This is a genomic window from Herbaspirillum sp. GCM10030257 (assembly GCF_042666555.1).
Lineage (GTDB): Bacteria > Pseudomonadota > Gammaproteobacteria > Burkholderiales > Burkholderiaceae_D > Noviherbaspirillum.
Genome location: NZ_JBHTDH010000007.1, coordinates 1 through 115,343 on the forward strand (window position 1 = coordinate 1; position 115,343 = coordinate 115,343).

The window sequence follows — 115,343 nt, forward strand, 5'->3', positions numbered from 1 at the left end:
GCTCGACCAGGGCACCGATGGCACCGACCAGCAGCGGCGCGACGATCAACGCCGGCCAGAAACCGATCTTGATGCTGATCGCATAGGCGAAATACGCACCCAGCATGTAAAAGCTGGCGTGCGCAAAATTGAGTACGCCCATCATGCTGAAAATCAGCGTGAGGCCGGAAGAAAGCATGAACAGCAGGAGCCCGTAGCTCAGACCATTCATTAAGGTAATAACGGTAAACTCCACACCTTGCTCCTAGAATGGATACGATAGTTCTGGTATTTTTTCTCGACGATGAACCGAAAGCGCTGAGTGCCACCTGATGGCGGCACTCTGTCCATAACTATCCGTTAGTCAGGGCGCTTCATCTGGCAGGATGAGGGCTGCGAAGCGACGTAAGTATCCACCTTTTTATCGGTCTTCCAGCCGTAGCCGGTATTTTCCTGGTCATACTTCACATCCTTGCCATTAACCTTGGTCCATGTAGTGATATACAAGGGCTGTTGCAGTTGATGGTCTGCCTTACGCATTTCGACTTCCCCATTGAGGCTGGCAAGCTTCATCCCTTCCATCGCGCGGGCGACTTTCAGTGGTTCTGTCGTATTTGCGTCTTTAAATGCTTTTGAAAGCATGGCGACTCCCGTATAAGTTGCCATGACGGTATAGTCTTCGTTGTGCTTTTTCTTGAAACCCTCAACGATGTTCTGACCAGTTGCACCAGGACCATTAGAGTTCCAGTAAGTTACCGTCTTGACGCGCCCCTCGCCGGACGCACCCATTGCGGTTGGAACCCCGGTAGTGCCAGCATAGTAAGTGTAGAAGTTAGCGGTTAACCCCGCTTCTTTGGAGGCCTTGATCAATAGTGCGAGATCAGCACCCCAATTGCCGGTAATTACCGTGTCAGCTCCGGAGGCTTTGATTTTTGCAACATAGGGGGCAAAGTCCTTCACTTGACCTATGGGGTGCAAATCATCGCCAACGATCTGTATATCTGCGCGTTTACGTTTTAAGTATTCTTTAGCCGCTTTGGTCACTTGATGGCCAAATGCATAGTTCTGTCCGATGATGTAGACCTTTTTTATGTTTTGGTCCTTCTCCATCAGCGCAGTCATGGCTTCCATCTTCATGTCGGAGTTCGCATCCAAGCGGAAATGCCAGAAACTGCACTTGTTGTTTGTCAGGTCAGGATCGACAGCAGCGTAGTTGAGATAAACAAGTTCCTTGCCGGGATTACGTTCGTTATGCTTGTTAACCGCGTCCACCAGCGCCAGCGCCGCGCCAGAGCCATTTCCTTGAATGATGTAACGATAACCTTGGTCGACAACGGTTTTCAACACAGTCAGCGATTCCTGCGGACTTCCCTTGTTATCGAAGCCGACAATTTCAAGTGTGTGGTTACCAGCCCACTTGTCCCTGTTTGCGATGTCGGCGATGTACTGCCAGCTCTTCAGAATGTTTTGACCGACTGGGGCGAACGGCCCTGAGAGCGGATCTATGAAAGCAATCTTTACATTTTCTGCATGCACTGTCGTTGATGCAGTAAACGCTATTGTGGCCGAGACAGCCATCATTACGGGGCGCAAATTGAATGTCATTTAAGTCTCCTTGTTGAAATGGTTTTCGATTTTTTATGCTTCACTATGCCGTTGGCATTTTGTGGTTACTGAGTTGATTACGAATTTCGTTCTTTAAGATTTTTCCGGTGGCACCAATAGGTAGTGCGTCTACAAACACGACATCATCCGGAGTCCACCATTTGGCAACTTTTCCGTTGAATGACGCAATCAGTTCGTCCCTGGTGACTTCGGCGTTGGGTTTCTTGACAACCACCAGCAGAGGGCGCTCATCCCACTTCGGATGGAATACACCGATGCAAGCGACCTGCTTTACTGCTGGATGGGCCATCGCGACGTTCTCAAGTTCAATGGAGCCAATCCACTCGCCACCTGACTTGATGACATCCTTGCTGCGGTCGGTTATCTGCATATAGCCCTCCGGGTTGATAGTGGCAACGTCACCCGTTGGAAACCACTCGTCCTGAAGTACGTTGCTGCCTTCACCTTTGAAATAGCTATTGATGACCCATGGTCCTCGAACCAGCAGATTGCCGCATGTCCTGCCGTCCCACGGAAGCTCGTTGCCGATGTCATCGACAATTTTTATATCGACACCACAGATGACATGGCCCTGCTTCGCCAGGATCGCGTCTCGTTCTTCAACTGAAAGCTGAAGATGATGACTTTGAAGCGTGCACACCGTTCCTAAAGGAGACATCTCGGTCATGCCCCAGGTATGAATCAGTTCAACACCATACATCTGGCGGAAGGCTTTCATCATCGCAGGTGGACACGCGGATCCTCCGATGACGATCCGAGAAACGCTTGCGAGGGTTAATGAGTTTTTCTCGACGTGTTCAAGCAAACCCAGCCAGACAGTAGGGACTCCTGCCGATAACGTTACCTTCTCTTGTTCGATCAGATCATAGAGCGACTTTCCGTCCAATGCCGGCCCAGGCAAAACCAGTTTGGCCCCTGTTAGCGGAGCGGAATACGGGAAGCCCCATGCATTGACATGAAACATAGGCACGACCGGCATGACTACTTCGCGTCCTGACACGCATAGCGCATCCGGAAGCGAAGACGCATATGCATGCAGGGTGGTAGAGCGATGTGAATACAAGACCCCCTTTGGGTTACCTGTCGTGCCCGAGGTATAGCAAAGTGTTGATGCTGCATTCTCGTCAAACGATGGCCATTCGTACTGATCGTGGTTCGCATCAATCAAGTCTTCATAGCACATTAAGTTTTCGATTCTCGTCACTGCCGGCATGTGATCGCGATCGGTCATTGCGATGTATCCTTTTACGGATTTACAGTGCGCAGAAAGGGTCTCGACAAGATGCAAGAAGCTCAGATCAAAGAAAACGTAGGTATCTTCAGCGTGATTTACGATGTAAGAAATCTGCTCAGCGTACAACCGCGGATTAATGGTATGGATCACTGCGCCTTTGCCGGAAATTGCGTAGTACAGTTCCAGATGACGGTAACCATTCCATGCCAGCGTAGCAACCCGGTCCCCCATTGCTACGCCAAGAATGTCTAGCGCATTCGCCATTTTGCGTGCACGCCGGTGACAATCGCGATACGTATAACGATGGATATCACCTTCCACGCGGCGAGAGACAATTTCCTTGTGGCCGAAATGGCGGTCCGCATGCTGAATAAGACTGGAGATCAGCATTGGTTGGTTCATCATCTGGCCCATGATCGGCCTTCTACGGTCATCTGATATATTGTCCGAGGTCATATCGCATTGGATTGTTGATACGGCCTACATTGGCCGTTGTATTTAGCGAAGTTCGTACGTGTAGGCGGTTGCATTACCGCGCTACCTTAGTACGCGAAATTTTTTCTTCTATCGTGCGCCTGCTGACGGTAGTTTCATTCAAGCGAATGCAGAATACTATGTACGCTCATACATTTTTTCGAAGAAATCGTGTGCTCATGTCACCGGTAGCTTCCGAAAATTTGATACGGACACTACCGTGTACGTACAACGACTCGTCTCATTATTTACTTGACTCCGGCGATGGTTTACCGGCATGCGTCATTCGATCAATGCATCGCTCTAATGAGTACGTATGCAGTCGTGCTACGACATGGAATTGACCAGCGCGTATGTCGCGGCAATACCAAGGGGTTAGCATCCGATTGAGTGACGTTACTGCCTGTGCGCTCCAGCATGTTTTCCCACGAAGTTATAGAGAATTGCCAGCATCGACCTGGCGAAGTGAAGACGATCGACCAAACAATCCGCAAACTGTGAAGTTATTTGGTAAACGGTAAACGCCTTGCCCCGCATCGATCTACGCTGTCTGTTTCCAGCTTATGGGCTGATGCGGATCAGACCGGCGACACACTGTAATTTCTCTGTGTCAAGTCAGTAAAACGGCGCTATAAACGATTGTCGATTTTCACCATTCTGTACACAGATGACGAGAATGAAACGGTCGATGTAGCCGCCCTTCTGCTTCTGGCCGGCCGACAGAGATCAAGCCAACAGAACGCCTGCCTTCCTTAGTTCCAGTCGATATTGATCCCAACCCGCTGCAGGCACGAATTCGTCCCGGCGATCCTTGATTTGATCCATCCGATCGAGAAGGTGCGCTACGGGATCGTCAGTCTCCCCAAGATGAATTCCTTGCGTCATCGTAATGTTGGCTGTCTCGAAACTCCCCGCTCCCGCTAGAAGAATCATACGAGTCGGAGCACCATCTTCCACAAGGGCGACTACACCGGGACTTACGGCATCCGGCTTAAGACCTTCTAAATCTTCGGCAGAAAGAATTCCTTCCGTCATGGCAGTTGCGGCGCTCGGTGCTAAACAATTGACTCGGATGTTATATTTTTCCCCTTCAAGCGAAAGTGTTTGCATCAGTCCGACAACTGCCATCTTTGCCGCGCCGTAGTTCGACTGACCGAAATTTCCATATAGCCCAGAGGACGAGGAAGTCATGACAATGCGACCATATCGTTGATCGCGCATATGCTCCCAAACGGCCTTGGTGCAATTTACTGCTCCCATCAGATGAACATCCAGAACCAGACGAAAATCGTCGAGGGTCATCTTGGAGAAACTTTTATCGCGTAGTATCCCGGCGTTGTTTACCAGGATATCCACGCGCCCCCATTCGCCTATAGCCCGCGAGACCATCGCTTCCATCTGCCCCATGTCTCGCACGTCTCCACCGTCTGCAATGGCAGCACCGCCGTCCCGGACGATCTGATCGGCAACTTCGCGGCCAGGTGCGCCCTGATGGCGGCCATTGATATCGTTAACGACCACTTTGGCGCCGTGCTTTGCCAGAGCAAGAGCGTGCGCGCGTCCTAAACCACTTCCTGCGCCCGTGACGATCGCAACCCTGCCGTCCAAATACTTCTTCATTTAATAATCTCCTGGATTGAAAACTTAATCTGACCCGCTAGGGCCGCACAGCATGTAATGGTTCTTATGCACTTAAGTTTCTCAAATGGTCTTGTGCGAAGCTATGTAGAACTGAACATTTTTATCTCGATTTAATGTGACAAGCAGACATCGTGATTGCAGTTACAGTAATATAGAGTGAGTGAATATATGCTGGTGCTTCTTCGATGCCAGTCGAGGGAATACTTGATTTAATCGTGATGCGTGTGACAAGTGAGATCCTTATGAACACCAGCCATCTGGCTCAAGAAATCGCTCTCGATCTTATCAACTTGTTACATCGGGATGCCTCTCTTGAAGACTTCAATGCTCGTCTTGCAGCCGTCGAGATGCTTCCAAGTGAAACCAGCGGAAAATCCACTGCACTTGAAACCGTAAGAAAGGCAATAGCTGTAAAGCACCAGTTGGAGCTGCACCAGTTAAGTGAGCAAGGCCTGCTCGCGACGGTTGACTCGGCGAAGGATCTTTCCAGCCGACTTGATCTGACAAGTTTGTTGAATGCCATTGTTAGCCGGGCCAGGAATCTCCTGGGATCTCATCTGGCATGGCTTACGGTCTACGATACGGAAGCGGAAGAATTTCGCGTGGTGGTATCTGACGGTGCCATATCTCTTGATACAACCAAGATGACAGCAAGCAGGACGCATGGCATCGCAGGCATGGTTATGACAACACGCCTGCCCTTCTATACCCCGAACTATTTGCTCGACAACCGTTTCCCGCATGATCCTATACTGGACAACACGTTCCGAAATGAAGGGGTGGCAGCGATGGCTGGGGTGCCATTGCTTTTTAATGACACCGTGATCGGTTTGTTGTTTGTCGCTGATAGATATCATAGGGCGCATACCGCTTTAAATATTGCGATACTTAGTACTCTGGCAACCCATGCTGCGGTGGCAATCAATAATGCAAAAGCATTTGAACATGCCAAGATAGCGCTTGAGAAAGCTGACCGGGCTCACGCCGAACTTGAGCGTCATGCAACTGACGTACAGAGGGCAGCGGAAGCACATGAACAGCTGACCTCATTGCTTTCCAAAGGCGCATCACTGAACACGCTAGTGCAAGCCGTGGCTCAATTACTGACAGGTAGCATCATCGTTCTGGATGAGGCTTTTCAGGTAATCAGCCGGGCTAACTCTCCAGAACACGCCGGAACACGGGCGGACGCTTACGAGCCTCACAATGCTCCTAGTACTCTCATCACAAAAGCGATAAGAGAGAGCCGTCAAGGCGGTCGCTCGGTGATCGCCTATGATGGCGACGGCCAAATATGTCGGGTAGCCGCTGTAATTGGAGGCAACGATCTTCTAGGAGCAGTGCTGCTCTTCCAGCGTGGAGAGATGAGTGAAGTATCGATTCGAACGTTCGAAAGAAGCGCTAGCGTTATCGCTATTGTGCTGCTGTCGCAGGAACGCATAGAGGCCAGTAAAAGCCGTGACATTTCTGCACTGCTGCGGTCACTAGTGGTATCCCATTCTGAGGAACGAGCATCAATACTGCAACGGGCGAATCGCCTGGGCCTGGATTTAACCCAACCGTTTTCTTTAGTCCTTATTGAGATAGAACACCCAAGGCCGGAAGCAGTGGCTCGCCGACTTCGGACCGGATCGCCGCTTTCAGAAGTTGTGCTCGACGAAATGGACGATGCAATGGTAATCCTATGTGCTACCACAAAAGTACCTGGCATTTTAAAAGAGTTTACCGCGATAGCTAAGCGTGAATTCAGTGGCGTGTTTCGCGGAATTTTATCGAAACCGGTACACGCCCCCGAGGCCGTTCCAGCCTTGTACGCTGCGCTAAGACGTGGATTACCGGTTCTTCGCCGAATTGGCGTTTCAGGAAAAGTTATTGATCAAAATCACATGGCATTGTACTCGGTGCTCTTTGAATCACATGATCAGGAAAGCTTGAAATCGTTTATCAACGCGTGCATAGGACCAGTTATTTCATATGATATTAAACGTGGTACACAGGTCGCAGAAACCTTGCTGAACTACCTGGACAATAATCAAAATGCGAGGCTGACCGCAGCAGGTCTGAAAATACATGTCAACACGGTCAGGCAGCGCCTGGCAAACGTTGACGAGCTTCTAGGGCATTGGAGTAGTCCGAACCGTGCTCTCGAAATTCATATTGCACTTCGTCTCTGGAGCATGTCGATACAGGAAACCTAGCTATGCAAAGGCGAGTACGGCCGAGTAGCCTGGAATATAAACGAGACGATTCCTATATCGACTTATCGTTGAATAACGCAACCGGTAACTCTCTTTAATATACAAACCGGATCTAAAAACGCTCGAAGACAGCCGCAATCCCTTGCCCTCCACCAATACACATCGTTACCAAGCCGTAACGCTTCTGGGTGCGGATCAGTTCATGGAGGCATTTCACAGTGATGATCGTCCCACTGGCACCAAGAGGATGGCCCAATGCGATCGCCCCGCCGTTCGGGTTCGTCTTTGCCGGATCCAGCTCCAGGCCGCGGCAAACTCCTAATGCTTGCGCGGCGAATGCCTCATTTGATTCGATGACATCCATGTCATCAAGTGTCAAGCCTGCACGCTCGAGCGCAAGCTTTACAGCGGGGATCGGCCCGGTGCCCATCAAGGATGGCTCTACACCCGCAACGGCATAGGACATCAAGCGTGCTAAGGGCGCGAGATTGGCGCGCGATGCGGCTTGTGCATCCATCAGTACACAAGCTGCCGCGCCGTCGTTCAAGCCTGACGCATTTCCTGCTGTGACCGTCCCGTGATCCTTTCTGAACGCCGGTTTAAGCGTGGCTAGTACTTCAGCCGTACTTCCTGCCTTAGGATGTTCATCCGTGTCAAAGCAGGTGGTCTTGCCACGACCGCTAATTTCTATGGGGACTATCTGGGATTTAAAATGGCCAGCGACAATAGCAGCCATTGCCTTGCGTTGGCTTTCGGCAGCGAACGCATCCTGCTCCTCGCGTGATATCTTGTAGAGATCGGCAACGTTTTCCGCGGTAACGCCCATGTGGCCTGCACCGAATGGATCATTCAACGCACCCAGCAGCATGTCCAGCAATTTTGCATCACCCATGCGGGTTCCCCAACGCGCGGCCTGCATGACATACGGCGCACGGCTCATTGTTTCGACGCCACCGCCGACCACAACGTCAGCATCCCCAAGTTGGATGGCATTTGCTGCGGTGATGATTGCCTGCAGGCCAGATCCGCAAAGCCGGTTCAGCGTCAACGCTGCAGATTGCTTTGCCATTCCCGAATTCAGGCCAGCTACACGCGATATGTACATGTCGCGTGGGTCACATTGGATTACGTTGCCAATGATAATTTGCTGCGCCGACTGCGGGTCAACCTTCGCGCGGATGAGTGCCTCTTTTACAGCAACCGTCGCGAGGTCCGTATTTGAAAAGTCCTTAAGTGATCCCCCAAAGGTGCCAATAGCTGTTCGCACCGCACTTACGATGACAATATCTTTTTGAATGCGCATTGAGATTCTTTTCTTTGACTAACTTTAACTTGAATGTGAGGCAGCTTTAATGGCAAGCCCTGTGCGACAGCACTACACAACGATGGAAGGAAGCCGACATGCCAAAGTCGGCGTGCACGACTTCCTTCACTAGCACTAAATCACTGCGAGCAGGTGAATGAAGAAGCCTGGTTTATATCGCCTGTACCGTTGTACTTGGGCCATTTTGGATAGTCACACAACGGTCGTGTACGGCCCGGGACGCCAGCGGTATCTGTGACCAACTCACTCGCCGGACCAGTTCCTTTTTCTACCCAGTTCTCAAGTGCGGTAAGGGAATCCCACGAAGCATTGAATGCCGTGCTCACTGCATGTCCATACCCCGCAACTTCATAATAGCGCGCGAACTTGTTCACTTCAGAGGGGCCCATCTTACTTTGAAGGCGCTGATAATAGTCAGCGGTGGCGCGGCTACTTACCAGAACATCGGACAAGCCGTGCGCCAGCAAAAGCTTGCCTCCTTTGGCAGCAAACGCATTCAGATCCACTTTCGTATCGAGCAGCGTACTGAGTTCGCTAATCCGTCCTGCCCAAGGTCCAGGGTTCTCGGGGTCAAGGGATAACGAGTCGAAGTTCGGATCCCGTGTTATGGAGTACTTTATCCATTGATCCACCAGAACACTGATGTATGGCGCAGTTCTTGGCACTGGCATAGTCGGCTGCGAGGTACCCAGTGCAAGGAAGGTGACCGTTGGCTGAAGTGGAGAAGGATTGGTAGTAATTCCAAGGTCTGCGCCCCAGACGTTGTAGCCTGGATAGTAAGTCTCGCCGCTCGCTAGTGAAAAATTAAAACGTGTATCGGTATTGATCGTTTTTAACGCCGCGATTTGCGCGTCCGATAAGCATGTATCACCGGTATCCGTTCCGCCTTCGCAGCGTAGAGGTTTGCCGTTGAAAATGGCGGTCGACGGATCAAAGCTTGCATTGCAACGCAGTTGGTTATTGATAAGGCCGTCCACTGCCCCATCCAGGCTATCACACGCCGCGATGGCCGCTTTATAAATCAAATCGCGTTTGGCCGGGTTTGGATAAGCACCTGGCTTGGCCAGTGCACGATTCATCCGGTGGCCTCCCAGCAACGCCGCCGCATCGTTCCAGGCTGGATACCATGCGATTGCCCCTTCCCAGTCCGCCGGCCAACGGGTAATTGCTGCTAACGCTTCACGTCCTCCGGTCGAGCCTCCTGCGAAATAGGACTGTTGAACTTTATCCACTGCATATCGTGCTTTGATCACATACATCGCCGCATCGCGCGTTTTCTTAAGCGCATCGCCGCCAAAGTTGCGAGTTGCCTCTTCATTTAATCCGAAAGAGCCATCCTGAGAACCGAATGCATTAGCCTGATGTCCGGAGTCGCTTGCGAATGTCGCATAGCCGCGGCCAAGTGGAGTAGGCTGATTAGTGGGGCCGGCCGGCACATTTCCGGTAACGCTAGGAATGCTTCCGTCGAATCCTCCGCCACCGAACATTACCACTTTGGAATTCCACGCAATTGGCAATGCCACCCTGAATTGGATGTTCGGCGCTGTTTTGTCTATCGGCGCAATGCTGCCTGTCACCAGACAGTGTTCCGGTATAGCGCTATTCCCGGTTCCACTAGCTGCAACTGCGGTCGCAGCCGTCACCGTTCCACCGGACGTTGGCAGTCCAATCGATGACGCAGGTATAACGGTCCCGGGCAGTTGCGCGCATGTGAGCGGCAATGCCGTTGATGTGTTTGGCGCAGCCAATTGCCCCGCATCCCCACCGCCCCCACCGCACGCCGCTAAAACTATCGCTGCCAGGGCAGAGCACGAAATTGGTAATGCAGTTTTTATATCTTTCATATTGTCTCCAGTAAAGAAATGTGCTCTGGCTGAGCACCCAACTCCTCTTGAGCAGTCCATTTAGCAGCGCGAGCCGCAGTCAAAGGCATGCTTCTTATGTGCGATGACGTAACATAGTGTTAAGCAGAAATGCTGTTGGGACAATGTTCACAGAACACATAGCTAAGGCCGGCGAGATGTCTCCACTCTCCATATCCTTAACAGAATGCAAGATTCAGAATTGCTCATTCTCAATTAATCTTTCGTTGGCAATGCAGGAATAAACTTGGAGACCCTGCGTATTATCAGTGCCTCAACCGGCACCTCATATCGCGTCACGTGTTCGACTGCCGGGATAGCGCCAGCACTTGCAACCAGCATTCGCCCACGACTTGAGGAAGGTCAAACATCATATTTCGACGGACCTCGGAAAACCGCCGGCAGTGGCGGTCGATTACATATCTGCGTGCCGGTACATGTGCGCCGGTGACATTGGCTTACAGATTTTCGAGCGGTAAATTGAACCCTGGAGATTTGCATTCCACCTCCACAACGAATTCCAATAAACAACCGGAGACAATCAATGAAGCTGTTCAATTCGCATGTAATGGCTGGTGCACTCTGCTTCGCCTCATTCTCGGCCGCGGCAGCGGTCCCGCTACCCGCGCTGAACGTAGACACTGCCAATATCACGGTATCGGGCCTGTCTTCCGGTGGAGTGATGGCAGTTAACCTGGGCTATGCGTATTCCGCGACATTTAAGGGCGTCGGCGTCTTTGCTGCCACCCCGTACCTATGCCAATACCACTACACCTACGAGTCGTGCCAGAACAAAAATGTCATCACGACGGCGATGCTGGATGCCATGCAGACCACGATCAACAACTGGAGCGGCGGAGCGATTGATAGCAAGGCCAACGTAGCGAACCAAAAAATCTACCTCTTTACCGGCACAAAGGACAACACGGTCGGCGTTAACCCGATGCTCGCCCTGCAGGAGCAATATTCCAACAATGGCGTGCCTTCTGTTAATTTAATCCAGGCGGCCAATACGGGACACGTGTTTCCGACTGACTTCACCTCGGTGGGCAACAACCCGTGCAGTACCTCATTTACGCCATACATCTCCAACTGTAGCTACGACGGCGCTAAAGCAGTGCTGACCCAGTTTTATGGGACGCTACAGCCGCGCAACAACGTACCCGCCGCAGCGAACTACCGCGAGTTCAACCAACGCGAATTCACGGGCAATCTGGGTATGGCGGATACTGGATGGGTGTATGTGCCAGCAGCGTGCGCCGCCTACGCCAAGTGCAAGTTGCACGTCGCAATGCATGGATGCACGCAGAACTACGCGACGATTGGCGACAAGTACATAAAGAACACGGGCTATACCCGCTGGGCGGACACCAACAACATAATTGTGCTGTTTCCGCAAGCCCGCGCAGACCTGAACTCCTATTCCACCGTCTCCAGCGGCATGCAGTCCAATGCCGGTGCTTGCTGGGACACTGTCGGCTTATATGGCCCCAACTATGCCCAAAAGAGTGGCGTTCAGATCTCAGCCATCAAAGCCATGGTTGATCGACTGAGTTCAGCCAGTTATTAAAGTACCGAATGCGCCCAACTAGGTCGTTAGCAGCCTCCCATTCTCTGACGAGGCGTGCTTGCAGCCAATTACCAGCCTGCCCAAATGTTTACGATTTCGGTAAGACAAACAATGCTTCGGGCAGCTCTGACATAGCACGGGGCGATCTAACCGGCAATCGGCATTAACTTTGCCATTGTTGTTGGCACAGGCAGGTGCCGCCCTTTATCCGGCAGAGGCCGAAGACCCTAACCTGTTGCCGATAGGTTAGCATCGATAGCAGGATAGTGACCTTAAAGATGCGAGGAATACGGAGCAACGTTTTTTCAGCGGTCGGTAGATGCCAAGCCGTTAACTTCGATATCAACGGTTCCTATTGGCACTGGCCTTAACGTTGATTTCACGTCTGCACCGTTTTGAACCATTATGAAGCCCGTGCCGACATATATTTGCTGAAAAGTTTGCATGGAAACCGTACGTTCCATGGGGGTGGAAAGATCCGATGCATGAATGGCGATGTACCGCTCAGCAGTATTTGAAGGATTAATGAAAATTGTCCTTTCCATCGTGCTGCCCCGGCTGCGTAGAGTACTCTCATCGAAGTAGCGAAGCGGCTTGAACGATGCATCGTAAGTTGTCACCCGTGGCAGGAAGATGGCGGTGTCATTCACCGTTCCTTCCGGATTGCTGGAGACCAGGATTGAGTATGTGCCCTTAAATTCCGGCAGACGGTATAACACAAAGAAAGACTTGGCGCCGTCAAAAAGAAAGGCCTGGCGAGTGCCATCAATCCGCAGCTGCTCTTTCTCTATTGGCAAAGGAAGTAATGCCGCATCTTTTAGTGTAGTACAGCACGACGCCGCCTTCTCCAGCATCTGCTTACCGTCGATTGCGACTTGCGTGCCCGTCGTTGCGCATGCGGTAAGCGTGGCGACGGTGAACGTTGCGGCAAAGAACAATGGACGCATGGCGCTTATTGTTTCAGGTCCGCTGCAATTTGGGCGGCAATCGCTTCAAGACCGATATACAACTCGTCCCGCGTGCGCTTAGGATCGCCGACAAGTTCATCCATGTTCTGGAAGCGCCCTTCTTGCTTTCCCGGTAGATGGACTGTTTTGGTGCCGGGGAAGTTGTAGCCATAGGTGATCGTGTCCTGATAGAGTTTCGCGCCAGTCTTTACGTCAGTGCTTAGCACGCGCACCACAACGTAAGGGTAGTAGTCAGTCGTAGGGCCCGCAGCTACGTACATGCCATGCACGCTGACTGTTAACAATGCATCAGTGCTGAGCTTGGCGCGAACAGTATTGTGCACTTCTTTGTCTTCGATGGTTTTTGCGACCGGAACGATTTCGGTCTGATAGCCGGCAGCCCCGAGTGACTGCGCCAGCTTCTTCGCGAACAGGTGCTGTAGCTGGGTCTGTGCAGGGTCTAGTGCTGCAGTTAACTTGCTGCTCTTTACTTGCATGTCAGCGGCAGCGATCAAGCCACCGACCAAACCAAAGCTAACTCCTGGGTGCGCAATGATATTGACATCGTAGGTTTCCTCGCCGGTGCGTTCGGTAACGGCGATGGTCTTGATATTAGTGGCAACTTCTTTATTGAAAGCTTGTTTTTCAACAGTGGCGCAACCCACCAACGACACGGAAAGAAGGATTGCGGCGATTCGGGAAGTGAACATATAAAATCGGTGAAGAGATTGATTGACGACTTCCGGCAGCATGGGCTTCCGGAGCCGCATCTTCGGCAATGGGGCTTACTGGCTTAAGGCCGTATTTAACAGTTCGCGGATTCTAGCAGCGAAGTAACTGCTTGTATGTCACATGGAAACAACGCTGAATTTTTGCTATTAACTCTATGCCACTAGAGAAAACTCAGACCTGATGGTCGTTGCACACCTTTATTTAAAGGGGGATAAAGCGGGACCGCATATGACTGTATAAGCATTTCGCAGCATGTTTTTACCGCTGCCGGGCCATATGTTGATTTTAATTGTCCGGCCGGATACCGGATTGGGCGTCCACTGGTAGAGCTTTATCGACCCGCCATCAGATTGCTAACGTAAGCGGGACGCCAGCAATGGTTTCATGGCTCGCACGTTTCGATGCGCCAAGCCGATAAGGAAAACATATCGCGAGCTTTTGACAATCCGGTTCATACGCAAGTAAAAACTGGAGAGACCGAAGCTGGGGTTACTAAGGGATGAATATCTTTTATTGCGGTCAAACATACCTGCTCATCTAAGGATTATCTGAGAACGACTCACTTAGGATTTGACTAGAGGCATGGCCAAAGCTAGAGTGCAACGGTTTTGTCCCTCTGATGTCCATGCCTACCATCTTCGTCCACAGCTTGTTATACCTGCTTCCCTCGATCGCAGTCGCAATCCTGTTGTCTCGCCTGGCAGGACGGGTGTATCTCTTTGCCATATTGACCTTGCCTGGTACCTTCATGCATGAACTGCTGCATTGGCTGGTAGGGGGCATGTTCGGCGCCTGCCCCACATCGATCAGCATCATTCCCAGGCGCGGTCGTGGAAATGAATACACGCTAGGCGCAGTCACTTTCACCAATCTCCGTTGGTACAACGCAGCGCCTGCAGCACTTGCGCCGATGCTTATTCTCCCTGCGGTCGGTGCCATCGCCTTCTGGCGCGTCCACGGTGGATGGCGTTATGAACCGCTCGATATCGCGCTTTGGTTAAGCTTGGGTCCACAGTTGCTCAGTTTCTGGCCTTCGAATGCGGATTGGGGACTAGCACTACGCTCGTGGCCAGCCGCCTTGGTCATTGCCGCCGCTGCGACGGGTTACTGGGCTGCGGTTCATTGATTGGTCAGGCTTCACAGTCATTGCTCAGAGTTCTTCGTCAGAGCCCTTCTGTAACACTTTACGTCTTCGCCGCCTACTTCAACAGGCTTGCACGACTGGCAATCACGGCCATCACCAGGCTTAAGCTACCGACGAATCCAATGGCGGCCTGCATGCCAAACGCCTCTGCCAGCGTACCAACCACAGGTGGTCCCATCAGGCTGCCGCTATAGGACATGGTAGCGACCGCGGCAAAAGCCATCGGACCCTCCTTGCCAGCCGCACTATAGACGAAGGGGAAAAGCAATGCCAAACCAATACCGGCCGCTGCAAACCCGGCCAGCGCAAGCAGCGCATTGGGAGATAAGACAGCGAAAAACAAACCACCTGCAGAGAGCAACGCACCATAACCGACCAGTGCCCGTGCGCTGAATTTTGCCTTCAGTTCATCGCCCATCAGTCGTGCCACCAGCATCATGACGGAGAACATCGTCAATGCCAGTGGGGCAAAGCCGTCACTCACCGCAAAGTGATCCTTCAAGAAGACGCCGCCCCAGTCAGCGATGCTTCCTTCGGACATGGCGCCGAGAAATCCGAGCGCACCTAACCAGGCCAGCGGTCCGCGTGGCAGGCAGAAAGCTTTGCGTTCAATGGCTACCGCTTCGTCCTTCACCTGCAGGGATTCGCTTGCAAGCTTCAGAATCAGCGAAAGCGGCATCGCAATGAGCAAATAATGCATCAGCGGTGCGATATGCAACGTCGCCATTACACTCCCCAACGCAGCGCCGCCGAGCCCGCCTGCACAGCCCCATGCATGCAGTTTAGACATCTCGGATTTGCCGGTTGCCTTTTCGAAGCCGGTTGCAATCGATTGAAGGCTAATGTTTACGCAACTGGCGACGATGCCCAGCATCAGAACCGATACCATCAATAGCGAGACTGAGGGTGCGGCACCAATGCAAAGCAGAACACCAAGTAATGCCTGGCACGCGTAGTACGCGGTCTTGCGTGCACCAAGTGATGACATCAGGCGTGAAGAAATCGGTTGGGAGAGCAAAGCCCCCAAGCCGCCACATACCAGAACCATCGATAGTTCGGAATGCGAAATCTGCAAACCTTCACGCAATGCCGGAATACGGCCTGCCCATGAGCCCATGGACATGCCGAATAGAGCAAACATCGCGGGCAGAGAAAGCCGCTTGAAAGATGAAGAATGGAAACTTGAAAGTAAGGAGCTGGAATGCATCATTGAGGAATATTGTTGTTTGTCAGCAATACCCCTGTGACGCATGCTCTCAAGTAATAGTTTCTCGAAAGAAGTTTATATCAGACATTCATCGCACGAATGTCTCGCCAGGAGATACTTCGCGCAGCGCGCGTCGAAGCGCACGAAGGTGATGCTGCCCGGTCCGCGTTTGTGCTGTATCAAATGCACACCCGAGATTCAGTAGCAAATTAACACCGAGCACACGGATAAAATCGCCTGACCGATTCCAACCTGCCTGAGTGGTGGTCCGGTATCACGGATCGAGCGAGATTTGAATTTCTGTTATGACCTCCATAACAGTGCCGCTGAAGGTGATTTAGGCCATCATGAAAACGAATGATGAGCGGGTAGCATTCCCGTTCGATAGCGAACTTCCTGGTGCAGTACGGTTTCGCATAAAGCCGTCCAGGCCAGGCACGCGGAAGCTGGCTGCGTCTAGCCTCCACGCGGACAAGGCGGCCGACATCGATAGCCGTTCCGATCCGCTGCTTCCACCGCAAGCCCCTGCCACGCGTCCCGGGGCAGATCGCGTTAACGCTGCGTCACCGGGGGCAGGTCCGTCTTGGGGCATTCTGTGGACTTCTTTTTCCAGATATTTGTCTATCGCGGCGTACATCTGCATTGCTGCAGCGGCTTTCGGTGCGTCCGTAGGCTACTACATCGTGTCGTTTTCATCCCCATCATCACCTTCCCAGACCTCTTCGCTCCCGAGCAGTCAAAACTCCGTAGTGCAACAGGAGCCGTCCGCCTCCGAAAAGATGGCGTTGAAGATTGCGGAAATGCGAAGAATCGCTTCCGAAGAATTACAAAGTACAGAAAGCCTTGTGGAAGATGCCAAAACAATGCCGTCTTTTACCCATCCGAGTACTTCCCTGACACATTCCGACGACGGCAGTACAGGCGTCGCCACAGCGCCCGGTACGTCGCCTGCCCGATCATGCTCCGCAGCATCCATGGCCCTTGCCTTGTGTGGAGAAAAATAGCATCAGACCTGAGTACCACCGAAAGAGGGAGGCAGTCTATGAAGCATTTTCGTTGGACCCTGTGCGTCTTGTTGATTGGCTGGACGTCCGCGTTCGCCCAGGTCGATTACAAAATCGTCACTGCGTCTGAACGCGGCACCTACATACAAATTGGCCGCGACCTCGCGAAGTGGGTTGGCCAGCCCGCGAAGATTAATCTGGAAGCGCTGCCGTCCAACGGCTCCGCTGAAAACGTACAGCGCTTGCGCTTCGAACCTGGCGTCAAGTTGGCCTTGGTACAGTCCGATGTGTATCAAGCTTTTGTCGATCAGGCCGCCGCCGGGAATGTGACCGCAGGCAAGCTGATTAGCCCCTTGCGAGTGATGTTGCCGCTCTACGATGAAGAAATCTATTTCGTCACACGCGCCGACTCTCCCCTCACCTACATCCATGAACTCAAGGATAAAAAGATCAATGTAGGTCCTGTAGGCAGCGGCACGGCACTCAGCGCAACCACACTCTACCGGCTGATGTTTTCGACACCATTGCCCGAGTCAAACGCGAGCTACTTGTCCAATGAAGACGCCTTACGAAAGCTGATCGATGACAAAACACTTGACGTCGTCGTCATTGTTGCCGGCCAGCCCGCGAAATTGTTTTCCGATATGGCACCGGAAGCGCGACAGTACATCAAGCTGTTACGGCGGGACGATAAAGCGCCGGAAACAGAACGTGCGGAGTCGACTTACTTTCCAGCGACAATTCGTAGCAAGAGTTATCCCTCCTGGATGGCGGAAGATGTGCCTACTCTTTCGGTGAGAGCATTCCTCGTGACTTACAACTACGACACCCAGGCAACCCAGAACAATCTCAAGCGGTTTGCCGAATCGCTGTGCGCCAACTTCGATAATCTGCAATCCCAGGGCCACCCAAAATGGCAGGAGGTACAGTTAAAAACGCCGCCACTCGGTAAAGGCTGGAAGTACTACGCGCCGGTCGAGAAAACCTTGCAGTCCTGCGTGGCGCAACGCGGTCGACCTGCCCAGGCCGCCGCGCCGGTGCCGGCGACAAAAACTTGCAATCAGCAGGAAAAAGTGCTTGGTCTTTGTAGGATGTGAAGCGCTATCGATCGATCTGATGGCCGCTGGATGCGGTGGCCGAAGACCAATCTACTTAAGTGGCTCGCTACGCCATATCTCTTGCGCATATTCTGCGATCGTTCTGTCAGAAGAGAATTGTCCCATTCCCGCAATGTTGTGGATTGCCTTGCGATGCCATTGCTCATGGTCGCGGAATAGCACATCAACCGTATCCTGCGTCTGCACATAACTCGCATAATCTGCCAGCAAGAGGTAGTGATCTCCATAGTTGACGAGCGTATCGAAGATATGATGGAAACGATCGGGCGCCTCCGGTGAAAAGTGACCGCTACGGATCTGATCCAGGACCTGTTTCAGTTCCGGATTCGATTCATAAACCTGGCGCGGCTGGTAACCGTGTACCCGGATCTCTTGAACCTGCGCAGCCGTATTACCAAAGATGAAGATATTGTCCTGCCCGACCTGTTCCAGAATTTCTATGTTGGCGCCGTCCAGGGTGCCGATCGTGAGTGCGCCGTTCAATGCAAACTTCATATTGCCGGTTCCTGAAGCCTCGGTGCCTGCCAATGAAATCTGTTCGGACAAGTCGGCCGCCGGAATGATGATTTCAGCCAGACTGACACTGTAATTGGGAATGAAAACGACTTTAAGCCGGTCACCTATTCGCGGGTCGGCGTTGATCGTCGTCGCAACATCGTTGATCAGCTTGATGATCGACTTGGCGGTGTGATACGCCGACGCAGCCTTGCCCGCAAAGATAACCGTCCGCGGCACCCAGTCGCCGTCAGGGTTTGCAAGGATACGCTGATACCGTGTGATCACATGCAGCAGGTTCAGCAATTGGCGCTTGTATTCATGAATACGCTTGACCTGGATATCGAACAACGAATCCGGATTAAGTACGATACTCAGTCTGTTAGCCACCCATTCTGTAAGCCGCAGCTTATTGCTTCGCTTCGCATTGCGTATAGCGCGAATGAAGTCATGATCATCAGCTAGCTTTCGCAGTTCAGCCAGCTTGTCGAGGTTGGCCCGCCATTGAGGCCCGATTCGCGCATCGATCAGTCCTGCCAGTGCAGGATTCGCCTGTGCCAGCCAGCGGCGCGGCGTTACGCCATTGGTCTTGTTCGTAAAGCGTTCGGGATAGACCTTCGCAAAATCGGCAAAGATGGATTGCTTCATCAATTCTGAATGCAGTTTCGATACGCCATTGACCTTATGGCTGGCGACAACCGCAAGGTAAGCCATGCGCACCTTGCGTTCGCCCTGCTCGTCGATCAGCGACAGACGGCGCATCAGGTTGATGTCTTTTCCGAACTGCGCAGTCACGCTGTGCAGGAATTCGGAATTGATATCGAAAATGATTTGCAGATGTCGCGGCAGCACGCGCCCAAGCATGTCAACCGGCCAGGTCTCGAGTGCTTCGTGCATCAGCGTGTGGTTGGTATAGGAAAATACCTGTTGTGCAATTGCCCATGCGTTCTTCCATGGCACGCCATGCTCATCCATCAAAATGCGCAGCAATTCGGGAATCGCCAGCACTGGGTGGGTATCGTTGAGGTGCACAGCAACGCTTTCGCAAAGCCTGTCAAACCCGCTGTGCGATGAAAGGTGCCGATGTATCAGGTCTTGCATACTCGCGGATACAAAAAAATATTCCTGGCGCAAACGCAGTTCCCGGCCCGACTGCGTGGAATCGTCCGGATAGAGCACCCGAGATACATTCTCCGAATGATTTTTGCGCTCTACCGCACCAAAATAATTGCCCTGATTGAAGGCGGATAGATCGATCTCGGTAGTTGCCTTCGCCGACCACAGGCGTAGCGTATTGGTCGAGTCTGTCGCATAGCCAGGAATAATCGTGTCGTATGCCATCGCAAGCACGTCCTCGGTGCCGCTCCAGCAAACCTTGTCACCATGCTGCTCCGTGTAGCCACCGTAGCGTACCCGGTATTGCACCTCTGGCCGGGGAAATTCCCACGGGTTACCATTGGTCAGCCAGTAATCCGGCGTTTCGATCTGGTTGCCGTCGACGATCTGCTGGCGAAACATTCCGTAGTCGTAACGGATACCATAACCAATGCCGGCAATACCGAGCGTTGCCATCGAGTCCAGGAAACAGGCAGCGAGCCGGCCCAGGCCGCCATTGCCCAGTGCGGCGTCGGGCTCGAAGCTGACAATTTCATCGTAATTAACCTTGAGTGCCTCAAGCGCAGATCTGATTTCTGCCTCTATCCCCAGGGCGAGCATTGCATTGGTGCAGGTTCGCCCTATCAGAAATTCCATTGAAAGGTAATAAACCCGCTTGGGGTTCTGGACATGCTGAGCCTGATTGGTTTTCATCCAGCGTTCGATCAGATGATCGCGCACCGCCAACTCGGTTGCCTGCAGCCATTCCTGTGGAGTCGCGAACGCCGGATCTTTTCCGATTGAATAGGTCAGCTTGCTGACAATAGCGTTCTTGAGATGCAGTGCATTAGAGTTTGCCTGACCAAAGTTGATTAAATGATTCATAGATCCCGATCTTCAAGAATTCTAGTGAACAAACTTGGATTGCAACTTGCTCTCGTTGTTCTGGCAATCTATTTGCTTGTCGCAATTCAAGGCGTCATGGCCTGTCGGTACACGTCTATCATCTGTGCTGCAGCACGGTCCCAGGTAAACTGCTCACGCATGGCGGTTTGCTGAACGCGTTGCCATGCATCATGGCGTGAAAATAGCCCAAAGGCGCGTCGCATCGCATCGGCGAGTTGTTCTTTATTGAAGCCTTCAAACACAATCCCGGTCGCGATGCCGGCAGCCTGGTTTTCCGGCGATGCATCCACCACGGAATCCGCTAGTCCTCCGACCCGGCGCACTAGCGGTAAGGTCCCGTAACGCAGTCCATATAACTGCGTCAGCCCGCAAGGTTCGTAACGGGACGGAACCAGTACCACGTCGCAACTGGCAATGATCTGATGCGACTTGCCTTCATCGTAGCCGATTTGCACGGAGACCGCTTCAGGATGCGCGGCGGCAGCGTTTAGAAACCCGGCTTCCAGGTCCGCGTCGCCGCTCCCCAGCAAAACCAGTTGTCCTCCGCAATGAATTAAATCAGGCAAGGCGTCCAGTACAAGATGTAGGCCTTTCTGGTCAGTCAAACGGCTGACGACGCCAAATATCGGTGCGGTGTCCTGCATCGCCAATCCGCATTGCTGTTGCAATGCCCTTCTGCATTCCCGCTTTCTTTCGAGTGAGCCGTAACCATAGTTTGCCGCAATGGCCGTGTCGGTCTCGGGGTTCCAGACCTCCGGGTCCACACCATTGAGAATACCTGCGAGATCCCGCGCGCGGCCGCTTAGCAAACCCTCCAGACCACAACCTTGTTCGCTTCCCTGGATCTCGCGAGCATACGTCGGACTCACTGTTGTGAGCTTGTCCGCGTAAAACAGGCCTGCTTTCAGGAAGGATACGTTGCCATAGAATTCGACACCGTACATATTGAAGAAGTCCGGCGGCAGGTCAAGTTCATGGAAGACATCGCGGGAATACACGCCTTGGTAAGCAAGATTATGAATCGTCATGACGCTTGCTGCGATACGCCCGCTACGGCGTTCAGCGGCTTTGAGATAAGCAGGCGCGAGACCGGCATGCCAGTCATGTCCGTGCACGATGTCGGGGCGCCACAAGGGATCGAGCCCGTGTGCAAGTTCGGCTGCCATCCAGCCGAGTAGTGCGAATCGACGATAATTGTCGGCATATTCCTGATTACGGGCGTCGGCATAAGGATTACCGTGCCGGTCGTATAAACCGTGAGCGTCAATGATGTAGACAGGTATTTCACTACCGGGAAGCGTCGCCGCATACAGCCGGAGCAAGGATGCGCCAAATCGCGGTGGCAGTTCGACCAGCATCTGCAGGTTCCTGACCTGCTCCATGATGACGGGATATCCGGGAAGCAGTAGTCGGACATCGCATCCGCAACGGACGAGCGCCGGCGGCAAGGCTGCGGCCACATCAGCGAGGCCACCGGTTTTTATCAAAGGATATATTTCGGAACAAACATGCACTACGCGCATTGTTACTCCATGACGATAGCGGGAAGGCTGCTAACCACTTCGCTATTTCTTGAACCTGGGTTTTAAGGAAAGCAAATCTTCAAGCCACGATTGCACACCGGGTCGTATGAAATCGACTTTTCCGACACCGGGGTTTCGTTATGCTGATGTTGCACTCACAGCCTGGACAGCATTTCGCTTGTTACCAGCACGATGCCGTTTTCCGTGCGATAGAAACGCTGTGCATCGAGGTCGGCATCTTCGCCAATCACCAGATCATCGGGTAATTTGCAACCCCGGTCGATCACCACCTTCCGTAAGCGGCAGCGCTGACCGATCTCGGTATGCGGCAGAATCACAGCTTGCTTGATGGTGCAGTACGAATGGATACGCACATTTGAAAAGAGAACGGTCTCGGTCAGATCCGATCCCGAAATGATGCAACCTCCTGATACCAGCGTGTTCGCGGTCTGTCCATGGGCACCCGTGTCATCCGGCACAAACTTGGCCGGCGGAAGCTGCTCCTGGTAAGTCCAGATTGGCCAGTCACTGTCGTAGATGTTCAGTTCAGGCATATTAGAAGCAAGGTCGAGATTCGCTGACCAGAAGGCGTCGACCGTACCGACATCCCGCCAGTACGGCTTTATGTCGGCTTTACGCGGTACCGACGACATGTTGAGCGGGTGCGCCAGCGCACGTCCTTCGCTGACTACGCGGGGAATGATGTCCTTGCCGAAGTCATGGCTGGAATCCTCATTGGCGAGGTCTTCGCTTAGCAAGTTATAGAGATATTCCGCGTTGAATACATAGATACCCATGCTGCCGAGCGCGCTTTCCGGCTTGCCCGGCATGCCGGGCGGGTCGGCCGGCTTTTCAAGAAAGCTGGTAATTTTACGGTCTTCGGTAATGGCCATGACGCCCAGCGCGGTCGCTTCCGCCCTTGGTACCTCGATACAGCCAACCGTGCATTCCGCACCCCGCTCGACATGGTCTAACAGCATCATGGAATAATCCATTTTGTAGATGTGATCTCCGGCAAGGATCAGGACATATTCAGGACCATAGGAGCGCAGAATATCGATGTTCTGGTAGACCGCATCGGCGGTACCGCGATACCAGTATGCTTCGTTGACGCGCTGCTGTGCAGGCAACAGGTCGATGAACTCGTTTGCTTCGCCGCGAAGGAAATTCCAGCCGCGTTGCAAATGCCGCAGCAAGGAATGCGATTTGTATTGCGTTAGCACCCCCATGCGGCGGATACCGGAATTGATGCAATTCGACAGCGCAAAATCAATGATACGGAACTTGCCGCCGAAATACACCGCCGGCTTAGCCCGCTTGTCGGTCAATTGCTGCAGGCGGGAGCCACGACCGCCGGCAAGCACCAGGGCAACGGTACGCTTCGGAAGCTGGCGCGCAATGATTAGCTTGTCTATCGTCTGGTCCACAACCGATCCTTTTTGTTGTGCTTAACATCTTCATTCTAGCCAGATCAATGGGACTGGAACTGCGTTCCTCCCGGGCGAACAGTGCGGACCGTTGATCTCTCGCAAGAGTCGCCGCATTGCTGACGTGCCGGAAGGGAAGCGGAATCGGATGACTGCAAAAGCAGGTGATAGAGACATCGATGACACGCGAGCGCCGGCGACAAAACAAGCGCTTGCGACGCCACGCTTGTCGCAGCGTTCTCATTTGCCGAGGGTGCGACAGTAAAGATCACGCAGGCCCGCTGTAACAGAGGGCCTGCTAACTGATGGATGCTGACGTTATTGAGGGCTAGGCAGATCGAGCACCTCATCCACCCTTTCAAACGGCAACGACGCTGCCCGGTTCACATCCTCTATTGCCTGGCGGTTCGGCCCTTCAAACAAACATGTGCAATGCTGGTCTGCCGGATAAAAATTACTGCGAATGTAGGTGACTGGCGTACCTTGGGCAGAAGCAGCCTGGCTTGCCTGGATTGCAGCCTGCTGTGCGGCGCCAAGTTGCTCCATCGTGATTCCTTGCAAGTTTCTTTGTACGGCAAAGGTAGTCATAGCGATCTCTCCTCGCATTCTTCATTTACCCCTTGGATCCCGGTATTCATCCTTATTCACGCTATGAAAAACGCATTTGATAAAGGTCAATCGAAACGCGGCATGAAGGCGGCTGCCGCTCGCAGTAATGAAAACCAGTTGCACGATGGCGCATGAAAATGGCCCGGCCTCATTACCATCTGGACGGTAATGAGGCCGGGCCATGTCGACACTAAAACGACGACTTATTATGACTTCCGCGCCGCTCCTTTTGACTTGGGCGTGCGCATGTCAGGAAGCGCGCTCTTAATCCCGAATTTCGAGAGCACGGTTCAAGCTCAAGGCCGCCAACGAGCACGCCGCTCCCGACAACAGATAGATGCTGACATACGCAAGACCGAAATGCGCCGACAGTCCAAGTGCAACGAGCGGCGCAAAGCCTGCACCGACGAGCCAAGCTAGGTCGGAAGTCAGCGCAGCGCCGGTATAACGGTATTTTGCCGGGAAATTGGCGGTCACCGCACCGGCAGCTTGTCCATAGGACAGTCCCAGCAAGGCGAAACCCAGCAACAGGAATACATTTTGCCCCAGGTCTCCGCCATCCATCAGCGTCGGCACAAATCCGCTGAATACAGCGATCAGGCAAGCGAGTGTGCCAAGTGTCGTGCGTCGGCCAAAGCGATCCGCAATGAGTCCGGAAACCGCCACACCGCAAGCGGCCAGTACGGCACCAATCATCTGGATGACCAGGAACTCGCTTACCGAACGCTCGGAATACAAGCTGATCCATGACAGCGGAAACACGGTAACGAGATGAAACAACGCATAGCTTGCCAATGCGGCAAGCGCGCCGATGAGCAAATTGCGTCCTTGTGATTGCGCCATTTCAACGACGTTAGTCGGTTCCAGTTCACGCTCGTCAAGCAAGCGGGAATACTCGCTGGTTGAAATCAGGCGCAAGCGGGCAAACAGTGCAACCACGTTTATGGCGAACGCGACGTAAAACGGATAACGCCAGCCCCATTCAAGGAAGTCTTGGGTCGACAGAGCCGACAACAGATAAGCGAACAGTCCGCCGGCGACAATGAATCCTACCGGTGCACCAAGTTGTCCGAGCATGGCGTACCAGCCGCGACGATGCTGCGGAGCGCTCAGCGCAAGCAGAGAAGGAAGGCCATCCCATGAGCCGCCCAATGCGATGCCCTGGCCGATTCGCAGCAAGGCCAGCAATACGATGGAGGCCATTCCCAGGTGTTCATAGGTCGGCAGGAAAGCGATGCCGGCCGTCGATACCCCGAGCAGGAAGAGCGCAAGCATCAGCTTGAACTCACGGCTGAACCGCTGCTGTATCGCCATGAAAAGGATCGTACCGATGGGCCTTGCAAGAAATGCAAATGAAAAAATTACAAACGCATAGAGCATGCCTTCGAGCGGCTCTTCAAACGGAAAGAAGACTGCAGGAAAAACCAGAACAGACGCGATCGCATACACGAAAAAGTCGAAGTACTCGGAGGCACGTCCGATGATGACGCCGATGGCGATTTCGCCTGGTTCAATGTGGCCGTCGCGCGCATTAATGTGCCTTGCACTCTGACTGCTCGGGCTTGGACCTGCATCGTTACTGGGAAGGGGATGAAAGGTGGTTGTTGCCATATTGATGATGTCTCCGATACGTCTGATGTAATACGTACAACTGACCAATGTCACTAAGCCGCTTACGGTCTTCGCCGTGTGCCGGTAGGACAAAATGTCCAATCGCAATTGTGGATTGGCCAAAGTAGAGTAGCACAATCTTGATCCACGTTCTTGACTTTCCACCATGCATCTGTTATCCGCCCGGCGCCGATTACTACCCCTGCTAGTGGTATTTCTAACCGGCTGCAATACCGTTGTAATGAACCCATCGGGCGATATCGCGGCTCAGCAAGGACATTTAATCTATGTCTCAACCATGCTGATGCTGTTGATCATTGTGCCTGTTATCGCGCTGACATTTCTATTTGCATGGCGTTACCGCAAGAGCAATACGGCGGCACGTTACGAACCCGATTGGGACCACTCCACCAAACTCGAACTGGTGATCTGGGGTGCTCCGCTGCTGATCATCATTGCGCTTGGCCTGCTGACCTGGATCAGCACTCACCTGCTTGATCCCTATCGCCCACTGCATCGCCTCGATGCCAATCGCCCTATTCCAGCCGATACCAAGCCATTGCTGGTTCAGGTTGTCGCACTCGACTGGAAATGGTTGTTCATTTATCCGGAGCAAGGGATTGCCACGGTCAATGAACTGGTAACACCGGTCGATGTGCCGATACGCTTCAAGATTACTGCTTCCACGGTGATGAATTCTTTCTACATTCCTGCGCTGGCCGGACAGATCTATGCGATGCCGGGCATGGAGACCACCCTGAATGCGGTGATCAATAAACCGGGCGAGTATGAAGGCTTTTCCGCTAACTACAGCGGCGCGGGCTTTTCACATATGCGTTTCAAGTACCACGGTGTCAGTAATGAAGACTTTGGCAATTGGGTACAGAAAACCAAGGCCGATGGCGGTTCGCTGGACCGCGCCAATTACATGACGCTGGAGAAACCCAGTGAGCGGGAGCCAGTCCGTCGTTACGCAACCGTAGCTGGCGACCTGTTTGACGCGATAGTCAACCGATGCGTGGCACCGGGTTCCGTCTGCATGAAGGACATGATGGCTGCGGACAGCAAACGCATCGGCAGCGGTAAGACGGAGGCCCAGGCGCAAGCCCAGGCCAAAGCCCAGATGCAGGCCGGCGACCATCCCAAAGATGCCGTAGCTTCCGATGCGCATCACGGCGCTCCGATATCCGAATCATCCCCTGCGCACACTCATATTCATAAAGAATAGCGATGCAAGACCATACCGATTTGACGAAGCTGATCTTCGGACGGCTAAGCTGGGAAGCGATTCCCTATCATGAACCTATTCTCATTGGCACCTTTATCATGGTGGCCCTGGGCGGACTTGCCCTGGTCGCCCTGGTAACGCGATATCAATTGTGGGGCACCCTGTGGCGTGACTGGATCACCAGCATCGACCACAAGAAGATCGGCATCATGTACATGGTGCTGGGTCTGGTCATGCTGCTGCGCGGCTTTGCCGATGCCCTCATGATGCGTGCGCAGCAGGCAATCGCCTTCGGTGATTCAGCCGGCTTCTTGCCGCCGCATCACTATGACCAGATTTTCACCGCGCATGGCGTGATCATGATTTTCTTCGTCGCCATGCCTTTGGTCACCGGCTTCATGAACTACATCGTGCCCTTGCAGATCGGCGCGCGCGACGTGGCCTTCCCATTCCTGAACAATTTCAGCTTCTGGATGACCACGTTCGGTGCCGGCCTGACCATGGCGTCGCTGTTCGTGGGTGAGTTCGCGCGTACCGGCTGGCTCGCCTATCCGCCGCTATCCGGCATCCTGGCGAGCCCGGACGTCGGTGTCGACTATTACATCTGGTCATTGCAGATTGCCGGTGTCGGCACCCTGCTATCAGGGATCAACCTGATCGCCACGATCGTCAAGATGCGTGCACCCGGCATGACCATGATGAAAATGCCTGTTTTCACCTGGACCTCGCTGTGCACGAACGTGCTGATCGTGGCGGCGTTCCCGGTACTGACCGCCGTACTCGGGATGCTGTCAATGGACCGCGTGCTCGGCACCAATTTCTTCACCAATGATCTGGGCGGCAACGCGATGATGTATGTCAACCTGATCTGGATCTGGGGCCACCCCGAGGTATATATCCTGGTGCTGCCGGTATTCGGTATTTTTTCGGAAGTGGTGTCGACCTTCTCCGGCAAGCGCCTGTTCGGCTACACATCGATGGTCTATGCCACGGTGGTGATCACCATCCTGTCCTACCTGGTATGGCTGCATCACTTCTTTACCATGGGCTCGGGCGCCAGCGTGAACTCGTTCTTTGGCATCACGACAATGATCATCTCGATCCCGACCGGAGCGAAGATTTTCAACTGGCTGTTCACCATGTACCGTGGCCGCATCCACTTTGAACTGCCAATGATGTGGACAGTCGCATTCATGGTGACGTTCGTGATCGGCGGCATGACGGGTGTGTTGCTCGCGGTCCCACCGGCTGACTTTGTGCTGCACAACAGCCTGTTCCTGATCGCGCACTTTCATAACGTGATCATTGGCGGCGTTCTGTTCGGCCTGTTCGCCGGTATCAACTACTGGTTCCCTAAAGCGTTCGGGTACAAGCTGGACGCGTTCTGGGGCAAGGTATCGTTCTGGTTCTGGGTCATCGGTTTTTATCTCGCCTTCATGCCCCTCTATGTACTCGGCCTGATGGGCGTAACACGGCGCATGAGTCACTTCGAAGATCCGTCGCTGCAAATCTGGTTCCAGATCGCGGCACTCGGCGCAGTCTTCATTGCCGTCGGTATTGGCGCGATGCTGGTCCAGTTCTATGTCAGCTTCAAGCACCGTCATGCATTGCGTGATGTGACCGGCGATCCGTGGAATGGCCGTACGCTGGAATGGGCGACATCATCGCCGCCACCGGACTATAACTTTGCGTTCACGCCGCGCGTGTATGACAACGACACTTGGGCCGACATGAAGAAGCAGAAGTACACGCGTCCACGCCACGGTTTTGCCGCCATCCACATGCCGAAGAACACGGCAGCCGGATTTGTCATCGCAGCGCTGAGCGCAGTCGTCGGCTTTGCAATCATCTGGCAGATGTGGCTGATCGCCGGCCTGGCCTTCGTTGCAATGATGGCGGCAATCATCATCCACACATTTAATTACAAACGCGACTATTACATCCCGGCGGAGGAAGTTGTCCGTACCGAGAACGCTCGCACACGCTTGTTGGAAAGCCATGTCTGAGATAACCGCAACACCTGTCGACGTCCTGCACGCTGATGCGGACGACCGCTTCCATGTAAAGGAACACCATCCCGAAAACGGCACCCTGCTCGGCTTCTGGATTTACCTGATGAGCGACTGCCTGATTTTTGCCTGCCTGTTCGCTACTTACGCGGTGCTGGGGCGCAATTATGCAGGCGGCCCAACCGGTGCCGAGTTGTTCGATCTGCCGCTGGTGGCTGCCAATACGGCACTCCTGCTGCTATCGTCCATCACCTACGGCTTCGCCATGCTGGAATCGCAGCGCAAGCGTTTGCGTTCCACCCTGATCTGGCTGGGCGTCACCGGAGTACTCGGTGCAGGCTTCATTTCGCTCGAACTATACGAGTTTGCGCATCTGCTGCACCAAGGCGCAGGCCCGCAACGCAGCGGCTTTCTGACGGCGTTCTTTTCACTCGTCGCGACGCACGGCCTGCATGTTACCTTCGGCCTGATCTGGCTGGTGACGCTCATGTTCCAGCTTGGCAAACATGGGCTCATTCCGGAGAACAATCGTCGCCTGATGTGCCTGTCGATGTTCTGGCATTTCCTCGACGTGATCTGGATTGGCGTATTTACCTTTGTTTATCTGATGGGAGTCCTGCCATGAGCGAACATCATCACAACCAGAGCATCGATTCCGACCATGCTCATCACGCTCCGGACCATCATGGCCACGAAGACCATGCCGATCATGGCAGCATCAAGACATATGTGATTGGCTTTTTGCTATCAGTGGTCCTGACCGCCATTCCCTTCTGGCTGGTCATGGGCGAGGTGTTTGAAAAATCGAGCACCACCGCGCTGGTCATCCTCGGCTTTGCTGCGGTTCAAATTGTTGTACACATGGTTTACTTCCTGCATATGAACACCAGATCGGAAGGAGGTTGGAATATGCTTGCCCTGGTATTCACGCTCGTGCTGGTGATCATTTTGCTGAGCGGGTCGCTGTGGGTTATGTACCATCTGAATCACAACATGATGCCGGGCATGATGCCCGATGCATCACACCAGATGCACAAGATGCCATGACCAGTCAGACGGAACGGGAAAGCAACGCAGCGACCACGCATGAAGCCGGTCAGCGTCCGCGCCCGTTCAGCGTCCTGATTACATTGGTCCTGTGCGCCGCGCTCGCTGCGGCTGGTTTTATTGCACTTGGCACATGGCAAGTAAAGCGGCTACATTGGAAGCACGCGTTGATTGAACGTGTCGAGCAGCGGATTCATGCTACCCCTGTCTCTGCTCCCGACCGCCGGCGCTGGCCGGCGATTGCTGCCGAAACCGACGAATACCGCCGTGTCATGGTGAGCGGCACTCTCCTCTATTCCAGCTCCGCACTGGTACAGGCATCGACAGAATTGGGTTCCGGGTTCTGGATGCTAACTCCGTTGAGCAACAGTGACGGCACCCTCGTTCTGGTCAACCTTGGATTTCTGCCTGCTAATGCGGCGCAAGCAACCCGCCAGTATCTGCGTTCCAGAAAACCCAATGACTGTGAAGCCGGCCGTCGTAGCGACTGCAGGCCGACGGTCATTACCGGTCTGCTGCGAATCAGCGAACCACATGGGGGATTTCTAAGAAGTAACGGCCCGGCCGGAGATCGTTGGTACTCGCGCGACGTCGCGGTAATTGCCGCCGCGCGTGAACTGAACGATGTAGCCCCCTATTTCATTGATCTGCAAGTAGCCGAACCCCATATCGCCAATACATTGGACGGCTTGCCCGTTGCGCCAGTGGGTGGCCTCACGGTGGTGGCTTTCCATGACAATCATCTGGTCTACGCCCTGACTTGGTATGCTCTGGCCTTGATGATGATAGGCTCCGCCTTATGGCTTGTGTACGATGAAAGAAAGCAGCATCGGCGCACCGGAGCCCACGCCTCCTATAGAGACCGGAATAATCAACATGGCAGCCCGAATTGAGTCGCTTGCACGCACCAAGGGTGCGGATGGAATGAAAACAAAAAACGCAGAAGCAGTCACCACTACGGCGACAACAGCGGAAAGTGCCGCCGGTCACAAAAACATGTTGCAGCTGATCCAGTTGCGCTGGCTTGCCGTGATCGGACAGATTACGACGATTTCCGTTGTGACGCTGGGCTTTGGCATCCATCTGCCCTTGCCGCAGATGCTTGCCGTGCTGGCGTGCCTGATTGCTTTCAATATCGCAAGCCAGTTGCGCTGGCATGAGCGCCAGGTTGTCAGTAACCGCGAGCTCTTTTTTGCCATGCTCGTCGATGTTGCCAGCCTGACTGCGCAGCTGTACTTCAGCGGCGGGACCACCAATCCCTTCGCCTTCCTCTATTTGCTCCAGGTCATTCTCAGCGCTGTCCTGCTTGAAGCCTGGTCGACATGGACCATCGTCGCGGTGACGGGAAGTTGCCTGGCCGGTCTCGCGCTATTGTCGAAACCTCTTGCGATTCCGCTCGACCACGAGCGTGGCCTCCTGAGCTTGTACTTGCAGGGAACGCTGATCTGCTTTGTGCTCAATGCATCTCTGCTGGTGTTCTTTATTACACGTATCAACCGCAACGTGCGGGCAGCGGATGCACAGCTGGCTCACTTGCGGCAACGCGCCGCCGAAGAAGAACATATTGTCAGAATGGGCTTGCTGGCGTCGGGCGCGGCACACGAACTCGGCACGCCGATGGCGACCATGTCGGTGATCCTCGGCGACTGGAAGCACATGCCCGAGTTTGTCAACCATCCTGAGTTGCTGGAAGAAATCCATGAGATGGAAACCCAGCTGAAGCGCTGCAAGAAAATCGTGAGCAGCATCCTGTTATCCGCCGGAGAAACCCGCAGCGAATCATCGTCAAAGACGACCATTAACAATTTTCTCAATGACCTGATCAGGGAGTGGGAGACGAGCAGACCTACCACATCCTTTGAGTACCGTAACGCTATCGAGCAGGATATTCCCGTCGTCTTCGACACCGCGCTCAAACAGATGATTTTCAACGTACTCGATAATGCGTTGGAGGCGTCGCCACACTGGCTGCGTTTCGATGTGGCGCGAGAGGCGGATGCGTTGCGGCTGACAGTCACCGACAGCGGTCCGGGTTTCATGCCCGCGATGCTTGCGCAGCTTGGCAAGCCGTATCAGTCGAGCAAAGGGAGGCCGGGAGGCGGGCTAGGCTTGTTCCTGGTCGTAAACGTTGCGCGTACCTTGGGTGGCACTGTGACGGCGCACAATCGCCCCGAGGGTGGCGCCGTGGTGCAACTGAACCTGCCGCTGGCAGCCATCACCTTGTAAAAGGACTATGCCGATGTCATCCGACCGCCTGTTGCTCATCATCGAAGATGACGCCGCCTTTGCGCGGACGCTCGGACGGTCATTTGAACGCCGTAACTACCAAGTGCTGCTCGCCGCCAATCTGGAAGAGGTGGCGGCGATCCTGGAAAAACATTCGCCAACCCATGCCGTTGTCGATCTCAAACTGCAGGACAACACATCCGGACTGACCTTTGTGCAAATGCTGCATAAGCATGATCCGGACATGTTGATCGTCGTGCTGACCGGATTTGCCAGCATCAATACCGCAGTTGAAGCGATCAAGCTTGGCGCATGCCAGTACCTCGCCAAACCGTCGAATACCGATGATATTGAAGCGGCGTTCGGACATGTCGCCGGTGCCGATCCTGTCGAACTGACGAACCGCTCCACCTCCATCAAGACGCTTGAATGGGAACGTATTCACGAAGTGCTTGCGGAAACTGGTTTTAATATTTCCGAAACAGCTCGGCGGTTAGGAATGCATAGACGAACCCTTGCACGCAAACTCGACAAGCAGCGAGTCAAGTAATGCTTACCCAAAAATAAAAGAAGCCCGCGAGCCGGTGACGGCCGCGGGCAAATAGCTCTGCTCAATCAAAGGGAGATATTCAGCTGCAGTTCCAGAGTAATCCGTACGGATGAGACCGATTTGCCAATGATCAACCTGCATTCCTTTTTCCGAGACCATTCTTTTCTTCTGTTTAGTCCCTCTGCGCTGTCGCTCCCATCTTAATCGCAAGTAATCCATATTGTTCCTTGCTAGCTGCTAGTTACCATACAGGCAAGAATGAGTGATCAGTATTTGATTCAGACGGAGGCGATCATCCGATCCCATTCCTTTACCAGACTCCTGGAAGCCTGCATAAAGCAACATTTGCGGCCAGTCAATCGAGGGAAGTTTTTATAGGCTAAGATCGGATAAGTCTTGCCGCAATGACGATCTTCAGCACCATTCATTGTCACTTGGAAAACAGGCTTGGCAAGTTTAGCTCTGCTGGCCACATTGATAGGCGTTCAGCCAAGCCAGTTAATGAACGACGCCACGAAAAGGCGACACCGCAATAGCCTTGAATTGCCAGTAGCAGGAAGCTTCGATGCATCAAATTGAATACAAATGGATCGCCCTTGCCGGGGCATTTATTACCTGCGTCGGCTCAGCCGTAGTTGGCATGGTCGCCTGGGGCATTGCGGCAACCATGATTGCAGTCGGCTGCGTCCTATTCCTTGCTGGCGTTATAGGTTGGTTTTTTAATGCGAACTAAAGTCTAGGCGCTCCTTACGCAAGCTTTTTACGCACATCGGGCGGCATTGCGGACATCGCGTCGTCGAACAATGTGGACACGGCCGCATGAATATCCGGGCGCTTATAGCTTTCCTCGACCCAGTTCTGGACGTCACGGCGGATTGCGTGAAAAAGATGCGCGCCAAACGTCGGGAATCGGACAGGAAGATCGCGCAGGAAACTGACTGCAGCTTCCGTGCGTTGTGTCTGGTGCCGGACGTGGTTTTCTTCGAAGAGTTTTGCATCATCCTCATTCAGGATCTTGACCGGACCGGTTTTAACACGCTCGATTTCGGTGGCGATCAACTGCGCGCATTTGGTGGCAATGGCCAGACTCATCCGTTCTTTGAATCCCTCGCCTGCTTCGGGGTCCGATTCAAGCAGCGTTAACGCATCGCCATCCGTCGCCGCTTCCAGCGCCTTCTGCAGTTCATTGGCGCGCGCCACGGCCTGTGGCTCCAGCGCTACGGTAAAGACCGTCGCCGCATTCCGTGCACCATACGCCTGCAGAGCCGCAGCAGCGGCACGTTGCTCGGGCGCCAATGTATCCTGCCGATTCTTCGCAAGCGCGCGTATTGCAGAATCGGGAGCGGACGTATTGGAAACAACGGCGGCGACCATGCTAACAATCTCATCGGCAAGCGCTGACTGGGCTGCCGGCTCCAATACCTTTTCAAAGCTCGTGTTCATAATGTCCTTTGGTTGTCTTCCGTCATTCATTGCTGACGGGATTGGGGCGATCGTAACGCCAACAGAAGTAGTGATACTGACAGGCGTTGTAGTGTTAAAGATCCACGTGGCCTGAAACAGAGGATGGTGCTTCCCGCATCTCGATCCATCACAAGTGCTTCATTCTTATCGTCAACCTTTTGCCAGCGCCATGCTATGAATAGGCATTCTTTTTGCATACCTGGACAAGATACAAGCCAATGCAAGGAGAATTCATGCATGCAGAGATCACCGCCTACCGTGGACGGCTCATCATTACATTGCTGACCGATCATTCGGTCCCAGGCGAAGTCCTTAGCTCTCAAGACAACCCCCGTTTTCCAGGTCATGTGATATACGACACTGGCAGACATCTGGGCGTTTCCAAAGAGGCGCTACGCTTGCTGCGTACGCTGCCTACCAGTAACGAAGAAGCCAGCGATGTGAACTGGTTCGAGATCGACGAAGACAAGCCAATGTTTTTCTGGCGTGGCGGCCGCTATGCAATATTCTCTCCCGAGTACTGCATCGCGGCGATGGAATTCAAGATCAGGAAGCATATCCTTATACCGAACCGGGTACCTGACGGCGCACGGGAACAACTCAACGTCTTGCCGCACGCCCACAAGCCAAAGGTAGGACTGCTTTCAGGCATCCCGCTATAGGAAGCAGCGTAATATAGAAATTGGCAATATCACTCAAGGGAGGTCAGGCGCATCATAAAAGTGAGCAGTATTGTTGATTATTAACTTCGTGTTTTCTGAAGGAAAGCCATTGCACGATGTACTGAGCGCGATTGAGAACCGGCAACCGATGTATAGCGAGAGCTTATTTCTGGCGCAATGGATTCGCTCACATCGGTTGAATTTGCTTGCCAGTGCTCGATCGGACAGGAATACAAGATAAAGAGGAGCGGAAAGCTCTAACTTAGTACGGCACGTATATCATGGAGAGTCGCCATGGCTAAGTGATATTGCCGGAAAAGTCAGCTGACACTGCAACTTATTAACTGTCAGTCAAATCCTAACATCTAGGAAGTCACTCTCAGTAAAGCGTCAGCCTTACTCGTGTTGTGCAGCATGCGTGGCAAAAGAAAATGATATCCCGCATCAATGAGCCAGTTCCCGCACCTCAATTTTCCAACCTGCTACGGCTGGCGGCAGACCTTTGTGGCGTGCCAATGGCGCTGGTGACCTCCTATACGGATGGAAAGATTACCGTTGAGTGTCAACACGGCATCAATAGCGTGGCCGATAGCGGCTTCTGCGCACAGGCCCTGCTCCAGGATGATCTGCTCGAAGTGCGGGATGCGTCGCAAGATCTGCGTTTTCGTGATTTGCCACAAGTGCGCGGCGCGCCATTCATCCGCTTTTATCTCGGAGCACCGCTAATATCGCCGACTGGCCATCGGTTCGGCACGTTGGGCCTGCTAGATGTTCGCCCAAGAACGATAGATTCGGCGCAACGGGAGCACCTGCGCACTCTCGCGCATCAAGTCATGATCCATATGGAATTGCGGCGTCAGCACAAGTCACTGGAAGAGCTGGCCAGAGAACTCGATCTTGCCAATCGACGGTTGGCGGAACAGGCAGAGCATTTGAATCAAGCGCAGCATATTGCGCATGTGGGAAGCTGGAAATATTTAATCCACGACGACCATCTTGTTCTTTCCGACGAAATCCTTCGCATGTACGGACTCGCCCCCGGTGAATTTTCCGAGACGATGCGGGCGTTCATCGACCTCGTGCACCCGGAGGACCGGCTCGCAGTCGAGTCGGCGAAGGATGCCGTATTGCGCTTTGGGCATGCAACTGTGCAGTGCCGTATCGTCCGCACCGACGGTGAGGTGCGCTATTTCGAGATTATCGGCCAGATGTTCATGCACGACGGTGGACCAGCCTACATGGCCGGCACGACACAAGACATCACCGATAAAAAGGCAGTCGAAGACAAAATCCGGCAGCTTGCCTATTACGATCAACTGACCGGCCTGCCGAACCGCCGATTCGTACTCGACCGCATTGATCGACTGACTGCAATCCGCCGTCGCGTTGCTCATGATGGCGCGGTGCTATTCATTGATCTGGACAACTTTAAGACTCTCAATGATACGCATGGGCACGACAAGGGAGACATGCTGCTTAAGCAGGTCGCGCAACGGCTGCTGTCATCAGTGCGCCAGTATGACTGTGTCGGACGCTTCGGCGGCGATGAATTCGTAGTGCTGCTGGAATTGATTGGCGATGATGCGCTCGACGGCGCTACGCACGCACTGCAGGTCGCCAAGAAAGTGCTGAATGCGCTCAATACCCCCTTCCAACTCGATACCTTACCGTACACGACAACGCCGAGCATTGGCATTGCGCTGATCGATGGTGAAATGTTGTCCACCGGCGAACTGCTCAAGCGTGCAGATATGGCCATGTATCAGGCCAAGGCCGAAGGCCGCAATGCGATCTGCTTCTTCAATCCGAATATGCAAAACGCAGTCAATGCCCGCGCGGCCCTTGAAGCCGATTTGCGCCAGGCTCTGGCTGAGCATGCGTTTTATCTCGAGTACCAGCCACAGGTAGACGAAACGGGACACATTAACGGTGTTGAAGCCTTGTTGCGCTGGCAGCATCCACAGCGAGGGCGCGTCCCACCGTCGGAGTTCGTCCCGTTCGCAGAAGAATTCGGCATGATCATGGAGATAGGTGGCTGGCTTGTCAGGGAAGCGTGCCGACAACTTGTGCAGTGGGCTCACGCCACCGCGACGCAGGACCTGGTGTTGTCAATCAATGTCAGTGCGCGCCAGTTTCACCATCCTGCCTTTGTCAGCCAGATCACAGAAACACTGGCTGACACAGGGGCCAATCCGTCCAGGCTGAAGATCGAAATTACCGAGAGTATGCTGATTCGCAATTTCGATGACACCCGCAAAAAAATGATGGTACTTAAGGAACTGGGTATCCGATTTGCGCTGGATGATTTTGGCACAGGCTATTCATCATTGGCTTACCTGCAGCAACTACCGCTCGACCAACTTAAGATTGACCAGACTTTCGTGCATCATGTTATGACAAACAAAAACGATGCTGCCATTACCCGTTCCATCATTTCACTGGCGCATAACTTGGGACTATCGGTAATCGCCGAAGGTGTAGAGACGGAAGAGCAGCATCAATTCCTGGCTAGAGAGGGGTGCGGCCATTACCAGGGTTTTCTATATCATGAGCCGTTGACAGCACGTATGGTCGAGGTCCGGATGGACGACACCCCTCACCATTAATCCCCGGTGAATCGATGACGCCTTCTTCCTGCAGTTACCGGTCAGAAGGGCACCGTCGGGCTATTCAGGATCAGGCAGCTTCTTTAGTGGCAACTGCTCGCTGGTTAGACAGATAGACGTTATCCGGTTCGATTGCCCGGCCTTCTTTTACCGCGGCAATCCAGTTCTTGGTAGACGTGACGGCAGCAAAGTTGGAATGGAACACGGTGCAAAATACGCGGTGAATTTCTTCGGCGCTGGCTTTGCCCGCGGCGTTCTCATAAGGGAGCGAGCCGGTCGCATCTTCCAGGACTTCAACCTTTAATCCGGCGTGGGAAGCATGAAAAATTGTCGCAGCATCACAGTTATGCGTCATGTAGCCAACAACTGTAAGCGTATCGATGGCATTGGCTGAAAGCCACTCTGCCAGATCCGTTCCGGCAAAGGCACTTGCCATCGTCTTGTTGATGTGATGGTCGGCTGGCCGGTTTGCAACTTCTGCATGGAGTTGCCAGCCATGCGACCCTTTGGCAAATATCGGCGCGCCCTCCGGCACATCGTGTTGAACCACGATGACAGGCACACCCGCGGCGCGCGCGGCATCCATGGCAAGTCCGATATTGTTAAGGGAAGTCGCCGTCGGTGGATACTCGATCTTAAGGCTGCCAGCGAAGTATTCGTTTTGCACATCGATAACGAGCAGTGCGCGCCGGGGGGATGTAGACATAGTGTTCTCCTGATAGAAATATTGAAATCGAATCGGGATGTATGCTTTCCGATAGGTGGCATTCTCGGTTTATTGGTCATAAAACGATAGCGGCCCAAAGGCCATTATCCGATATAATTGGGCCATGACTCGCTCAAACTTAACGTCCCGACCGATCAAGGTTAGCGTCATCGCCTTTGATGGCATTACACCATTCCATCTCTCTGTGCCATCGTTGGTGTTTGGCAATGTTCATTCCAATGCGACGCCGGCATTCAATGTCATTGTGTGTGCCATGGCCAAGGGGCCGATACGGACGTCTGCGGGCTTTAGCATTGCGATTGAAAACGACCTCTCGGTATTGGAGACGAGTGACGTCGTCATCATGCCATCCTGGCACGATGACTGCCGCGAAACGCCGCTTGCACTGCTCGACGCTCTGCGTCGTGCACACAAGCGAGGATCCCGCATGGTCGGCCTGTGCCTGGGCTCATTCCCTTTGGCGGAAGCTGGCCTTCTGGATGGGAAAACCGCAACGACCCACTGGGCAGCGGCTGACGTACTCGCAGAGCGCTTTCCAAAAGTGAAAGTGGATCGCGACGTTCTGTATGTCGCGCAAGAGGACGTCCTCACCTCCGCGGGAGTTGCTGCTGGTCTGGATTGCTGTCTGCATCTGCTACGCGAAACATGTGGCGCCGAGATGGCTAACAGAGTGGCCAGGAAACTTGTCATTGCACCGCATCGCCAGGGAGGACAGGCGCAGTTCATCGAAAGACCCGTCCCGGTTACAAACAGTGATAATCGCTTTTCCCAGGTTCTCGAGTGGGTCACTCAGCATCTGGAGAAAGAACACAGCATTGATTCGCTCGCCGAACGGGCTGCCATGAGCCGACGAAACTTCACCCGGCACTTCAGACAGGCGACTGGAGCCTCGTTTAAACAGTGGCTATTGAACCAACGGTTAGCGCATGCGCAGCGGATGCTTGAAAGTGGCGATGCATCTATTGAAGTTGTAGCTCAGAAGGCAGGTTTTGGTACGTCCCTCTCTTTGCGACAGCATTTCAAGACTGTGTTTCGGACTTCCCCGTCGGCTTACCGCGCCTTGTATCGGTCGCCTACCGCAACGGAAATAAGCTTGGAATAAATGTACCTGCCATTCTTAACTATGCGGAAATTGAACTGCTTCCACATACATAGAATAATCGAGGAAGCGTTTCCGCTTCCTTGATCATCACTTCAAGTGATTAGTGCTGATAGTTGCCAATGAGTGCCAGCAAGAATTTTCCTTGGCACACCGTGCTGACGTCGCCTTCTTCGATATTGGCATGCCCGGCATGACGGGATATGTCAGGATCGTCGCGGTGACCGGCTGGGGGACCGACGAAGATCGCGGTCGATCGAAAGACGCTGGTTTTGACAGCCACTTCACAAAGCCGCTTTCGTCTGCAGCCATTACCAAATTTATCGACGAATTATGAAATCCGGCAGCACCATATGCCTGAGTAAATTTTCTTGATCTATCCACGCAGGCAGAAAAAGAAATAATTCAAGGTGATTGGCGGCAGCGACAAAATTCTGTAAAAATGGCCGCCATGACCAAAAAGCCCGATTTCGCCGCGTTATTTGAGGCGTCGCCATATCCATATTTGCTCATCGCTCCTGACCTGACGTTGATCGGTGCGAATCCAGCTTATCTAAAGGCAACCGGTGCCAGCGCCGACGCCATTCTGGGCAAACATATTTTCGAGGCTTTTCCGGTAAACCCTATTGATCCCGGCTCGACGAATATGAATGAAGTACGCAGGTCGATAGAACTTGCCATTTCAACGCGCAAAGCGCATACCAGCCCGCTGCTGCGCTACGCTGTTCCCGAGCAGTCGCGGGAGGGCACCGTCTTCGAAGAACGTTTCTGGAGTGCGGTCCATACACCGGTATTCGATCAGCAAGGCAACGTTGCATTCGTTTCACAAAATGCTATCGATGTGACCGATCTCTATCGCTTTGACGCCGCAACGGATCAATTTTTTCTGAAACATAGCATTGATGCAGTACCCGATATTACCGAACGGACCCGCCCGCAGCTGCATGAAGCGTTGACGCGCATCCTGAATGCAGAACGCACGCTGCTTCAGACTCTGTTCGACCAGGCGCCTGGCTTCATTGCCGTCCTCACCGGTGAAGCACATGTGTTCGAAATGGCTAACAATGCCTTTTACCAGTTGGTTGGGCAACGTGACTTGATCGGAAAAGCACTCTGCAATGCATTACCGGAGGTTGCCAATCAAGGCTTCGGGCAGACTCTGGCAGACGTTTACGCGTCCGGCAGGCCGATCGTGCTACGCAATCGAAAACTGTTGGTGCGGCATGAGGAAAATGCGTCACTGTCTGAACGATGGGTAGATATGGTTTTCCAGCCCATTGTGAATAACGAAGGAGTAGTCTTGGGCATTTTCGCGCAAGGCCATGATGTAACCGGCGCTTATTTCTCCAGTCTCGCGCTCGAAGAGAAGGTGAGGCAGCTGGAACACGCCAAGGCGCGCCAGACGATGCTGTTAAGGCTTGGCGATCAGCTGCGCAGCCTTTCCGACGATTCGGACGCGATGATGACCGCCGCAAGCCAGGAGCTGGCCACATTCCTGGATGTGCCGCGTGCCGGATACGTTGCGTTCGATGAAGACTCCAGGAAAGCACTGGTCGTCAATACCTATGCTGATCTAAGCCGCGTACCGCCATTGCCTCTGGTTGTCGAACAGCCGGACGAGTATGGCCAGTCGGTGATGAATGATCTGAGAGCGGGTCATCACATTATGGTCGATGATCTCGAAGCGGATCCACGCACGGCCGGAGCTGTCGCGCAAGCGCATGCAAAGATTGGCGCCAGGGCAACGCTGGCGGTCCCGATTCAGCGTCATGGCCGGTGCGTTGCATTTATGTTTGCGCATGATGATAAAGCCAGGCATTGGTCTGAGGATGATGCTGAGCTCATGCATCAGACTGCTGACCGGACCTGGGAAGCAATCGAGCGTGCACAGGCCCTGCTTGCCTTGCGTGACACTGACCGGCGCAAGGACGAGTTCCTGGCCATGCTCGCGCATGAACTGAGAAACCCGCTTGCACCGATTGACGCTGCTGCGCAACTGCTGCAGATGGTCAAGCTCGATGAGGAGCGTTTGCGGCAAACGAGTGAGGTGATCGGCCGTCAGGTGCAACATATGACAGGCCTGATTAATGATTTGCTGGATGTGTCTCGGGTGACGCGCGGCTTGGTCAAACTCGACACCGAGACGGTGGACATGCAGGAAGTCGTATCCGATGCCGTCGAGCAGGTCAATCCGTTGCTACGGGCGCGAGAACATCAGCTGGTACTGCATATGGCGCCGCAGGCACTGACAGTAAAAGGTGACCGCAAGCGGCTGGTGCAGGTGATCGTGAACATCCTGAACAATGCTGCCAAGTACACCAGTGAAGGCGGCCGTATTGCCCTAAAAACCGAGGTGACAGACGATCGTGTGATCGTGGAGATGAGCGATAACGGCATTGGCATGACGGCGGACATGGCCAAGCGTGTATTTGAACTCTTCGCCCAAGCCGAGCGAACGTCTGATCGCTCCTCCGGAGGATTAGGGCTTGGTCTTGCACTGGTCAGAAGTTTGCTTGAGCTGCATGGTGGTACGGTGACTTGTTCGAGTGACGGACTTGGGAAAGGCAGCACCTTTCGCGTGTGCCTGCCGCGCGTGAAGGAGACTGGTCAACCTGGCGGTGGCCAGGTTCCCGCAGAAGCTCTGCAAGCACCTTCCGGGGCATTACGTATATTGGTAGTCGACGACAATACAGATGCCGCCGAGATGCTGGCAATGCTACTGCGAGCATTAGGTTACGAAGTGCTCGTAGAGCATGACCCGTATCAGGCATTGCAACGGGCAAAGGAAGACAAGCCACACGTATGTCTGCTTGATATCGGTTTGCCGGGGATAGATGGCAATGAACTGGCTAAACGCTTGCGTGGAATGCCGGAAACCGAAACTGCTTTGCTGGTTGCTATAACTGGGTACGGCAATCCGCATGACCATGAAATTGCACTCGCCGCCGGTTTCGATCACCTTCTGGTAAAGCCTGTCGAAATCACAAAGCTTGCTGCAATCCTTGCTGGTATGGGTGTGAATGAACGACTGCGACGGGAATCGTAAAAGCACTTGACGGTAAAGCACTTGACCGCCCTCTTGCTATCCGACTGGTTTTCCCAAAACTCGGGCAAACTGGTTTCGTACGATGGCATAACACTCACAAGCCAGCTTCTCTAAACCGGCACGGTCCCGAATCTTGATAATGCCACGATGATAGTCAAGCAAACCCGCCTGCTGGAATCGCCGGGCGACCAACGTAACGCTTGGACGATGGACGCCAAGCATGTCGGCCAGATACTCCTGAGTCAACTGCAATTCATCCCCCTGTACCCTGTCATGACTAAGCAGGATCCATCTAGCGAAACGCTCCTCGGTGCAATGTAAACGGTTGCATGCCACGGACTGCGACACCTGGCTTAGATAAGCCTGGAGAAAACGATAGACCAGCCGACGCAGTTCACTTTTCTCCTCGATAGCCTGTTTGAACTTCTCCGTTGGCATCCGAAGGCTTTCTCCCGGGATCTGGCATACCGTGGTTTCCGTTGCGATTGCGCTTCCGGTGAGCACATCGACTGGCGATATGCCTTCATTTCCAATAGTACCCACTTCTACGGCGGCGCCGTTTTGCATGACCGCGAGCACGGAATGACATCCGGAGAGGGGGAAATAGACATATCGAATGTCACCATCGCGCTCAAACAAAACCATACGCATTGGCGTTGGCACACGCTCAAGCCCGGGCTTGAGAGCCTGATATTCTGCTTCCGGCAGGTTCGACAAAATGTGGTTGCTGCATTCCGACGCGTTCGCGGGAACTCTTGTCATTCCTTTTCCTTGCCTGATCAAGTTGGCGGTAAAGACATAAGTCGTTGTCTGTACAGTTTTGTACCGACGCCAATTACCAAACTGCTTACATTTCCGTTTTTGAAATCTTGAAACGACATACGCTGTGAGGGCTAGACATAGCGCAAGCAAGCATCGGAAAGGTATAAATGCGGTTGGCAGAGTTTATTTTGATCAATATGGAGCCTATCCTGCAAAGATGGGAAGACTTCGCCCGCAATCTGCAGTCTTCCTATCGCTTAATGGATGTCCTCGAACTGCGAGATCATGCGAAAGAGATCCTGGAAGAAATAGCGGCCGAGCTCGCTTATCCTGATCATGAACGTAAACTGGACCTGCAGGGAAATACCCCTGCCGAGGTCCATGCAGATACACGCGCGGTATCAGGGTTTACGGTCGACCAGTTATTGTCAGAATTCCGTGCATTGAGGGCTAGCGTCCTTAACCTCTGGTCCCAACGTAAAAAAACCGCCACATGGTTTGAAGTCGAGGATATGTCCCGGTTTAATGCAGCCATCGACCGAGCGCTGGCGGAATCCGTCGCAAGGTACACGGAAGCGCAGCGCCAATCGCAAGACATCTTCCTGGGTATCATCGGCCACGATTTGCGAACGCCGCTCTCCGCCATCAACATCGGCGCGACCTACCTGATGCGTTCGGAAGATGCTGATGCCAAGCTGATTCAGCTTGGATCGCGCATGTTCACCAGCGCGGTGCGCATGCAGGAAATCATCGATAATTTGCTCGATTTTGTACGAAGCCGTAGCGGTGGCGGGATTCCCATCCTCCTGGATGCTGTGGACCTTCGTGTGGTTTCCGAGCATATTGTCGACGAGTTTCAGGTATCGAGCCCCGGAGCAGTCATTCGCGCCGAAGTGACTGGCGATGTAAGGGGGCGCTGGGACGGCGCAAGGATCGGGCAGGTCTACCAGAACCTGATCGGCAACGCGATTCAGTATGGAGCAAATACGCCGGTCTCCGTGGTCACCTGCGGAAATGACGGTGAAGTAGTTATAACAGTACATAACGACGGCCCGCCAATTCCGCCGGCCATGCAAAAAAATATTTTCGATCCAACACGGCGCGGCTTGAGCATTTCAACCTATTCCTCAAACCGTAAGAATATGGGTCTTGGTCTATACATTGTCAGGGAAGTCGTCAAATCGCATAGTGGAACCATCGAAGTGAGCTCGAATGAAAAAACAGGTACCACTTTTACGGTCCGTCTTCCAAGGTTAGCCGAGTGACGCTGAGCTCTAAGTCAGTGCCTCCACGCAAATAAGCGTCTTTAGGCGAACCTGTCTCTTCTCGCTGCAAAGACCAACTTTGCATTCTTGGGCAGTACTGATCGGCCCTTACGGCCCTTAGTCACAGCGCCCAAATAGCTCTAAAAATTTCCTGGCGAGTGCGTCAGAGCAAAACGCTCCCGGTTCGAAGCGAGCCTCGCCATGGAACATTTTGTTTAATCGGTAAATCTTCCTGTGAAGAAGAGCTCTGGGAAGTCACCTCCCCAAACAGAAACCCTAGCTGAGATTCGCTTGCCTTTGTTTCTTGTAAAGAAGCTATCTCAAGCAACTTTCATCACATGAAATGGTCAGTGTGACTACAAACAATAGGCGTAGAAGCAATGTCGAAAGATCATCCCCATTTGGGAGCCGAAGCTCAGTCGGTGTTGTTTGAACTGGAACAATACAAGATACTTGCCGAATTAGATGACGCAATCCGTCCTTTGGTCGACTCCGAAGAGATTACCCATACCGCTGCAACCATTCTTGGTCGCCATCTCGGTGTCAACAGGTGCGCCTATGCCTACGTCGATCCCGATCTAAGCAGTTTCACTGTGACGGGAAATTTCACCGATGGGGTTGCCAACATCGCGGGGGAATATGAAAGCGCTGCTTTCGGCACCGAATTTGTACGGCAAAGCCAACTGGGCGTCCCGTATATCGTAGAGGACGCGGAAACCGATGACCGGGTCGGAGATGTTCGGCAAGCTTATCGGCAAACCCAGATACGCGCCGTTATCAGTGTTCCCATTCTTAAGGCCGGCAAGTTTGTTGCCGGTATGGCCGTGCACCAGGCAGTTCCTAGGCGCTGGCGAGAACACGAAATAAAACTCGTGAGATCCGTCGCCGAGCGCTGCTGGGAGTCAATCGAGCGAAGTCGTATCGCCGAGGAACTGCGTAAGGCTGAAGAGCGTATTCGTCGCAGTCATGACTATTTGCGCTTGCTGATTAACTGTACCGAGGAAGGCTTCTATTCTGTCGATCGTGAAGGAGTGACGATCATGTGCAACGCCGCTTTCTTGCGGATGCTTGGCTTTCAGCGCGAGGAAGACGCAATAGGAAAGAAGCTGCATGACATTATTCATCACTCCCATCCGGATGGCTCCCATTACCAAGTGGCCGACTGTCCGATATATCTGGCCGCAAAGGATGGCAAGCCGGCATACGTTCAGGATGAAATGTTCTTTCGACAAGATGGCTCCCGCTTTCCTGTCGAGTACCGGGTACAACCGGTGTGGCGAAATGAGAAGCTCGAAGGAGCGGTTTGCACCTTTATTGATTTAACGGCACGAAAGAATACCGAGAAGGCACTGCAGAAAAGCCAGGCGCACTTGCAATCATTGTTCGAGCAGACTGCCGCTGGTCATTGCGAGACGGACCTCACTGGGTTGATCCTGCGAGTCAATGATCGTTTTTGCCAAATCGTTGGACGGACCCGGGAAAACTTGCTGAATTTACGCATGCAGGACATTACGCATCCAGACGATCTTTCTCAAAATATGTCGTTGTTCAAAAAGGCCATTACCTGCGGAGAGCCTTTTGAAATTGAAAAGCGGTATGTGCGTCCGGATGGCACCAGCGTATGGGTTAACAACTCCGTAAGCCTGATCCGGACGGCGGGCGAAGAACCAAGCTCGACAATCCTCGCGGTCACACTTGATATCAGCGCGCGCAAACGCGCCGAAGAAGCGCTGCGCGACGCAGACCGCCGCAAGGACGAATTCCTGGCCATGCTAGCGCATGAGCTGCGCAATCCAATGGCGCCGATTCTTGCGGCAGCTGATTTAATGGAAGTCGCTCAACTGGATGAAGAGCAAGTGAAGCAAACCAGCAAGATCATCTCTCGTCAAGTCCGACATATGACCGGACTGGTCGATGACTTGCTGGATGTCTCACGCGTCACACGTGGTCTGGTCAAGCTGGTGAAGGTCGATCTGAACGTTAAGCATGTCATCGCCGGTGCGATCGAACAGGTCCGCCCGCTCCTTGAAGGTAAGCGCCATCGTCTTACCCTGGACCTGGATCCGGAACCGGCGCACGTAATGGGCGACCGGAAGCGGCTGGTACAGATTCTGACAAACCTCCTCAATAACGCAGCCAAGTTCACGCCGGAAGGTGGCAGCCTCCATGTGACCATGCAAGCCCCGGACGGGCGTGTGATCCTGCGCGTGTCGGACAACGGAATCGGGATCAGCCCGGACCTTCATCCCCGCATTTTCGACTTGTTCACGCAAGGTGAGCGTAGTTCAGATCGCACCCAAGGTGGCTTGGGGATCGGCCTGTCATTGGAAAAGAGTCTGGTGGAAATGCATGCCGGGACAGTCACATTTCACAGTGAGGGTATCGGTAGAGGCAGTGAATTTATCGTTTCCCTGCCACGCCTCATGCAACAGGAGGAACTCACCCCAAAGCAGCAGGAGATGGGACGCATTATCGCGACAGGCAGGAAGAGGCGCATTCTGGTAGTCGACGACAATATTGATGCAGCACAGATGCTGGCAATGTATCTGCAAGTCGCGGGCCATGAGGTATTTATTGAGCACAGCTCCCAACGCGGATGGGAGCGTGCCAAGATGGAATCGCCAGAGGTGTGCATATTGGATATCGGCTTGCCGGAGATGGACGGCAATGAGTTGGCCCGTCGTCTACGGGCGGAACCGGCAACGGCCAAGGCTGTATTAATTGCAGTTACAGGTTATGCGCAGGAACAGGACATTGAGCGGGCCTTGGCGTCAGGGTTTGACCATCATTTCGCTAAGCCGGTCGATGCGGGCAAACTGCTCGTGTGGATATCCTGATGGCGGAAGGGAGTGGGAGTCGAACCCACCAGACACGCCATGCGCATCTCGCCGAATTTGAAGTCCGGGCGCTCCACCGGGATACGATTCCCTTCCGTTTTATTTTGCGATGCCCAATATTACCTCTTCACGCACTATCCTGCGCTACCGAGAAATCACTTTGCGTCTGCCACCAGCAAAACGCGTGATATGCAGTTCATCCATGAACTCAAGCACTTCAATAGTGAGGTTACGTCCAATCCCAGAGCGGTCACGAAACGATGCTGCTTCGAACGATCCGCTTTCCGATTCCGCAGCCAATTGTGTAGCAATACCTGCCAGGCGTTCCAGCGTTTCAGGTAGAAAGTATCGGTTCTTCGCAACGCGCACCAGATGCCCTAGACGGCTTGCGCGTTCGAGGAAATCGACAAGCATGTTTTGACTCATGTCGAGTTGTCGCGCAAGATCGCCGACGATGGGAGGGCGCAAGCCTGTGCTGATTAACACGGCACTTACCTGGTCAAGCAGCGCGGCATCCTCAGCGGACAGTACGGCTTGATGAGTTTTAAGACGAAGGCTTACGCCCTGCTTAACGACAATGCCATCATCGCATAAGGACTTGCAAGCTGCGCGCCAGGCAGATGGCAACCTGTGCAATTGCAGGCGTGCTGCCAGCGCGGCTTCAGTCGGTCCAAACGAAGAGGGATCATCGCGATGCCATTCGCTCAAAGCCAGCGTGACGCGATCACGCATCAATGCCCACCGATCCGCAGCGATCCCGATCAGTTCGCTGGCATCCTGAAAACGGATCATGGCATGTGCTTCAAACAGAGCCACCTGCTCATCCGGAGTCAGGTTCCATGCTTGTGCAAACGCCTGCAACGGCACACCATCCGGACTGATCGCAAGCAAGGCATTGAGTGCGTTTTCTGGCGTTGTGCTTTCCATTGCCGTCAACCGCGCCAGGCGTTCGGGTTTCGCACGGCCTCGACGTGCGCCGAATGGATCAACAATCCAACCCCCGCCAATGGTTTGCCGCGCCGATTGGTCTCGCAAGACAAACCGGTCGCCGTGCAATGCGGGAATCGCACGGTCAAGCACGAGCTGTGCAAGTCCCGACTGTCCCGGCTTGATCTCACGCGAGTCCAGCGGCGCGACCCGGGCATTCACTACCATGGCACCGATATGCAAGTGCACAGGCGTCCAATGTGCGAGCGACGATTTCTGCGACGCGTGAACGATAAGGTGAACGTCAATACGTTCGGTCGGTGCATGGGCGGATGGCGCAACAATCCAGTCTCCACGCTCTATTGCAACGCGTTTGAGTCCCCCTCCCGCAAGATTGAGCGAGCAGCGCCGTCCGGCAAGCGCACTATCCGCCGGTCGGTTGTGCTGATGGATACCGCGAATGCGTAGCGTCTCGCCCTGCGGTGAAACGATAACTTCGTCTCCGACATGCGCCGCTCCCGAAGTGACCGCACCAGTGACAATCAAGCCGGCCCCAGGTAGCGTAAAACACCGGTCAACCGCCATCCGAAAATTTCCTGATATCGCCATTCGAGGCATCGCCCTGGCGCTGGAAACCAGATGGTTCCGCAACGCCTGCACCCCGTCGCCCGTCGTCGCAGCCAGCGGGAAGACAGATGCGTCTTGCAGCGGTGTGCCTGATAGCAGGGTTGCGAGTTGCGCTGTGACTGCATTAACTCTTTCCGCAGGCACGCGATCAATCTTCGTCAGTGCCACCGCCCCACGCCGAATACCAAGAAGTTGCAGAATCGCCAGGTGTTCGTCAGTCTGCGGCATCGGACCATCATCGGCGGCGACAACCAGAAGTGCAAAGTCAATCGCAGCGACGCCGGCAAGCATGTTGCGAACAAAGCGCTCATGTCCGGGCACGTCGACAAACGCCAGCGGTTCGTCACAACCGAAGTCCGCATAGGCATACCCCGGTTCAATGGTCATCCCGCGCTGTTTCTCTTCCTTGAGACGGTCGGTATCAATCCCTGTCAATGCCTTGACCAGCGTTGTCTTGCCATGGTCGACGTGACCTGCGGTGGCGATAATCACGTTGCCGATGCGCCGTCAAAGAGCGCCATGAAATCCAGTTCGGTTTCAAGGCAGCGCAAGTCCAGCAGGAAGGCGCCGTTCGCGATGCGACCGATGACCGGCACTGGCAGCGAACGAAAGCCACTAGCGATCTCCTCCAGCAGCCGGCCTGCGCGTCGCCTTTCACCGGAAGGTTTAATGCGCAATCCAAAACTTGGCAACAGATTCATGGGTAATGAGCCACTGCCTATCTGACTGTCGAGCGGCACCACCTCCACGTCACCATACGCACTGGCCCATCGAGCAACAGCAGGCTGTACCCGGCGAGCGAGCGCTTCAATATCATGTGCAGGCCGTGCAAGAAGACGTAGAGTCGGCAGCCGCTGCACCAGACGGTCGGGATCGGCATACAGCCGCAGAACCGCCTCCAGCGCGGCAATCGTCATCTTGTCGCAGCGCATGGCTCGCTTCATTGGATTCTTCTTGATGCGTGCAATCAGATCGGCTCGCCCAACGATGATGCCGGCCTGTGGTCCGCCAAGCAACTTGTCGCCGCTGAAGGTCACCAGATGAGCGCCCTTCGTCAGTGTTTCGGCCGGGGTCGGTTCGTGTGGCAAGCCAAACCGCGTCATGTCCACCAGGGTGCCGCTGCCCAGATCGACGACAAACGGCAGCGCCTTGGCAGTAGCCACACCCGCGATCAATGCCTCATCCACCGCGGCCGTAAAACCTTCAATCCGGTAATTGCTGGTGTGCGCCTTCATCAGCAACGCGGTTTTGTTGCTGACTGCTTCCACGTAGTCACGCAGGTGGGTCCGGTTGGTCGTCCCTACTTCATGCAGTTTGCATCCTGCGCGCGTCATGATGTCTGGCAAGCGGAATGCGCCGCCGATTTCGACCAGCTCGCCCCGGGATACGATGACTTCCTTGCGCAAAGCCAGCGTATTCAGTAACAGCAATACCGCCGCTGCGTTGTTGTTGACCACGGTCGCTGCTTCCGCGCCGGTAAGCCGGCACAGCCATGATTCAATATGGTCATCACGGTCGCCGCGCGCTCCGGTGCCGAGGTCGTATTCCAAGTTGGATGCGCCCGATGCCGCCGCGACCATTGCCTCGATCGCTTCCGGCGGAAGTGGCGCGCGGCCGAGATTGGTATGGAGGACGGTCCCGGTCAGGTTGTAGACTTTGCGCAATGACGGCGAGAGGAAAGTTGCCACCCTGTGCGCCACCCCCTCCACGATGGTCTCGTCACTGATGCCGCTGCTGGCATGGGCGTTTGATGCCGTGCCGCCGTTGTCATAACGTTCACGCTGTGCGGCGAGTTCCGCGCGTACACCTTCGACCACCGCTGTACGGCCGTGCGCCGTGATCAGCGCTTCGATGAGCGGCCAGTTAAGGACACGATCCACCGATGGCAGGCGAAACCGGGGGGCAGAGTCGGCGACCGTCACGTGGCGCCTTCCCTGCGCTTGGTATTACTTTCCGGCGATACCGCGCAGTATCTGCTCAAGGGCCTGATCTGCAAGGGTACGCAGTTCGTCGTCGGTACGGTCCTGGATCGGATGGCGAACGAATACCATCGCCGGGTCGAACCCGAGCACCTTGGACTGCAATGCAGCCGCTTGTTGAAACTCCGTGGATGCAATCGCTACTCCAGGAATGCCTCGACCTTCGAGGTCTGCAATGTCATGCATACAGCACGACGTGCAAGACCCTCAGTCGGCCAGGCCTTCAATAAGAACGTTGCATTCCGCGGCGATCTGCTGCTTGAGCGCAGTCGGCGCCACACGCGTAAACGTCGGCTTGCGGTACCGCCTGACGGCGATGCCGCGTGCGGCAAGCTGCTCATCGAGACGATCAAGGAACACGTTACCGCGCGCCTTGGAGATGTCGAGAATGCCGACGGTCAGTCCTTCGAGACTGTCCGGCCGCGCAAGTAACGGGCGCACGGCCGGTGCTCGTTCCGCCGTAGGATCGAGCAGGACGGTGGGTTCTTTCATGAAAGAATCTCCTTGGTGACAGGTGTGGAGCCGACCGGGCCGGATGCGGCCCAGCCGGCAATGACAGCCGAGAATAAACCGGCGGTGCCGCCAGCGCGGACGATCAGCAGACCGCCCGGCCGGAATTTCGAAACGATGGTGCCCGCGAGCGCGGCAGGCAAGCCTTCTGCTATGCCGCCCGCACCGGCAATCATGTCATCCGCAGGCAAGCTCAGTAGTTGCTCCAGTTCTTCGCGCAACCGAGCTTTCGACCAGCCGGCTTCAATGAATACGCGGCAATGCTCGGGCGAGACGACGAGCACCGCGTCACCGGCCATGGCAAGTTTTGGGTGATCGACCGCACGCAGGGAAAGCGCGAAGCTGCGGGCCAGCGATTCAGGCGTTCGCGATTTCTGGTCGACGATACCTTGCACGCCTTCGCCGGCGAAGAGCGTGACGGTGGATGCACCGGCTGGAAAGCCGCGTTCGACTGACAAGGTTTCCCATGCGGGGTCTTCGGCTTCTGCAAAGCAGAATGTGTATTTGCCGGGCGTGCCAAGTGTCGCGCGGTCGAGTTCGCCGGGACGCCCGCCACCGACGTTACGTATCACCAGTTGCAACGCGCGACCGATTGTGGCATTGGCGCGGTTGCCCTGACCGAGGGCATTGACGCCGGAATTCATGCCGATTGCTTTTGCGACAGGACCATTCACGATGATCATCGGCCCCGCGAACATCGTGGTGCACAGGATGCCATGCATGGCGAATTCGTCGACGAGCACCGCTTCCACCGCCGCCAGTATGACTGGCAGGTATTCCGGCTTGCATCCGGCCATCACTGCGTTGATCGCCACCTTTTCAACGGTACATTCCGCCAGATCAGGCGGAATCATTCCAATAACTTCATCCGGCTTGCGCGTGGTGCCTGCCAGCATGCGCAGAACGCGTTCGCGCGTCGGTGGAACGACTGGCAAGCCATCGGTCCATCCGCGCTCATAGCAGGTTTCGATCAGGTCTTCCGAAGCTGCGATCTCAACCCGTCGGGAGGTAAAGCCGGGATTGCCGTAACGCACAACAAGCGATTCCGCGATACCCGGTTCCAGCGTCTTTGAGCCACAACCGGGGCGCAATACCGGCAAGCCCTCGCCGAGAGTGGCATTACCGGTAAGACGCTGCCAATCATCGCGATGCCAGCCATACGTACGGTCCACCTCGACACCGTTCTCGATACGGATCAGGGTCGGTACGACTTCTACATTCAAACGGAAAGAGTGTTCAAGCGTCTCGTCGTAAACCACATTGGCGACTCCATGCGCAAAATCTTCTGTGTCCTGCACGTAAACAGTCAGCGGGAGCACTGAATCGGCAAGCAGTGGCAACAACGGCTCCACCAGCGCGCATGTCGGGCATTCGCGCTTGGCAACGACAATCAGTCCCTCTGGCATGGTAGTCATCAGTCGCTTTTCTATCTTTATATTATCTCGTGCAGGTCTGGAAAGCGGAAAATGCCAAATATACTATCGCAGATGCTGAAAATCTGTTTTGTTGCGTTGCGGATCTGTGAAAAAGCGTTTTAAATATGGCGCAGTGCGGCTGTTCTGGAACGCGGCCACCTGCGCAGGTGTGCCTGATACCACCACCTTTCCGCCCTCATCACCGGCGCCCGGACCGATATCGATCACCCAGTCACTAGCTGCCAACACGCGCATATCATGCTCGACGACGATGACTGTGTTACCTGCATCGACAAGCCTGTCGAGTTGGACTACCAGTTTCTCCACATCGGCGGGATGCAGACCCGTCGTCGGTTCATCAAGGATATACAGTGCGTTGCCGCGTGTCGCACGCTGAAGTTCAGTGGCGAGTTTAATGCGTTGCGCTTCACCGCCCGACAGTTCGGTAGCCGGTTGACCAAGCCGGAGATATCCCAGTCCGACTTCACGCAGCACATCGAGAGAACGATGTATGCCGGGCTCGTCGGCAAAAAATTCCCATGCCGCATCGACAGTCATGTTGAGCACGTCCGCGATGTTCTTTTCCCGGTATTTGATTTCCAGCGTCTTGGCATTGAAGCGTGTTCCATGGCAGGTAGGGCAAGGCGCGTAGACGCTTGGCAGAAAAAGCAGCTCAACCATGACAAAGCCTTCGCCTTCACAGTTTTCGCACCGCCCTTTGGCAACGTTAAATGAGAAGCGCCCAGCGTCGTAGTGACGCGCACGCGCTACGCGCGTGGCAGCAAACAACTTGCGCACGTGGTCGAACAAACCGGTATAGGTGGCGAGATTGGAGCGCGGTGTACGCCCGATCGGCTTCTGATCGACCCTTACCAGGCGTTTGATTTTCTCCATGCCTTCGATGATGCGTCCGGAAATCGCGGATGGAGCGGTCTGCTCCAGTCCGTCCGCTTCTTCCAGGTCTGCCGGCAGGTGATTACCGAGCGCAGTTGAGACCAGATCAACGAGTACCTGGCTTACCAGGCTGGATTTTCCGGAACCAGACACGCCACTTACGGCGGTCAGTACACCTAAAGGAAACTCCGCATGCAGATTGCGCAGGTTGTTTAGGTTGACTCCGCTCAAGCGCAGCCATCCCTGTGGTTCACGTGGCTCGCGTGCAATTGCCCTTTCCTGTGCAAAGAGAAAGCGAGCTGTGTGTGATGCCTCTACTTTTGCCAGGCCTTGAGGCGGACCGCTATAGAGAATTTCGCCGCCGTTCTCTCCTGCGCCGGGGCCGACATCTACAATCCAGTCGGCGTGACGTATGACGCCGAGCGCATGTTCGACGACAAACAGGGAATTGCCACTCCCCTTTAATCTGTCCAGTGCTTCAAGCAGGGCTTCGGTATCGGCAGGATGGAGTCCCGCGGAGGGTTCATCCAACACATAGACCACGCCAAAGAGGTTGGAACGAACCTGGGTCGCGAGCCGAAGCCGCTGCAATTCCCCTGGGGAAAGTGTCGGCGTGCTTCGCTCCAGTGTCAGGTAACCGAGACCGAGCGCAAGCAATATCGACAGCCTTGCAAGCAAGTCCTCGGCAATGCGTTGGACTGCGATCGCTTTTTCCGGATGCGCCTTGGCCATCTTTGCCCACCCTGGCGTACTCGCTTTTGCATAAGGGCCAAGCAGCGCGGCAAGCTGCTTCAGCGGCAGGCGGGATAATTCGGTAATATCGTGACCCGCGAACATCACGGACAGTGATTCTCGACGCAGCCTTTTCCCCGCGCAGAGCGGGCATTCCATGCTCACCATGTATTGCGACACGCGCTTCTTCATGGATGCGCTTTCTGTGTTCGCAAATGTCTCAAGCACATAGCGTCTCGCACTGGTAAACGTACCCTGATAGCTCGGCGTGTCCTTACGCTTGATTGCGCGTCGCACCTCTTCAGCAGTGAAGCCGGCATAGACCGGCACTACCGGCTGTTCATCGGTAAACAGGATCCAGTTACGCTCCTTCTTCGAAAGTTCGCGCCATGGCTTGTCGATATCGAAGCCCAGGGTCGTGAGAATATCGCGCAGGTTCTGGCCATGCCATGCCGTAGGCCAGGCCGCTACCGCCCTTTCGCGTATGGTCAACGTATTGTCAGGGACCATCGATTGTTCGGTCGCTTCATACACGCGTCCCAGGCCATGGCAGGTGGGACACGCTCCTTCTGGCGTGTTGGCCGAAAACGACTCGGCATAGAGCAGCGACTGCCCTTCAGGATAGGCGCCAGCACGGGAATACAGCATGCGGATCGAGTTGGATAACGTGGTCACGCTGCCAACGGAAGATCGCGTAGTCGGAGCACCCCGATGCTGCTGCAGTGCCACTGCCGGCGGCAGGCCATCGATCTCGTCGACCTCCGGCACCGGCATCTGGTGAAACAATCGGCGCGCATACGGTGAAACGGATTCCAGATATCGCCGTTGCGCCTCCGCATAAAGCGTACCGAAAGCCAGTGACGATTTGCCCGATCCGGAAATCCCGGTAAAGACGACCAAGGCATTTCTCGGGATATCAAGATCAACGTTTTTCAGGTTATGTTCGCGTGCTCCGCGTACACGGACAGAACCGGTTGCGTCGACTTCATGAGGCGCGGGTGCCTTGTTTTTATTGTTCTGATACATGTGACTTCCCTCTGCCTCCTTTAAATGGTCGCGTCAGCTATTGCCAAAGCGTGATCACCCGGCTAAGCCCTGACATTGATAGTTCAGCCAGGATGACACCACGCTATGGATGCATATGGGACATGTCAATTTACCAATCGTTCGCTTGAACAACGCTTCTCAGATTCTCAGGATCGGAGGCTTGATTGACATCCAAGCGGTTCACAGATGACGTCGTTACCATCACTATGATCGGAAGTGAAACAAATTGCTCTTTGCCTTGCCAGCCATTATTTATTATCTACGCGTACCTTATAAGCCCGAGCCAGGAAGCGTACTCATATTGTTGCTGGCCCTTGCTGGTATCGAACTCATTGTATTCACGTTCCTGAACGCACTTGTTTCGCTTGAGGCGGGCGCATGGGTCGCAGGCATTATCTGGGTAGGAGCGTGCATTTGTGGCTGGGTAACGCCTTCCTTGGCACGTGCAAAAGCAGGTCGAGAGTATCTCGATTAATTCAGTTTTCTTCTTCCAGCCTTATCCTCAGCATGATGAGTTCAAGATCTTCCAATGTCGGCACGGTATAAATTGCATCGCGGTACTTTTCCTCAACGACGCATCGCACGACAAGGACGAGCACCGCAAGCAACCCGAGTGACGTAAAGAGCAATAGCCCTGCCAAAACACTATCCACAGTGCTTCCCTGAGTTAATTTTGATAATTCACTGTAGAAACGATGCTAACCATTACAAGCCGGTTCGCCAGTACATTTGCGTACTTTCAATAAATATTGAGATCTAGTAACTTCCTGTCTGGTTGTTTAAGCCTTTGCCTGGACGCATTCAGCCATGCTGAACGCGCGATTTCCTTAATAAATAAAGAGAGTGCCAAGTTCTCATATAGTCAGCACTGGCGTCGGCCCCCGTCAGGTACGCGACAAGCTTGGCCATGAATCGCTCCGTACTACCAGCGCCTATCTGCATCCTACGCACGACGTACGCCAGCGTGAGGCCGAGGCGCGACACAAGATCAGGTAATGAGAGAACGTGGCAGACCGCAGCGTTAACGCCAGGTCGGCGTGTGCGTGGGCGCGGCGAGAATACAAGTGTTTGTTTTCAGTGATTGTTGTCCTGAACTGTGTCCGACCGCAGCCGACACTTGGAGACTGGCGCTCTCCCTACAAGATCGAAAAGTCACACGCTGGCTCGGATAAATCTTTTATTTTCAATGTGTTGCGCGAATAAAGGCAAATCGTCTTCCGACTGGCATAGCTCGTGCTGAATGTCTCGCGAGTCCGAGACACTGCTCATAGACCATCGGGCTCTATCTAGCCATGTATCGTGCCAGCCATCGACCGATGGCTAGCCTGTTAACCTTTAATCTGGAGAATGAATATGAACTTCCGCAAACTGTTTGCTTCCGTCGCCATCCTAAGCGCCAGCGCCTCTGCTCTTGCACAACAAAGTAATTACCCCTTTGTTGAGTTCAGCAGCTTCCAATCGTCCAAGACGCGTGCAGAAGTCATGGAGGAATTAAAAGCCAGCAAGGCAAGCGGCAACGATGTCGTCGGCGGCAGTGAGTACGTCGCGCCTGACCTCCATTTCAAGTCGACCAAGAGCCGTGACGAAGTGATTGCGGAACTGCAGGAAGCCAAAGCTGCCGGCACCTACGCACAACAAGACTTCGACACGCAGTATCCAGGACGTCCAAGCTACGCCGGCGCCAGCGTCAGCGCCAGCAGTCGGCTTGCAAGCTCAGGTCAATAAGCAAGCAGCGCATAGCGGCATGCCTGGTAAAGCGCCGCTTCCACGGGACGCTTTACCGCTCTGTGCATTCTCATTCATGTCACGCGCTTCCCGTCACGCCACCCACCACTGGAAGGACTACCCCGGTGATTTAGCCAGCGCAGACGGGCGATTCTGGAGGTGCGTGGCCGGAAAAGGCTCCGTCTACGCACTGGCATGTTCACACATTCTGACGCGGCAGACTGACCGAGAACGTACTGCCCAATCCTTTGCCAGCGCTTTTTGCTGTAACCGTACCGCCATGTAACTCGACAATGCTTTTAACGAGGGTAAGGCCAATGCCCAGGCCGCCATTTCTACCCTCTGTGGAACGTTCGGCTTGCACATACAGATCGAACAGCTTTGGCAACAGATCGGGGTCGATACCGTCCCCATCGTCCGTAATCTGGAAAGTCACCGTCTTGTCAGTCATCAGAAGCGTCACCGAAATCTGTCCGCCGTCCGGGGTATAGCGCACCGCGTTGCCGATCAGGTTGGTACCGACTTGAACCAGTCTCGTCGCATCCCCGGATACCAGGCACGCCTCATCAGGGAATGACAGCAGAAACTCATGTGATTTGGCGTTGATCACCGGTCCCAACTGTTCTACTGCGGTTTGCGTGATGGTTCGCATGTCGACTATCTTCTTATCGATGGCGACCAGTCCGCGTGTGACCCTCGATACATCAAGCAAATCTTCTACAAGGCGACTCATGTGCCCTACCTGACGCGAAACAACTTGCCCAAGCTGAACAACGCGTTCTGTAGGCAGGGGCGCGGATTCCAGTACTTCAGCTGCCAGGCTAGCCGCTGCTAGCGGGTTCCTCAATTCGTGCGCAAGAATAGCGAGGAACTCGTCCTTGCGCACATCCGCTTGCTGTAGTTGTACTGCTTTTTCTTCGAGGTCGGCATTGAGTCCAGCGACCGCCTGGTTCGTGACACGCAGTTGGTGTGTCAGTACCAATAGCTCCTCCTGATTTGCCTTTAATGCGGACAGAGCCTGAAGCAACTCCATATTCTGGTGCTGCACTTCTGCCAGTGCTACATTGTCTTGCAATACACCCAGTTGCGCGCCGAACGTACCGATCATTGCTGGCGTAAGAATCGGGACGCCTGGAGGCAGCGCTCGCTTGAGTACCAAAGTGGTTCCCTGGTTCTTAGCCGTCGTAATCTCCACATGGTCCATCAAGCGCCGGGCACCTAGAATCCCAAGTCCCATTCCTGTCCTGGACTTGTATCGTCCCTCAAGGATGGCGTCCAGATTCTCTATCCCCGGTCCCTTGTCCTCGACGCGTATCACAAGGTCCTGCGCAGTGGCCACTTTGGAGACGGCAAACTCTATCTTTCCTGGAGCAGCGTAGTTATAGATGTTACGCGCCAGCTCGGAGACCACCGTTGAGATGCGCACTTGATCGTGTGGACTGAATCCACAAAGCGCAGTAACCTGCCGTGCGCGCTGGCGCGACACGAGAACGTCGAGTTCGGTTTTGACTGCGATAGTTATAATGCGTAAGTCCACGTCAGCTTATCCCTTTTTTAGCGGCACAGCTTGGTTTCCAAGGCAAGCCGGTACGTCGATCTCCAGGTAACAATTAACTCACTGCTCGCTATGAGCACGAGCGAATTTAACTAATTGCTGAAATGAAAATGCATCCGTCAGTATCCAATCAGGAACCAAAGAAGTGATTGAAGCACGGAAGCTAACGTTGAAGTCATCTCTCGAGCTTCGCAACATCCAGTGATGAACTACCGCGCCCTTGCCTTACGCACGACCAATACGGTGACATCGTCGCGCCGACGCACGAAGTCACGATAGAGAATTGCGGCAATCACCGCAGGATGACGGGTATACAAGCCGGGATAATTGGCAACATTCCAGCGCGTGCCAAGGCCGTCAGAATGCATGATGAGAATCGATTCCGGCATCCAGGGGAAAGTGAATTCCTGTAGCTTGCGTATATTGTTGCCGACGATTCCATTGTGCGACACCATATGCCTGCTAACGTCGCCATCCATGATGCATGCTTCTATGTTCCCAACTCCACAGTATCGCAGGTGTTCACCTGCATTGGAAATCTGGGCAATAGCTACCGCCGCGCCGCGCGTTCCAGCCAAGGCGTCATGTGCCTGGCTAAGGATAGATGCAGGATATGCATCAGCGGACTGCAGAAGGACGTCGACTGCGGCGCGCGACGCCCGTGCAGCCTCCGAGCCATGCCCTAGGCCATCAGCGACCATGACGGTAAGTGAATTGGTCATGCTCACAGAGGCCCAATCGTCCCCGGATTCTTCTTCGCTTGCTATAGGGAGGCAAACAACACCAATATCCCATTCCGATTGCAACTTCGTGCTTGTAACCGCCCAGAGCTGCATCCACAGTACGGTGCCCGATCCGGGTACGCTATAGAGGTCAAATTCATCAGCTAACCGGCTAATGGCACCCAGCCCAACGCCATATGTTCCTGTAGTTGATACACCGTCCTGCATGCTTGACTTCAAATTTTCAATGCCCGGCCCCGAATCAACTGCAATCACTTCTATCCCGTAATCGGCGTTCTCCGATATCGTTCTCAGCATGATTTCGCCACGCACAGCGTGCTTGACGACGTTCGTGGCGGCTTCCGTAATGATAAGTGCAAGCTTACCTGCTCTGGTTTCGTCAAACCCCAACTGGCGCGCAAGATCCACCCCTGCTCGTCTTGCCGCAGCGATTTCTCCTAGCTCGCCCACCTGAAATACAGCCTGTCGGCGTGAAATTTTCAGAAAGCCTTCCACTTGACGATTTTGACCTTGGTACCTTTGCCTGGCGCAGTATCAAGCTCAAATTCGTCGGAGAGCCGTTTGGCACCGCTGAGCCCTAATCCCAGGCCTCCGCCGGTGGTATATCCGTCTGTAAGGGCGAGACCGATGTTGGGAATGCCCGGCCCTTCATCATGGAAACGCATACAAACGCCGCGACGATCGCCGTGGAACACTTTTGATAAATGCGCTTCGCCGCCACCGCCATAACGCAATGTGTTGCGCGCCAGTTCGCTTGCTGCTGTAATCATCTTCGTCTGGTCGAGCGTACCAAAGCCGACAGAGACAAGATATTCGCGTGCCGCCTTACGAAGCCGTACGACGTCTTCATCGGTCCGTAGCGGCATCGCGATAACATCCGTGCCGGACGAGTTGCTCGACGTGAGAGCATGTTGCTGCATGTGGAGTATTCCTATAACCGTCGAACGTGAATCGAAGAGAACCGAGAACGGTTTCAGTTCAATGGGCGTTGCAACAAAAGCATGCCTTGCTCGACATTTAGTGCGGTCTGGACGCCAACGAGCGTCATGCCCAATTCTACGAGCGTAATAGCCACTGCAGGTTGCATACCGACGAGCACAGTCCGTGCATCAAGAATCCGCGCCATTGACGCTGTATTACTGATCATGCGGCCGATAAACGAGTCGACGATGTCCAGCGCTGATATGTCAATTAACACTCCTTGCGCACCATCCTTCACTATCCTCGTGGTGAGGTCGTCCTGCAAGGTAAGTGCCAGCTGGTCGTGCATGTCCACCTGAATTGTGACAAGCAACAGCTTGCCTAGTTTAAGAATAGGGATACGTTCCATGCAAGATTCACTTTCCGTGATGCGCATGGCTTATTGACGACCCGGTGCGCTGCAATGCGACAATAAATGCATCGGCAAGGGTCGCCTTTGTTGTGACATCTTCAAGATTCACTCCCAGATGCACGATGGTCTGGGCGATTTGCGGGCGAATTCCACTGATGATACAGTCAGCGCCCATCAAGCGAGCCGCAGCAACGGTTTTGAGAAGGTGTTGCGCAACCAGTGTATCCACCGTTGGTACGCCGGTAATATCAATGATTGCGATTGCCGCGCCCGTATCCACGATCTTCTGAAGCAGGTTCTCCATCACGACTTGCGTACGTGCGCTGTCGAGTGTGCCGATCAAGGGCAGCGCCAAGACGTTTTGCCAAAGCTGGACCACAGGCGTGGATAATTCAAGCAACTCTTGTTGTTGACGCTGGATTACAAGTTCACGGGTCTTCTGATAAACCTCAATTGTGAACAGACCGAGTTTGTCAAACAGAGCACTTGTCGCTACTGTCTGCTCCGCCAATTTATGCGCGTCATTCCCCAAGGCGACACGCAGATGTCCGAATAGTGGTTCCTTGAGCGAAAACATGAACATTGCCGTCTCGATGGAACTGAACCCCTGACGTACGCGTGCCTGACAGATCTCTGTCAGCAGATGACGCGCCTCAGCCCAGTTTGCCGCTTCGATATCTTGAATCTGCCCGTTCTTTGTGGTTTCAGCAAGAAGCGGAAGAAAACGGCTTGCTTGCTGACGAATCGCTTCCTCTGCCGATCTGTCACGACGTACCAGATGCGATAGCATTCCGGCAATCCACCTTTCGAGCAGGGAATCGTGATGGTCAATGATGATACTGGCCAACTGGCCGCTCGTTTCGGTGCTCATGTGCTGGTTCCTGTGTTGCATGCGGTCCTGCGTCGCAGGGCATGGCAATGATGTGAATGGGGGTGAGGAAGAGGTGGCCGACCCCCTGGGATCAATTTCACGATTCAGGAGATGGGGACATGAGGTGCCTAGCATTGTAACAGAGGCCGTAGGCTACGCCTTTTTAATTCATTTCGTCGCTACCTGTTACGACAGATCAGTTCAGGAATAATCTGGCTTCGCGGATTCTGGCCTCGCGGATCTCACATGAACCCTATAACAATCGTTGGTGTATCGGCAAGGTCAATACCCTTGAAATCGTCCAACTCATGTAGCGCAAAGAAATGCGTTTCGCACGCCGTCATCCACGCAGCAGCACGAGGATCTTAGTCCGCTTTGCCACCTTCTTGTCATTGACCTGAAGCAGAATGCGACACTAACAGTCTGTCTATACGCTGACGGTCCATGTCGACCACCTCGAAGCGTAAGCCCTCCCATTCGAAATGCTCGGAAGCATGCGGAATATGGCCGAGCTGCGTCAGTACAAAGCCGGCGAGCGTGTGATACGTACCGGCAGCTTCTTCAGGAAAGCGTACATCAATGTTTAATAACTCCCTGAAACGGTCGAGCGAGACACCACCGTCGACGAGCCACGATCCGTCTTCGCGCTGTATTGCATCGGCTTCATGGCCGTCATCGTCAACAACGGACACGTCACCGACCAGTGCACCCATCACGTCGCTCAAGGTCACCATGCCGCCGATCTCGCCATATTCGTCGACAACCATCGCCAGCTCGGCACGATTCTTTTTCAAGGTTTCCAGGAGGGCCATTCCGCTGACTGATTCAGGCACGTAGAGGGGAGGTTTTATTGCATGCTCAATATCAACGCTGGAAATCGACTTCCCACGAATTGCCTGTTCAAACAGGTCCCCGGCGTGAACAATTCCGATGATTTTCGAACGGTCGCCCCGGCAAACCGGGAAGCGGCTAAAGGGACTGTCCGCAATCTTTCCGAGGTTTTGTTCGACAGGGTCATCCAAGTCAATGAATTCAAGGTCGGTACGTGGCGTCATGAGTGCGCCAAGACGCTGATCATCCAGGCGAAGAGCGCGCGTGACAATGTCATGTTCTGTCTTTTCGAAGACACCGGCATGCGTTCCTTCCTTGATTAGTCCGGTAATCTCTTCTTCCGTCATCGCTATTTCTTGGTGCTTGTGCAAGCCGAGCAGACGCATGATGGCCTCGGTCGCTACAGATAGTATCCTCACAAAGGGCGATACTATTCGCGATAACAATTGCATCGGCGTCGCAATCATTGTCGCGACGGTTTCCGGATATTGCATCGCGATTCGCTTCGGTACCAGTTCACCTAAGACAATCGACGCAAACGTAATTCCAATAACGACAATGCCCAGCGCAATTTCACGGGCATATTCTGCTAGCAGGGCGACGCTGGCGATCTGGGGCGTCAGACGCGCAACAAGGGAAGCCTCGCCGAATGCACCGTTAAAAATACCGATGAGGGTGATACCGACTTGAACGGTAGAGAGAAAACGGCTTGGGTTATCAGCGAGCTGGAGTGCCGCTTTTGCCCCACGGCTTCCGTTTTCGGAGAGCTTTTCGAGCCGCATTCTTTTGGAAGAAACAACAGCCAGCTCAGACATGGCAAAAATGCCATTTAATATAATCAAACCCAGGATAATTAATATATCCACTACGACAGAACAACACGGTTTCCCGTCGGTTCTTGTTATTGAAGGATTGGTATTGTATATCGATTCATGGCAAAAACTGACAGTATGCCGATCGGCAGGCCTGGCTTAATGGTCGATCAGGCTGGGTTATCAAGTTGCCTTATTTGCGAAACTGCAAAATAAGGAACAACGGAATACACCAAACTAACCGTAGATATTGCGGTCCCAAGAGTGGGTAAACGTTTTAAGAAGGATACGGCGTCCATTTTGGGTAGATGCCCATTCTCGCGGTCGAATGTCGAAGGAACGTATCACCAATACCGTACAGTGCCCCGATTAAACAACACTACGTAAGCCGTATCGGTACAGCCCCGTATAATGCACAGAGTACTGGTTAACCGTACTCCGGCACGACGAGTATTATATGCATCCCTTCGAGACTATCTATCACATGCCTCGCAAACGATGGAAGCGCATGTGTGACCCGTGCAGCGATTTCAAAATGAGCTTACTAAAACAGTCAAATCCCAAAAATAATGGAACCTTTAACTACTAAAATCCAGGACGTCGTTGACAAACTGCCGCCCGAAGGCGTGACTCTTCGGGAGATTGTAGGTCTGGTGGGCCAGGATGGCCTCATGATTTTAATTGCATTCCTGTCACTGATTTTTATCATTCCGGTTTCCATTCCAGGCGTAAGTACCGTATTTGGCGCCGCAATCTTAATGATTGCGATAAGTCGGCTTTTTAATCGCGATTTATGGTTACCTGCGTCATTTCAAAACCGTATTATTTCGACTGAAAAGTTGCTACCGGTGTTTCGTAAAGCACTCACATGGCTGCATCGTCTCGAGACGGTGAGTCGACCACACCGAATGAAATACTTGGCTTCAAATGGATTGATGGAATTGCTGAATAATCTTTCTTTGATACTGGGTGCAATACTTCTTATGGCGCCGTTCGGCCTGATTCCATTGAGTAATACGTTACCGGCTCTGGCCCTTCTCTTTTTTGCGGTAGGGATTGTGCAGCGTGATGGGGTGTGTATTCTATTAGGCCATGCCGCTAACGTATGTACCATCATCTATTTTTCTATTCTTATAGGCGGCGGTGGCTTGGCTCTTCGGCAGGCTTGGCTCCATTACTTTGGATAGGAAGCCTTTAGAGGTTTTCCGGTTGCATATCGTCAATAACAACTGGCATCGGAAAAATACAATGAGAGTTTTCCATTCCAACTTCGCGACTATCATTGGAAGGGCGGGATAGCCGCAGTACACGCCTGAAGTGCAGTCGAAACGGACAACCTCTTATAGTCGGACCTGCAAACCGGGCAGTCATGTTAAAGGTCGCCGCAGAGTAAAGCGCTCGGCTCGATTGGGTTCAATTTCGTCCATCAAACCTTACTTGCTGCGACCGCACTGTTTTCGCTAGAGCGGATTTCATATTGATGTGTGGAGAAGCGGCTCGTTTTGGCGTGCAGGGCAAGGCGCGCGAAGCGCTGTGTGGCGGGCCACACAAGCGACAAGCAACGCTGCCCTGCGCGTCAAGGCGGGCCGAGGCGACAGCTCACTAAAATGAAATCCCTCTAGGTGCTTGTCTTGAAAACGCCGACCGCTGCAGCCAACTGGCTCGCCCTTTCCTCCATTGTTGAAGCTGCGGTAGCAGCCTCGCTGACGAGCGCTGCGTTTTCCTGTGTTGCCTTGTCCATCTGGGTAACTGCCTTGTTAACGCCTTCGATTCCTGCACGCTGTTCTTCGCTGGCAGCAAGGATCTCCGACATCATGTCAGTGATCTTTTGCACACTGCTGACCACCTCTTCCATCGTAGCCCCGGCCTGATTTACAAGTTCGCTTCCCACGTCGACCTTGGCAACTGAATCGCCGATGAGGTCCTTGATCTCTTTGGCAGCTGAAGCCGAGCGTTGCGCCAAATTCCTCACTTCGGCTGCCACTACTGCAAACCCGCGACCCTGTTCGCCCGCCCTGGCAGCCTCAACTGCGGCATTCAACGCCAGGATGTTGGTCTGAAAGGCAATCCCATCGATAACACTAATGATGTCGACAATTTTGCGCGAGCTTTCCTTAATGGAGGTCATGGTCTCGACCACCTCACCCACGACTGCGCCGCCACGCAGTGCTACTGAGGACGCCGATTGCACAAGCTGATTGGCCTGCTGCGCGTTTTCCGCATTTTGATGCACCGTGGCCGTCAATTCTTCCATGGCGGACGCCGTTTCTTCCAGTGAGCCTGCCTGGGACTCCGTTCGTGCGGACAGATCGATGTTGTCCGCCGCGAGCTGCTGCGAAGCGCTACCAATGATTTCAGTGGTGCTCCGCACGTTCGCGATAATGCTATTGAGACTTGCATTCATTTTGCCCAGCGCACTGAATAATTCGCCAATCTCGTCCACGTGATTGTCATCAACACGCGACGTTAAGTTGCCACTGGCGACCGTCTTGGCAAGCGTGACGGCATCGTTTAGCGGCCCTGTAATGCTTCGAGTAATGCGCCAGGAAATCACAGCACCCAAGGCAACCGCCATCACGGTCAGGCCAAGCAGAATCGCCATGAGCATCTCGTCGGAGCCTTCGGAATCTATGATCACTCTTCTTTCGGCCGCCTGTTCCATCTTGAGTAATTTATCGATTTCGCCAACCGATTTCAGATTCATTGGATCAATGTATTTGGTGATCACCGACGCCGCGCCTTCAGAATTCATATTCTGTGCTTGAACGATGGCCACCTTGTACTGCGGCGCGATACTTTCTTCAATCTTGTCCAACTCGGCGATGATAGTTTTTTCCGCATCGGACAAAGGCATGCCAAGGAGTCGTTTACGTGCTTCTGCATACAACCGGTTTTGTTCATCCACCTTGGCCTTCTGCAAGTCGACTGTCGATATATCAAGCATGTTGCGCATCGCTACACCACCTTGAAGCAATGCACTTTTCATATCTGAAACCAGCTCGCCTTTAAGGTTGGCAAGCTCCAGGCCGTCTTTTAACGCACGTTTGTTCTGGCTGACGAGAGCCGTGCTGATTGCTACGACCAGAATCAACAGTGCAAGGACCAGAGCAAACCCTCCAGCCAGGCGTGTTCCTATACGCATAGAGCGCAAATTCATTCATTTCCCCTGTTGCTTACAACCACACTCTGCCTGCTTTTATTCTGGCAGCGACCCATGCCGCGTCCCTAGTTTTCTTTGCGATCCGTCAGCGCAGCTATCTTAGCTTGTTGACGTAAGGAAAGGTAGTGTGTGTCAGGCTTCAGCGCTTCGCCTTGTAAGCCAGCGCTCCTTGGGGCCTTGCATTTTTAACTATATAAACTCGCCTGATCTGCTACATCTAAGCTGGTAATGCAAGTCATCGACATGGCTGGAGCGCCGGTGTGTGCCCACCCGGCCGAACCAATGGGCGGGCCAATGGTTACAGCGGTACGCCGCTGCGGTCGGCCAGCCAGGCCGGCGGCTCTTGCAATGCGACCGGACGCAGGAAGCGATGCATCGCCATCAAGCCGACCGAAGTGGTCTGTGGCTGGGTAGAAGATGGGAACGGCCCACCATGATGTTGTGCACGTGCAACTGCAACCCCGGTCGGTACGCCGGAAAACAATACGCGGCCGGCAATCCTGATCGCTGCGCGCACGACGCTTTGCGTATCCGCGTCGTTCTTGTCCGCCCCCCAAACAGTGACGGTCAAGCTGCCGCCCACGGCGGAGAGCACCTGGAGCAATTGCGCGGTCGACTTCACTCGCACGACGACGCAGGACGGACCGAAGATTTCTTCCCGCAGTTCGTGGTCCCGCAGGAAGGCTTCCGTATCCAGCGACACCAGGTTGGGCACCGGATGACGGTCCGCACTCTGTTCGCCCGTAGTCACGCGTTTCGACGCGGCATGCCGGTTCAGACGTGCAACGCCGTCGTCAAAAGCATTCCGGATGCCAGGCGACAGCATGGCGTGGGTGTTCTGGCTATCCATTGCTGCGGCAAGTTGGTTGACGAACGCATCGGTGACTGCATTGTCGTAGGCGATCAGAATGCCCGGGCTGGTGCAGAACTGGCCGCAACCCTGCGCGATCGATGCTGCGAGATTCTTCGCGAGTTCTGCGCCCTGTTTTTCAAGCGCTGCCGGCAAGGCAATGATGGGATTGGTCGAGCCCAGTTCGCCGTAGAAAGGAATCGGCTTGGGACGCGCGTTGATTTCCTTCTGCAGCGCCATGCCGCCGATAAAGGAACCGGTAAATGCAACTGCTGCGATGTCCTGATGGCGCACGAGATATACCCCTACCTCGCGCGATGCGCCGCTTACCATCGACAGCACACCAGCCGGTGCGCCGGCACGCTGCGCCGCGACCTGGGCCAGTTCGAACACGGCATTCGACAGACGTGGATGTGCGGGATGTGCCTTGATTACAACTGGACAGCCTGCGGCAAGAGCTGATGCGGTATCGCCGCCGAGAACCGAAAAGGCGAAAGGAAAATTACTGGCTGAGAACATTGCGACTGGTCCGAGCGGCACATTGACCCGCATCAGGCGCGGGTGCCCGGCCGGCGGTCCGCCGGGCACTGCGGCATCGTCAATCACAACAAACGCCGCGCCGTTGTCGACCGCGTCCGCAAAGCTGCGCAGCTGGAACGCGGTGCGATCAAGTTCACCATTCAGGCGTGCGGTGCCGAGAAAACTTTCCTCATTGGCGATCGCGACCAGGCGCTCACGATCGGCTTCGAGTGCAGATGCGAGTTCGCGCAGCAATGGACTGCGTCCGGCGGCGCGAGTACTCGCCCATTGATCGTTGGCTTCGACGGCGGAACGTACGGCCGCGTCAATCTGCGCAGGTGTCGATTCCTGCAGTGTCAGGGAGGAATTCTGTGTCATGGTCATCCTGCTGATGAATACGTACGAATGGTGCGTCCCGGACGGGCCGGGACGCAATTGAACAACCTTGATGTCGTGTGATACCGGTGCTACGGCACGGCACACCTGCTGCATCCTTCAACGCACCATGCAAGGCTTTTTGTTGTCGAACTTCCAGTTTGGAATCAGGTATTGCATCGCGATTGCATCATCGCGCGCGCCCAGCCCTTTTGCCTTGTAAAGCTGATGTGCCCTCTCAAGCTGGTCCATGTCGAGTTCGATACCCAGACCCGGCTGCTTCGGCACGTCTACCATGCCGCCTACAATTTGCAGCGGCTCGCGCGTCAGATGCTGGCCATCCTGCCAGATCCAGTGCGTATCGATCGCGGTGATCTTGCCTGGTGCTGCCGCTGCCACGTGAGTGAACATTGCCAGCGAAATGTCGAAGTGATTGTTCGAATGCGAACCCCAGGTAAGGCCCCATTCATTGCACATTTGTGCCACCCGTACTGAACCCTGCATGGTCCAGAAATGCGGGTCGGCCAGCGGAATGTCAACCGATTGCAGCTGGATGGAATGTCCCATTTCGCGCCAGTCTGTAGCAACCATATTGGTCGCGGTTGGCAGGCCGGTCGCACGACGGAATTCCGCCATCACTTCGCGTCCGGAAAATCCGTTTTCAGCGCCACAGGGATCTTCCGCATAGGCAAGCACCTTGTGCTTGTCCCGGCAAAGACGAATCGCATCCTTGAGCAGCCAGCCACCATTCGGGTCCAGCGTGACGCGGGCATCCGGGAAACGTTCGGCCAGTGCGGTGACAGCCTCCATCTCGTCTTCGCCGCGCAGGACGCCGCCCTTGAGCTTGAAGTCGTTGAAACCGTAACGGTCGTACGCTGCCACGGCCAGGCGCACGACTGCGTCCGGCGTCATTGCCTTTTCATGGCGCAGGCGAAACCAGTCGTTGTCTGCATTGGGATCGCTGTCGTATTCGAGGTCAGTTACCCTGCGGTCACCGACATAGAACAGATAGCCGAGCATCTCGACCTTGTCGCGCTGCTGACCTTCGCCGAGCAGTGCGGCAACCGGCACACCGAGGTGCTTGCCGAGCAGGTCCAGCAGAGCGGCTTCAAGCGCCGTGACGACATGGATGGTAATGCGCAAGTCGAAGGTTTGCAATCCGCGGCCGCCGGCATCACGCTCGGCGAAAGCCTTGCGCACGGTGTTCAGGATGTTGTGGTAGTTGCCAATCGATTGGCCGACAACATAGGCGGCTGCGTCCTCGAGCGTCTGGCGGATGCGTTCACCGCCAGGCACTTCGCCGACGCCGGTATTACCGGCGCTGTCCGTGAGAATGACGATGTTGCGTGTGAAGTATGGACCGTGGGCGCCACTCAGGTTGAGCAGCATGCTGTCGCGGCCGGCAACCGGTACGACACGCAAGGCGGTGACGACGGGTGCGCCGCGCACGGCTTGCGAGGTGCTTGATGCAGACATGGTGTTATCCAGGGGAAAAAGTAGTGTAGGCCGGGCACGGTATACGGTCCCGGTCGAATCGGATTAGTCGAGCTGGATCTTGCCGACTTCGATCACGCGCTTCCAGCGTGCGAGTTCCTGTTGCTGAAATTTGGCGAACTCTTCAGGAGAATTGGCGACGATTTCAAAGCCCTGCTCGACCAGGCGGTTCTTCACTTCGGGATCGTTCAGCGCTCCGACAATCGCACCGTGCAACTTTGCCTTGACATCCTTCGGCAAGCCCTTCGGTGCAGCTGCAGCCTGCCACGAGTAGACATCGACATCTTTCACTCCGCCCTCTTCCAGCGTTGGCACCTGTGGCAGTACCGGAGCACGCTTGTCGCTCGTGATCGCCAGTGCTTTCAGCTTGCCGGTTTTAATGTGGCTCACCACGACATTAATATTCTGAAACGAAATATCGACGTGTCCGCCGATCAGATCGGTGATTGCCGGTGCGCCGCCCTTGTAAGGAACATGCAGGCCAGCGGTGCCGGTCTGCTGCCAGAACAAGGCCGCGGTCAGGTGGTCCGAGGAACCGGAACCGGAGGACGCAAACGTTACTTTGTTCGGATTCTTCTTCAGGTAAGCAATGAGTTCCTGCAGATTGTTTGCGGGAAAGCTGGGTGTAGCGACCAGGACGTTAGGCGCGCGCACTGCGACAGTCAGCAGATCAAAATCCTTGGCCGGGTCATAGGCCAGTTTCTTTTGAAGGAAGGGATTTACCGCATAGACGCCGATGGAAGCCATAAGGAAGGTATAACCATCCGGTGCGGCGTTCTTGACTAAGCCGGCACCGATGGCGCCAGTAGCCCCTGGCTTGTTTTCAACGACGACCGGTTGACCGAGTGTCTGGCCCATCTTGGGCCCGATCGCGCGGGTGATCGAGTCGGTGGAGCCCCCGGCGGGGAATGGCACGATAGCGGTGATCGGTTTTTCTGGATAACCGGCGGCCGATGTCGCGGCACTGAAAGTAAGGCCGATGAGCAAAACTGAAAGCAGCTTCTTCATGATGTCTCCTGGTGTCTGATCTGCAGTGTTTGACTAAGGGGTTATTGCGGTCCAAGCTTGGTTATCAGCGCACGCAGTTCTTCGACTTCCGCAGGTTTTAGATCAGAAAGGGGTGGACGAACGGGACCTGCGCTGTGGCCGATAATGGTTGCACCGGCCTTGACGATACTCACTGCATAACCCTGGCCGCGATTGCGCAGTTCCAGATAGGGCAGGAAGAATTCACGAATCAGACGGTTGGTGGTCTCGGTATCATCTGCGGCGTGTGCGTTGTAGAACTCGATCGCGGTCTTTGGAATGAAGTTGAAGACAGCGGAAGAATAGACTGGGCAGCCCATCGCCTTGTAGGCGCCGGCAAACACTTCCGCCGTCGGCAGACCGCCGAGGTAGGCGAAACGATCACCGAGTTGCTGGCGGATGGAAACCATCGCTTCGATGTCACCAACGCCATCCTTGAAACCTATCAGGTTCGGGCAACGGTCAGCCAGTTGCTGCAACGACTTCGGGGTCAGACGGCAGGCGCCGCGATTGTAGACAATGACGCCGAACTTGACGCTGCGGCAAACCGCTTCGACATGGGCGACGAGACCTTCCTGGCTGGCTTCCGTCAAATAATGCGGCAGCAGCAGCACGCCTTGTGCGCCAAGTCGCTCGGCTTCTTGTGCGTACTTGATGGCCAGCGAAGTGCCGCCGCCGGCACCAGCGATGATAGGCATGCGGCCACGGCAAGTTTCGATGGCGGTCTTGATGACAGCAGAATACTCGCCGGGCTCGAGCGAGAAAAATTCACCGGTGCCGCCAGCTGCGAACAGTGCGGATGCTCCATAGGGCATAAGCCATTCAAGACGCTCGACATAAGGGCCGGGATTGAACTGGAGGTTTGCATCGAAATCGGTCAGTGGGAAGGACAGGAGGCCGCTTTCGAGGACTCGTTTCAGTTCTTGAGGTTGCATGACTTACCTTTCTAAAGAAAATGATGGCGCGCTCTGTGTCTCGCTTAGCATCGCAAGCCGAATGGTACCGCTACCAATTTACGTTTACGGAAATGGTAGCGGTACCTAATCAGCTTGTCAATGCTCTTTAAGCAAACAAGATATAAATGCCGGACGGTATATATATGCGGCGTTCGACGAAGAAGGGAATGGCGAATTTGCGGAGGTCTTAATCCTGGGAATGCACATGGTAGCGTTATCATTATGATGATTAACCATGTGATTAACCACGTGCAAAGAAATTCTCCTGCACTCCCAGGAAGCTTGTAATCGCGACGAAAGGCGCTACTGAGCCCTTGCCATTCATTGCCGCGCCGAACGAACTGCCGCAGAAAAAAGTTGTGACTGACGGTTTATAGGCATGCGATGGAATAAGCTTGTCCCCTCCGCTGCGGACATTAATACTGCATTAAAAATGCTCGCACACTAGCTTAAAACACGGTTGAAAGCCCGTCTCGCGAGATGCGGGCAAACCGGCAGTCCAAGGCCACAGATCCGTATCAACAGCTGATTTCTGGAACTACGGATCTGGTCGCTACGCGAACTCATTTCGTCATCATGGTCGGGCCAGCCGTTGTCCGCATGGCAGCGAAGTTGCGATGAGATAGGTGCCGGTTTGCTTTAACGCCACTTAGTGGCGCGCAGTTTCACCTGGCTGTTGCCGAACACCTTGGGTTGGTTTGAATGCATTAGCCGCAGCCGCTGTGTCTCCAAAAGCTTCAAATCTGGAAACCTTGCCATCCTTGAAGGTAAAAACATGTACCCATGAATTATCGTACGTCTTTCCGGTTGCGCGAACGGTCGCCCTTGACATACCTACCACAGCCACCTTGTCTCCTTCGGCAATGAAGGTCTGCGACTCGAATTGCGTCATCTCGATGGACTGGCTCATGTTTGTAAGAACTTCATTTACTCCGTCCTTACCGCGAAATCCTCCCGAGAATGGCACGTACTCGGACTCAGCACTTGTCCATAGAACATCGTCGGCACAGAGATCCTGAATACCACGAATATCACCGTTCTTGAAGCACTGATATCCACGTATTACCGCCTGCTTATTCTGTTCGCTACTCATGACTGCCTCCTTCGCCTGAGCTTTGCCCCTTCTCCCAATTGGCCGTCAGTCTCCAACATAGGAGTCTGGTCCCGCTATCGCTTGTGCGGCATCAAGGGATAGATGTTTCGCTTACTGGCAGAAAGCGACATTTGAACATTGGCATCTGATTGCTGAAGGCCTTGGTTACCAATGTCGGTTCATTTCGCATGAATGGAAGCGGTTACCCGAAGTAACACGCTTCCGTCCTGCAGACTGTGTACTTCGTCCACGGCCGAGTTCGAAGAGATTCGCCTCCTGAAATCGAATGTTTCCCTTGCAGTTAGTTCAGATCGGATGATAAAAACCGTACGCCAGCGTGGGAAAGACTAAGAGAATTTCAAAGGTGATTTAAATGACGACGACAAGCCGCGTCGCCGCTGACAGTACGGGCGTACGGCCAGGAGACCTTGGCCGCCCCGCACGGCGCAGCGAGCGAGATTTTGACCGATGCTCTAAATAACCGACATGAATAAAATGCGCTATCTTCTCGCCCTGTATGCAGACCCATTAAAAAGTGTAGTTTTCAATGCGAGCGGGATGAACATTTGCCTTGCGCAGGAAACGCAGCTCAGTGTCAGGATCCTGTAAGTACAGTAGCTGTGCAGCCATCACATCATAGGTCGGGACGTCGCCTGTGGGTTGGACACACAAGCGGTGTCTGACCGTGCCGTTACGATGCAGGACATCAATGTTCGATATCGATCCGACATGAATACGATAGCGGTTACCGGTTCTGCCGCCGACCACATGAAAATGTCTGAACTCGCGAAACTCCTGACGTTGCGTCTGATTCAGTAATTTGAGCAAAAGAGTGAGGGATCGTCTCTTTGCGCGGCGGTCCTTCCGTAAAGCCTCCTGTCGCGCCAGCTCGCTATTGCGCTGCGCGACGTGAACCTGTTCAAAGATAGGTTCACAGAGGGCAGCTAACCACCTGCCATCGAAATGCTCGCTCTCCGCAATACCGTTGTACCCAGGCTCGTTCCTCTCCCTGACACGGATGTCCGCATTTCGGTTATCCGATGAACTGGAACCTGCAATGAATCGCCACAACGCATGCCATGTCCGGTTCAAGGAATGCATATCATCCGCCGACAATCTTTGGAACCATGACGACTTCCTCCATTGTCGAATCGAATTCGTTGAGCAAATGCTTCGGTTCATTTTTGGTCTTCGAGCCGAAACCCGAATAACCTTTAGCGATCAATTTGTCGAACGTTTCCTTTGCGATCGCTACTTCATCGAGCTGGTCTGTATTCCACTTTAGCTGCTTGTGACCTGAGCGGTCCATGACGCTCATTTCACCGACCAGCGATACGGGTGCCTTGTCCATCATTTACTCCTGATTGGGTGTAACGTGAACTCCCTGATCGTATAGGCGTTTTTCCGTGTACCAAAATTTGCATCCGCTAACAGAGCGGATACGCTTGCCGCGGCAGGGACTGACTTGCGCCATAAGTTGCGTTGCACCATAAATCGTCATCAGTACTGCCGCTATCTTGTAGGTTACTCCTGACTTAAGAGCACTAGGTTTGCTGCTTACAACGTTGTGATTTAGGTCAACAAACAGCTACTATCCATGGCCGCATAGTTGTTCCAGAACCAATTTGGCTGGTCAGTGCAATAATGCCACCCTTACTTTTAGTAGAGGCGTCTTATCGTCGGGCGGTAAGGCTGCGACTCCGGGCGTCGGCACAGCCAAGCTTCGCGATACGTAGTGATTTCGGATGCGCCCCCAACAGCGTCGAAGATCACGCAAAGGACGAAGAAAGGGGCAGGGAAATGAAAAGTTGAAAGCTGAAAGCCGAAGTCAACAAAAGTGACCTTCGGAATTAGCCGGTAATGGCCAGGAGCGGACCGCCCGCCGCAAATTTTGGCCGCACCCTGAATGCCGGATTAAGCGTATTTCCAATACTGGCTATATTCGACAGCCCGCTGGATGGCTACCCATATTAATATCTTCGACGATACCAAGGGCATTTATGAACACTTCCGAGCAACGTGGGTTAGATTGCGCTTCATCTCCCTCCCGTTGCCCAGCAAGTATTCTCGATGAGACCAAACAGCATTAGCGGCGTGCCACGTTTTGGATGGCAAGTAATATAGCGACCGCCTTTTCAATCACCTCGGCCTGACTTGCTGCACCCATGCTTTCCTTTAGATCATGGAGGCCTTGACGAGTCACTCTTGACACCGGAATGTTAATGAAGCCGTCGTTGTAGCCAGTTGGTTTAAGGTTTTCAGTGCGCATCGTGCGTTCTCCGATTAAGGTTAGATTGATCTCATTGTAACTGCTGACGTGACTTAGTGAATCGGCGCATGCGCTCGGGGCTGTCCGCATTGGTCAAACCCCATAAGTTACAACGATAGTTCTATCTCACTGCATGCAAGGAATTTCCTTTCAACACTCGCATGACCATGGCTAGTAGCGATGCTACGAATGTCTTATCCTGTTAGCCTACTCCCTAAGTTTACACGCTGCGAATGACTTAATAAGGATTTATGTGCTGTCTTGACCTCAAACCCTTGCGCGAACTAATTATGGTTCGCTTTAAGAAAAACCAAATGGCGTTTGACAGTAAGGGACCAATCACATCCCGGCAGGCAATCAGCCTCCGCGCATCAAATTGAAAGTAGTGATGTAAAGGATCCAGTGCAAGTCGGCTTCGCTAAGTCGCGGTACCTGAGAGTGATTCATACGTCGCAATGGAATGTGGTATGGCTGTGCTGCGCCTTGCATTATTGAATCCAAAGAAAGATCCTGGCAAACACAGGCCAGATGCATTTGGCAATCGTAAGACCGTAAGACTTCTGCGAATTTAATTTGACTTGGGGCATTTATCAAAATGCTGCTCGCCGCGTTGCTTGGGCCGCCGTTTCTCCTTCCCGTACGGTACGCTTTTACTTTCTCCGTCGGCGCGCCTTGCCATCGTCATGTTGATAGATGCTCTTATCCAAAGATAAATCGTCTGTCTCAATTTACCGAGCACCCTTGCAGGTAGCAAGGCGCATGGTGCGGTAGGCAGCGCGTTTGAGCGCACTATCGATGGCGTAACACATGTCTTCCTGAATCTCCTGAATAACCACTTCAGGGCGCCCAGGCATGGTCACCCAGATTTGGCATAGCTTATCTCGTCCGCCGCGCGGTTCATTGAGGTCACGTAGACGTACGACGATGCGCGCAACATGTTTGCGCGCACGGGCGAATATAAAATGTAGGCGCCGTTCGAAGTAGTCGCGTAGTGAAGGAGCGATAAAAAATTCTTGAGCAACCATTTGCACGTCCATGCGTATTCCTTAAATCGTCCAAAGACTGGCAAGAATTGTGAGCGCTTGGACAATATAAGAGAAGCCGAATAATATGGATCATGACTCTGTATAAACGGAAGAATTTCCCATCTTCAATAAAGCTCGGTAATAAAAAGACTGTAATAAAGCGGCACTAAGTTAAGCTAAATTTTGCGATGCAATGCTTTCATTCGGAATAGCAATGATGGCGTATCACTTTCAAGCAGGTGACTGCCGCCAGTGGTGTTTCGGCACCGGAAAGGGGTTCCTGGTTTGATATACATACAGTTTAGTCAGCGTATCGTTCTGTCGTATTCCGTTTCACCTGCAGCGTCGGCAACACGCCCTTCTATCATTTCGCGCCCCTTGAGGAAGCCCATATTCTCCGCAATGGCTCGCGTTGAATAAAAATGTCGGGATCCGACGTTGCTGTTGCAGCCTAATCCGAATCCGGTCCTGTGCCATGAGGCGTCACTTTGACCGTAAAATCCCATTGGGCGCCATGGCCGGGAATATCCGGGTTTTCAACTACGCGATGCTGAGCCCGAACGTGCACGTATGCGGATATCCCGAAGACGCGAGCTAAACAAGCGATTTATCTGACAAATAACAAGGGCGAGCTAACGCCTCTAGGTGGGACAACCCGAACGGATGCACCGATTTACGACGTCCGGGTCATTATGGCCTCTGGTCCCGACATCACCTGTTGGACACGGTAATTATTTAAGGCAGGAAAATAACGGGAAGGTCCGCATTGCTTCAATGCGGACCTTGTTGATCGCCTTACAGGCAAAGAGTGTTGTGATTAGCGATGAGCGCGAGCCTGATTACGCAGCCCCTTGACCTGATCATGGTTCTGCATCACGCCTTGGTATTGGCGCTCAACGACAGAACGCACCTCGATCGGCAAATCCTTCGCCAGCGCATTCTCATAGCTTCGTTTCGCCACATCCTCCCCACGTTCGCATTCATTGAGGATAGACTCGTCGTCCTTGCCCGTGATAGCAGATTTGATGTCCACCCAGCGGCGATGCAATGCACCACTCATGCTGGACGAAGTCTCAGGAGTGCCGCCGTATTCTTCGACGATATCCTGCAATTCAGCTGCGCTCGTAGCGCATCGATGCGCACGGTCGGTGAAATAGGATTTCAGCTCAGCGCTGGAAATACCTTCAGCGCAGGTACGAAAACCCTCTTCGCCATCCTTACAGGTTTCGATCAGATCATTCAATGTAGAAATCACTTCGCTGTTGTCCATGGTGGCTCCTTTTGTTATCGAGTATGAGTGCAAGCAGGATGCATTGCACAGCTATCCACAAGGATGCTTTGGCAAGTAAAAAGTTCGCGGAACATGTTTACGGTGACGAAATGCAACACCTCCGGCTTTCTCCAAGTCACACTTGATGGCAAAAATCTTTGCAAAGTTTAGGCAGCTATGAGTCGGTATCTGCTTTTCATGACCACGGTTTCCACATCTGTGTTCAATGGCTGAAATTAACGGGTAGCTGGAGAGAAAGCGCCGTTTAACGACAATAAGTTCCGACCCTATCTAAAGGCACTACTGGATCAAGAATATAATTCAGGAATTTGCTTTGATCTCCTTGAACAACTTCACATCGCAGTGGTCCGTGCGCACTCTCCTGAGCTGCCTGGTTCTCGCTTGCCTCTTGCCTGGAGTCATCGGTGCGACCTTGCTTCTGATATACCAGTACCAGGAAGTTCGATCTCAGCAGGAAAAAGATACGCTTCACACAGCGCGTGCCTTGGTACAAGCTGTAGACAGCCATCTATTGCGAGGGCAGGCACTGGCCCAAGGGCTCTCCACCGCGGATTCACTTACGAATGGCGAGTTCGCCCGCTTCCATAATCGGGCAGGTGAAGCAATAGCGCGCTTTGATTTCGGTATCAATATTGTACTGAGGGACAAAACGGGACAACTTATTCTGAACACCTCAGTCGCATACGGCGAGCCCTTGCCACGCCAACCGTATCGAGAGCACGTTCAAAAAGTTTTCGAAACTGGAAAACCAGCTGTCTCTAATCTCTTTATGGCACCGCAATTGAAGCGTCCAATCGTCAGCGTTGATGTACCCGTGGTTCTCGACGGTGGAGTCCTCTATTCCTTGGGTGTCGGCCTGGAGCCTCGGCATTTCAACGCCATGTTAAAAAACCAGAATTTGCCTTCGGGTTGGATTGCCGCAATTCTCGACAGCTCAGGCACCATTGTCGGACGTAACCACACGCCGGAACAGTTTGTAGGTAATAAGGCTACCCCTAAGTTACTACAGGCAATAATGAATAATGCCGAGGGTACACTCGAATCGACCACGCAAGAAGGTGCGCTTGTGCTAACCGCCTATAGCCGTTCTCCGTCGACAAACTGGGGAGTAGCAATCGGTATTCCGAATCGAGCTCTCAAAGACACACTGAAGCAGCGCCTGTTCCTTCTGGTGGCAGGTGTGACGACCTTATTTGGAATTGGACTCGTTCTGGCCTGGGTCATGGGCGGACGAATCGCCCGGTCGGTTACAGCTCTTACTGCGCCGGCCATAAGTCTGGGGCGCGGCGATACAGTTCGTATTCCGCAGGTTGATATCAAAGAAGCTTTAGAGGTCGCCTCGGAGATTAGTCGGGCCGCAGATTTGCTGAAAGAGCGATCCACCACTATCCAGGCGAGAGAAGCTGAGTTGGCGGAAGCCCATCGTCTCGCAAAGCTCGGGACCTGGCATTGGAATCTCAAGACTGGTGAAATTGAGGTTTCAAATTCGATACGCGAAATCTATGGACGTGAGGTTCCGCCTTTTCCGGATCAGAGAGGCACCCTGCTCACTGTAGAATCATGGGAACATGTGAATGCTGCTCTTCAGCAGGTAATGCAATCCGGCGCAGGCTATGACCTGGAACTGCAGGTCAATCATGGTAAAGGCCACGTCATCTGGGTGAACGCAAAATGCGAACCTGTTCGCAATGATCAGAATGAGTTAGCGGCTCTGTACGGAACCGTTCAGGACATCACCGAAAATAAGGCACACGAACAAGCGTTGCGCGATAGCGAACATCAGGCACGCGAAGCTGCGCGTCGGGCGGAAGCCGAACGTAGTCGGCTTGATGCCGTATTGGAAGCCACACCGGTCGGTATTGTTGTCGCCAATGCCAGTGGTGTGATTCTGCAGTCCAATGCCGCACACAGAGAGCTATGGGGCGCTAACCAACCCTTGAGTAAAAGCACGGAAGACTACGTTGAATGGAAGGGTTGGTGGGCTGACGGGTCGACAAAGCATGGCCAACGCGTGGCACCGCATGAATGGCCCATTGCGCGCGCCCTGGCTGGAATCGAGGCTCCTCATGACATTATTGAGATCGAGCCATTTAATACGCCGCTCTTTCATCGAATCGTCCTGATGTCGGCCGCGCCGGTCAGAAACACCGAAGGCAAGATCATCGGCGGCGTACTTGCGCAACTGGACATCACCGCACGTGTAAAGGCAGAGGAAGCATTAAGACAAGCGGACCGACGGAAAGATGAATTTCTTGCGATGCTTGCGCATGAGCTGCGCAACCCCCTGGCCCCGATTGCGGCTGCGGCTGATTTGCTGGGCTTGGGTCAACTGGATGCGGGACGTGTAAATGAAATCAGCACGATCATTGCGCGTCAGGCACAGCACATGACTAGTCTGGTTGATGATTTGCTCGATGTATCTCGTGTCACACGCGGCCGGGTCGCGCTAGACATGCAAAACTTGGATGCAAAGCAAATCGTCGCCGATGCCACTGAGCAGGTAAGGCCTTTGTGCGATGCACGGAGACATCGACTGACTGTGCACGTGCCGCATGAACCTGCATTAGTGACTGGCGATCTGAAGCGCCTTGTCCAGGTTATGACAAACTTGCTGAACAACGCCGCGAAGTTCACGCCGGAAGGCGGCGAGATTGATTTGAGTGTAGAGATTGAAGGTGGTGAAGTGATCATGTCCGTAGCGGATAACGGTATCGGCATGGATCCCGGTCTGGTGAGACACGCTTTCGAGCTATTTGCGCAGGGAGAACGTACTCCCGACCGATCACAGGGTGGATTGGGCATCGGTCTGGCGCTCGTAAAAAGCCTGGTTGAATTACACGCGGGAACGATTACTGCATACAGTGAAGGGCTCGGAAAAGGAAGCAGGTTTACTGTTCGCATTCCGCGCATGCAAGAACAAACCGATCTCTCGAAGCGGGGGCAGCCCTCCGAGGAAAAACCTGCTCCGGCAAAAACCTTGAACGTGATGGTCGTTGATGACAATACCGACGCGGCAAAGATGCTTGCCATGTTTATTGAAGCCTTGGGCCACAATGTTTTTGTGGAACACAGCTCAGTCAAGGCACTTGAGCAAGCACGAGTAAAAGTCCCGGATGTATTCCTGCTAGACATCGGACTGCCTGAGATGGACGGCAATGAACTGGCAGGTCATCTTCGCGCTCAACCGGAAACTTCGCGGGCGGTATTGGTAGCGGTGACGGGATATGGGCAGGAGCAAGACAGGGATAACGCGCTTGCCGCCGGGTTTGATCACCATTTTGTCAAGCCAGTGGCTACTGCGAAGCTCGCTGCCTTATTGATACAACTTGCCAATTCATAATGGTCGCAAATATCCCAGGATCGCATGAAGATGTATCTGGTTACCGCACCAACGCCGTGTTCGATTTGCCTGCATGAGGCTGTGGTAAGATCTCGCAACCAAGTTGCATCAACAATCCTCATACTCCTGTTCCGACACATGTATCGCATCCGATTCGCGAACACCGCACTCCCTGTAATTTTGGGGTTGCTGTTGCTGTTTGCGCAATGGACAGGTCTGCAGCATCGAATTGCGCATTTCGGTCTTGCAACACCCAGCATACATGCCACTGCCATCCTCGCGGATGACGATGCTGCTGCTCATTTGCACCACTCCTGTGTTTTATTTGATGCCGCTGCACTCGGCATCACCATGCACAGTCCATTTTACTTGCCGCCCTGCTTGCGTACCGAGGCAAACAGCAGCCGGGAGCATCACGAGTCCTCCTGGGATGCCTACTTCGTCAGCCACTTCTCATCACGCGCGCCTCCTTTAACCGAAAAATCCGCTGTTAGTTAGTCCTCTGTCGCGCACCGGTCCTCTCGGGCTAGTGCCGTTCGAAGCGTTTTTCCGTTTGTAGGAATTTTTATGTTCGCCCAGCGAAGTTCACGCGCGACGACCCGAGTGCCGGTCGTTGGAGTCCCGCCTATTGTCACCGCCATTTCAGTTGTCTCTGTACTCCCGGCAAGGAGGAGCCCGCATGCCTAAGCGATATGCATTGTTCGCCCTGCTGTGTATCACGGGGTCTGCCATCGCCGGGGAGGCACATCAACATGGTGTGGCGCAGATGACGGTGGCAATCGAGGGCAACACAGCGACAATCGAATTCACCTCGCCACTGGAAAATTTGATTGGATTCGAGCATGCCCCGCGCAACGACAAGGAGCGCAAAGTGGTCCAGGCATTAAAAGAAAAGTTTCAGAAACCAGAGTCGTTGCTAATCCCGACTGCTGCAGCCAATTGCCGCGCTGATTCGGTGGATCTGGAACTTCCCGGGGATCATGGGAGCGACGGCCATGCTGACCTGCACGCGACCATCATGTACCGTTGCAAGTCGCCGGTCGCATTGAATGCAATCAACTTGCGTCTGTTTGACGCTTTCCCGAGGTTGGATCGGATAAAGGTGCAGTTGGCGATACCGGGCCGGCAGTCTGCCGTCGAATTGAGCCGGAAACGGCCCACTCTCAGTTGGTAAGACAACCTATGGGTGACAAACCAATCGTTGTGGTTGAGCGACTTGTGTTCGGATGGCCGGGCGCCCCCGAGCCTTGCCTGGAAATTGATAACTTGCAACTGCTGCCGGGTGAAACCGTGTTCCTGCATGGGCCGAGTGGTAGCGGGAAGAGCACACTGCTAGGACTGCTTGGCGGCGTGCTTCTGCCGCAGCATGGCAGCGTAAGGCTGCTGGACACTGACTTGACGAGTCTATCCGGCCGCGCGCGGGACCGGTTTCGGGTCGATCATATTGGCTTTATTTTTCAACAGTTCAATCTGATCCCCCATCTGCCGGTGCTCGACAATGTGCTTTTGCCATGTCGTTTCTCGAAGCGGCGTTTTGCGCGAGCGACGCAAGACGGTACTGTGGCAGATGAAGCTGGACGGCTGCTGGACGCTCTTGGTCTGGGCAAGACGGTACTGCAGCGCCCGGTCACCGAACTGAGCGTAGGCCAGCAACAGCGGGTGGCTGCAGCACGCGCACTGCTGGGAAGGCCGGAGATTCTGATTGCCGATGAGCCTACCTCGGCATTGGATGCTGAAAGACAGGCGGACTTCCTCCGCCTTCTGTTGCAGCAGGGACTGAGCGAAGGCGCGACCATACTGTTTGTCAGTCATGATCGCCGGCTGGCCACACAGTTCAGTCGCGAGCTAAGCCTGGCGTCGATCAACCGGCTTGCGGCTACCGGAGGTGCATTGTGAAGCACTTGGCCATGCTCGCCTTGCGTAGCGCCTGGAACCGCCGTCTGACGCTTGGGCTGGTAATGCTGACGATTGCACTGAGTGTCAGCATGCTGCTTGGCGTCGAGCGCATCCGCCGCGATGCGTACAACAACTTCGCGCAGTCAGTCTCCGGCACGGACCTGGTAGTCGGCGCCCGCACCAGCCCGGTGCAACTGATGCTTTATGCGATCTTTCGCATGGGAGAGGCGACCAACAACATACGCTGGGAAAGCGTCGAGCAGTTGGCTCGCCATCCTTCGGTCGCCTGGACCATTCCCCTCTCACTGGGCGATTCACATCACGGCTTCCCGGTACTCGGCACCAGTGCCGCCTATTTCGAACGTTTCCGCTATGGTGACGACCGCCCGCTTGGATTCACCGCTGGTAAACCGTTTGTGCAGCTTTTCGATGCGGTGATTGGTGCGGAGGTAGCCGATCGGCTTGGCTATCGCACGGGTGACAAGATCTCGCTGACCCATGGCATGCAAGATATCGCATTGAGCGAACATCGTGACAAACCCTTCGTCGTTACCGGCATCCTTGCACGGACCGGCACGCCGGTTGACCGCAGTGTGCATGTCAGCCTGGAAGCCATCGAGGCAATTCATCTTGACTGGCAGGGCGGAGCCCGCATGCCGGGCCTGGACATTCCTGCCGAACACGTCCGTAAGTTTGACCTGCGACCGAAGCAGGTCACCGCAGTCCTTGTCGGTCTGAAGAGTCGTGCCGCCGTATTCAGGACGCAACGGTATGTCAACGACTTCCGCGATGAACCATTGCTCGCGATCCTGCCCGGTGTTGCTCTGGACCAGTTATGGCAAATGGTAGCGGTGGTCGAGCGCAGTCTGTTGTCAATTTCAGCGCTAGTGGTAATGGTCGGCTTATGCGGGCTGGTTGCGGTCGTGCTGGCTGGTCTGAATGAGCGGCGCCGCGAGTTGGCGATCCTGCGATCGGTTGGCGCACAACCAGGAGACATCCTGCTGATGCTGGTCATTGAAGGACTAGGTCTGACATTGGCCGGGTGTTGCCTTGGCATCCTCATGCTGGCAGGAGTTGGCGCGCTGCTCGGGCCGCTGGTCGAAATGCGGTTTGGCCTTTCGCTGCCGCTATCCATCCTTTCAGTTGAAGAAATACCTTTGCTGCTGGCCGTCATTGGCGTAGGTCTGCTCGCCAGTCTCGTTCCAGGCTATCGCGCCTACCGGCTGTCGCTAGCCGACGGCCTTACCCCACGTCTTTAGGAAAAATCATGAAAATTATCCCTGCCCTGATTTGCTGTGCGGTGCTTGCCGGTGGCTCGCCGCTGCTCTATGCCCAGCAGGATAAATCGGAATACAAACTTGGAGAGCGTCTTCCTCAACCGAAAGCACCGGCCACGCCCCAAGGCTATACGGAGACGAACTGGGATGCGTTAGTGCCAAAGAATTGGGATCCGTCGCAGCTGATGAAAGGCTTAAACCTGGATCAGATGAACGACAGCGACCCGCGTGCAATGGAAGCGCTGGAAAAGATGCGCAAGGCGTGGAGTGAAGCACCAGTCGACCCTTCGCTTAATGGCAAACGTATCCGCATTGCCGGCTTTCTGGTACCACTTGATGCACAACGTGGCCAGATCAAGGAATTCCTGTTAGTACCTTATTTTGGCGCATGCATCCACACGCCACCACCGCCTGCTAACCAGATCATTCATGGGGTAGCAGTCAAGCCATTGAAAGACGTGCAGGTTATGTCGGCAGTCTGGGTCAGCGGTACGCTGGAGACGGCCCGTAAGGATACCGAATTTGGCGCCTCCGGCTATCGCTTGTCCGCCGTAGCACTAACCCCATACAAATAAAGGAAAACGAAATGCGAATTTTTGCAATCATCATGCTAGCTGGGTTTGTGCATAGTGCTCACGCAGCTGAACCCACACATGCAAAAGAGCTGATCGAGCAGCATCGGGCGATTGCCGCTGCGCATGAAGCGGCAGCACAATGCCTCGCATCGGGGAAGAGCGAAAAAATCTGTCATGAAGAGCTAAGCAAGGCGTGCAAGACGTTACCAGTCATTGGTGCATTGTGCGGAATGCGCAAACACCGCCATTGAAATGCGGCGTAGATTGGCTTTCGCTTCGACACCACTCAAGGCGGTTCAGATCTGAGTCTTGTTAGCCTTCGCGCCCGTCAATGCGCGCAGTCATCAGATACGGACCGTAGACGATCAGGTAAAGTGCGAACGCACCAACCCAGGCTGCCGCAGCCACAATCAGCAGATTGTCCCGGAGTGAGTCGCCGGTCATCGCTGCCGCAAAGCGTGCAATCATCCCCAACTGCATCAGTGCATACATGCTGGTTTCTGCCTTTCCCGCCTTGAGCGATTTCTTGGCGGTGACATTACGACGGTAGAAGAAAAACAAAATCAGCTTGGTTGACCGTGCGGTGCCGTTACCTGCTACGCTGCATCATCTCTTTTTTGAAGCACCACCAAAGTGCAATTCGATTGGTGCATACACCAATTTCTTGACACGCCGGTTCTTTTCCCTTGAGACCATCTTGTCAAGGGTTACGCCATCGAGAACACGCAAGAAAGCCGCGGTCGCTTCTCCAAGTACACCCTTCAGTTCACAGCCTGCGGAATAGCTGCAACCATCGCCCTGCGTGTCAAAACAGGCAGCCATGTGGAAGTCGGTCTCGGTCTGTCGGACCACTTCGCCGATGTTGATCTCCTCGGGCTCCCGACCCAGCCTTAATCCTCCGTTACGGCCGCGTACGGTGTCGATCAGACCGAGCACGCCGAGATGATGCACGACCTTGGTCAGGTGATTCTTAGCGATACCGTGAGTGTCCGCGATATCCTGGATCGTGGCGAGCCGGTCACGGTTGATCGCTAAATACATCAGCGTGCGTAATGCGTAGTCGGTATAGGAAGTCAATCTCATGGGATGCTGCCTTTGCAACAGGGCTGCGTTAAAAATGCAGTATCCATTCTACATCTTTAGTCGTAAAACAAATCTGCATCAAGTATCCAAAAAATTTAAACATCCTTACATGCCACACCTTTAAGAAACGATCTCGGTCGATTTATACATTTACAAAGTCAAACTTCGAGACAACCATTTAGTGCTACGCAGGATTCCTGACTCATTCTCCAACTTGTAGAGCACTGGAAGTTTGCAAACACTCCAAAAACCTTGAGTGCATTCGCTGAGGACGTGACCGATATTGTCCTGCTCAAACTGATAGCAGGTTTTCAGGCGGGCATACCGTCGCTTGTCACTCCCGCGCATAGGCCATTTCATTTCTGTTTCATTAAGGCAATCCTGTGAAACATCCTCGTTTAGCGCGAATCTGACATAATCCTGCCCTTTGAGCTGCGATCATTAATCTTAAGCTTGCGTAATGCGATTTGCCCCTGAACGGGTTACATCACTTACCTGCTTTGCAAGATGGTCTACGTTAAACGATTGCAATTAAAAAATGAACGGAGCAACAAATGACCGATTCGAAGTCACCCTCGCCGGATAAGGCAAAGCCGTCCTTTTTACGGAGGATTCCGCTTGCCTTTGGCGCATTCTTCCGCACGTTTTCCGATCTCGATTTTGCGGCGCGCATCAATACTTTAAGCGATGAGAAAGATGAGACCGCTGCGCCTCCAGCTTCCCCGGCGCCGGTGGTAGAGACACCGCCTCCACCGGCGGTATCACCGTTAAAGGAAGCAACTCCGGATGCCGCACTTTTGCTGTTAAGCATCCTGCAGCGTGACGCGCGCCTGATCGACTTCGCACAAGAAAATTTGGCCAACTATTCGGATGCCGAGATTGGTGCCGCCGCACGGGTCGTCCATCAGGGTTGCAGAAAAGTACTGGACGAGCACTTCACGATCGCGCCGGTGCGCCAGGAAAACGAAGGCAGCATGGTGAGCTTGCCGGAGGGCTTCGATGCCTCGGCCATCCGTCTGACAGGAAACGTGGTAGGTAGCGCGCCGTTTCGCGGCAGCCTGACTCATCGCGGCTGGCGCGTGACTGATATACGCCTGCCCAAGCTTGCAAAAGACCACGACACATCGGTACTCGCACCTGCTGAGGTGGAACTATGAGTACCGCGCGCTATTCTGTCGGTATCGATCTCGGGACAACCCACTCTGCCCTTGCCTATATCGATCTCGCGGCCAGCGACGGCGAGAAGACGACGCATGGGGTGCTCGATGTGCCGCAGCTTACTGCGCCCGGCGCCGTCGAAGGGCAAGCACTCTTGCCGTCATTTTTATACATTCCGCATGGCGATGAGTTTGCGCAGGGTGAACGCGCTCTACCCTGGGGCGAGGAACAACTTTATATCGTTGGCGAACTCGCTCGCACCCGTGGCGCAACGACACCGATCCGTCTTGTTTCCAGTGCGAAAAGCTGGTTATGCCATCCAGGCGTCGACCGCCGCGCCGCCATCCTGCCCGGCGATGCACCGGCGGAAGTCGCGCGCGTTTCGCCGCTTGAGGCATCGATCCGCTACTTGGTCCATCTGCGCGATGCATGGAATCACGCCCATCCGGACGCACCGCTGAATCGGCAGGATGTCACGGTAACGATCCCGGCATCGTTCGACCCCGCTGCGCGCGAACTGACGGCGGAAGCCGCCAGGACAGCTGGGTACGAGTCGCTGACCTTGCTTGAAGAACCTCAGTCCGCGTTGTACAGCTGGATCCAGTCGAGCCAGGGCCAGTGGCGCAAGGAAGTCCGGGTCGGCGACATTATTCTTGTCATTGACGTTGGCGGCGGCACCAGCGACTTTTCCCTGATCGCCGTGCTGGAGCGTGACGGAAATCTCGAACCGCATCGCATTGCGGTGGGCGACCATATTCTTCTTGGCGGCGACAACATGGATCTGACGCTGGCCCATGTGATTGCCAGGAAGCTGGGGGCGAATGGCACCTCGCTCGATCCGTGGCAGATGCGCGCGCTGACCTATGGCTGCCGCGCGGCGAAAGAGACCTTGCTGAGCGAATCCGACGCGCAAAGTGTTCCGGTCGTTATTCCCAGCAGAGGATCAAAACTGATCGGCGGCTCCATCCGGACCGAGCTGACAAGAGAAGAAGTCACCTCCGTGATTCTGGAGGGCTTCTTCCCGCAGGTGGACGCCGCCGCGCGCCCGGCTACCCGCGCACGGGCAGCCTTGACACAGCTGGGCCTTCCCTTTGCACAGGACGCCGCCGTTACACGGCATCTCGCGGCTTTCCTGGGACGACAGACCGGCGCGCTTTCCGAACTGGAAGGTTTTGCCGGCCAGGCCAATCCGGGCGCCAGTTTCCTACACCCGACGGCGATCCTGTTCAATGGCGGCGTGTTTAAATCCAATCTGCTGGTGCAAAGGACGCTGGCTACCATCAACCACTGGCTCGCCAGTGAAAACGCGCAGCCGGCACGTCAGCTTACCGGTGCCGATCTTGATCTGGCGGTGGCACGGGGTGCCGCATATCACGGCTACGTTCGTCAGGGGCGTGGCGTGCGTATTCGTGGCGGCACCGCACGCGCGTACTATGTCGGCGTCGAGTCGTCCATGCCGGCGATACCGGGGATGGAACCACCCATCCAGGCGCTCTGCATCGCGCCGTTTGGCATGGAGGAAGGAACCGAAGCAGAACTGGAAACCCAGGAATTCGGCCTCGTCGTCGGCGAGCCGGTGCATTTTCGTTTCTTCAGTTCGTCGACGCGACGCCAGGACCAGATCGGCACCATCCTTGATTACTGGCCGCCAGAAGACCTGGAAGAACTCAATGAGATCCAGTCACTGCTGCCGGCGGAAGGGCGGCAACCGGGAGAAGTGGTCCTGGTCAGGCTGCATGCCAGGGTAACCGAGACCGGCACCCTTGAACTGTCCGCCGTTGCACGCGATGGCAACGAGCGCTGGAAGGTCGAGTTTGACGTGCGTGGGCAATCGGCAGGAATGTGATGAAGCGCTTTAGCGTCGGTATCGATCTTGGCACCACCAATACCGTCGTCGCTTACGCCGAAGCCGGCTCGGACGAAATCCACATCTTTGATATGGAGCAGTTGGTAGGGCCGGGAGAAATCAAAGCCCTGCCCTTCCTGCCTTCGCTGCGTTTCCACCCCGCGCGTGGCGAACTGCCCGCCGGTGCAAACGCCCTTCCCTGGTCGGAATCCAAACCTGCGACAGAGCAACCGGTGGTTTTCGGAATGTTCGCACGCAGACTGGGGGCGCAAGTGCCCGGCCGGCTGGTAGCGAGCGCAAAGAGCTGGTTATCCCATACCGCGGTCGACCGCCTTGCGCCCATCCTTCCCTGGGGCGCCGGGGATGACGTCCTGAAGGTGTCGCCGATGGAAGCCAGCGCAAGTTATCTGGCGTATCTTCGTGCGGCCTGGAACTGGCGCTTCCCGGACGCCCGCCTGGAAGCGCAGGACATTGTATTGACGGTTCCTGCTTCGTTTGACGAAGGCGCGCGTGCGCTTACCGTAGAGGCGGCAAAACGCGCAGGCTTGCCGCAAATACGATTACTGGAAGAGCCTCAGTCCGCGTTCTATGACTGGTTGCACGCGCATCGCGACAGGTTAGCGGCGGAACTGGATCAAACGCGCCTGGTGCTGATTTGTGACGTTGGCGGGGGAACGACGGACCTCAGCCTGATCCAGGTTGCTTACGAAGGCAATCAACCGCAACTAACCAGGGTTGGAGTCGGCAAGCACCTGATGCTTGGCGGCGACAACATGGACCTGGTGCTTGCCAATCTCGTTGAAAAGCGTCTCACCCAAGGTCAGGCTACAACTGGACCCGCACAAGCCGGCCAGAAGCGCCTGTCGGCCACCGAGTTGTCCCAGCTGATTGAGCGTTGCCGCAACGCCAAGGAAGAGTTGCTCGCACTGGACGCGCCCGCGAAAACTTCCGTCACGCTGGTAGGAAGCGGTTCCAGACTGATCGGTGGCACGCGATCTACCGATCTGACAAGGGAAGAAGTCGAACGCATGATTGTCGACGGCTTTTTTCCCTTGGTCAGTCAACATGATGGAGCCGTACAACGTCGCAGCGGCATTGTTGAATTTGGCTTGCCGTATGCCAGCGACCCCGCAATCACCCGCCATCTCGCAAGCTTCCTGATGCAACACGCGGGCCGCACCGAACGTGCGAACGATCAAGAACCGCAAGCCAGCCGCGCATCCGATTCTTTGCTTCCCGATACGCTGCTGCTCAATGGCGGGGTGTTTCATTCCCGCGCGATTTCCAGCAGGCTCGAGCATATCCTGGGACTGTGGCGTGGCGAGCCGCTACGCGTACTGCATAACCGTCATCCCGATGCAGCAGTGGCACGCGGTGCCGTTGCCTATGCGCTCGCTGCCCGGGGCCTTGGTACAAAAATCGGCGGAGGCTCGGCACGCAGCTATTTTCTTGTACTTGAGCTTCCAAAGGACAACAGGGCTCAAAGCCGTTCCACCAACCCGGATGCTGAGGCTGAGGCTGCGGCCAACGTGGCTCAAGCGGAAACGATCAATGCGGTCTGTATCTTCCCCCGCGGAAGTGAAGAGGGTAAAGAAATCCTTCTGAGCGAACGTGTCTTTGCGTTGCGCCTTAACCAGCCGGTCCGGTTTCACCTGGTTTCTTCCACGGATGATCGCAGCAAGTCACCCCCTTCGCTCGGAGACTTGCTTGAGCTTTCCGCCAATGATGTTGTTCGCCTGCCGCCGATCGCCACCGTGCTGCACACGAAATCATCCGAAGCGAAACAGCAGGTGTCGGTACAGCTGGCAACCACGTTGACCGAAGTAGGAACCCTTGAACTGCATTGCGTCAGTACGCAAGACCCTGGTCAGCGATGGCTACTTGAATTTCAGCTGCGCGCTGGTCAGACCGAGCCGTCTGCCGTGAACGAAGCCAATGTCGAGCCGCCGCTGCCGCAACGATTCGACCAGGCGCTGGCCGCGATCGACCGAATTTTCGGTTCGCGTGCACAGAAGGTGGAAGCCAAAGAAGTACGGCAACTCCGCGCACAACTTGAAAAGCTGATCGGCAATCGCGAGCAATGGACGATGCCTTTGCTTCGAAAGTTATTCGACGAACTATGGCAACGTGCGCGTGGCCGACGGCGTTCTGCCCAACATGAAAAGGCGTGGTTCAATCTCATCGGGTTTTGCTTGCGCCCTGGTTTTGGCTATCCGCTGGACGACTGGCGAGTCAAGCAGTTGTGGTCGATTTTTGAGGCAGGCGCACAGTACGGAAATGATAGCCAGGTTGCGACAGAATGGTGGACCATGTGGCGCCGCGTCGCGGGCGGCCTGGAAAAAGAAGCGCAATTGCGTTTGCTGGACAGCTTTGCCTTTAACGTCCAGCCTGACGCCGAAGCACAGCAAGAGCGTCCCTCTCAATTAGTAAGAGGCAATATGGAAGACATGTTGCGTCTTGTCGGCTCGATTGAACGTATCCCTGCCAGCTATAAGGTCGAAATCGGCGACTGGCTGTTCGACCTACTGAACCAGTCCCTCTCCGCTTCCACAAAATCTTCCGCGAACGAGGGGCCGATATTATGGTCACTCGCCCGTATCGGCGCGCGTCAACCATTCTATGGAAATGCGGATGACGTAGTGGCGCCGGAAGTTGCCGTTACCTGGGTTGACAACTTAATGCGGCTTGACTGGAAGCGCGTGCAAGGCGCGCCGCTTACCGCTGCTCACCTTGCACGCGCGACCGGTGACCGTGCACGCGACTTGCCGGGCGAGGTACGCGACAGGCTCGTGACAAGGCTACTGGGCATCAATGCACCGGCGGCCTGGATCGCCATGATCCATGGAAAAGTGCAACTGGACGAGGTGAGCCAAAAAGGATTCCTTGGCGATTCGCTCCCACCGGGATTGAAGCTGCTTTATTAATCATCCTGTTCCGGATAAGAAGGTGACGTCGGCGAATCGAGACGCTGGAATAGCTTCCATAACAGATGCACAGCGGAGGTGGCGCGCACGACGTCGGGCGCGCTGCGGTGGAACGCTGGAGTACCTAACTGGGAACAAGCATAGCAAAATCTTATCTAAAACCATGCGCGAAACCTCGTCTGTGTTAACGCTAAACAGAAAGGAGGACAACATGTTATATCAATCGACGTTTCCGCAAAGTATATTTGCCGAAATGGCAAATCTGCAAAGGCAGATCGAGCAGTTGTTTGACTTTGAGCCCAATATACGCGGCATCGGCCGTGGTGGCTTCCCTGCATTGAATGTAGGCAGAACGCCGCAAACCATGGAGCTGTACGCGTTCATTCCCGGCCTGGACCCTTCATCAATCGATGTCAATATCGAACAGGGCGTGCTTACCATTTCCGGTAAGCGAACCGATGACCTCGTCACCGGCGAGGATAAAGCGACCGTGCATTTGAACGAGCGCTTTGCAGGCCAGTTCAAGCGTGTCATCAGCCTTTCCGACGACCTGGATCCGGACACTGTTGATGCTCGCTACCGCGATGGCGTGCTCCATATCAGCATCAAACGTAGGGAATCCGCCCAGCTGAGGCGTATCTCTGTTCATTGATGAGGAGGATGGATCATGAGTAAGCAAACTAATCTCCCGCAGACCCAGAACAACCAACAGGTTGCGAAAACCAACGGGTCTGATAGGTCTGGCAGAAGTGACGAGCAGGTTGTCCTTCAACCTCCGGTCGATGTGATCGAGGACAAAAGCGGCATCACGTTGCTGGCTGACTTGCCCGGTGTGCCAAAGGACCGTCTGAATCTGCAGCTGGAAACCCATCGCCTGACGATTGAAGGCGAGGTGGATCTCAACATACCGCAGGACATGGACTCGCAGTATGCGGAAATCCAGGTGCCACGTTACCGGCGCACGTTCTCATTGTCGAACGAGTTGGACGGCGAAAAGGCAGCCGCGGAGTTCCGTAACGGGGTGCTGAAGTTGCACATACCCAAAGCATCCCACGCACAACCGCGCCGCATCGAAGTCCGACCTGCATAAATCAGACGTCTGGCAGGAATAATAGGTCGCGCCTGCATGGATTGGATCCGGCAGGCGCGGGAAACTAATGCTTGTTTCATTTTGGAGGTGTTCATCATGAAAGGCAAACGTTGGCAGGATTGGTTAAATCTGCTGCTGGGTGCTTGGCTGTTCGCCTCGCCCTGGGCATTGAAGTACGCAGACAATGTTCCGGTCGCAGCAAGGAATGCATGGTGGCTGGGTGCAGCGATTCTCTTGGTCGCGGCCCTTGCGATTTACCTGCCCCGTGCATGGGAAGAAGTGGTTAACTTCCTGCTTGGCGCTTGGGGTATTGTCGCGCCATGGGCTCTCGGATTCGCTGCCCATCAGGAAGCGATGACCAATACCGTGGTGGTGGGTGCTGCTGTTGCCGCCCTGGCATTATGGGTTGCAGTCAGGGACAAAGACTTCCAAAAATTATGGCATCCGGGGCAGACCGCCTGAACTAAGCCATGCTGTCTCCTCATGACATGTAGGCGTTGATCCCCTTGAATTCTCTTCGAGGGGATTTTTTTATGAATTGACCGGGACGCGAAAGGTGCGGGGGCGCAAGCACGCTGTGCGCCTTTAAAGAAGCAACAACGTTGAAGGAAAACGATGCTCGCCGCTTCCTGGTCTGTGCAGCGTAGGGAAACTTTTGCGCATTTGTTTATTCAATACTAAGCACGTGATTAGTGCTGTTTATGACCTATTTTTTTGAAAGGAGTAGCGATGAGCAGCCTATTTTGCAAATTAAACATCGGTGCCGCAGTTGCCACCGCAATGTTGATCTCGATGCCGGTACAAGGAGCAAGTGACAGCACAAAGTGCAATGCTGAAGCGCAGCAATCGGTGGAAGTCACCACCCCGGAAGCCCGATATCGCTTGTCTAGACGAGAGGCTTATGCGGCCTATGAAGAAGCGCGTAATGCCTGCCGCCAGACAAGCAGTACAGAGCAAACGGCCTGCATGCGAGATGCGAAAAAGCAACTTCAAGATGATCCGGCATACGCCAAGGTGCAGCATCATAGTCATCCTACAAGTGGATGCGGCTTACCTGAAATAAGGAACATACATTTATGGAATTCTTCCCAAGCAGCTGGATGGAGATCTTTGCACTAGAGACGCCGCTTTTCGAGCTTATCGCCCGTGGAACAATATTATATTTTTCAATTCTTGCCTTCATGCGCCTTATGCCTCGCATTGGAGGCGAGTTGGCGGTGATAGATCTGGTATTTTTGCTTCTAATCGCGGAAGCAGCGGCGCATGGGATGGGTGAACACAAAACAGTTGGCGACGCAATATTAATGATCGCCACCTTGATGGGATGGAATTACCTGCTCAACCTGGTCAGTTTCCATATTCCTTTCGTTGAAAGCTTAGTTTCTGGTTCGCCGGTTCAAATCGTGCGAAACGGGCGGCTTATGCGACGTAATATGCGGCGTGAGTACCTCACGGAGGACGAACTCATGGCTCAACTGCGCCGGCAAGGTATTGAGAAAATAGAGGATGTGAAGGCGGCTTATATAGAGGGAGAAGGTCAACTCACTGTCATACCTCGCAGGCAACCAGCCCAATGAATTTGACTGCGGAGTAATGACCATGCAGCCACCCGACGCGATGTAGATAGTGTGCCAAATTTTGCGAGGGACGCTTTGTTCAAGACAAAGGAACGTAGCAACAAGAACTATACGTCTCCATTGTTGTCAATAATTTATGTCATTAACATTCATCAGATTAGAGAATAATGCAATCCGTTACCCCGCAAAACTATAATCCGAACGACCTGTTCGACGCATTAATTAAACGTTTACAACTGAGTAGTGATAATGCCCTGTCCAAGCGATTAAGCATGGCGCGCCATGTTGTTGAAAATATCCGACGAGGGCGAATTCCCCTCGCCGCATCACTTCTTCTGGCGATACAACAACAGACGGGTATCAGTATCGACGAACTGCGGCGGCTGATGGGTGACCGACGCGCGAAGTTTCGACTGGCTTGTCAGCAAGCTCGTTGTGTTTCACGCACAAAAAAACCTTGAGCCGATAGCAAGACTTAATTAAGTAATCTTAAGTAATCGTGATGCCTCTGAGGCAAGCTTCTGCGCGTCAAAGCGTTTCACGTAGCTGGAGGCGTATCGCGTGACCTCGTCGCTGCATCGGCTATACCGGTCAGCAATTCGAGCGGCAACGGAAAGACAATCGTCGATGAATTATTCCCGGCAATATTGCTGAGTGTCTGCATATAGCGCAACTGCATTGCGCCCGATTGTTGCGAGAGCACATGTGCGGCCTGCATTAGTTTTTCGGAAGCTTGCAATTCACCTTCGGCATGGATCACCTTGGCCCGACGTTCACGTTCGGCTTCGGCTTGTCGTGCGATCGCGCGCACCATCGATTCATCAAGATCAACATGCTTGATTTCAACGTTGGCTACCTTGATGCCCCACGCGTCGGTCTGCGCATCAAGCACCTGCTGAATATCGAGATTGAGCCTTTCCCGTTCCGCCAGCATATCGTCCAGCTCATGCTTGCCAAGCACCGACCGCAGCGTGGTCTGCGCAAGCTGGCTGGTCGCTTCAAAGAAATTGGCGACCTGAATGATGGCCCTTTCCGGATCGACCACACGGAAGTAGAGGACGGCATTGACTTTGACAGAAACGTTATCGCGTGAAATAACGTCCTGTGTCGGCACATCCAGTACCACTGTTCGCAAGTCCACTCGCACCATCTGCTGTAGAACAGGAATCAGGATAATGAGTCCCGGGCCCTTGACGGCCCAGAAGCGGCCGAGCTGAAAAACCACCCCGCGCTCGTATTCACGCAGCACACGAACCGATGCGGCAAGCAGCGCAATCAGCACGATTAAAACACCAATGATTCCGAAGCTGAAATCAAAAAACATTCTCATTCTCCTTTTTCAGGATGTCCTGCAGGGACAACTTCCAGCGTTAGCCCGGTACGGGCGACCACCCGGACTTTCTGGGAACGGTGCAAGGGTACAGTGCTGACGACACGCCAGATTTCGCCATGGATTTGCGCCCAGGCTTCATTGGCGGCCACATCGGCATCGATTACCTCAGCGACGCTGCCGACGATGCGATCAGGATTGCGCGGCGCGGAAAGCCTTCGCGTTTTCACTGCCAGCGTGGCAATCCCTACCAGGGCAAGGGCGCTTACCACGGCAATGCCGGCGATGACGGTAAAAGGAATACCGTACCCTGGAACATCGGTATCAATCAGCAACAGGGCGCCGATGATAAATGCGCCGATACCGCCAGCGCCAATGATGCCGAAACTTGGCAGGAATACCTCGGCAACCATGAAAGCGAGACCAAGAAGAATCAGTGCCAGACCGGCGTAGTTCACCGGCAGTAACTGCAAAGCATATAGTCCGATGAGCAGGAGCAGCGTTCCCACTACACCAGGCACACCAGATCCCGGACTCATGAGTTCGAAGATGATGCCGTATACACCGAGGGTGAGTAGTAGTAAGGCAATGCTGGGATTGGTAATCGCGGAAAGAATTTTTATACGCCAGTCAGGTTGAGCATCGATCACCGAGGCTCCCGCAGTATGCAGTGTCCTGGGTTGGCCACCTGCCGTCACCTCCTTGCCGTCAATCTGTGCAAGCAATGCAGGAACGTCCTCTGCCACATAGTCGACGACGCGCAGCTTGACAGCTTCCTCAGCCGGGAGGCTGACCGCCTCGCGCACCGCGTGCTCCGCCCACTCCGCATTTCGTCCCCGCATTTGCGCGAGACCACGGATATAGGCCACGGCATCATTGACCTGTTTGCGCATCATGGACGATGCGAGTTCACTTCCACCGGTCGCTTTTTTATCCGTTTCCGTGTCCGAGTCCGACGCCCCGGTGCCCGGTTTGCCTGCACCTCGGTTGTCGGACTTGTCAGGATCACGTGCCTCGGTCCCTCCCAGCTGCACCGGCGTGGCCGCGCCAAGGTTAGTGCCGGGCGCCATCGCCGCAATGTGGCTTGCATACAGGATATAGGTGCCGGCACTGGCAGCACGTGCGCCGCCAGGAGCAACAAAAGTAGCGATCGGTACAGACGATCCCAGTATGGCCTTGACGATCGATCGCATCGACACATCAAGACCGCCTGGCGTATCCAACTTGAGGATCACAAGTTGCTGCTCTTCTTTCTCCGCGCGTGCAATACCCCGGATAATATAGTCTGCGGTAGCTGGCCCAATGGCATCGTCAACGGTCAGCAAGCTTACGGAAGCAGGTAAGCCGGCGCTTGCAACTTGACAGGCCCAGAACATTCCCAGTGCGATGAACCAGCATCTCGCCACGTACAGGCTCCAGCGCGACACGCGTGTAGCAGCCGAGGCGCCGTCCACTGTCTTTGCCTCAAGATACACGCTTGCCTCCTGTGCATGAGACTGCCATCTTCTCTAGCCTGACATTGTTTATTGTCTAGGCATATGGCTACAAGGCCTTGCGAGAAATCATGTGTAGGTTGTATGCAAGTTGCCGCAGGAACTTTGCGGAGCGATACTTGTCGGTCTTTTAACAATTGTTTTACTGGTATGAAACGCCATTAAGTTGTGTCGAGCTCATCGCCATTCCTTACTACCTGCACCTGGAGCATCGAATGAAAATACTGTTATGGATTGTCGTTATCATTTTCCTGATCGGCTTGCTGACGCTGACTGGAGTACTTAAACTTATTTTTTAATATCGACTTCGCAAGTACGAAGTGAAACCGATCAAGCACCAAATCGATCCGTGGAAAGAGTCGGACAATCATTCATGGCGTCATGCGAAATCGTCGATGCTCCTCCCATAAGCGGAAAAACCTCCGTTAATGCCACAATAAAGATGCTTGACCGGGTTGTAGTGCAGAGTCGAAGCAAAAGTGACGGCGCCACAGCTGGTTATCGCGCTACGCTTTTTCGGAAATTAAGCGGTTGCCGCAAAAGCCGGTGAGAACGTGACCTCGCCCTTTGGCATCGCATCGCCGAAACTCTTACCTAACAAATATTCCGGGGGAACTCCCGGGAATACCAGTTCCGTACAGGGGGAAAAGCCGAGCCGGGAGTAAAACGCCGGGTCGCCAACCAACACGCAACCCCGTGCCCCTCTATTCCTAAGCGTAGCCAATCCCTGTTGCATTAGTAGGCTGCCGATTCCCCGCCGCTGGAAGTCCGGCAGTACCGAAAGCGGCCCAACGCCATACCAGCCATCGTCACCAGCTGAGATCGTGACTGGTGAAAAGGCGATGTGGCCAACAAGCCTTCCCTCCTCCACGGCAACAAGCGACAACGCGAGGTGACCGCTGGTTCGGAGTGCATTCACGATGAATTGCTCTGTATGGCTGGTATGCGCAGCAGTCGAAAAAGCGAGTTTGGTTAAATCGAAAATCGCCGCGCTATCGGCTGGTTGTTCATGTCTAACTTTGATATTCATTTTTTGCTCCATGATGTACCCCAATACCGCAACCTCACTTTGAGGCTCCTGCGGTCAGCTATTTATTAATTGTCGAGTTGCGCTCGAACCGCACGAAGCCCCGCGTTGTTGATTAATTAAATAGGGTTGCCGTCTTTGGGACTAATTAATTAGCTTCTCAATTTCCCTTACGGCCGTTGCGAGCCCATCTTCCCGTTCCATCTGCTCGCCAAGCTCCGCGGCGCGCTTCTGGATCTCAATATTTTCAACAAAGCCTATTGCTTTCCCTAATGACCTCGCATCCAGCTTCGCTCCATCGAGCGCTGGCGGCGCTATGCCCAGACGATTAAGTCGCTCTGCCCAGAAGGGTTGGTCCCCGGCAAATGGGATGATGACCGAGGGCTTGCCAGCACGGGTGGCAGAATGGGTGGTACCGGAGCCACCATGATGGATGACGACGGAAGTACGCGGGAGCAGCCATTGGTGCGGGGTGGCACCGATGCGGAGGATATTATCAGGCATCTCGATATCGTCCATTCCGCTCCAGCCCGGGTAAAACAGTGCGCGGCGGCCGGCCAAGGCGGTGACCAACGTCTTTGCTATGTGCGGCCCATCTATCCCGGCCATGCTGCCGAAGCCGACGTAGACCGGCGGCGGGCCGGCGCGGAGGAAGTCGGCAAGTTCGAGTGTTGGCGTGAAATCGGCGGCCGGTGTCTGCCATTGGCCGCACAGCTTGGCGTGGGCCGGCCAATCCGCAGGCTGCGGCAGGATCGTTGGCGAAATGCCGTAGAGCATTGGGTGTTGGGTCGGCAACTCCGGCCACGGCGCCAGTCTGAGCACAGTCTGGCGCGCTTCATTCAGGCTTTTCCTGAAGGCCAGCCAGAACAACTGGTTGGTCAGCCTGAGGCTGGCATGGTTGATCCAGCGCGGCACTAGACCGGAGGGCAGGAAGGGCGAAGGAAATTCGCGCGAAGGCGTGAGCGGAATCATGCCGGTCCCGATGGCTGGGATGCCCAGGCGTTCTGCTACGGATAGGCCGATAAAACCTGCCAGACCGGAGGTAAGGATGGCGTCGCAACCGTCTGCAGCAGCCAAGGTTTCAACCGTCCAGGCGTGGGTATTGGCGTTGGTCAGTTGCACCAGCGCCTTGGCCGTGCCTTTTGGCCCTTGGCTGAGCCATTCCGAGAACAACTGGCGGATATCGCCGGACAGCGCGGAGTTGGCTAGGCCGAGTTCATCAGCCGAGCCGAGGGTGCGCGCGTCACCGAGCAGATATACATCGTGGCCGATGCTATGCAGCGCGTGACCAAGAGCGACGAGCGGCCGGGTGTCGCCTTCCGTACCGTAGGTGAGGATCAGCAATTTCATGGCGTTCTTTTTAAAAGTATACGTCGTATACTTTAGCATCATCTATACTTTCAGGCTATGACCTCTCCGACTGATTTGGAAAATGTACTCAACCCACCTGCGAGTGGCCGGCGGCCGCTGAAGAAGGCACGCCTGACGGAACAAATAAGCACGGTTGCCGGCGAGCTATTTCGAGCTCATGGATATATGGCTGTGACGATGGAGCAGATCGCGGCGGCGTCCGGGGTCTCCAAGCGCACGCTGTACAAGTATTTCCCCGTTAAGGAGGCAGTGCTCGCGCATCTACTGGAAGGTGAACTGGCACGCGACCTCGCAAGCCTCGGTTTTCAATTCGACCCGAAGGCTCCGTTCCGTGCCAACGTCTCGGCGCTGCTGGCTGAGTCCGCCGCCTGGTGCGAACGCCATCCCGATTACCTGCTGCCCTATATCCGCTATAAATTCGCCGGTTTCAAGCCGGATGACCAAACAGCTGACGAACCCTCCGGCAGCGGTGATATGGTGCAAGCGTGGAAGATGCTGATTGTTGCGGCTCAGCAGCGCGGCGAACTCGATGCGTCCCACCCGGCCGACGGGTTGGCGATCTATTTCCACTACCTATATTTCGGCGCGCTGATGCGCTGGATTACTGATCGGCGGCTCGACCTGAAGCAGGAGTTTGCCACAGTCGTTCGGCTGTTCGTGGATGGTGCCCGCGCTGCTGGCCAATAGTAGTATCCCCAGGCAAAGCAGGGAAATCTACATTGTGAGCACCGCAAACCGGCAATTCGGATTGGCTAATTTAGCCCCAGTCCTATATGACAGCTTATCAAGGTGACCGATCAACGTGGGCACTGCCAGACACATTCCGGCCCGCACTAATAGCTGACGTTGACTCAGCCAATCGCGTCCGCAGCAAATAGCAGAAACATCGGCCGATCCCTCTCCTTTGCCCATTCCGGATGCTTCGCTACCTGTTCGGCATCCGGTCCCCATTCAATGAGCCGAACCAGCTGAAATGAGTTGTCGAGAAGTGTATTCACGTAGGTCCCGATGGTTCGGTGGTACTTGGTGACACCAGCGGAAAACCAGGGCCTTACTCTCTCACCTTCGTTCAGGTAGTTATCCAAGGGCCAGAAGGGATAACCATCCTCCTCCTTCCATTGGTCATTGCGAGGGGCTGAGAAGATCGGATGCTCGACGGTCGCAACCAATCGACCTCCGTTGCGAAGCTTTGACCGCATCGTTCGGCAGAGGCTATGGAAGTCTTCAATGTAGTGGAATGCCAGCGCGCTGTAGATCAGATCAAAGTTCCGCTCCGGGATATCCAGCTTCGCTAAGTCGCCAACTCGGTAGTCGATGGACGCGCCAGCGGTTCGCTTTCGAGCTTCAAGAAGCATTCTTCGGGAAAGGTCGATTGCGATGACTTCCTTCGCACCGTGTTCGATTGCCCAGCGATCGAACGCTCCGAAACCACACCCGAGATCCAGGACTCGAGCACCTTCGATCGCAGGCAGCAGTGTTCGTACAGAAGACCACTCAGGCGCGCCAGAGAGCCCCTCGATGGAGCGAGGAAGTTGGGAGTAACCCGAATAGAACTGCGGATTGTCATAAATGTTCTGAGACATATCGAAACCCCAATACCCGCCCTTTGTGCCTTTGTATTCATCAAAGCCATGTCTTTTTCGGAACCGACCTGGAGGACAGATTCGGGTCCCAATCCGAGTAAGCACTAGCCATGTGAGCCCGAGCTATCGCCCGTCACGTTCAGACCAAAGCGACCGAAGATAATGCCTCGGTGGTGATGGGCGAATATTCTCCGTAGCCATCAGGCCAGGAAGTCAGGATCTCGAAGCCGCTTTCTGTTACAGCGACCATATGCTCCCATTGCGCGGACATGGAGCGGTCTTTCGTCACAACCGTCCAGCCATCGGCCAACTGCTTCGTCCCCGGCCTGCCCGCATTGAGCATTGGTTCAACAGTGAAAATCATGCCAGTCTCTAGCACCATGCCAGTACCGGGCTGCCCAAAGTGCAGCACCTGCGGTTTATCGTGGTAAACGGTTCCGATACCATGGCCGCAATATTCACGTACGACGCTAAATCCTTCGCGGTGCGCAATGGTTTGAATGGCGTGCCCAACATCACCCAGCGTCGCTCCAGGGCGTACCGCAAGGATGCCAGCACGCATCGCTTCATAAGTGGCGCGCACCAGTCGCTTGGCAAGTATCCCTGGCTCCCCGACACAATACATGCGGCTGGTATCGCCAAACCAGCCGTCCTTCATGACGGCAACATCAATGTTGATGATGTCGCCATCCTTCAGGCGTTTGTCAGCGGGTATTCCATGACAAACGACATGATTAACCGAAGTGAGTACTGTCTTGGGATAGCCCATGTAGCCGACGTTGGCAGGAATGACCTTCAGTTCATCAACGATGTAGTCGTGGCAAATTTTGTCGAGCTCGCCTGTAGTAATGCCGGGCTTGACGTGCTCCTCGATCATCCTGAGCACGTCCGCCGCCAGTGCGCCGGCGCGACGTGCCATCCCGATCTCCGCCTCTGAACGAAGGGGAACACCGTTCGTGAACTTCATGCTGCCTCCGGCTCGGCGGCAGGCTGAACGGTTGCCTGGATGAGATCTCCGGACTGATGTGCATGAATCAACAGTTGGCAGATCTCGCCATAGCTCAACTTGGGATTGAGTTCGGCTAGCATGCCGACGCGAAGCCAGTGTTCGGCTTGCGCATTAATTGAGCGGCTGAGCGCCGCGCTGGTCGAACGCAGGTTTTCGTGCATTTGCTCGGAGATTTTCAGAATTCCCATTTTTTGTGCCGTATATATGCTTTATAGTCACTTCATATACTACCACCGTATCGAATCGACTGCTGAATGTCCGCTCTCAAGAAAGCCGAAAGTCCGGTGAGGGCGGGCAGCGCCATTCCGCTTCTCGGATGTCTCTTCCTGGAAGGTGGTCTATAGCCGCCGGCGATGTGCACCGCACTACTGCCGCACACGGCCACAAGCTGCTGCCCAAGGGTTGAGGGTATGATGACCTCAAAGATGTATAAATGCTTGGCGAACTTAAACATGTTCGCCATCTCAGGGATTGACAAGACACGCGAGCGTTCTTGAACTTCTGATTTGATCGAGGTAAATCATGACAAAAGATGGACGTCCATCACTCCAAGCGTTTGAAGCACTCCGTACGCGGTTTCAAGAGCAGTCGCGCAAAGCCCAGGCCTATTACACGATCATGCACAGAATGCGGGAAATTGTAGGCAATGATGACGCTGCCAGCGTATGGATGGAGGAACCATTATCGAAATTTGATGGCAAGACCCCTGCCCAGCTGGTGAGCGAAGGTCGTACGGACGAAGTTCATTGTTACATTGATTCAATGTAATCTCGATCTTCTGGTTCCTTTTGAATGCAGTCGAATCTGCATAAAACGCAGGTTCGGCCGAGGTAGACCACAGCAAGTAGTACACACCTTCTTTCCAGTGCGTCCGCTATGTCGTGCTGCTTGTGGCAGAAAAATTCGTCTTTACACAGCCTGGGCCCTATGCGGACTCCCATAGATACGAATGGAGATAATCATGGAGATGAAAAAGATCAATGCCGGGAAACTGCGTGCTATTGGGTACGACCCGCGTGAACGCATCCTGCGGGTCGAATTCGATGATGGAAGTGCGATTGATTATTCAGGTGTCGGAACAGAGGTTTGGCGCAGATTATCAACGTCCGGTTCGGCCTGGAGCTATTACCGCGACAACATAGAGGAAGAATTTTCTGGTCGTCGAGGTACCGTCCAACCTAAAGGGAAATCTCAGCAACTCAACGATCTGTTCAAAGCGTCCAACGACGACACCGATACTTAAACTATGCCGACGTACTGTCACTGAGCTGCCTCTGCTTCCGTAGACAAATCTTGGAAGGCGGCTCTGTTGCCGGAAGCAGCCAACCTCACAATGCACCATCTCCAGTAACCTTTGGTCCGGAGCGCTGGTGAAGGCTATCTCTACCGAGATGGATTTTGACCTTAGGCGTCTACGATTTTTTGGAGGCGATGATTTCGAGCGAGCAGTCATGTTTGAACGAACTGATTCTGGCCCACTGACAGGGCGTATTGATGCCTCAATCCATGTACAGCCACAGGTGCCGCCTTGTGATTTCTACTTTCGGAAACGACACCGTGCCGCATAACTCATAGTCTATGGGATCAAAAATGCTAAACGACCCAAGACGGGCCGTTTTATCGGGTCAGTTCCTATCTTCTCTTGCTGCTGATCGATATTGAACCGGTTTTCCATTCACCGCCGTGAGCGGGCCGGCAAATCAACTTACCGGCTGGGGTCGCGTCTCTTCAGGGGTCGTGGCCGCCGTTGATTCAATCTCTTGAGCTTCTGCGGTATCGGAGGTATCTCCAATAATGGCAAGGACCCGTGCAAAGAATGAATCACTGGCAGCCGACTGCGTGGTGTCGTTCGCCGTGCCAGCGCCCGGGGTTGCTGCAACAGTGCCGGAGTCGCCGCCACTTCCGCCGCAGCCCACCAGCGCTAGCAGGAGGGTCGTGCCTGCCGCTGCACTGAAGATAAAGCGTTTGCTAAACATAAGTTTCTCCTTTATCCGTTATTGGGCGGCGGCATTACTGCTGCTCGTCCCGGCGGCATTGCCCGAGATCGGTGTATTGAAGTACGGGAAGGCTGGCTTGAAGTCCGCAGCGGTCTTGCGTACGCCATCGGTCAGCGCGGCACCGCCGGCAGGCGCATCGGAAGGTTTGCAACTGACCTTCAGCGCGTCGTTCTGTCCGGTCAGCACGCACAGCGCACCCATTGCCACACGCAGCGACAAATCGACCACATCGTCCGCCGGACGGCGTCCGTTCGGGAAGCCCGCGTTGTCGCCGGCAGCCACACCGAGCGGATTCTGCGCCTCACGCGATGTCGGAGCGATTGATGTATTCAAACGCAGCATTTCTGACGGTACGACATTCTTCGGCTGGTTAACGCCCTCGATGCCTTTCAGGAACACTGTCACCAGATCCGTGCGTGGAAAGTTGGTCGGTGCGGGTGCCGATGGGAACAAGGTCTGGATCAGGGCCGGGAGCGTCGGATTGGTAACATAGTCGATGAACTGTGCATCTCCGCTAGGCCTGGATGCATTGAACCGGTTTTTATCGTCCATGCCGATTACGACTTCATTCACCAGCGGCATGCCCAGACGCGATACCTGGGTCCATGCACCACCTTCTTTGCTGGCCGTATTCAACCCGGCACCTGGCGTCGGATTAATCAAGCGTCCCTGGCGTTTGCTCGCGGTGGTATAGGCGCCGATGACAGGATCACCGCCATTGCCGTTGGTCAGGCACGAGATCGGAATCTCCATGGCTATCGTGCTGACGTTTTTGCGTTCAAGATTATTTTCGTTACCGCCCACCTCCGCACCCAGCGGATTCAGGTTGATCAGGTCGAAAGTCTTGCCGACCGCAATATAGAAGGGTTCTTTACGCTGCCCCACAAAGACCCGGCCGTTACCGCAGTTGGGGATGGCCACCTCATGAATATGCTGGCCCGCATATTTCTCGTAACCATCGGCGCCGCCGAAGGTCTTGTCCCCGATGTTGTCGACCGGTTTGTCGAACTCACGCGCGCCGCCTCCCAGCGTTATGGGGTTTCGGGTACCTGTACGACGATCGCCTTTGACGATATCAATGGTATAGGTTTCGCGTACATTCAGCGTCGGCGGATTGACGGTATTGATCGGACCGGCGTTAATCAGGGGGATTTTAACCTGCTTGCCACCGACCGGAAGTGCCGCAGATTTTGGCGTATTCTTGAAATGGAACTGAAACGTGATGTCTTCCTTGGCGTCACCGTTCGTATCAAAATGAATTTCATACAAACCGTTTTCATCGAACTGGTAAAAGTTCGGACCGCCAAACGGATCCTGAAATGGAATATAGTTGGCCATGACCGTCACATAATCCTGGCGTCCGGCCTCGTAGCTGCGGAACAGATAAAGATCCGTTGCGTCGACCTTGGGCTGTTCCGTAAGGAATGGAGATTCGCGATGGCTTGATGCCATTGCTGGTGTAGTGAAGATGCCGGCTACTACCGCCGCCATTAGCGTCGTGCGTAGCACTTGTCTGGTAATAGGATTGCGCATGAGTATCTCCTGTGATCGAGGGCCGGGCATATAAGGAAGCGAAAACCACCGTGCTGCACTGGCACATACGATCTGGACGGCCAAATGGATTCAGATGGCTGTATCTATTTGAGATAGATCAAGCGAATGTCTGATTTGCACCATCACCTTGATGCTTGATCTGACACGCGAACGGCTACTCGAAAGGAAAAATATGTTTAAAAAACTTTTGTCCGGCATTGGCGCGTACAAGCAGCGCATGCCTCTCGCCGAGAAGGCCCTGCCCGGACGAGCCGCTCCGCTCGTCCTTCATAATCACCATTTCATCCATGGTCGGGAACTGCGTGGCGAGTTCGAAGGTCTGCTACAAGTACAGTTGGGCATGGGCTGTTTCTGGGGCGTCGAGCGACTTTTCTGGTCGCTACCCGGCGTTTATACGACCGCAGTCGGGTATGCCGGCGGCTTCACGCCAAACCCGACTTATCGTGAAGTGTGTTCAGGTGAGACCGGCCATGCCGAAGTCGCTCTCGTTGTCTACGATCCCACGGTTTGTGCGTTCGAGACCTTGCTTGCACTGTTCTGGGAAAGTCACGACCCGACACAGGGAATGCGACAAGGAAATGACAGGGGTACGCAATACCGCTCAGCAATTTACTGCACAGTTCCATCTCAATTTGTCGAGGCGAAAGCCAGCCAGGCAAGTTTCCAGGCTTGCCTGGCAAAAGCAGGACACGGCGATATCACAACCGAGATCCGTTATCCTGCTCCGACCTTCTATTATGCTGAAGACGACCACCAGCAATACCTGGCAAAAAACCCGAATGGTTATTGCGGGTTGCGCGGTACAGGCGTGAGTTGCCCGGTTGGGCTACCCGTTACGCCCCCTTAACGTTAGCTCCAGCGCAATGTGAATTGATGAGAAACGCAGCCGGTAGTAACCGGCGCGCAAGATTTTTCCTGCGCAGTGCTCGGGCACTCTGCTACATGCGGATGGTCAAATTCTCATGCTGTACACCAGGCCATCATCATGAGTGTCCCGATACGGTTCAGCCGTTTCATGTTAGTCGCAGCCATCTGTCATGCGGCATACGCGCAAGACGTTCCGGCTGCGATGCAAAGCGACATGCGCGTCGACGTGCGCCATGAGGGCAACGCGGTATTGATCGACGTAAGCATGCCCGTGATTGCCAGTCCGAGGCAAGTCTGGCAAGTACTTACCGACTATAACCACATGGCCTCGTTTTTCCCTGGAATCAATTCGAGCAAGGCGATTCAACAGTCACCAGACCGGTTCCGTGTTGAACAAACCGGCGTGGTCAACTTTGGGCTACTGCGTTTTCCATTTGAGTCGGTTCGCGATGTCAAACTACAACCGTACCAGGAAATTCGCTCCGAGGCAGTAGGAGGAACCATTACCAGCGGATTTGCGCACACGCGACTTATCGAACGTGGTAATGCCACTATCATCGAATACCGAAGCGAGTCTGTTCCGAACATACGGCTGCCGTTTGGATTGGGGCTGAACACGGTTGCAGCTCGTACACGGGAACAGTTTGCACAGCTTCGCCAGGAAATCTACCGTCGAATGGAAACAACTGCGCACACGTCGGGCAAATAAACACCAACGCACAACACACCGGGATGGAATTCGCACCCGGATTCAACCGGGTCAAAGAACTTCATTGAGCAAATAGACCGCATTGTCTTTCAATTTATGCCAGCTTCCACGCTTACTCCATCGCTCCAATTCAATCTCTTTCGATAGAGGGGCATATTTTTCAAAGACGGCATCGAGTCTGCTCGCAGTAGCCGCATCCAGGATCCCCAAGCTGATTTCATCATTGGTATCGAACGACCGGTCATCGAAGTTGCTTGATCCGACAGCGGACCAGACGCCATCGATCGTCATGATTTTCTGATGCAGTAAGGTATTTGGATACTCAAACAAGCGTACACCACACTTCAGCAACTTTTCAAAATTACGGTGGCCGGCGTGCTGAACCATGGGATTGTCGGAGGCATGCGCGGACGGCATCAATACGCGGACATCGACCCCGCGTGCCACAGCGTCTCCAAACGCGTCGATCGCCTCAGGTTCGGGAATGAAATACGGGTTCTGGATCCATATGCGTTTTCGGGCAAGGCAGATAGCTGTGTGATGAAGAATCTTGACGGCCGGCGCAGAACACTCTGGTTTTACAAATGCTGCATGGATCAATACATCCCCAGCAGGCTCCAGGTGCGGGAACACTTCATCGCCCACGAACAGTTCCCCCGTCTGGCCGACCCAGTTCTCGCTAAACACGGCTTGAATGCTGTTTACGATGGGCCCTCGCAACCGGACACTGACATCTCCAAAATGCGCGTTGTCTTGCGCATCACCCATCCAGCTATCTACGATGCAGTGCCCACCGACAAAGGCTTCACGACCATCAATGACGACGAGTTTGCGGTGATCACGGTCGTTGAGCAATCCGATGTTGCGCAGCCTTTTGTCATGGAAGAAGATGAGCTTGCATCCGGCCTCTTCCATTTGACGGCGAGCGCTCTTTCCTAACTTTTTACATCCGGTCGCGTCGAGCAGTACGCGTACGTGCTTACCGGCGCGTGCCCGCTCCGAAAGCGCATCAGCCACGCGTTGCCCTAGCACGCCCTCCTTCCAAAGGAAGGTTTCAAAATGCACGCCATGCCGTGCCGATTGAATTCTCTGTAGCAGAACATCAAAGAAGGCGCCGTTCTCGAAAACTTCGACAGAATTGCCGGCTACTGCTGTGCCAAGCGTCAGCCCGGCGAGCGACGGCACTAGCTTATCGATTGGTAGATCACAGCTAACGTGTAATGTTGGAGAGCGATGGCGACGAACCGACCAGATCACGACAACTAAAAGCAACACAATCGCGAAGAAAGCCGCGGCCGCATAAAAGAAACTGTCGTGCCAGAACGAAGAGTGCATTATTTTCCTGCGCAAGTGCAAGTAAGGATTCTGTCTTCCGATACGCAGTGCTTTAAACGACTGCCCGCAGCAACGCACGGGCGGACTCTGTCCTGGGCCATCTTCATTGCCGAAAATGACCTGCGACCCTGCCTTCGCCCTGCACGCGCCGGCCTTAAGAAATGTTGGTGATTTGAAAACCTACATTACGGGTATTCCTGCGGCGGCCTGTTATGTTTTCGCAATAAATTTCTTTATGATTACATAACGTTCTCGTGCTCGTTTGTCATGCATTTCCAGAATGTTACACGTTGGTGCCACGGCACTACGTTTGTATATAGATTAACGAGGAGGTCTTGTTCATACCTTCGTTTCGCATGTTCGCAGTTATCGCTGCGTTGAACATTGCACACGCTGCATCGCAACATCGGTACGCCCCACCGCAACGCGCCACAGCTTTTACCGCTGACCCACCAAAAAATGCCGCTCATCGGAATAAATTCCCTTGCGACAACAATACATGTATATTTATTGCACCAAGGAAACTTTCAGGCGCACCAAAGTGAACACTAAAAGTCACCCAGGCAATCAGGGATTCTCGCTTATCGAACTAATGGTTACCGTGGCTATTGTCGGCATTCTCGCGGCGATTGCTTATCCGTCATACCGGGACTACGTCGTAAGAACCAACAGGACTTCGGCTGAGAACGTCATGCTGCAGCTCGCAAACAAGCAGGAGCAGTACCGTCTCGACAAGCGCGAATATTCAAGCGTTGTCAATGATCTGGTCGCGGTGCCTGGCGATGTCTCGCGCAACTACACGCTTGCACTGAGCAACGTAACTGCTACCACCTTTACCGTCACCGCCACTGCCACCGGTGCTCAGGCAAGCAGTGATACCAAGTGCAAGAACCTGACGCTCACGCAGGACGGCACAAAAGGGATTACCGGAACAGGCACCGTTGCCGGCTGCTGGTAATCATGATGAATGCGCGAACTTTCTTCCGGCATTCATCCAAGGCGCAAGCCCAATCGGGGTTTACCCTTCCCGAATTGCTGGTGACCGTCGCCATTACCGGCGTTTTGCTGGGCATCGCCGTCCCCTCGTTTTCCGAATTCATCAAAGGCATGGCAGTCCGCAGCGCCTCTTTTGACCTCTATTCCGCATTGACGCTTGCGCGCAGCGAAGCGATCAAACGGAATCGTGACGTGGTGCTTACTTCCGCGACGGACGGCTGGAAAAATGGATGGACGGTCACTGTCACGGCCAGCGGAGCCACTACGGTCCTGAACAAGCAAGCTGCCCTTTCCGGGCTGACGGTTACCGGGCCAAGTGCAGAGGTTACGTATCGTTCCGACGGACGCGTTGATGGCAGCAGCACACCGCAATTCGAAATCACAGGGAGTAATGCAATACGCTGCGTCACAGTGGACCTCAGTGGCCTGCCCTCAACACGTACCGGGACGTGCTCATGAAGCCCCGCCAAACTCTACTACCCAAGCAACGTGGCGTCAGCATGATTGAAGTGCTGGTGGCCCTCGTCATCCTGCTGCTCGGCCTGCTAGGCCTCGCAGGCACGATGATCCAAAGCCAGCGCTCCGAACTCGAATCGTATCAACGTGCGCAGGCCTTGATCCTGCTCCAGGACATGGCGTCCAGAATCAATGCCAATCGTAAGGTTGCGTCATGCTACGTATTCACCGACAGTGCATCCGGCACACCGGCGGCAGGGGGTGCGGGGACGTTGACCGAGCCTACCTGTACAGTGGGAACCGCCGACCAGAATGCACGTGCCATTCAGGATCTCAAGGAGTGGCATAGCCTGCTGAACGGCGAATCGGAAAAAAATGCGAGTAATAACGACGTGGGCGCAATGATCGGCGCGCGCGGCTGCATCAGTTTCGATTCGACGACAAGTATCTATCTCGTGACCGTTGCCTGGCAAGGGCTTTCCAAGACCGCGATACCGCCGGACGGATGGACCTGCGGCAAAGATCAGTATGGCGACGAAAAGCAACGCCGTGTCGTTGGCATCACATTGAAAATCGGTGAGCTGGGATGACATCCATCATGAAAACAAGCGCGCGGTATCGGATGAAGCCTAGGTCGACACGCCCGTTCCCTTCGATGACACGTGAACGCGGCTTGTCATTGGTCGAACTGATGATTGCTATTACCCTGGGCCTGGTTCTGGTCGCCGGCGTCACGACACTTATCAGCCAACAAAGCAGCACTAGCCGTGAACTCAATAACACCAGCCGCCAGATTGAAAACGGCCGTTATGCAATTCAGGTATTAAGGGATGATATTGAACTGGCGGGCTACTACGGCGCGTATTTCAACATTGCGCTCGATTTTCCTGTTGCTAGTGCAGCCGCAACCCTTCCGGATCCATGCGCCACGTCGGTGACCGAGCTTGATGCGGCATTGCCAGTCGCCATCCAGGGATACGACTCGCCGACCACCGTTCCGACTGCGCTGGCTGCGTGCCTAGCGGATGCGAATCACCTATCCGGCACGGATATTCTTGTGATACGGCGGACCGACATCGCCGCCATTCCTAAAGCAGACGCCGTGGCGGGCGGCGTCTATATCCAGGCCGGGCTCGACACATCAAAAGTATTCAAACGGCAGGTGGGAAGCGGAACGGATACATCGGTGTTCACCCTCAAGAAAATGGACGAAACCGCTGCCGATCTGCACAGTTTCGTCGTGGATATCTACTACGTCAGCCCCTGTAACAAGCCAGCGACGGGAACCACCTGTTCCGGCGCGCGCGATGACAACGGCAACCCCATCCCAACGCTCAAGCGTCTTGCACTTGGCGTCAGCGCAGGCAGTACGGCGTTTATCAATACGCCTTTGGTTGAAGGCATACAGAACGTGCAGTTCGACTACGGTATCGACAAAGATAACGACGGCGCACCGGACTACTACACGACTGGTACTTATGCGCAGGATGGCAGCACCGAGCTGGTCGCAACCGACTGGCGGAACGTCATGACCGTACGTGCACATATCTTGTCCCGCAATCCCGACGCAAGCAGTGGATATACCGACAACAAGACTTACAGCCTTGGACTGGAAGGAAACGTTGGCCCATTCGACGATCACTATAAACGCCATGTTTTCAGCGAAACAATCCGCGCAGTGAACCCCAGCGGAAGGAGAGCGCAATGAAGATGCGAAAGCAAGAAGGCGTCACGTTGATTGTCAGCCTCGTGATGCTGGTTGTCCTGACACTGCTGGTAGTGTCATCAATCCGCACAGGGACGTCCAATACCCGCATTGCAGGGAACATGCAAGTCAAGACCGAGGCGACAGCAGCCGCGCAGCAGGCGATCGAAGAAGTGGTCAGCGGCGATTTTGCAAACGTCACCGAGCAACAGACCGTCCCGGTAACGATAGGCGCGGTGACCTACCCTGTCGTTGTCGACACTCCTGTCTGCGACAACACCACGCCCATCCGCAATGACGATCCCTCGCTGAACCCAAGCAACGAAGACGATCGTATCTGCTTTAACGATGATCCCGGTCAGCCGATCTTTGATAAGGATGGAAAGCCCATTCCTCCGCCGTCGAAATGCAATCAGCAGCTATGGAACATCAAAGCAGACATCGATGATGCAAATACCGGGGTACGTGTCACGCAGGGGCAAGGCTTAAGCCAGCGGTTCTATAAACCGACGTCCTGTTAATTCACCCTCTAAGTCCTGGCAATGCCATATCCCCACATGTCGAAACAATCGCACCGCCCGTCTGGAGGTACCACCATGAAATCAGCAAAGATTCTGGTTCATTATTTGCTTGTCGCTGCAATGGCGGCACCCGCTTTGCTCTACGCGGAAGATATTGACATCTATGACAAGATTTCCGACAGCGGTGATCGGCCAAACGTCTTACTGGTGCTTGATAATGCGGCCAACTTTTCCGCGTCAGCCGGAAATTGCACCTATGACGATGACGGCGCTGCGCCCTCACTGAATGGCACCGCAGGCGGCATTGAACAATGCGCGTTTTACAACGTCATCAACGGTCTCGATGTCGCCTCAAATGGTGAAGCAAAAATCAACCTGGGGATGATGTTCTATAACGCAAACGGGCTGACGTCATACGGATGTGCCAGTGGGGGAAATGGCGGCTGTCTGGTCAGGCCCATCGTGCCGATGACCGCTGCGAACAAGCAGGCGCTCCTCACCTGGATACGTTCCTGGGTGACCTCGGGTAATGGTATCAACAATATCAAGGCGAGCAGTGAACAAACCGGTGCCACCATGCAGGAAGCGTGGGCCTATTTCGCTGGAAAAACCGGCCTTTCGGGACGCAACTATGCTGGCATCCAACCGCCAAACAGCGGTTGCCAGAATAATTTTGTCATCTTTGTAGGCAATGCATTTACCAACTCGGGCACACCTGGTGAAGGCGGGAATGCGAGCCCGAGTTCAGCGCTGAATACTGCGCCCGGTGTCACTGCGGCACAAAAACTGGCGATTACAATCCCTTCGGGTTGTTACGGTACGTTTGGCCGCCTGCCTTTCAAGACGGGAACAAGCACTTGTACGCTGCCAACACCTTCGGCTGATGTCTTCAGCTGCGGCAGCTACACAATGGGAAACCATACCGATTCTTCAGGCTTGTATGCCGATGAATGGGCGCGCTACATGGCGCAGACCGATACCAGCGGTGTGAATGGTGGCAAGACCAATATCACAACCTACACCGTTGGCTTGATTGGCAACAGTTGCAAACCGGATTATCCGGCGCTGATGAAGAGCATGGCGGACTTCGGCGGCGGCAAATATTTTCCGACGTCGAATTACTCGCAAATCAAGGATGCACTGCTAAAGATTTTTAATGAAGTACAGGCAGTCAACAGCGTGTTCTCCTCCTCCAGCTTGCCGGTGAGTGTCAATACGCAAGGCAGCTACCTGAACCAGATTTACATGGGCATGTTCCGCCCGGATGTCAACGGCTCCCCGCGTTGGGTGGGTAACCTGAAGCAGTACAAATTCAAGTTCAATTCCAATCTGAACATGGTTCAGCTTGCCGATAGCACCGGCGCCGATGCAATCAGCTCTGGCAGTACCGGCTTCCTGTCGCCGAATGCAATCAGCTTCTGGACGACCAAGAACATCGCGACCGCACCGGATAGCACCGGTGGCTTTTGGAAAAACAATCCGCAAGGCGTGGGACTGGCCTACGACTCGCCGGATGGCGAAGTGGTTGAAAAAGGTGGTGCTGCGCAGCAGTTACGCCTGGCCAACCTGACAAGCAACTTTAGCGCGACGGCACAATCCAGCGATAATCCGCGAAAACTCTACACCTATTGCCCAAGCGGTTCCAATTGCTCAAATGAACTGACAAACAGTGCAAACATCTTTGCCAAGTCCAACTCCGCCATTACTACGGCTGCATTGGGTGTTTCAAGTTCTACAGATCGCGACGCCCTGATTAACTGGATACGTGGTGAAGACAATACCGGCGCCGAGAAAGGGCCTGGCGGTACCGTTACTGTCCGCCCCTCCATTCACGGCGATGCACTCCACTCTCGTCCGGTCGTACTGAGTTACGGCGGCAGCCCGGAATCAATTGTGGTTTTTTATGGGACAAACGACGGCGTATTTCGTGCAGTGAATGGCAACCAGACAAGTTCGATTGGTTCCGTACCGCCAGGTGGCGAATTGTGGGGTCTGGTGCTGCCGGAGTTCTATTCAAAACTGAAGCGTCAACGTGATAACACCCCGCTTGTGAAGTTCCCCAACACGGACGCAGACCTGAATCCGCAACCAAAAGACTATTTCGTCGACGGCTCCCCTGGGGTGTATCAAAAGCTGAAGGCGGACGGCACCATCGACAAGTCATATATCTACCTGACCATGCGCCGTGGTGGACGTTTCATGTATGCACTGGACGTGACCACGCCGACAGCCCCTAGAGTGATGTGGAAAAAATCATTCACCGATACCGACATGGCGGAACTTGGGCAAACCTGGGCCCGTCCGCGCCTGGCCGTTGTCAAAGGCTGGTCCAACCCGGTGCTGATTATTGGCGCCGGCTATAGTACGACGCAGGACAGTGAACCGCCGCTCACGGACACCATGGGACGCGGTATCTTTATCCTGGATGCGGTGACAGGCAATGTAATCTGGAAAGCAGGTCCATCCGCAGGAGCGACCGCATGCAGTGGCACTAGCAGTTCGGCGTCATGCGCAGTCGCCGATATGAATTACAGTATCCCAGCCGACATTACGCCTCTGGATCGTGATTTCGATGGCTACGTAGAGCGACTGTATGCAGTCGATATGGGTGGCAACATCTGGCGCGTCGATCTTGAGCCAACCGCCGGCAGCACGCCGGATAAATGGACGGTGAATAAACTGGCCGCACTTGGCTGCAACACGGGCGCCTGCGCATCGGGAACCATACCGCGCAAATTCTTTTTCGGACCGAGCGTTGTCCCGGTAGGCGCGTCCGGTTCGACAACCGCCTATGATCTCGTGATGGTAGGGTCGGGTGACCGTGAACATCCTACTTACAATATCAGTGCCGGCTCGGCCTACTCGGTAACCAACCGCTTGTATGCGATCAAGGATCTCAAGACAGGAAAAGATGCAACGGGATTGGTCACCGCCACCGAGTCGTCATTGCGTAACGCAACCAGCGCCAACTACGACGGCACAGGCAGCGGTTATTTCATCACCCTCAATACAGGCGAGAAAGCAGTCAACGCGCCGGTGACAGTGGGCGGCACCACTTACTTTGGCACCAATCAGCCGACACCTTCGAACACCAATTCCTGTACATCCGACTTGGGTACCGCACGTAGCTATAGTGTGGATCTGTTCACCGGAAAATATCGTTCAACAGAATTGAACGGCGGAGGTTTGCCTCCATCCCCGGTAAGCGGAATTGTGGTTGTGGATGGGACCAAAGTTGGTTTTTGTATCGGCTGCGTCAATCCGGAATCACCGAAGAAATCTCCGCTGGACAACGGTACGTCAGACAAGGA

The 115,343-nt window shown here is 54.3% G+C and carries 101 protein-coding genes, 1 tRNA gene and 1 pseudogene (1 of these 103 running past the window's edge); 49 read left to right on the top strand and 54 right to left on the bottom strand.

All coding sequences use genetic code 11. The features are described from left to right. The 4 genes and pseudogenes from ACFQUU_RS12350 to ACFQUU_RS12365 all read right to left on the bottom strand — a co-directional run. Positions 1–235, bottom strand: a pseudogene (locus ACFQUU_RS12350) (branched-chain amino acid ABC transporter permease); the annotation flags it as partial. Positions 236–339: 104 nt separating this feature from the next. Next, positions 340–1,584: a branched-chain amino acid ABC transporter substrate-binding protein gene (locus tag ACFQUU_RS12355; RefSeq protein WP_382247456.1), complete on the bottom strand. Its 1,245-nt coding sequence runs from the start codon at positions 1,582–1,584 to the stop codon at positions 340–342. 43 nt (positions 1,585–1,627) lie between these two features. Continuing rightward, on the bottom strand, positions 1,628–3,253 hold the full coding sequence (locus ACFQUU_RS12360) for a 3-(methylthio)propionyl-CoA ligase (RefSeq protein WP_382247458.1): 1,626 nt from the start codon (positions 3,251–3,253) through the stop codon (positions 1,628–1,630). 786 nt (positions 3,254–4,039) lie between these two features. Next, complete coding sequence (locus ACFQUU_RS12365; RefSeq protein WP_382247460.1) at positions 4,040–4,933, bottom strand: SDR family NAD(P)-dependent oxidoreductase; 894 nt, start codon at positions 4,931–4,933, stop codon at positions 4,040–4,042. Between the two features lie 263 nt (positions 4,934–5,196). Here ACFQUU_RS12365 and ACFQUU_RS12370 point away from each other — a divergent pair, with 263 nt between their 5' ends. After that, complete coding sequence (locus ACFQUU_RS12370) at positions 5,197–7,152, top strand: helix-turn-helix domain-containing protein (RefSeq protein WP_382247462.1); 1,956 nt, start codon at positions 5,197–5,199, stop codon at positions 7,150–7,152. Between the two features lie 112 nt (positions 7,153–7,264). On the opposite strand, the gene ACFQUU_RS12375 is transcribed toward ACFQUU_RS12370, so the two are convergent. Beyond that, positions 7,265–8,449, bottom strand: a complete 1,185-nt coding sequence (locus ACFQUU_RS12375; RefSeq protein WP_382247982.1) for an acetyl-CoA C-acyltransferase family protein — start codon at positions 8,447–8,449, stop codon at positions 7,265–7,267. A gap of 146 nt (positions 8,450–8,595) precedes the next feature. Further along, positions 8,596–10,320, bottom strand: a complete 1,725-nt coding sequence (locus ACFQUU_RS12380) for a tannase/feruloyl esterase family alpha/beta hydrolase (protein WP_382247464.1) — start codon at positions 10,318–10,320, stop codon at positions 8,596–8,598. Positions 10,321–10,882: 562 nt separating this feature from the next. Here ACFQUU_RS12380 and ACFQUU_RS12385 point away from each other — a divergent pair. After that, positions 10,883–11,908, top strand: coding sequence for a hypothetical protein (locus ACFQUU_RS12385; RefSeq protein WP_382247466.1), 1,026 nt, complete (start codon positions 10,883–10,885; stop codon positions 11,906–11,908). A 305-nt stretch (positions 11,909–12,213) separates the two neighbouring features. Here the strand turns inward: ACFQUU_RS12385 and ACFQUU_RS12390 are convergent, their stop codons facing one another. Together ACFQUU_RS12390 and ACFQUU_RS12395 are read right to left on the bottom strand one after the other, a co-directional pair. After that, on the bottom strand, positions 12,214–12,855 hold the full coding sequence (locus ACFQUU_RS12390; protein WP_382247468.1) for a hypothetical protein: 642 nt from the start codon (positions 12,853–12,855) through the stop codon (positions 12,214–12,216). 5 nt (positions 12,856–12,860) lie between these two features. After that, positions 12,861–13,607, bottom strand: coding sequence for a hypothetical protein (locus tag ACFQUU_RS12395; protein ID WP_382247470.1), 747 nt, complete (start codon positions 13,605–13,607; stop codon positions 12,861–12,863). A gap of 605 nt (positions 13,608–14,212) precedes the next feature. On the opposite strand from ACFQUU_RS12395, the gene ACFQUU_RS12400 reads away from it, so the two are divergent. Next, a complete protein-coding gene (locus ACFQUU_RS12400) occupies positions 14,213–14,713 on the top strand; it encodes a hypothetical protein (protein WP_382247472.1) in 501 nt (166 codons plus the stop codon). A 73-nt stretch (positions 14,714–14,786) separates the two neighbouring features. Here ACFQUU_RS12400 and ACFQUU_RS12405 read toward each other — a convergent pair whose 3' ends face one another. Next, positions 14,787–15,983 (bottom strand): MFS transporter, encoded by a 1,197-nt coding sequence (locus ACFQUU_RS12405; RefSeq protein WP_382247474.1) that lies wholly within the window; start codon positions 15,981–15,983, stop codon positions 14,787–14,789. A 997-nt stretch (positions 15,984–16,980) separates the two neighbouring features. On the opposite strand from ACFQUU_RS12405, the gene ACFQUU_RS12410 reads away from it, so the two are divergent. Further along, a complete protein-coding gene (locus ACFQUU_RS12410; protein WP_382247476.1) occupies positions 16,981–18,039 on the top strand; it encodes a TAXI family TRAP transporter solute-binding subunit in 1,059 nt (352 codons plus the stop codon). A 51-nt stretch (positions 18,040–18,090) separates the two neighbouring features. Here the strand turns inward: ACFQUU_RS12410 and ACFQUU_RS12415 are convergent, their stop codons facing one another. From ACFQUU_RS12415 to ACFQUU_RS12435, 5 genes are all read right to left on the bottom strand, one after another. Further along, the gene (locus ACFQUU_RS12415; RefSeq protein WP_382247478.1) at positions 18,091–20,535 is read right to left on the bottom strand and encodes a glycogen/starch/alpha-glucan phosphorylase; all 2,445 of its coding nucleotides are present in this window, start codon (positions 20,533–20,535) and stop codon (positions 18,091–18,093) included. A gap of 86 nt (positions 20,536–20,621) precedes the next feature. Beyond that, the gene (glgA, locus tag ACFQUU_RS12420) at positions 20,622–22,079 is read right to left on the bottom strand and encodes a glycogen synthase GlgA (RefSeq protein ID WP_382247480.1); all 1,458 of its coding nucleotides are present in this window, start codon (positions 22,077–22,079) and stop codon (positions 20,622–20,624) included. Between the two features lie 155 nt (positions 22,080–22,234). Beyond that, positions 22,235–23,506, bottom strand: a complete 1,272-nt coding sequence (glgC, locus tag ACFQUU_RS12425; protein ID WP_382247482.1) for a glucose-1-phosphate adenylyltransferase — start codon at positions 23,504–23,506, stop codon at positions 22,235–22,237. 318 nt (positions 23,507–23,824) lie between these two features. Then, positions 23,825–24,094: a nickel-binding protein gene (locus ACFQUU_RS12430; protein WP_382247484.1), complete on the bottom strand. Its 270-nt coding sequence runs from the start codon at positions 24,092–24,094 to the stop codon at positions 23,825–23,827. A 285-nt stretch (positions 24,095–24,379) separates the two neighbouring features. Then, positions 24,380–25,726 (bottom strand): MFS transporter, encoded by a 1,347-nt coding sequence (locus ACFQUU_RS12435; RefSeq protein WP_382247486.1) that lies wholly within the window; start codon positions 25,724–25,726, stop codon positions 24,380–24,382. A 166-nt stretch (positions 25,727–25,892) separates the two neighbouring features. Between ACFQUU_RS12435 and cyoA the strand changes: the two genes are divergently transcribed. Genes cyoA through ACFQUU_RS12470 form a run of 7 tightly spaced genes read left to right on the top strand, consistent with a single transcriptional unit; the run spans position 25,893 to position 32,786 of the window. Next, positions 25,893–26,954: a ubiquinol oxidase subunit II gene (gene cyoA / locus ACFQUU_RS12440; RefSeq protein WP_382247488.1), complete on the top strand. Its 1,062-nt coding sequence runs from the start codon at positions 25,893–25,895 to the stop codon at positions 26,952–26,954. A 2-nt stretch (positions 26,955–26,956) separates the two neighbouring features. Continuing rightward, positions 26,957–28,960 (top strand): cytochrome o ubiquinol oxidase subunit I, encoded by a 2,004-nt coding sequence (gene cyoB / locus ACFQUU_RS12445; RefSeq protein ID WP_382247490.1) that lies wholly within the window; start codon positions 26,957–26,959, stop codon positions 28,958–28,960. Beyond that, the gene (gene cyoC, locus ACFQUU_RS12450) at positions 28,953–29,588 is read left to right on the top strand and encodes a cytochrome o ubiquinol oxidase subunit III (protein ID WP_382247492.1); all 636 of its coding nucleotides are present in this window, start codon (positions 28,953–28,955) and stop codon (positions 29,586–29,588) included. The genes cyoB and cyoC overlap by 8 nt, the downstream gene beginning before the upstream one ends. After that, entirely contained in the window at positions 29,585–30,010 is a 426-nt protein-coding gene (gene cyoD, locus ACFQUU_RS12455; RefSeq protein ID WP_382247494.1) for a cytochrome o ubiquinol oxidase subunit IV, read from the top strand. The genes cyoC and cyoD overlap by 4 nt, the downstream gene beginning before the upstream one ends. Next, positions 30,007–30,903 carry an SURF1 family protein gene (locus tag ACFQUU_RS12460; RefSeq protein ID WP_382247496.1) on the top strand — a complete coding sequence of 299 codons (897 nt, stop codon included), beginning with the start codon at positions 30,007–30,009 and terminating at the stop codon, positions 30,901–30,903. The genes cyoD and ACFQUU_RS12460 overlap by 4 nt, the downstream gene beginning before the upstream one ends. A gap of 31 nt (positions 30,904–30,934) precedes the next feature. Next, positions 30,935–32,236: an ATP-binding protein gene (locus ACFQUU_RS12465; protein WP_382247984.1), complete on the top strand. Its 1,302-nt coding sequence runs from the start codon at positions 30,935–30,937 to the stop codon at positions 32,234–32,236. A gap of 13 nt (positions 32,237–32,249) precedes the next feature. Next, complete coding sequence (locus ACFQUU_RS12470; RefSeq protein ID WP_382247498.1) at positions 32,250–32,786, top strand: response regulator transcription factor; 537 nt, start codon at positions 32,250–32,252, stop codon at positions 32,784–32,786. A gap of 3 nt (positions 32,787–32,789) precedes the next feature. On the opposite strand, the gene ACFQUU_RS12475 is transcribed toward ACFQUU_RS12470, so the two are convergent. After that, positions 32,790–32,945 carry a hypothetical protein gene (locus tag ACFQUU_RS12475; RefSeq protein ID WP_382247500.1) on the bottom strand — a complete coding sequence of 52 codons (156 nt, stop codon included), beginning with the start codon at positions 32,943–32,945 and terminating at the stop codon, positions 32,790–32,792. Between the two features lie 406 nt (positions 32,946–33,351). Between ACFQUU_RS12475 and ACFQUU_RS12480 the strand changes: the two genes are divergently transcribed. Continuing rightward, the gene (locus tag ACFQUU_RS12480) at positions 33,352–33,519 is read left to right on the top strand and encodes a hypothetical protein (protein ID WP_156397028.1); all 168 of its coding nucleotides are present in this window, start codon (positions 33,352–33,354) and stop codon (positions 33,517–33,519) included. Positions 33,520–33,533: 14 nt separating this feature from the next. Here the strand turns inward: ACFQUU_RS12480 and ACFQUU_RS12485 are convergent, their stop codons facing one another. After that, positions 33,534–34,229, bottom strand: coding sequence for a hypothetical protein (locus ACFQUU_RS12485; RefSeq protein WP_382247502.1), 696 nt, complete (start codon positions 34,227–34,229; stop codon positions 33,534–33,536). A gap of 254 nt (positions 34,230–34,483) precedes the next feature. Between ACFQUU_RS12485 and ACFQUU_RS12490 the strand changes: the two genes are divergently transcribed. Both ACFQUU_RS12490 and ACFQUU_RS12495 read left to right on the top strand, forming a co-directional pair. Then, positions 34,484–34,912 (top strand): hypothetical protein, encoded by a 429-nt coding sequence (locus ACFQUU_RS12490; RefSeq protein ID WP_382247504.1) that lies wholly within the window; start codon positions 34,484–34,486, stop codon positions 34,910–34,912. Positions 34,913–35,343: 431 nt separating this feature from the next. Next, positions 35,344–37,518 carry a putative bifunctional diguanylate cyclase/phosphodiesterase gene (locus tag ACFQUU_RS12495; RefSeq protein WP_382247506.1) on the top strand — a complete coding sequence of 725 codons (2,175 nt, stop codon included), beginning with the start codon at positions 35,344–35,346 and terminating at the stop codon, positions 37,516–37,518. A 70-nt stretch (positions 37,519–37,588) separates the two neighbouring features. Here the strand turns inward: ACFQUU_RS12495 and ACFQUU_RS12500 are convergent, their stop codons facing one another. Beyond that, positions 37,589–38,224 carry a cysteine hydrolase family protein gene (locus ACFQUU_RS12500; protein ID WP_382247508.1) on the bottom strand — a complete coding sequence of 212 codons (636 nt, stop codon included), beginning with the start codon at positions 38,222–38,224 and terminating at the stop codon, positions 37,589–37,591. A gap of 124 nt (positions 38,225–38,348) precedes the next feature. On the opposite strand from ACFQUU_RS12500, the gene ACFQUU_RS12505 reads away from it, so the two are divergent. From ACFQUU_RS12505 to ACFQUU_RS12515, 3 genes are all read left to right on the top strand, one after another. Further along, on the top strand, positions 38,349–39,347 hold the full coding sequence (locus tag ACFQUU_RS12505; protein WP_382247510.1) for a GlxA family transcriptional regulator: 999 nt from the start codon (positions 38,349–38,351) through the stop codon (positions 39,345–39,347). A gap of 103 nt (positions 39,348–39,450) precedes the next feature. Further along, on the top strand, positions 39,451–39,681 hold the full coding sequence (locus tag ACFQUU_RS12510) for a hypothetical protein (RefSeq protein WP_382247512.1): 231 nt from the start codon (positions 39,451–39,453) through the stop codon (positions 39,679–39,681). A 114-nt stretch (positions 39,682–39,795) separates the two neighbouring features. Next, positions 39,796–42,390, top strand: a complete 2,595-nt coding sequence (locus ACFQUU_RS12515; protein WP_382247514.1) for an ATP-binding protein — start codon at positions 39,796–39,798, stop codon at positions 42,388–42,390. A 36-nt stretch (positions 42,391–42,426) separates the two neighbouring features. Here ACFQUU_RS12515 and ACFQUU_RS12520 read toward each other — a convergent pair whose 3' ends face one another. Beyond that, complete coding sequence (locus tag ACFQUU_RS12520) at positions 42,427–43,107, bottom strand: Crp/Fnr family transcriptional regulator (protein WP_382247516.1); 681 nt, start codon at positions 43,105–43,107, stop codon at positions 42,427–42,429. A gap of 212 nt (positions 43,108–43,319) precedes the next feature. On the opposite strand from ACFQUU_RS12520, the gene ACFQUU_RS12525 reads away from it, so the two are divergent. Both ACFQUU_RS12525 and ACFQUU_RS12530 read left to right on the top strand, forming a co-directional pair. After that, positions 43,320–44,417, top strand: a complete 1,098-nt coding sequence (locus ACFQUU_RS12525; RefSeq protein WP_382247518.1) for an ATP-binding protein — start codon at positions 43,320–43,322, stop codon at positions 44,415–44,417. Between the two features lie 380 nt (positions 44,418–44,797). Further along, complete coding sequence (locus ACFQUU_RS12530; protein WP_382247520.1) at positions 44,798–47,254, top strand: PAS domain S-box protein; 2,457 nt, start codon at positions 44,798–44,800, stop codon at positions 47,252–47,254. Here the strand turns inward: ACFQUU_RS12530 and ACFQUU_RS12535 are convergent. From ACFQUU_RS12535 to ACFQUU_RS12565, 7 genes are all read right to left on the bottom strand, one after another. Beyond that, positions 47,255–47,350 (bottom strand) — tRNA-Sec (locus ACFQUU_RS12535). Positions 47,351–47,398: 48 nt separating this feature from the next. After that, the gene (gene selB / locus ACFQUU_RS12540) at positions 47,399–49,300 is read right to left on the bottom strand and encodes a selenocysteine-specific translation elongation factor (protein WP_382247522.1); all 1,902 of its coding nucleotides are present in this window, start codon (positions 49,298–49,300) and stop codon (positions 47,399–47,401) included. Further along, entirely contained in the window at positions 49,297–50,730 is a 1,434-nt protein-coding gene (selA, locus tag ACFQUU_RS12545) for an L-seryl-tRNA(Sec) selenium transferase (protein WP_382247524.1), read from the bottom strand. Before selA ends, selB begins: the two co-directional genes overlap by 4 nt. A 24-nt stretch (positions 50,731–50,754) precedes the next feature. After that, positions 50,755–51,279 carry a UGSC family (seleno)protein gene (locus ACFQUU_RS12550; RefSeq protein ID WP_382247526.1) on the bottom strand — a complete coding sequence of 175 codons (525 nt, stop codon included), beginning with the start codon at positions 51,277–51,279 and terminating at the stop codon, positions 50,755–50,757. After that, the gene (locus ACFQUU_RS12555) at positions 51,276–52,712 is read right to left on the bottom strand and encodes a thioredoxin family protein (protein WP_382247528.1); all 1,437 of its coding nucleotides are present in this window, start codon (positions 52,710–52,712) and stop codon (positions 51,276–51,278) included. The genes ACFQUU_RS12550 and ACFQUU_RS12555 overlap by 4 nt, the downstream gene beginning before the upstream one ends. A 63-nt stretch (positions 52,713–52,775) precedes the next feature. Beyond that, entirely contained in the window at positions 52,776–55,364 is a 2,589-nt protein-coding gene (gene uvrA / locus ACFQUU_RS12560) for an excinuclease ABC subunit UvrA (RefSeq protein WP_382247530.1), read from the bottom strand. Positions 55,365–55,861: 497 nt separating this feature from the next. Continuing rightward, positions 55,862–56,038 carry a hypothetical protein gene (locus tag ACFQUU_RS12565; RefSeq protein ID WP_382247532.1) on the bottom strand — a complete coding sequence of 59 codons (177 nt, stop codon included), beginning with the start codon at positions 56,036–56,038 and terminating at the stop codon, positions 55,862–55,864. 190 nt (positions 56,039–56,228) lie between these two features. Between ACFQUU_RS12565 and ACFQUU_RS12570 the strand changes: the two genes are divergently transcribed. Then, positions 56,229–56,381, top strand: coding sequence for a hypothetical protein (locus tag ACFQUU_RS12570; protein ID WP_382247534.1), 153 nt, complete (start codon positions 56,229–56,231; stop codon positions 56,379–56,381). A gap of 357 nt (positions 56,382–56,738) precedes the next feature. Then, positions 56,739–57,110 carry a DUF4148 domain-containing protein gene (locus tag ACFQUU_RS12575; protein WP_382247536.1) on the top strand — a complete coding sequence of 124 codons (372 nt, stop codon included), beginning with the start codon at positions 56,739–56,741 and terminating at the stop codon, positions 57,108–57,110. A 199-nt stretch (positions 57,111–57,309) separates the two neighbouring features. On the opposite strand, the gene ACFQUU_RS12580 is transcribed toward ACFQUU_RS12575, so the two are convergent. From ACFQUU_RS12580 to ACFQUU_RS12605, 6 genes are all read right to left on the bottom strand, one after another. Beyond that, positions 57,310–58,647: an ATP-binding protein gene (locus tag ACFQUU_RS12580; RefSeq protein WP_382247538.1), complete on the bottom strand. Its 1,338-nt coding sequence runs from the start codon at positions 58,645–58,647 to the stop codon at positions 57,310–57,312. Positions 58,648–58,874: 227 nt separating this feature from the next. Then, a complete protein-coding gene (locus ACFQUU_RS12585; protein ID WP_382247540.1) occupies positions 58,875–59,903 on the bottom strand; it encodes an ATP-binding protein in 1,029 nt (342 codons plus the stop codon). Then, positions 59,888–60,328, bottom strand: a complete 441-nt coding sequence (locus ACFQUU_RS12590) for an ATP-binding protein (protein WP_382247542.1) — start codon at positions 60,326–60,328, stop codon at positions 59,888–59,890. The genes ACFQUU_RS12585 and ACFQUU_RS12590 overlap by 16 nt, the downstream gene beginning before the upstream one ends. Positions 60,329–60,381: 53 nt before the next feature. Further along, entirely contained in the window at positions 60,382–60,738 is a 357-nt protein-coding gene (locus ACFQUU_RS12595) for an STAS domain-containing protein (RefSeq protein ID WP_382247986.1), read from the bottom strand. Positions 60,739–60,745: 7 nt separating this feature from the next. Beyond that, positions 60,746–61,612 (bottom strand): STAS domain-containing protein, encoded by an 867-nt coding sequence (locus ACFQUU_RS12600; protein WP_382247544.1) that lies wholly within the window; start codon positions 61,610–61,612, stop codon positions 60,746–60,748. A 389-nt stretch (positions 61,613–62,001) separates the two neighbouring features. Beyond that, on the bottom strand, positions 62,002–63,309 hold the full coding sequence (locus ACFQUU_RS12605) for a hemolysin family protein (protein WP_382247546.1): 1,308 nt from the start codon (positions 63,307–63,309) through the stop codon (positions 62,002–62,004). A 515-nt stretch (positions 63,310–63,824) separates the two neighbouring features. On the opposite strand from ACFQUU_RS12605, the gene ACFQUU_RS12610 reads away from it, so the two are divergent. Further along, complete coding sequence (locus tag ACFQUU_RS12610; RefSeq protein WP_382247548.1) at positions 63,825–64,442, top strand: exopolysaccharide biosynthesis protein; 618 nt, start codon at positions 63,825–63,827, stop codon at positions 64,440–64,442. Positions 64,443–64,873: 431 nt separating this feature from the next. Here the strand turns inward: ACFQUU_RS12610 and ACFQUU_RS12615 are convergent, their stop codons facing one another. From ACFQUU_RS12615 to ACFQUU_RS12665, 11 genes are all read right to left on the bottom strand, one after another. Beyond that, the gene (locus tag ACFQUU_RS12615; RefSeq protein WP_382247550.1) at positions 64,874–66,412 is read right to left on the bottom strand and encodes a methyl-accepting chemotaxis protein; all 1,539 of its coding nucleotides are present in this window, start codon (positions 66,410–66,412) and stop codon (positions 64,874–64,876) included. 301 nt (positions 66,413–66,713) lie between these two features. Next, positions 66,714–68,162 carry an aldehyde dehydrogenase (NADP(+)) gene (locus ACFQUU_RS12620; protein ID WP_382247552.1) on the bottom strand — a complete coding sequence of 483 codons (1,449 nt, stop codon included), beginning with the start codon at positions 68,160–68,162 and terminating at the stop codon, positions 66,714–66,716. Between the two features lie 117 nt (positions 68,163–68,279). Next, positions 68,280–69,635, bottom strand: a complete 1,356-nt coding sequence (gudD, locus tag ACFQUU_RS12625; protein ID WP_382247554.1) for a glucarate dehydratase — start codon at positions 69,633–69,635, stop codon at positions 68,280–68,282. Between the two features lie 63 nt (positions 69,636–69,698). Beyond that, positions 69,699–70,661 carry a Bug family tripartite tricarboxylate transporter substrate binding protein gene (locus ACFQUU_RS12630; RefSeq protein WP_382247556.1) on the bottom strand — a complete coding sequence of 321 codons (963 nt, stop codon included), beginning with the start codon at positions 70,659–70,661 and terminating at the stop codon, positions 69,699–69,701. A 41-nt stretch (positions 70,662–70,702) separates the two neighbouring features. After that, complete coding sequence (kdgD, locus tag ACFQUU_RS12635; protein WP_382247558.1) at positions 70,703–71,614, bottom strand: 5-dehydro-4-deoxyglucarate dehydratase; 912 nt, start codon at positions 71,612–71,614, stop codon at positions 70,703–70,705. 670 nt (positions 71,615–72,284) lie between these two features. Further along, positions 72,285–72,728, bottom strand: coding sequence for a nuclear transport factor 2 family protein (locus ACFQUU_RS12640; RefSeq protein ID WP_382247560.1), 444 nt, complete (start codon positions 72,726–72,728; stop codon positions 72,285–72,287). A gap of 528 nt (positions 72,729–73,256) precedes the next feature. After that, the gene (locus ACFQUU_RS12645; RefSeq protein ID WP_382247562.1) at positions 73,257–73,829 is read right to left on the bottom strand and encodes a hypothetical protein; all 573 of its coding nucleotides are present in this window, start codon (positions 73,827–73,829) and stop codon (positions 73,257–73,259) included. A 1-nt stretch (position 73,830) separates the two neighbouring features. Then, on the bottom strand, positions 73,831–74,082 hold the full coding sequence (locus tag ACFQUU_RS12650; protein ID WP_382247564.1) for a hypothetical protein: 252 nt from the start codon (positions 74,080–74,082) through the stop codon (positions 73,831–73,833). Between the two features lie 732 nt (positions 74,083–74,814). Next, positions 74,815–74,997, bottom strand: coding sequence for a hypothetical protein (locus tag ACFQUU_RS12655; RefSeq protein WP_382247566.1), 183 nt, complete (start codon positions 74,995–74,997; stop codon positions 74,815–74,817). Positions 74,998–75,725: 728 nt separating this feature from the next. Then, the gene (locus tag ACFQUU_RS12660) at positions 75,726–76,034 is read right to left on the bottom strand and encodes an HPF/RaiA family ribosome-associated protein (protein ID WP_382247568.1); all 309 of its coding nucleotides are present in this window, start codon (positions 76,032–76,034) and stop codon (positions 75,726–75,728) included. Positions 76,035–76,839: 805 nt separating this feature from the next. Continuing rightward, a complete protein-coding gene (locus ACFQUU_RS12665; protein WP_382247570.1) occupies positions 76,840–77,292 on the bottom strand; it encodes a PA2169 family four-helix-bundle protein in 453 nt (150 codons plus the stop codon). A gap of 433 nt (positions 77,293–77,725) precedes the next feature. Here ACFQUU_RS12665 and ACFQUU_RS12670 point away from each other — a divergent pair, with 433 nt between their 5' ends. From ACFQUU_RS12670 to ACFQUU_RS12700, 7 genes are all read left to right on the top strand, one after another. Next, on the top strand, positions 77,726–80,653 hold the full coding sequence (locus ACFQUU_RS12670; RefSeq protein ID WP_382247572.1) for an ATP-binding protein: 2,928 nt from the start codon (positions 77,726–77,728) through the stop codon (positions 80,651–80,653). Between the two features lie 24 nt (positions 80,654–80,677). Then, positions 80,678–81,151: a hypothetical protein gene (locus ACFQUU_RS12675; protein WP_382247574.1), complete on the top strand. Its 474-nt coding sequence runs from the start codon at positions 80,678–80,680 to the stop codon at positions 81,149–81,151. Positions 81,152–81,332: 181 nt separating this feature from the next. Beyond that, the gene (locus tag ACFQUU_RS12680; RefSeq protein ID WP_382247576.1) at positions 81,333–81,827 is read left to right on the top strand and encodes a DUF2796 domain-containing protein; all 495 of its coding nucleotides are present in this window, start codon (positions 81,333–81,335) and stop codon (positions 81,825–81,827) included. An 8-nt stretch (positions 81,828–81,835) separates the two neighbouring features. Continuing rightward, entirely contained in the window at positions 81,836–82,549 is a 714-nt protein-coding gene (locus tag ACFQUU_RS12685; protein ID WP_382247578.1) for an ATP-binding cassette domain-containing protein, read from the top strand. Beyond that, positions 82,546–83,808: an ABC transporter permease gene (locus tag ACFQUU_RS12690; protein WP_382247580.1), complete on the top strand. Its 1,263-nt coding sequence runs from the start codon at positions 82,546–82,548 to the stop codon at positions 83,806–83,808. The genes ACFQUU_RS12685 and ACFQUU_RS12690 overlap by 4 nt, the downstream gene beginning before the upstream one ends. Positions 83,809–83,816: 8 nt before the next feature. Next, positions 83,817–84,401, top strand: coding sequence for a DUF3299 domain-containing protein (locus tag ACFQUU_RS12695; RefSeq protein WP_382247582.1), 585 nt, complete (start codon positions 83,817–83,819; stop codon positions 84,399–84,401). Positions 84,402–84,412: 11 nt separating this feature from the next. After that, positions 84,413–84,652, top strand: a complete 240-nt coding sequence (locus tag ACFQUU_RS12700) for a hypothetical protein (protein ID WP_382247584.1) — start codon at positions 84,413–84,415, stop codon at positions 84,650–84,652. 61 nt (positions 84,653–84,713) lie between these two features. On the opposite strand, the gene ACFQUU_RS12705 is transcribed toward ACFQUU_RS12700, so the two are convergent. Together ACFQUU_RS12705 and ACFQUU_RS12710 are read right to left on the bottom strand one after the other, a co-directional pair. Next, the gene (locus tag ACFQUU_RS12705) at positions 84,714–84,962 is read right to left on the bottom strand and encodes an NnrS family protein (protein ID WP_382247586.1); all 249 of its coding nucleotides are present in this window, start codon (positions 84,960–84,962) and stop codon (positions 84,714–84,716) included. Between the two features lie 45 nt (positions 84,963–85,007). After that, on the bottom strand, positions 85,008–85,484 hold the full coding sequence (locus ACFQUU_RS12710) for an RrF2 family transcriptional regulator (protein ID WP_382247588.1): 477 nt from the start codon (positions 85,482–85,484) through the stop codon (positions 85,008–85,010). Positions 85,485–86,038: 554 nt separating this feature from the next. Between ACFQUU_RS12710 and ACFQUU_RS12715 the strand changes: the two genes are divergently transcribed. The 9 genes from ACFQUU_RS12715 to ACFQUU_RS12755 all read left to right on the top strand — a co-directional run bounded on the left by ACFQUU_RS12715 (position 86,039) and on the right by ACFQUU_RS12755 (position 94,540). Continuing rightward, positions 86,039–86,641 (top strand): DUF2760 domain-containing protein, encoded by a 603-nt coding sequence (locus tag ACFQUU_RS12715; protein ID WP_382247590.1) that lies wholly within the window; start codon positions 86,039–86,041, stop codon positions 86,639–86,641. After that, positions 86,638–88,488, top strand: a complete 1,851-nt coding sequence (locus ACFQUU_RS12720) for an Hsp70 family protein (RefSeq protein WP_382247592.1) — start codon at positions 86,638–86,640, stop codon at positions 88,486–88,488. Before ACFQUU_RS12715 ends, ACFQUU_RS12720 begins: the two co-directional genes overlap by 4 nt. Then, positions 88,488–91,412, top strand: coding sequence for an Hsp70 family protein (locus ACFQUU_RS12725; protein ID WP_382247594.1), 2,925 nt, complete (start codon positions 88,488–88,490; stop codon positions 91,410–91,412). The genes ACFQUU_RS12720 and ACFQUU_RS12725 overlap by 1 nt, the downstream gene beginning before the upstream one ends. Positions 91,413–91,575: 163 nt before the next feature. Continuing rightward, positions 91,576–92,064 carry an Hsp20/alpha crystallin family protein gene (locus tag ACFQUU_RS12730; protein WP_382247596.1) on the top strand — a complete coding sequence of 163 codons (489 nt, stop codon included), beginning with the start codon at positions 91,576–91,578 and terminating at the stop codon, positions 92,062–92,064. A gap of 15 nt (positions 92,065–92,079) precedes the next feature. Further along, positions 92,080–92,502, top strand: coding sequence for an Hsp20/alpha crystallin family protein (locus ACFQUU_RS12735; protein WP_382247598.1), 423 nt, complete (start codon positions 92,080–92,082; stop codon positions 92,500–92,502). A gap of 96 nt (positions 92,503–92,598) precedes the next feature. After that, positions 92,599–92,964 (top strand): SPW repeat protein, encoded by a 366-nt coding sequence (locus ACFQUU_RS12740; RefSeq protein WP_382247600.1) that lies wholly within the window; start codon positions 92,599–92,601, stop codon positions 92,962–92,964. A 267-nt stretch (positions 92,965–93,231) separates the two neighbouring features. Then, positions 93,232–93,621: a hypothetical protein gene (locus ACFQUU_RS12745; protein WP_382247602.1), complete on the top strand. Its 390-nt coding sequence runs from the start codon at positions 93,232–93,234 to the stop codon at positions 93,619–93,621. Continuing rightward, the gene (locus ACFQUU_RS12750) at positions 93,579–94,079 is read left to right on the top strand and encodes a DUF421 domain-containing protein (RefSeq protein WP_382247604.1); all 501 of its coding nucleotides are present in this window, start codon (positions 93,579–93,581) and stop codon (positions 94,077–94,079) included. The genes ACFQUU_RS12745 and ACFQUU_RS12750 overlap by 43 nt, the downstream gene beginning before the upstream one ends. 167 nt (positions 94,080–94,246) lie before the next feature. Then, positions 94,247–94,540, top strand: a complete 294-nt coding sequence (locus ACFQUU_RS12755) for a helix-turn-helix domain-containing protein (RefSeq protein ID WP_382247606.1) — start codon at positions 94,247–94,249, stop codon at positions 94,538–94,540. 77 nt (positions 94,541–94,617) lie between these two features. Here the strand turns inward: ACFQUU_RS12755 and ACFQUU_RS12760 are convergent, their stop codons facing one another. The 4 genes from ACFQUU_RS12760 to ACFQUU_RS12775 form a co-directional block, all read right to left on the bottom strand. Further along, positions 94,618–95,403 (bottom strand): slipin family protein, encoded by a 786-nt coding sequence (locus tag ACFQUU_RS12760; protein WP_382247608.1) that lies wholly within the window; start codon positions 95,401–95,403, stop codon positions 94,618–94,620. A 2-nt stretch (positions 95,404–95,405) separates the two neighbouring features. Then, a complete protein-coding gene (locus ACFQUU_RS12765; RefSeq protein ID WP_382247610.1) occupies positions 95,406–96,884 on the bottom strand; it encodes a nodulation protein NfeD in 1,479 nt (492 codons plus the stop codon). Positions 96,885–97,425: 541 nt separating this feature from the next. Beyond that, the gene (locus ACFQUU_RS12770; protein WP_382247612.1) at positions 97,426–97,932 is read right to left on the bottom strand and encodes a GNAT family N-acetyltransferase; all 507 of its coding nucleotides are present in this window, start codon (positions 97,930–97,932) and stop codon (positions 97,426–97,428) included. Positions 97,933–98,073: 141 nt separating this feature from the next. Further along, complete coding sequence (locus ACFQUU_RS12775) at positions 98,074–99,279, bottom strand: glycosyltransferase (protein ID WP_382247614.1); 1,206 nt, start codon at positions 99,277–99,279, stop codon at positions 98,074–98,076. Positions 99,280–99,336: 57 nt separating this feature from the next. Here ACFQUU_RS12775 and ACFQUU_RS12780 point away from each other — a divergent pair, with 57 nt between their 5' ends. Continuing rightward, on the top strand, positions 99,337–99,987 hold the full coding sequence (locus ACFQUU_RS12780) for a TetR/AcrR family transcriptional regulator (RefSeq protein ID WP_382247616.1): 651 nt from the start codon (positions 99,337–99,339) through the stop codon (positions 99,985–99,987). Positions 99,988–100,151: 164 nt separating this feature from the next. Here the strand turns inward: ACFQUU_RS12780 and ACFQUU_RS12785 are convergent, their stop codons facing one another. The 3 genes from ACFQUU_RS12785 to ACFQUU_RS12795 all read right to left on the bottom strand — a co-directional run bounded on the left by ACFQUU_RS12785 (position 100,152) and on the right by ACFQUU_RS12795 (position 102,080). Further along, positions 100,152–100,883 carry a class I SAM-dependent methyltransferase gene (locus tag ACFQUU_RS12785; RefSeq protein ID WP_382247618.1) on the bottom strand — a complete coding sequence of 244 codons (732 nt, stop codon included), beginning with the start codon at positions 100,881–100,883 and terminating at the stop codon, positions 100,152–100,154. 139 nt (positions 100,884–101,022) lie between these two features. Further along, on the bottom strand, positions 101,023–101,850 hold the full coding sequence (gene map, locus ACFQUU_RS12790; protein ID WP_382247620.1) for a type I methionyl aminopeptidase: 828 nt from the start codon (positions 101,848–101,850) through the stop codon (positions 101,023–101,025). Further along, positions 101,847–102,080, bottom strand: coding sequence for a ParD-like family protein (locus ACFQUU_RS12795; RefSeq protein ID WP_382247622.1), 234 nt, complete (start codon positions 102,078–102,080; stop codon positions 101,847–101,849). The genes map and ACFQUU_RS12795 overlap by 4 nt, the downstream gene beginning before the upstream one ends. A 334-nt stretch (positions 102,081–102,414) precedes the next feature. Here ACFQUU_RS12795 and ACFQUU_RS12800 point away from each other — a divergent pair, with 334 nt between their 5' ends. Both ACFQUU_RS12800 and ACFQUU_RS12805 read left to right on the top strand, forming a co-directional pair. Beyond that, positions 102,415–102,660, top strand: coding sequence for an MbcA/ParS/Xre antitoxin family protein (locus ACFQUU_RS12800; protein WP_382247624.1), 246 nt, complete (start codon positions 102,415–102,417; stop codon positions 102,658–102,660). A gap of 193 nt (positions 102,661–102,853) precedes the next feature. Next, positions 102,854–103,135 (top strand): KTSC domain-containing protein, encoded by a 282-nt coding sequence (locus ACFQUU_RS12805; RefSeq protein WP_382247626.1) that lies wholly within the window; start codon positions 102,854–102,856, stop codon positions 103,133–103,135. A gap of 457 nt (positions 103,136–103,592) precedes the next feature. Here ACFQUU_RS12805 and ACFQUU_RS12810 read toward each other — a convergent pair whose 3' ends face one another. Next, the gene (locus ACFQUU_RS12810; protein WP_382247628.1) at positions 103,593–103,868 is read right to left on the bottom strand and encodes a hypothetical protein; all 276 of its coding nucleotides are present in this window, start codon (positions 103,866–103,868) and stop codon (positions 103,593–103,595) included. A gap of 18 nt (positions 103,869–103,886) precedes the next feature. Continuing rightward, positions 103,887–105,422: a DUF4331 domain-containing protein gene (locus ACFQUU_RS12815; protein WP_382247630.1), complete on the bottom strand. Its 1,536-nt coding sequence runs from the start codon at positions 105,420–105,422 to the stop codon at positions 103,887–103,889. A gap of 193 nt (positions 105,423–105,615) precedes the next feature. Between ACFQUU_RS12815 and msrA the strand changes: the two genes are divergently transcribed. Both msrA and ACFQUU_RS12825 read left to right on the top strand, forming a co-directional pair. After that, on the top strand, positions 105,616–106,290 hold the full coding sequence (gene msrA, locus ACFQUU_RS12820) for a peptide-methionine (S)-S-oxide reductase MsrA (protein WP_382247632.1): 675 nt from the start codon (positions 105,616–105,618) through the stop codon (positions 106,288–106,290). A gap of 138 nt (positions 106,291–106,428) precedes the next feature. Further along, positions 106,429–107,019: an SRPBCC family protein gene (locus ACFQUU_RS12825; protein ID WP_382247634.1), complete on the top strand. Its 591-nt coding sequence runs from the start codon at positions 106,429–106,431 to the stop codon at positions 107,017–107,019. A 51-nt stretch (positions 107,020–107,070) separates the two neighbouring features. Here the strand turns inward: ACFQUU_RS12825 and ACFQUU_RS12830 are convergent, their stop codons facing one another. Further along, a complete protein-coding gene (locus ACFQUU_RS12830) occupies positions 107,071–108,354 on the bottom strand; it encodes a phosphatidylserine/phosphatidylglycerophosphate/cardiolipin synthase family protein (protein WP_382247636.1) in 1,284 nt (427 codons plus the stop codon). A gap of 541 nt (positions 108,355–108,895) precedes the next feature. On the opposite strand from ACFQUU_RS12830, the gene ACFQUU_RS12835 reads away from it, so the two are divergent. The 6 genes from ACFQUU_RS12835 to ACFQUU_RS12860 form a co-directional block, all read left to right on the top strand. Further along, positions 108,896–109,312, top strand: coding sequence for a type IV pilin protein (locus ACFQUU_RS12835; protein ID WP_382247638.1), 417 nt, complete (start codon positions 108,896–108,898; stop codon positions 109,310–109,312). Between the two features lie 2 nt (positions 109,313–109,314). Then, entirely contained in the window at positions 109,315–109,809 is a 495-nt protein-coding gene (locus ACFQUU_RS12840) for a GspH/FimT family pseudopilin (RefSeq protein ID WP_382247640.1), read from the top strand. Next, positions 109,806–110,396 carry a type IV pilus modification protein PilV gene (gene pilV / locus ACFQUU_RS12845; protein ID WP_382247642.1) on the top strand — a complete coding sequence of 197 codons (591 nt, stop codon included), beginning with the start codon at positions 109,806–109,808 and terminating at the stop codon, positions 110,394–110,396. Before ACFQUU_RS12840 ends, pilV begins: the two co-directional genes overlap by 4 nt. 8 nt (positions 110,397–110,404) lie before the next feature. Beyond that, positions 110,405–111,514, top strand: coding sequence for a PilW family protein (locus ACFQUU_RS12850; protein WP_382247644.1), 1,110 nt, complete (start codon positions 110,405–110,407; stop codon positions 111,512–111,514). Next, a complete protein-coding gene (locus ACFQUU_RS12855) occupies positions 111,511–112,032 on the top strand; it encodes a PilX N-terminal domain-containing pilus assembly protein (protein WP_382247646.1) in 522 nt (173 codons plus the stop codon). Before ACFQUU_RS12850 ends, ACFQUU_RS12855 begins: the two co-directional genes overlap by 4 nt. A 75-nt stretch (positions 112,033–112,107) precedes the next feature. Further along, positions 112,108–115,343, top strand: partial view of a pilus assembly protein gene (locus ACFQUU_RS12860; protein WP_382247648.1) — the 5' portion only. 43 nt of this gene lie beyond the right edge of the window; 3,236 of the gene's 3,279 nt are visible here — the first part of the coding sequence; its start codon is at positions 112,108–112,110; the stop codon falls past the right edge of the window.

Coding starts and splice junctions, on each gene's coding strand:
- ACFQUU_RS12355 (WP_382247456.1), bottom strand. CDS start 1,584: ATGACATTCAATTTGCGCCCCGTAATGATGGCTGTCTCGGCCACAATA.
- ACFQUU_RS12360 (WP_382247458.1), bottom strand. CDS start 3,253: ATGGGCCAGATGATGAACCAACCAATGCTGATCTCCAGTCTTATTCAG.
- ACFQUU_RS12365 (WP_382247460.1), bottom strand. CDS start 4,933: ATGAAGAAGTATTTGGACGGCAGGGTTGCGATCGTCACGGGCGCAGGA.
- ACFQUU_RS12370 (WP_382247462.1), top strand. CDS start 5,197: ATGAACACCAGCCATCTGGCTCAAGAAATCGCTCTCGATCTTATCAAC.
- ACFQUU_RS12380 (WP_382247464.1), bottom strand. CDS start 10,320: ATGAAAGATATAAAAACTGCATTACCAATTTCGTGCTCTGCCCTGGCA.
- ACFQUU_RS12385 (WP_382247466.1), top strand. CDS start 10,883: ATGAAGCTGTTCAATTCGCATGTAATGGCTGGTGCACTCTGCTTCGCC.
- ACFQUU_RS12390 (WP_382247468.1), bottom strand. CDS start 12,855: ATGCGTCCATTGTTCTTTGCCGCAACGTTCACCGTCGCCACGCTTACC.
- ACFQUU_RS12395 (WP_382247470.1), bottom strand. CDS start 13,607: ATGCTGCCGGAAGTCGTCAATCAATCTCTTCACCGATTTTATATGTTC.
- ACFQUU_RS12400 (WP_382247472.1), top strand. CDS start 14,213: ATGCCTACCATCTTCGTCCACAGCTTGTTATACCTGCTTCCCTCGATC.
- ACFQUU_RS12405 (WP_382247474.1), bottom strand. CDS start 15,983: ATGCGTCACAGGGGTATTGCTGACAAACAACAATATTCCTCAATGATG.
- ACFQUU_RS12410 (WP_382247476.1), top strand. CDS start 16,981: ATGAAGCATTTTCGTTGGACCCTGTGCGTCTTGTTGATTGGCTGGACG.
- ACFQUU_RS12415 (WP_382247478.1), bottom strand. CDS start 20,535: ATGAATCATTTAATCAACTTTGGTCAGGCAAACTCTAATGCACTGCAT.
- glgA (WP_382247480.1), bottom strand. CDS start 22,079: ATGCGCGTAGTGCATGTTTGTTCCGAAATATATCCTTTGATAAAAACC.
- ACFQUU_RS12430 (WP_382247484.1), bottom strand. CDS start 24,094: ATGACTACCTTTGCCGTACAAAGAAACTTGCAAGGAATCACGATGGAG.
- ACFQUU_RS12435 (WP_382247486.1), bottom strand. CDS start 25,726: ATGGCAACAACCACCTTTCATCCCCTTCCCAGTAACGATGCAGGTCCA.
- cyoA (WP_382247488.1), top strand. CDS start 25,893: ATGCATCTGTTATCCGCCCGGCGCCGATTACTACCCCTGCTAGTGGTA.
- cyoB (WP_382247490.1), top strand. CDS start 26,957: ATGCAAGACCATACCGATTTGACGAAGCTGATCTTCGGACGGCTAAGC.
- cyoC (WP_382247492.1), top strand. CDS start 28,953: ATGTCTGAGATAACCGCAACACCTGTCGACGTCCTGCACGCTGATGCG.
- cyoD (WP_382247494.1), top strand. CDS start 29,585: ATGAGCGAACATCATCACAACCAGAGCATCGATTCCGACCATGCTCAT.
- ACFQUU_RS12460 (WP_382247496.1), top strand. CDS start 30,007: ATGACCAGTCAGACGGAACGGGAAAGCAACGCAGCGACCACGCATGAA.
- ACFQUU_RS12465 (WP_382247984.1), top strand. CDS start 30,935: ATGAAAACAAAAAACGCAGAAGCAGTCACCACTACGGCGACAACAGCG.
- ACFQUU_RS12470 (WP_382247498.1), top strand. CDS start 32,250: ATGTCATCCGACCGCCTGTTGCTCATCATCGAAGATGACGCCGCCTTT.
- ACFQUU_RS12475 (WP_382247500.1), bottom strand. CDS start 32,945: ATGGTCTCGGAAAAAGGAATGCAGGTTGATCATTGGCAAATCGGTCTC.
- ACFQUU_RS12480 (WP_156397028.1), top strand. CDS start 33,352: ATGCATCAAATTGAATACAAATGGATCGCCCTTGCCGGGGCATTTATT.
- ACFQUU_RS12485 (WP_382247502.1), bottom strand. CDS start 34,229: ATGAACACGAGCTTTGAAAAGGTATTGGAGCCGGCAGCCCAGTCAGCG.
- ACFQUU_RS12490 (WP_382247504.1), top strand. CDS start 34,484: ATGCATGCAGAGATCACCGCCTACCGTGGACGGCTCATCATTACATTG.
- ACFQUU_RS12495 (WP_382247506.1), top strand. CDS start 35,344: ATGATATCCCGCATCAATGAGCCAGTTCCCGCACCTCAATTTTCCAAC.
- ACFQUU_RS12500 (WP_382247508.1), bottom strand. CDS start 38,224: ATGTCTACATCCCCCCGGCGCGCACTGCTCGTTATCGATGTGCAAAAC.
- ACFQUU_RS12505 (WP_382247510.1), top strand. CDS start 38,349: ATGACTCGCTCAAACTTAACGTCCCGACCGATCAAGGTTAGCGTCATC.
- ACFQUU_RS12515 (WP_382247514.1), top strand. CDS start 39,796: ATGACCAAAAAGCCCGATTTCGCCGCGTTATTTGAGGCGTCGCCATAT.
- ACFQUU_RS12525 (WP_382247518.1), top strand. CDS start 43,320: ATGCGGTTGGCAGAGTTTATTTTGATCAATATGGAGCCTATCCTGCAA.
- ACFQUU_RS12530 (WP_382247520.1), top strand. CDS start 44,798: ATGTCGAAAGATCATCCCCATTTGGGAGCCGAAGCTCAGTCGGTGTTG.
- ACFQUU_RS12555 (WP_382247528.1), bottom strand. CDS start 52,712: ATGACTACCATGCCAGAGGGACTGATTGTCGTTGCCAAGCGCGAATGC.
- uvrA (WP_382247530.1), bottom strand. CDS start 55,364: ATGTATCAGAACAATAAAAACAAGGCACCCGCGCCTCATGAAGTCGAC.
- ACFQUU_RS12575 (WP_382247536.1), top strand. CDS start 56,739: ATGAACTTCCGCAAACTGTTTGCTTCCGTCGCCATCCTAAGCGCCAGC.
- ACFQUU_RS12590 (WP_382247542.1), bottom strand. CDS start 60,328: ATGCAGCAACATGCTCTCACGTCGAGCAACTCGTCCGGCACGGATGTT.
- ACFQUU_RS12595 (WP_382247986.1), bottom strand. CDS start 60,738: ATGGAACGTATCCCTATTCTTAAACTAGGCAAGCTGTTGCTTGTCACA.
- ACFQUU_RS12600 (WP_382247544.1), bottom strand. CDS start 61,612: ATGAGCACCGAAACGAGCGGCCAGTTGGCCAGTATCATCATTGACCAT.
- ACFQUU_RS12610 (WP_382247548.1), top strand. CDS start 63,825: ATGGAACCTTTAACTACTAAAATCCAGGACGTCGTTGACAAACTGCCG.
- ACFQUU_RS12615 (WP_382247550.1), bottom strand. CDS start 66,412: ATGAATTTGCGCTCTATGCGTATAGGAACACGCCTGGCTGGAGGGTTT.
- ACFQUU_RS12620 (WP_382247552.1), bottom strand. CDS start 68,162: ATGACACAGAATTCCTCCCTGACACTGCAGGAATCGACACCTGCGCAG.
- gudD (WP_382247554.1), bottom strand. CDS start 69,635: ATGTCTGCATCAAGCACCTCGCAAGCCGTGCGCGGCGCACCCGTCGTC.
- ACFQUU_RS12630 (WP_382247556.1), bottom strand. CDS start 70,661: ATGAAGAAGCTGCTTTCAGTTTTGCTCATCGGCCTTACTTTCAGTGCC.
- kdgD (WP_382247558.1), bottom strand. CDS start 71,614: ATGCAACCTCAAGAACTGAAACGAGTCCTCGAAAGCGGCCTCCTGTCC.
- ACFQUU_RS12640 (WP_382247560.1), bottom strand. CDS start 72,728: ATGAGTAGCGAACAGAATAAGCAGGCGGTAATACGTGGATATCAGTGC.
- ACFQUU_RS12645 (WP_382247562.1), bottom strand. CDS start 73,829: ATGCATTCCTTGAACCGGACATGGCATGCGTTGTGGCGATTCATTGCA.
- ACFQUU_RS12650 (WP_382247564.1), bottom strand. CDS start 74,082: ATGATGGACAAGGCACCCGTATCGCTGGTCGGTGAAATGAGCGTCATG.
- ACFQUU_RS12655 (WP_382247566.1), bottom strand. CDS start 74,997: ATGCGCACTGAAAACCTTAAACCAACTGGCTACAACGACGGCTTCATT.
- ACFQUU_RS12660 (WP_382247568.1), bottom strand. CDS start 76,034: ATGGACGTGCAAATGGTTGCTCAAGAATTTTTTATCGCTCCTTCACTA.
- ACFQUU_RS12665 (WP_382247570.1), bottom strand. CDS start 77,292: ATGGACAACAGCGAAGTGATTTCTACATTGAATGATCTGATCGAAACC.
- ACFQUU_RS12675 (WP_382247574.1), top strand. CDS start 80,678: ATGAAGATGTATCTGGTTACCGCACCAACGCCGTGTTCGATTTGCCTG.
- ACFQUU_RS12680 (WP_382247576.1), top strand. CDS start 81,333: ATGCCTAAGCGATATGCATTGTTCGCCCTGCTGTGTATCACGGGGTCT.
- ACFQUU_RS12685 (WP_382247578.1), top strand. CDS start 81,836: ATGGGTGACAAACCAATCGTTGTGGTTGAGCGACTTGTGTTCGGATGG.
- ACFQUU_RS12695 (WP_382247582.1), top strand. CDS start 83,817: ATGAAAATTATCCCTGCCCTGATTTGCTGTGCGGTGCTTGCCGGTGGC.
- ACFQUU_RS12700 (WP_382247584.1), top strand. CDS start 84,413: ATGCGAATTTTTGCAATCATCATGCTAGCTGGGTTTGTGCATAGTGCT.
- ACFQUU_RS12710 (WP_382247588.1), bottom strand. CDS start 85,484: ATGAGATTGACTTCCTATACCGACTACGCATTACGCACGCTGATGTAT.
- ACFQUU_RS12715 (WP_382247590.1), top strand. CDS start 86,039: ATGACCGATTCGAAGTCACCCTCGCCGGATAAGGCAAAGCCGTCCTTT.
- ACFQUU_RS12720 (WP_382247592.1), top strand. CDS start 86,638: ATGAGTACCGCGCGCTATTCTGTCGGTATCGATCTCGGGACAACCCAC.
- ACFQUU_RS12725 (WP_382247594.1), top strand. CDS start 88,488: ATGAAGCGCTTTAGCGTCGGTATCGATCTTGGCACCACCAATACCGTC.
- ACFQUU_RS12730 (WP_382247596.1), top strand. CDS start 91,576: ATGCGCGAAACCTCGTCTGTGTTAACGCTAAACAGAAAGGAGGACAAC.
- ACFQUU_RS12735 (WP_382247598.1), top strand. CDS start 92,080: ATGAGTAAGCAAACTAATCTCCCGCAGACCCAGAACAACCAACAGGTT.
- ACFQUU_RS12740 (WP_382247600.1), top strand. CDS start 92,599: ATGAAAGGCAAACGTTGGCAGGATTGGTTAAATCTGCTGCTGGGTGCT.
- ACFQUU_RS12745 (WP_382247602.1), top strand. CDS start 93,232: ATGAGCAGCCTATTTTGCAAATTAAACATCGGTGCCGCAGTTGCCACC.
- ACFQUU_RS12750 (WP_382247604.1), top strand. CDS start 93,579: ATGGAATTCTTCCCAAGCAGCTGGATGGAGATCTTTGCACTAGAGACG.
- ACFQUU_RS12755 (WP_382247606.1), top strand. CDS start 94,247: ATGCAATCCGTTACCCCGCAAAACTATAATCCGAACGACCTGTTCGAC.
- ACFQUU_RS12760 (WP_382247608.1), bottom strand. CDS start 95,403: ATGTTTTTTGATTTCAGCTTCGGAATCATTGGTGTTTTAATCGTGCTG.
- ACFQUU_RS12770 (WP_382247612.1), bottom strand. CDS start 97,932: ATGAATATCAAAGTTAGACATGAACAACCAGCCGATAGCGCGGCGATT.
- ACFQUU_RS12775 (WP_382247614.1), bottom strand. CDS start 99,279: ATGAAATTGCTGATCCTCACCTACGGTACGGAAGGCGACACCCGGCCG.
- ACFQUU_RS12780 (WP_382247616.1), top strand. CDS start 99,337: ATGACCTCTCCGACTGATTTGGAAAATGTACTCAACCCACCTGCGAGT.
- ACFQUU_RS12785 (WP_382247618.1), bottom strand. CDS start 100,883: ATGTCTCAGAACATTTATGACAATCCGCAGTTCTATTCGGGTTACTCC.
- map (WP_382247620.1), bottom strand. CDS start 101,850: ATGAAGTTCACGAACGGTGTTCCCCTTCGTTCAGAGGCGGAGATCGGG.
- ACFQUU_RS12795 (WP_382247622.1), bottom strand. CDS start 102,080: ATGGGAATTCTGAAAATCTCCGAGCAAATGCACGAAAACCTGCGTTCG.
- ACFQUU_RS12800 (WP_382247624.1), top strand. CDS start 102,415: ATGACAAAAGATGGACGTCCATCACTCCAAGCGTTTGAAGCACTCCGT.
- ACFQUU_RS12805 (WP_382247626.1), top strand. CDS start 102,854: ATGGAGATGAAAAAGATCAATGCCGGGAAACTGCGTGCTATTGGGTAC.
- ACFQUU_RS12810 (WP_382247628.1), bottom strand. CDS start 103,868: ATGTTTAGCAAACGCTTTATCTTCAGTGCAGCGGCAGGCACGACCCTC.
- ACFQUU_RS12815 (WP_382247630.1), bottom strand. CDS start 105,422: ATGCGCAATCCTATTACCAGACAAGTGCTACGCACGACGCTAATGGCG.
- msrA (WP_382247632.1), top strand. CDS start 105,616: ATGTTTAAAAAACTTTTGTCCGGCATTGGCGCGTACAAGCAGCGCATG.
- ACFQUU_RS12825 (WP_382247634.1), top strand. CDS start 106,429: ATGAGTGTCCCGATACGGTTCAGCCGTTTCATGTTAGTCGCAGCCATC.
- ACFQUU_RS12830 (WP_382247636.1), bottom strand. CDS start 108,354: ATGCACTCTTCGTTCTGGCACGACAGTTTCTTTTATGCGGCCGCGGCT.
- ACFQUU_RS12840 (WP_382247640.1), top strand. CDS start 109,315: ATGATGAATGCGCGAACTTTCTTCCGGCATTCATCCAAGGCGCAAGCC.
- pilV (WP_382247642.1), top strand. CDS start 109,806: ATGAAGCCCCGCCAAACTCTACTACCCAAGCAACGTGGCGTCAGCATG.
- ACFQUU_RS12850 (WP_382247644.1), top strand. CDS start 110,405: ATGAAAACAAGCGCGCGGTATCGGATGAAGCCTAGGTCGACACGCCCG.
- ACFQUU_RS12855 (WP_382247646.1), top strand. CDS start 111,511: ATGAAGATGCGAAAGCAAGAAGGCGTCACGTTGATTGTCAGCCTCGTG.